Source organism: Rhodococcus sp. 05-2256-B1, assembly GCF_002258465.1.
In the GTDB taxonomy this organism is placed as follows: Bacteria; Actinomycetota; Actinomycetes; order Mycobacteriales; family Mycobacteriaceae; genus Rhodococcoides; species Rhodococcoides fascians.
The window spans coordinates 346,029-448,933 of record NZ_NOZA01000031.1; the positions used below are offsets into that span (position 1 = coordinate 346,029).

The 102,905-nt window shown below is 65.6% G+C and carries 95 protein-coding genes and 1 tRNA gene (1 of these 96 only partly in view); 36 read left to right on the forward strand and 60 right to left on the reverse strand.

Annotated features, from left to right (window positions below; genetic code table 11):
• From CH285_RS21655 to CH285_RS21670, 4 genes are all read left to right on the forward strand, one after another.
• Positions 1-497: the 3' end of an acyl-CoA dehydrogenase family protein gene (locus tag CH285_RS21655; protein ID WP_032366564.1), read on the forward strand. Its footprint begins 913 nt before the window's first position; only the last 497 of its 1,410 coding nucleotides appear in the window; the start codon falls outside the window, past its left edge; its stop codon occupies positions 495-497.
• 44 nt (positions 498-541) lie between these two features.
• Positions 542-1,762: an acyl-CoA dehydrogenase family protein gene (locus CH285_RS21660; RefSeq protein ID WP_094643058.1), complete on the forward strand. Its 1,221-nt coding sequence runs from the start codon at positions 542-544 to the stop codon at positions 1,760-1,762.
• Between the two features lie 184 nt (positions 1,763-1,946).
• On the forward strand, positions 1,947-2,291 hold the full coding sequence (locus CH285_RS21665) for a YciI family protein (protein WP_032370934.1): 345 nt from the start codon (positions 1,947-1,949) through the stop codon (positions 2,289-2,291).
• A gap of 16 nt (positions 2,292-2,307) precedes the next feature.
• Positions 2,308-3,588, forward strand: coding sequence for an RNA polymerase sigma factor (locus CH285_RS21670; RefSeq protein ID WP_032370733.1), 1,281 nt, complete (start codon positions 2,308-2,310; stop codon positions 3,586-3,588).
• On the opposite strand, the gene CH285_RS21675 is transcribed toward CH285_RS21670, so the two are convergent.
• Positions 3,561-4,100 (reverse strand): GNAT family N-acetyltransferase, encoded by a 540-nt coding sequence (locus tag CH285_RS21675; protein ID WP_032366563.1) that lies wholly within the window; start codon positions 4,098-4,100, stop codon positions 3,561-3,563. The two genes, CH285_RS21670 and CH285_RS21675, sit on opposite strands and share 28 nt — an antisense overlap.
• A gap of 73 nt (positions 4,101-4,173) precedes the next feature.
• Here CH285_RS21675 and CH285_RS21680 point away from each other — a divergent pair, with 73 nt between their 5' ends.
• Positions 4,174-4,362: a hypothetical protein gene (locus tag CH285_RS21680; RefSeq protein ID WP_032366331.1), complete on the forward strand. Its 189-nt coding sequence runs from the start codon at positions 4,174-4,176 to the stop codon at positions 4,360-4,362.
• 97 nt (positions 4,363-4,459) lie between these two features.
• On the opposite strand, the gene CH285_RS21685 is transcribed toward CH285_RS21680, so the two are convergent.
• Together CH285_RS21685 and CH285_RS21690 are read right to left on the reverse strand one after the other, a co-directional pair.
• Positions 4,460-4,972, reverse strand: a complete 513-nt coding sequence (locus CH285_RS21685) for a putative immunity protein (RefSeq protein ID WP_032391566.1) — start codon at positions 4,970-4,972, stop codon at positions 4,460-4,462.
• Between the two features lie 105 nt (positions 4,973-5,077).
• Positions 5,078-5,154, reverse strand: a tRNA-Met gene (locus CH285_RS21690).
• Between the two features lie 501 nt (positions 5,155-5,655).
• Between CH285_RS21690 and CH285_RS21695 the strand changes: the two genes are divergently transcribed.
• A complete protein-coding gene (locus CH285_RS21695; protein ID WP_094643059.1) occupies positions 5,656-6,225 on the forward strand; it encodes a transglycosylase family protein in 570 nt (189 codons plus the stop codon).
• A gap of 143 nt (positions 6,226-6,368) precedes the next feature.
• Here the strand turns inward: CH285_RS21695 and CH285_RS21700 are convergent, their stop codons facing one another.
• Positions 6,369-9,329 carry a UPF0182 family protein gene (locus CH285_RS21700; protein WP_176458532.1) on the reverse strand — a complete coding sequence of 987 codons (2,961 nt, stop codon included), beginning with the start codon at positions 9,327-9,329 and terminating at the stop codon, positions 6,369-6,371.
• A gap of 288 nt (positions 9,330-9,617) precedes the next feature.
• Here CH285_RS21700 and CH285_RS21705 point away from each other — a divergent pair, with 288 nt between their 5' ends.
• Positions 9,618-10,184 carry a PPA1309 family protein gene (locus CH285_RS21705; protein ID WP_094643090.1) on the forward strand — a complete coding sequence of 189 codons (567 nt, stop codon included), beginning with the start codon at positions 9,618-9,620 and terminating at the stop codon, positions 10,182-10,184.
• 15 nt (positions 10,185-10,199) lie between these two features.
• On the opposite strand, the gene CH285_RS21710 is transcribed toward CH285_RS21705, so the two are convergent.
• Complete coding sequence (locus CH285_RS21710) at positions 10,200-11,225, reverse strand: YlbL family protein (protein WP_032366559.1); 1,026 nt, start codon at positions 11,223-11,225, stop codon at positions 10,200-10,202.
• Between the two features lie 144 nt (positions 11,226-11,369).
• Between CH285_RS21710 and CH285_RS21715 the strand changes: the two genes are divergently transcribed.
• The 3 genes from CH285_RS21715 to CH285_RS21725 all read left to right on the forward strand — a co-directional run bounded on the left by CH285_RS21715 (position 11,370) and on the right by CH285_RS21725 (position 15,190).
• Positions 11,370-12,773 (forward strand): zinc-dependent metalloprotease, encoded by a 1,404-nt coding sequence (locus CH285_RS21715; RefSeq protein WP_032370729.1) that lies wholly within the window; start codon positions 11,370-11,372, stop codon positions 12,771-12,773.
• A gap of 123 nt (positions 12,774-12,896) precedes the next feature.
• Positions 12,897-13,784 (forward strand): hypothetical protein, encoded by an 888-nt coding sequence (locus CH285_RS21720; RefSeq protein ID WP_032407098.1) that lies wholly within the window; start codon positions 12,897-12,899, stop codon positions 13,782-13,784.
• A gap of 95 nt (positions 13,785-13,879) precedes the next feature.
• Complete coding sequence (locus CH285_RS21725) at positions 13,880-15,190, forward strand: ABC1 kinase family protein (protein ID WP_057474135.1); 1,311 nt, start codon at positions 13,880-13,882, stop codon at positions 15,188-15,190.
• A 34-nt stretch (positions 15,191-15,224) separates the two neighbouring features.
• Here the strand turns inward: CH285_RS21725 and CH285_RS28060 are convergent, their stop codons facing one another.
• From CH285_RS28060 to CH285_RS21740, 3 genes are all read right to left on the reverse strand, one after another.
• Entirely contained in the window at positions 15,225-15,545 is a 321-nt protein-coding gene (locus tag CH285_RS28060) for a WhiB family transcriptional regulator (RefSeq protein ID WP_027496555.1), read from the reverse strand.
• 153 nt (positions 15,546-15,698) lie between these two features.
• Positions 15,699-16,010: a hypothetical protein gene (locus CH285_RS21735; protein WP_032366326.1), complete on the reverse strand. Its 312-nt coding sequence runs from the start codon at positions 16,008-16,010 to the stop codon at positions 15,699-15,701.
• 143 nt (positions 16,011-16,153) lie between these two features.
• Complete coding sequence (locus CH285_RS21740) at positions 16,154-18,268, reverse strand: ATP-dependent DNA helicase UvrD2 (protein WP_032372680.1); 2,115 nt, start codon at positions 18,266-18,268, stop codon at positions 16,154-16,156.
• A 112-nt stretch (positions 18,269-18,380) separates the two neighbouring features.
• On the opposite strand from CH285_RS21740, the gene CH285_RS21745 reads away from it, so the two are divergent.
• Positions 18,381-18,650, forward strand: coding sequence for a mycoredoxin (locus tag CH285_RS21745; protein ID WP_032366324.1), 270 nt, complete (start codon positions 18,381-18,383; stop codon positions 18,648-18,650).
• Between the two features lie 7 nt (positions 18,651-18,657).
• Here CH285_RS21745 and nudC read toward each other — a convergent pair whose 3' ends face one another.
• Both nudC and CH285_RS21755 read right to left on the reverse strand, forming a co-directional pair.
• On the reverse strand, positions 18,658-19,560 hold the full coding sequence (nudC, locus tag CH285_RS21750; RefSeq protein ID WP_032391659.1) for an NAD(+) diphosphatase: 903 nt from the start codon (positions 19,558-19,560) through the stop codon (positions 18,658-18,660).
• A gap of 23 nt (positions 19,561-19,583) precedes the next feature.
• Positions 19,584-20,651, reverse strand: coding sequence for a potassium channel family protein (locus CH285_RS21755; RefSeq protein ID WP_027496550.1), 1,068 nt, complete (start codon positions 20,649-20,651; stop codon positions 19,584-19,586).
• A gap of 139 nt (positions 20,652-20,790) precedes the next feature.
• Here CH285_RS21755 and CH285_RS21760 point away from each other — a divergent pair, with 139 nt between their 5' ends.
• Positions 20,791-21,177 carry a DoxX family protein gene (locus CH285_RS21760; protein WP_032370928.1) on the forward strand — a complete coding sequence of 129 codons (387 nt, stop codon included), beginning with the start codon at positions 20,791-20,793 and terminating at the stop codon, positions 21,175-21,177.
• On the opposite strand, the gene CH285_RS21765 is transcribed toward CH285_RS21760, so the two are convergent.
• Both CH285_RS21765 and CH285_RS21770 read right to left on the reverse strand, forming a co-directional pair.
• The gene (locus tag CH285_RS21765; protein ID WP_094643060.1) at positions 21,140-24,547 is read right to left on the reverse strand and encodes an ATP-dependent helicase; all 3,408 of its coding nucleotides are present in this window, start codon (positions 24,545-24,547) and stop codon (positions 21,140-21,142) included. The two genes, CH285_RS21760 and CH285_RS21765, sit on opposite strands and share 38 nt — an antisense overlap.
• Positions 24,544-27,870, reverse strand: a complete 3,327-nt coding sequence (locus CH285_RS21770) for an ATP-dependent helicase (RefSeq protein ID WP_094643061.1) — start codon at positions 27,868-27,870, stop codon at positions 24,544-24,546. The genes CH285_RS21765 and CH285_RS21770 overlap by 4 nt, the downstream gene beginning before the upstream one ends.
• Positions 27,871-27,981: 111 nt before the next feature.
• Between CH285_RS21770 and CH285_RS21775 the strand changes: the two genes are divergently transcribed.
• From CH285_RS21775 to CH285_RS21790, 4 genes are read left to right on the forward strand one after another with little or no spacing between them, the layout of a single operon-like run.
• The gene (locus tag CH285_RS21775) at positions 27,982-28,758 is read left to right on the forward strand and encodes an alpha/beta hydrolase (protein WP_032372875.1); all 777 of its coding nucleotides are present in this window, start codon (positions 27,982-27,984) and stop codon (positions 28,756-28,758) included.
• Positions 28,759-29,100 carry an MGMT family protein gene (locus CH285_RS21780; protein ID WP_027496546.1) on the forward strand — a complete coding sequence of 114 codons (342 nt, stop codon included), beginning with the start codon at positions 28,759-28,761 and terminating at the stop codon, positions 29,098-29,100.
• Positions 29,097-29,543 carry a PaaI family thioesterase gene (locus CH285_RS21785; protein WP_228139195.1) on the forward strand — a complete coding sequence of 149 codons (447 nt, stop codon included), beginning with the start codon at positions 29,097-29,099 and terminating at the stop codon, positions 29,541-29,543. The genes CH285_RS21780 and CH285_RS21785 overlap by 4 nt, the downstream gene beginning before the upstream one ends.
• Before the next feature lie 13 nt (positions 29,544-29,556).
• On the forward strand, positions 29,557-31,368 hold the full coding sequence (locus CH285_RS21790; protein WP_255032401.1) for an NTP transferase domain-containing protein: 1,812 nt from the start codon (positions 29,557-29,559) through the stop codon (positions 31,366-31,368).
• On the opposite strand, the gene CH285_RS21795 is transcribed toward CH285_RS21790, so the two are convergent.
• From CH285_RS21795 to CH285_RS21820, 6 genes are all read right to left on the reverse strand, one after another.
• The gene (locus CH285_RS21795; protein ID WP_080730106.1) at positions 31,325-32,059 is read right to left on the reverse strand and encodes a sirohydrochlorin chelatase; all 735 of its coding nucleotides are present in this window, start codon (positions 32,057-32,059) and stop codon (positions 31,325-31,327) included. The two genes, CH285_RS21790 and CH285_RS21795, sit on opposite strands and share 44 nt — an antisense overlap.
• Complete coding sequence (locus CH285_RS21800) at positions 32,056-33,237, reverse strand: uroporphyrinogen-III synthase (protein WP_032383612.1); 1,182 nt, start codon at positions 33,235-33,237, stop codon at positions 32,056-32,058. Before CH285_RS21800 ends, CH285_RS21795 begins: the two co-directional genes overlap by 4 nt.
• A gap of 20 nt (positions 33,238-33,257) precedes the next feature.
• Complete coding sequence (nirD, locus tag CH285_RS21805) at positions 33,258-33,635, reverse strand: nitrite reductase small subunit NirD (protein WP_027496542.1); 378 nt, start codon at positions 33,633-33,635, stop codon at positions 33,258-33,260.
• Between the two features lie 128 nt (positions 33,636-33,763).
• Positions 33,764-36,259: a nitrite reductase large subunit NirB gene (gene nirB, locus CH285_RS21810; RefSeq protein WP_032383613.1), complete on the reverse strand. Its 2,496-nt coding sequence runs from the start codon at positions 36,257-36,259 to the stop codon at positions 33,764-33,766.
• A gap of 59 nt (positions 36,260-36,318) precedes the next feature.
• Positions 36,319-37,722: a nitrate/nitrite transporter gene (locus CH285_RS21815; RefSeq protein ID WP_032383614.1), complete on the reverse strand. Its 1,404-nt coding sequence runs from the start codon at positions 37,720-37,722 to the stop codon at positions 36,319-36,321.
• A gap of 224 nt (positions 37,723-37,946) precedes the next feature.
• A complete protein-coding gene (locus CH285_RS21820) occupies positions 37,947-39,188 on the reverse strand; it encodes an MFS transporter (protein WP_027496539.1) in 1,242 nt (413 codons plus the stop codon).
• A 97-nt stretch (positions 39,189-39,285) separates the two neighbouring features.
• On the opposite strand from CH285_RS21820, the gene CH285_RS21825 reads away from it, so the two are divergent.
• Positions 39,286-39,978 carry a FadR/GntR family transcriptional regulator gene (locus CH285_RS21825; protein ID WP_032383476.1) on the forward strand — a complete coding sequence of 231 codons (693 nt, stop codon included), beginning with the start codon at positions 39,286-39,288 and terminating at the stop codon, positions 39,976-39,978.
• Here the strand turns inward: CH285_RS21825 and CH285_RS21830 are convergent.
• The 3 genes from CH285_RS21830 to CH285_RS21840 all read right to left on the reverse strand — a co-directional run bounded on the left by CH285_RS21830 (position 39,968) and on the right by CH285_RS21840 (position 43,162).
• On the reverse strand, positions 39,968-40,822 hold the full coding sequence (locus CH285_RS21830) for a TIGR02569 family protein (RefSeq protein ID WP_027496537.1): 855 nt from the start codon (positions 40,820-40,822) through the stop codon (positions 39,968-39,970). The two genes, CH285_RS21825 and CH285_RS21830, sit on opposite strands and share 11 nt — an antisense overlap.
• A 68-nt stretch (positions 40,823-40,890) precedes the next feature.
• Positions 40,891-42,057 (reverse strand): adenylyltransferase/sulfurtransferase MoeZ, encoded by a 1,167-nt coding sequence (gene moeZ, locus CH285_RS21835; RefSeq protein ID WP_080732074.1) that lies wholly within the window; start codon positions 42,055-42,057, stop codon positions 40,891-40,893.
• Between the two features lie 76 nt (positions 42,058-42,133).
• A complete protein-coding gene (locus tag CH285_RS21840; RefSeq protein WP_370878773.1) occupies positions 42,134-43,162 on the reverse strand; it encodes a DUF3152 domain-containing protein in 1,029 nt (342 codons plus the stop codon).
• A gap of 336 nt (positions 43,163-43,498) precedes the next feature.
• Between CH285_RS21840 and CH285_RS21845 the strand changes: the two genes are divergently transcribed.
• Positions 43,499-44,152, forward strand: a complete 654-nt coding sequence (locus CH285_RS21845; RefSeq protein ID WP_027496534.1) for a TetR/AcrR family transcriptional regulator — start codon at positions 43,499-43,501, stop codon at positions 44,150-44,152.
• A gap of 83 nt (positions 44,153-44,235) precedes the next feature.
• Here the strand turns inward: CH285_RS21845 and CH285_RS21850 are convergent, their stop codons facing one another.
• Both CH285_RS21850 and CH285_RS21855 read right to left on the reverse strand, forming a co-directional pair.
• Positions 44,236-44,463 carry a DUF3107 domain-containing protein gene (locus CH285_RS21850; RefSeq protein ID WP_027496533.1) on the reverse strand — a complete coding sequence of 76 codons (228 nt, stop codon included), beginning with the start codon at positions 44,461-44,463 and terminating at the stop codon, positions 44,236-44,238.
• A 137-nt stretch (positions 44,464-44,600) separates the two neighbouring features.
• Entirely contained in the window at positions 44,601-45,335 is a 735-nt protein-coding gene (locus tag CH285_RS21855; RefSeq protein ID WP_032366312.1) for a ferritin-like fold-containing protein, read from the reverse strand.
• A gap of 413 nt (positions 45,336-45,748) precedes the next feature.
• On the opposite strand from CH285_RS21855, the gene CH285_RS21860 reads away from it, so the two are divergent.
• The gene (locus tag CH285_RS21860; RefSeq protein ID WP_230595127.1) at positions 45,749-47,305 is read left to right on the forward strand and encodes a DEAD/DEAH box helicase; all 1,557 of its coding nucleotides are present in this window, start codon (positions 45,749-45,751) and stop codon (positions 47,303-47,305) included.
• Between the two features lie 9 nt (positions 47,306-47,314).
• Positions 47,315-48,568 (forward strand): Rv3212 family protein, encoded by a 1,254-nt coding sequence (locus tag CH285_RS21865; protein ID WP_094643062.1) that lies wholly within the window; start codon positions 47,315-47,317, stop codon positions 48,566-48,568.
• A 23-nt stretch (positions 48,569-48,591) separates the two neighbouring features.
• Here CH285_RS21865 and CH285_RS21870 read toward each other — a convergent pair whose 3' ends face one another.
• Together CH285_RS21870 and CH285_RS21875 are read right to left on the reverse strand one after the other, a co-directional pair.
• On the reverse strand, positions 48,592-49,386 hold the full coding sequence (locus tag CH285_RS21870) for a ParA family protein (protein WP_027496529.1): 795 nt from the start codon (positions 49,384-49,386) through the stop codon (positions 48,592-48,594).
• A 56-nt stretch (positions 49,387-49,442) separates the two neighbouring features.
• Positions 49,443-50,909 carry a DHA2 family efflux MFS transporter permease subunit gene (locus CH285_RS21875; protein ID WP_032372689.1) on the reverse strand — a complete coding sequence of 489 codons (1,467 nt, stop codon included), beginning with the start codon at positions 50,907-50,909 and terminating at the stop codon, positions 49,443-49,445.
• Positions 50,910-51,105: 196 nt separating this feature from the next.
• Here CH285_RS21875 and CH285_RS21880 point away from each other — a divergent pair, with 196 nt between their 5' ends.
• Complete coding sequence (locus tag CH285_RS21880; RefSeq protein WP_048320261.1) at positions 51,106-51,765, forward strand: acid phosphatase; 660 nt, start codon at positions 51,106-51,108, stop codon at positions 51,763-51,765.
• On the forward strand, positions 51,762-52,238 hold the full coding sequence (locus CH285_RS21885) for a GNAT family N-acetyltransferase (protein WP_027496527.1): 477 nt from the start codon (positions 51,762-51,764) through the stop codon (positions 52,236-52,238). Before CH285_RS21880 ends, CH285_RS21885 begins: the two co-directional genes overlap by 4 nt.
• Here CH285_RS21885 and CH285_RS21890 read toward each other — a convergent pair.
• On the reverse strand, positions 52,235-52,666 hold the full coding sequence (locus tag CH285_RS21890; RefSeq protein WP_027496526.1) for a hypothetical protein: 432 nt from the start codon (positions 52,664-52,666) through the stop codon (positions 52,235-52,237). The genes CH285_RS21885 and CH285_RS21890 overlap by 4 nt on opposite strands.
• A 189-nt stretch (positions 52,667-52,855) precedes the next feature.
• On the opposite strand from CH285_RS21890, the gene CH285_RS21895 reads away from it, so the two are divergent.
• Positions 52,856-53,809: a diacylglycerol/lipid kinase family protein gene (locus CH285_RS21895; protein ID WP_032372691.1), complete on the forward strand. Its 954-nt coding sequence runs from the start codon at positions 52,856-52,858 to the stop codon at positions 53,807-53,809.
• 266 nt (positions 53,810-54,075) lie between these two features.
• Positions 54,076-54,330: a WhiB family transcriptional regulator gene (locus tag CH285_RS21900; protein WP_032366305.1), complete on the forward strand. Its 255-nt coding sequence runs from the start codon at positions 54,076-54,078 to the stop codon at positions 54,328-54,330.
• A gap of 140 nt (positions 54,331-54,470) precedes the next feature.
• Here CH285_RS21900 and CH285_RS21905 read toward each other — a convergent pair whose 3' ends face one another.
• Both CH285_RS21905 and CH285_RS21910 read right to left on the reverse strand, forming a co-directional pair.
• A complete protein-coding gene (locus CH285_RS21905) occupies positions 54,471-55,949 on the reverse strand; it encodes a sensor histidine kinase (protein ID WP_027496524.1) in 1,479 nt (492 codons plus the stop codon).
• A 21-nt stretch (positions 55,950-55,970) separates the two neighbouring features.
• Positions 55,971-56,186, reverse strand: coding sequence for a biotin/lipoyl-binding carrier protein (locus tag CH285_RS21910; RefSeq protein WP_027496523.1), 216 nt, complete (start codon positions 56,184-56,186; stop codon positions 55,971-55,973).
• Positions 56,187-56,305: 119 nt separating this feature from the next.
• Between CH285_RS21910 and CH285_RS28735 the strand changes: the two genes are divergently transcribed.
• Positions 56,306-56,380: a 50S ribosomal protein bL37 gene (locus CH285_RS28735; protein ID WP_370878772.1), complete on the forward strand. Its 75-nt coding sequence runs from the start codon at positions 56,306-56,308 to the stop codon at positions 56,378-56,380.
• A 69-nt stretch (positions 56,381-56,449) separates the two neighbouring features.
• Here CH285_RS28735 and rsrA read toward each other — a convergent pair whose 3' ends face one another.
• Together rsrA and CH285_RS21920 are read right to left on the reverse strand one after the other, a co-directional pair.
• Positions 56,450-56,737 carry a mycothiol system anti-sigma-R factor gene (rsrA, locus tag CH285_RS21915; RefSeq protein WP_027496522.1) on the reverse strand — a complete coding sequence of 96 codons (288 nt, stop codon included), beginning with the start codon at positions 56,735-56,737 and terminating at the stop codon, positions 56,450-56,452.
• 44 nt (positions 56,738-56,781) lie between these two features.
• A complete protein-coding gene (locus tag CH285_RS21920; RefSeq protein ID WP_230591196.1) occupies positions 56,782-57,558 on the reverse strand; it encodes a sigma-70 family RNA polymerase sigma factor in 777 nt (258 codons plus the stop codon).
• Between the two features lie 91 nt (positions 57,559-57,649).
• Between CH285_RS21920 and ybaK the strand changes: the two genes are divergently transcribed.
• The 3 genes from ybaK to rsgA are packed head-to-tail and all read left to right on the forward strand — an operon-like array spanning position 57,650 to position 60,450.
• Positions 57,650-58,141 (forward strand): Cys-tRNA(Pro) deacylase, encoded by a 492-nt coding sequence (gene ybaK / locus CH285_RS21925; protein ID WP_094643063.1) that lies wholly within the window; start codon positions 57,650-57,652, stop codon positions 58,139-58,141.
• 6 nt (positions 58,142-58,147) lie between these two features.
• Entirely contained in the window at positions 58,148-59,464 is a 1,317-nt protein-coding gene (gene aroA, locus CH285_RS21930; RefSeq protein WP_032366303.1) for a 3-phosphoshikimate 1-carboxyvinyltransferase, read from the forward strand.
• A complete protein-coding gene (gene rsgA, locus CH285_RS21935) occupies positions 59,416-60,450 on the forward strand; it encodes a ribosome small subunit-dependent GTPase A (protein WP_176458534.1) in 1,035 nt (344 codons plus the stop codon). The genes aroA and rsgA overlap by 49 nt, the downstream gene beginning before the upstream one ends.
• Positions 60,451-60,498: 48 nt before the next feature.
• On the opposite strand, the gene CH285_RS21940 is transcribed toward rsgA, so the two are convergent.
• The 5 genes from CH285_RS21940 to CH285_RS21960 form a co-directional block, all read right to left on the reverse strand.
• Positions 60,499-61,749 (reverse strand): fatty acid desaturase family protein, encoded by a 1,251-nt coding sequence (locus CH285_RS21940; RefSeq protein ID WP_032370715.1) that lies wholly within the window; start codon positions 61,747-61,749, stop codon positions 60,499-60,501.
• A 129-nt stretch (positions 61,750-61,878) separates the two neighbouring features.
• Positions 61,879-63,174: a fatty acid desaturase family protein gene (locus CH285_RS21945; protein WP_032370714.1), complete on the reverse strand. Its 1,296-nt coding sequence runs from the start codon at positions 63,172-63,174 to the stop codon at positions 61,879-61,881.
• A 108-nt stretch (positions 63,175-63,282) separates the two neighbouring features.
• On the reverse strand, positions 63,283-64,398 hold the full coding sequence (locus CH285_RS21950; RefSeq protein ID WP_027496515.1) for a ferredoxin reductase: 1,116 nt from the start codon (positions 64,396-64,398) through the stop codon (positions 63,283-63,285).
• Between the two features lie 138 nt (positions 64,399-64,536).
• Positions 64,537-65,061, reverse strand: coding sequence for a DUF6912 family protein (locus tag CH285_RS21955; RefSeq protein WP_094643064.1), 525 nt, complete (start codon positions 65,059-65,061; stop codon positions 64,537-64,539).
• 11 nt (positions 65,062-65,072) lie between these two features.
• Positions 65,073-66,518, reverse strand: a complete 1,446-nt coding sequence (locus tag CH285_RS21960) for a WS/DGAT/MGAT family O-acyltransferase (protein ID WP_027496513.1) — start codon at positions 66,516-66,518, stop codon at positions 65,073-65,075.
• Positions 66,519-66,692: 174 nt separating this feature from the next.
• On the opposite strand from CH285_RS21960, the gene CH285_RS27570 reads away from it, so the two are divergent.
• Entirely contained in the window at positions 66,693-67,289 is a 597-nt protein-coding gene (locus CH285_RS27570; RefSeq protein ID WP_141214975.1) for an Rv3235 family protein, read from the forward strand.
• Between the two features lie 45 nt (positions 67,290-67,334).
• Here CH285_RS27570 and secA read toward each other — a convergent pair whose 3' ends face one another.
• The 14 genes from secA to CH285_RS22035 form a co-directional block, all read right to left on the reverse strand.
• Positions 67,335-70,238: a preprotein translocase subunit SecA gene (gene secA / locus CH285_RS21970; RefSeq protein ID WP_094643065.1), complete on the reverse strand. Its 2,904-nt coding sequence runs from the start codon at positions 70,236-70,238 to the stop codon at positions 67,335-67,337.
• 321 nt (positions 70,239-70,559) lie between these two features.
• A complete protein-coding gene (hpf, locus tag CH285_RS21975) occupies positions 70,560-71,228 on the reverse strand; it encodes a ribosome hibernation-promoting factor, HPF/YfiA family (protein ID WP_027496511.1) in 669 nt (222 codons plus the stop codon).
• 233 nt (positions 71,229-71,461) lie between these two features.
• Positions 71,462-72,145 (reverse strand): ComF family protein, encoded by a 684-nt coding sequence (locus CH285_RS21980; protein WP_094643066.1) that lies wholly within the window; start codon positions 72,143-72,145, stop codon positions 71,462-71,464.
• A gap of 41 nt (positions 72,146-72,186) precedes the next feature.
• Positions 72,187-73,968 carry an MtrAB system accessory lipoprotein LpqB gene (lpqB, locus tag CH285_RS21985; protein WP_373454748.1) on the reverse strand — a complete coding sequence of 594 codons (1,782 nt, stop codon included), beginning with the start codon at positions 73,966-73,968 and terminating at the stop codon, positions 72,187-72,189.
• Positions 73,965-75,647, reverse strand: a complete 1,683-nt coding sequence (gene mtrB / locus CH285_RS21990) for an MtrAB system histidine kinase MtrB (RefSeq protein WP_032366296.1) — start codon at positions 75,645-75,647, stop codon at positions 73,965-73,967. The genes lpqB and mtrB overlap by 4 nt, the downstream gene beginning before the upstream one ends.
• Entirely contained in the window at positions 75,644-76,321 is a 678-nt protein-coding gene (mtrA, locus tag CH285_RS21995; protein ID WP_027496508.1) for an MtrAB system response regulator MtrA, read from the reverse strand. Before mtrA ends, mtrB begins: the two co-directional genes overlap by 4 nt.
• A 4-nt stretch (positions 76,322-76,325) precedes the next feature.
• Positions 76,326-76,991, reverse strand: a complete 666-nt coding sequence (locus CH285_RS22000; protein ID WP_032366295.1) for a dTMP kinase — start codon at positions 76,989-76,991, stop codon at positions 76,326-76,328.
• Positions 76,992-77,008: 17 nt separating this feature from the next.
• Entirely contained in the window at positions 77,009-78,493 is a 1,485-nt protein-coding gene (gene ahcY / locus CH285_RS22005) for an adenosylhomocysteinase (RefSeq protein WP_027496506.1), read from the reverse strand.
• 120 nt (positions 78,494-78,613) lie between these two features.
• A complete protein-coding gene (locus CH285_RS22010) occupies positions 78,614-79,717 on the reverse strand; it encodes an alkane 1-monooxygenase (protein ID WP_080735628.1) in 1,104 nt (367 codons plus the stop codon).
• 299 nt (positions 79,718-80,016) lie between these two features.
• Positions 80,017-81,528 carry an amino acid permease gene (locus tag CH285_RS22015; protein ID WP_032390049.1) on the reverse strand — a complete coding sequence of 504 codons (1,512 nt, stop codon included), beginning with the start codon at positions 81,526-81,528 and terminating at the stop codon, positions 80,017-80,019.
• Positions 81,529-81,665: 137 nt separating this feature from the next.
• Positions 81,666-82,901, reverse strand: coding sequence for a mannose-6-phosphate isomerase, class I (gene manA / locus CH285_RS22020; RefSeq protein ID WP_094643067.1), 1,236 nt, complete (start codon positions 82,899-82,901; stop codon positions 81,666-81,668).
• Positions 82,901-84,043, reverse strand: coding sequence for a tobH protein (locus CH285_RS22025; RefSeq protein WP_094643068.1), 1,143 nt, complete (start codon positions 84,041-84,043; stop codon positions 82,901-82,903). Before CH285_RS22025 ends, manA begins: the two co-directional genes overlap by 1 nt.
• A 71-nt stretch (positions 84,044-84,114) precedes the next feature.
• Entirely contained in the window at positions 84,115-85,497 is a 1,383-nt protein-coding gene (locus CH285_RS22030; protein ID WP_094643095.1) for a phosphomannomutase/phosphoglucomutase, read from the reverse strand.
• 205 nt (positions 85,498-85,702) lie between these two features.
• Positions 85,703-86,113: a DUF3499 domain-containing protein gene (locus CH285_RS22035; protein ID WP_027496500.1), complete on the reverse strand. Its 411-nt coding sequence runs from the start codon at positions 86,111-86,113 to the stop codon at positions 85,703-85,705.
• A 72-nt stretch (positions 86,114-86,185) separates the two neighbouring features.
• Between CH285_RS22035 and CH285_RS22040 the strand changes: the two genes are divergently transcribed.
• Entirely contained in the window at positions 86,186-86,671 is a 486-nt protein-coding gene (locus tag CH285_RS22040) for a metallopeptidase family protein (protein ID WP_032366290.1), read from the forward strand.
• A 43-nt stretch (positions 86,672-86,714) separates the two neighbouring features.
• On the opposite strand, the gene CH285_RS22045 is transcribed toward CH285_RS22040, so the two are convergent.
• Positions 86,715-86,948: a WhiB family transcriptional regulator gene (locus tag CH285_RS22045; RefSeq protein WP_027496498.1), complete on the reverse strand. Its 234-nt coding sequence runs from the start codon at positions 86,946-86,948 to the stop codon at positions 86,715-86,717.
• A 778-nt stretch (positions 86,949-87,726) separates the two neighbouring features.
• Here CH285_RS22045 and cofD point away from each other — a divergent pair.
• Genes cofD through CH285_RS22060 form a run of 3 tightly spaced genes read left to right on the forward strand, consistent with a single transcriptional unit; the run spans position 87,727 to position 90,647 of the window.
• Entirely contained in the window at positions 87,727-88,716 is a 990-nt protein-coding gene (cofD, locus tag CH285_RS22050; protein ID WP_094643069.1) for a 2-phospho-L-lactate transferase, read from the forward strand.
• 23 nt (positions 88,717-88,739) lie between these two features.
• A complete protein-coding gene (locus CH285_RS22055) occupies positions 88,740-90,092 on the forward strand; it encodes a coenzyme F420-0:L-glutamate ligase (protein WP_032366544.1) in 1,353 nt (450 codons plus the stop codon).
• A 6-nt stretch (positions 90,093-90,098) separates the two neighbouring features.
• Entirely contained in the window at positions 90,099-90,647 is a 549-nt protein-coding gene (locus CH285_RS22060; RefSeq protein ID WP_094622376.1) for an NUDIX hydrolase, read from the forward strand.
• Positions 90,648-90,687: 40 nt separating this feature from the next.
• Here CH285_RS22060 and CH285_RS22065 read toward each other — a convergent pair whose 3' ends face one another.
• The 3 genes from CH285_RS22065 to rfbD are packed head-to-tail and all read right to left on the reverse strand — an operon-like array spanning position 90,688 to position 93,573.
• On the reverse strand, positions 90,688-91,782 hold the full coding sequence (locus CH285_RS22065; RefSeq protein WP_027496494.1) for a sugar phosphate nucleotidyltransferase: 1,095 nt from the start codon (positions 91,780-91,782) through the stop codon (positions 90,688-90,690).
• Positions 91,772-92,683, reverse strand: a complete 912-nt coding sequence (locus CH285_RS22070) for a glycosyltransferase family 2 protein (RefSeq protein ID WP_027496493.1) — start codon at positions 92,681-92,683, stop codon at positions 91,772-91,774. Before CH285_RS22070 ends, CH285_RS22065 begins: the two co-directional genes overlap by 11 nt.
• A gap of 38 nt (positions 92,684-92,721) precedes the next feature.
• Complete coding sequence (rfbD, locus tag CH285_RS22075; protein ID WP_094643096.1) at positions 92,722-93,573, reverse strand: dTDP-4-dehydrorhamnose reductase; 852 nt, start codon at positions 93,571-93,573, stop codon at positions 92,722-92,724.
• 479 nt (positions 93,574-94,052) lie between these two features.
• Here rfbD and CH285_RS22085 point away from each other — a divergent pair, with 479 nt between their 5' ends.
• Complete coding sequence (locus CH285_RS22085) at positions 94,053-95,483, forward strand: LCP family protein (RefSeq protein ID WP_094643097.1); 1,431 nt, start codon at positions 94,053-94,055, stop codon at positions 95,481-95,483.
• 55 nt (positions 95,484-95,538) lie between these two features.
• Positions 95,539-96,249, forward strand: coding sequence for a TIGR03089 family protein (locus CH285_RS22090; protein WP_094622375.1), 711 nt, complete (start codon positions 95,539-95,541; stop codon positions 96,247-96,249).
• Positions 96,250-96,258: 9 nt separating this feature from the next.
• Here CH285_RS22090 and CH285_RS22095 read toward each other — a convergent pair whose 3' ends face one another.
• The 3 genes from CH285_RS22095 to CH285_RS22105 are packed head-to-tail and all read right to left on the reverse strand — an operon-like array spanning position 96,259 to position 98,403.
• Complete coding sequence (locus tag CH285_RS22095; protein ID WP_032372702.1) at positions 96,259-96,648, reverse strand: hypothetical protein; 390 nt, start codon at positions 96,646-96,648, stop codon at positions 96,259-96,261.
• Positions 96,645-97,157: a 5-(carboxyamino)imidazole ribonucleotide mutase gene (purE, locus tag CH285_RS22100; RefSeq protein ID WP_027496487.1), complete on the reverse strand. Its 513-nt coding sequence runs from the start codon at positions 97,155-97,157 to the stop codon at positions 96,645-96,647. The genes CH285_RS22095 and purE overlap by 4 nt, the downstream gene beginning before the upstream one ends.
• On the reverse strand, positions 97,150-98,403 hold the full coding sequence (locus CH285_RS22105; protein WP_027496486.1) for a 5-(carboxyamino)imidazole ribonucleotide synthase: 1,254 nt from the start codon (positions 98,401-98,403) through the stop codon (positions 97,150-97,152). The genes purE and CH285_RS22105 overlap by 8 nt, the downstream gene beginning before the upstream one ends.
• Before the next feature lie 167 nt (positions 98,404-98,570).
• Between CH285_RS22105 and CH285_RS22110 the strand changes: the two genes are divergently transcribed.
• Positions 98,571-99,125 (forward strand): GtrA family protein, encoded by a 555-nt coding sequence (locus tag CH285_RS22110; protein WP_032366285.1) that lies wholly within the window; start codon positions 98,571-98,573, stop codon positions 99,123-99,125.
• 12 nt (positions 99,126-99,137) lie between these two features.
• Here CH285_RS22110 and CH285_RS22115 read toward each other — a convergent pair whose 3' ends face one another.
• The 4 genes from CH285_RS22115 to CH285_RS22130 are packed head-to-tail and all read right to left on the reverse strand — an operon-like array spanning position 99,138 to position 102,667.
• A complete protein-coding gene (locus CH285_RS22115) occupies positions 99,138-100,457 on the reverse strand; it encodes a sensor histidine kinase (RefSeq protein ID WP_027496485.1) in 1,320 nt (439 codons plus the stop codon).
• A gap of 6 nt (positions 100,458-100,463) precedes the next feature.
• A complete protein-coding gene (locus CH285_RS22120; RefSeq protein WP_027496484.1) occupies positions 100,464-101,144 on the reverse strand; it encodes a response regulator transcription factor in 681 nt (226 codons plus the stop codon).
• Positions 101,145-101,183: 39 nt separating this feature from the next.
• Positions 101,184-101,783, reverse strand: a complete 600-nt coding sequence (locus CH285_RS22125) for a PH domain-containing protein (protein ID WP_032366542.1) — start codon at positions 101,781-101,783, stop codon at positions 101,184-101,186.
• A 47-nt stretch (positions 101,784-101,830) separates the two neighbouring features.
• A complete protein-coding gene (locus tag CH285_RS22130) occupies positions 101,831-102,667 on the reverse strand; it encodes a biotin--[acetyl-CoA-carboxylase] ligase (RefSeq protein ID WP_032366541.1) in 837 nt (278 codons plus the stop codon).
• Between the last annotated feature and the right edge of the window lie 238 nt (positions 102,668-102,905).

Sequence of the window (102,905 nt, forward strand, 5' to 3'; positions counted from 1 at the left end):
CCGCGGGCCTGGGTCGCCTGATCCTCACCGACGTGGCAGTGCCCGAGTCGGCTCTGCTCGGTGATGGTGACGCCGACCAGCGCGCCGCCGAGTACAGCGCCGCCATCGGTTTGGCCCGTCTGGGCTGGGCCTCCTTGGCCGTCGGTACGAGCCAGGCCGTACTCGACTACGTCGTTCCGTACGTCAACGAGCGCGTTGCGTTCGGCGAGCCGATCAGTAACCGCCAGGCCGTGGCCTTCATGGTCGCCAACATCGCCATCGAGCTCGACGGCATGCGGTTGGTCACGCTGCGTGGCGCGTCTCGCGCCGAGCAGGGACTGTCGTTCACTCGTGAATCGGCCCTCGCACGCCGCCTGGCGTCCGAGAAGGGAATGCAGATCGGCTCCGACGGTGTGCAGTTGCTCGGTGGACACGGCTTCACCAAGGAACACCCGGTCGAGCGCTGGTACCGCGATCTACGGTCCGTCGGCGTCGCCGAAGGCATCGTTCTCATCTAGCTCGCCGACCCGAATTCCATGGCACTCACCCAAGGACACACACGATGATCAATCTTGAACTTCCCAAGAAGCTTCGGGCGCAGGCGAATCAGGCTCACCAGGTCGCTGCCGAGATCTTCCGCCCCATCTCCCGCAAGTACGACCTCGCCGAGCACGAGTACCCGGTGGAGCTCGACACCATGGCGTCCATGGTCGAAGGCATGTCCGACGCCGGTGGCGAAATCGGCGGAGCGGCCGGTGGCCGCGAGAAGGACAGCGAGTCGGCCAAGCCCAGCAAGACCGCCAACTCCAACGGCGGCAACATGTCCGCTCTGGTGAACGTCATCGAAACCTGCTGGGGCGACGTCGGCCTCACGCTGTCGATCCCGTACCAGGGACTCGGCAACTCCGCTATCGCCGCGGTCTCCACCGACGAGCAGCTCGAGCGCTTCGGCAAGGTGTGGGCTTCGATGGCCATCACCGAGCCCAGCTTCGGCTCGGACTCCGCGGCAGTCACCACCACCGCTGTCCTCGACGGCGACGAGTGGGTGCTCAACGGCGAGAAGATCTACGTCACCGCCGGTGAGCGTTCCACCCACATCGTGGTGTGGGCAACGGTCGACAAGTCTCTCGGCCGCGCAGCCATCAAGTCGTTCGTCGTCCCGCGTGACGCCCCGGGCCTGTCGGTTGCCCGCCTCGAGCACAAGCTGGGCATCAAGGCGTCCGACACCGCAGCCCTGCTGCTCGAGGATTGCCGCATCCCGAAAGACAACCTGCTCGGCACCGCCGAGGTCAACGTCGAAAAGGGCTTCGCGGGCGTCATGCAGACGTTCGACAACACTCGCCCTCTGGTTGCTGGAATGGCAATCGGCGTCGCCCGTGCCGCACTGGAAGAGTTGCGGTCGATCCTGGTCGAGGCCGGAGTCGACATCTCGTACGAGACTCCCGCCTACAACCAGCACGCGGCGGCCGCAGAGTTCCTGCGACTCGAAGCAGACTGGGAAGCCGCGCACCTGCTCGCATTGCGCGCGGCATGGATGGCCGACAACAAGGAGCCCAACTCGCTGCAGGCGTCGATGTCGAAGGCGAAGGCCGGACGCTCCGCAGTCGACATCACCCTCAAAGCAGTCGAGTTGGCCGGTACCTACGGCTACTCCGAGCGCCCGCTGCTCGAGAAGTGGAGCCGTGACTCCAAGATTCTCGACATCTTCGAGGGCACGCAGCAGATCCAGCAGCTGATCGTCGCCCGTCGCGTACTCGGAAAGTCCTCGGCCGAGCTGAAGTAAGCAGTGGCTCGTCATCGACTCGGCACATGATCGACAAGCGGCACCGGACTGTGCGTCCGGTGCCGCTTTCGTGCGCTTCGAAGAAATGCCGAGGGTCGGTGTCGATATCGTGATGTCTCGATCGTCGTCTTCGTGTACGGCGAATCGCGCCGCGACACCGAGGTACCGAACGAGGGAGCGCACCATGAAGTACATCCTGTTGATCAACGCCGACACCTCCCCCGGTGCTGCACCCGGCTGCAGCAGTGTGGAGGACTGGATGACGTACGAGAAGGAACTGAAGGAGGCCGGGGTCTACGTTGCCGGGCACGCGCTGGCCGACTTGACCACCGCTACCGCGGTACGCGTCGATCCGAACACGGGCGAACGGACCGTCACGGACGGCCCGTATGCCGAGTCGCACGAGGTACTCGGGGGTTACGACGTCATCGACGTTCCCGACCTCGATGCCGCGCTCGAGTGGGCGGCCCGCTGCCCCGGCTCCAAGGACGGCGGCACCGTCGTCGTGCGCCCGCTCGCAGAATTCTGACGCGCGGGATCGTTCGGTGAGCGAGGTCGAGGTCAGTCGAACGATCGGATCGGTCTTCCGTGCCGAGCGCTCGATGCTGCTCGCGTCGTTGGTGCAGCGCTACCGTGACCTCGACCTCGCCGAGGAGGTGACGTCGGATGCCATCGAGGCGGCTCTGAAGCATTGGCCGATCGATGGCATACCGGCCAAGCCAGGGGCCTGGTTGCTCACCACAGCCCGGCGCAAGGCAGTCGACCGCCTCCGACGCGATGAGACACTGGCTGCGAAAATCGCCGTACTGCAGATCGACTCGGACCGCGACAACCCGTCCGGCTCGAATGCGCTCGACGATCGTGTGCCCGACGATCGCCTCCAGTTGTTCTTGACGTGCTCCCACCCGGCTCTTGCTGCCCAGGACCGACTCGCCCTGACGCTGAGGTGTCTCGCGGGTCTGTCCACAGCAGAGGTGGCACGCGCACTGCTCATCCCTCCTGCCACGGCTGCACAGCGAATAGTGCGGGCCAAGAACAAGATTCGCACGGGTCGCATTCCGTTTCGCGTTCCGGGACCGGACGAGCTGGCGGAAAGAGTGCCCATGGTGCTCGAGGTCGTCTACTCCATCTTCACCGAGGGGTACTCGGCGACATCCGGCGATGGAGTCGGACGCGTCGATCTCTCGAACGAAGCGATCGGTATGGGCAGAGTTCTGCACGCGGCTCTGCCGGGCACGTCCGAGGTGACCGGCTTGCTGGCGCTGATGTTGCTGACCGACGCCAGACGCCGCGCCCGGATCGACGAACACGGCGAGATCGTGCTGTTGGCCGATCAGGACCGGCGCGTATGGAATGCCGCGTTCATCGCCGAGGGAACGGAACTCGTGAGCGAGGCCCTGACCCGCGGGCCGGCCGGCCCGTACTCCGTTCAGGCCGCCATCTCGGCATTACACGACGAGGCTGCTGACGCCGCGAGCACGGACTGGCCTCAGATCGTGGCTCTGTACGACGTGTTGATGGCACTCACACCATCACCGGTGGTCGCGCTCAACCGGGCCGTCGGCGTCGCAATGACCGAAGGGCCCGAGGCCGGGCTCGAGTTGTTGGACGCCATCGCCGCTGAGCCGGCCCTGCGCCGGTACCACCCGTTCGCGATGGCGAAAGCCGATCTGCTGCACCGACTGGGCCGGATGGACGAGGCCGCCGTGCACTACCGGAGAGCACTGGATTTCGCGCGAACGGCACCGGAGAAGCGTTTGCTGAGAAGACGACTGGCCGAGGTTGCCGACGCACGGGATCAGGCGGACAGCACAGCATCCACCTGATCGGCCGTCAGCGGTCGGTCTGCGTACACCAGTCGGATGGCCTCGGGATCGGGGTTGCCGATATCGGGTCCACGGGATACCAGCTTCAGGCCGGCGCGCTCTGCCACGCGAGCGGAGGAGAGGTTGTGTTCGAGAAGATATGCCACGACCGGCATTTCGGGCCGAGTTCGGTACGCGCACTCGACTGCGGTTCGACTCATCTCTGCGGCGTACCCCTTACCTTGCGCGTCGGGATGGAGACGGTAGCCGAGATTCCAGAAGGCATTCTGTCGGATGGAACACCCGCCGTAGCCGCTGATCATGTCGCTGCCGTGCTCACGAACGATCCACGTACTCAATCCATCTCGACGCCATTGCGCAGTCCAGTTCTGCACCATACGTTCGGTCGTACCGATATCGGTGTGCCGCAAGCCCGGAAAGTGTGTCCACGACTGCGGATCACTGCAGATCTCGTACAGCGCGTCGAGATCCGCATCTGCAGGCTCGTCGAGAACCAGTCGTGGGGTCTTCATTCGCACACCGATGATCCTAGAGGGCTCGAGTCTGGTAGACCGGTGGTAGACGATCGAGCGAAGGGTGACAGTCATGGCCGAGTGGATCAAGAAGGTCGAAGAGAATGCCAAGGGCCTCATCGCAGAGGCGGAACAGGAACTGACGGCTCTCGAGGGCGCGGACACCGTCGACCTCACCGCAGACGAGCCGGAGGATGCTGCGACCACCGACGACGATGACATCGTCACCAGTGACGATGCACGGGAGCAGGTCTCGGACTGAAGCAAGCGCCGGCGTTCTCTGCGCCCAGTCGGCGCAACCGGTCGTCGACGGCGATCGAGATCGACACCCAGTCCTTCACGGTCACGGTTCTGTAGATCTACTCGAACACGTACCAGCAGATGCTGTTTCTCCTGTGCTGGTCCTCCAACACCAGAGCCCGCACGCTGTCCGGCAGCTGTTCCCTCTGCCACTCATTTTCCGCATACGCCGCGGCGGTTGCGCTCGACGACGGTGCCGCAGCTCGAACTGCCTTGATGGCGTATGCCGCTGCTCCGAGGTCGTGTTCGGCCACGTGCGCCACGCATGCGGCCTGGCCTGCGGCGTAGGCGGCGAATCGAGCCGCTCCGCGAAGGGGACGCGCTGCGCCCATAGCGTGTCCGCCGAGGGCGCGGGTCTCCATCATCGGCAGCTCACCACGTACCCACGCGCCGATCCCGTCGATGGCTTCCCGCGGTCTGGCGTCCGACGGAACCGAGCTCTCGAACAGGGGCAGCACGTGTTCGGCACAGGCAGCAGCCCAGAGCGCCAGGGCCCGATGATCGTCGTCGGACAGCAGTCCCCCGCGCCGGGCCGTGACGAGCCGGGGATCTCGAACAGCGGGCAGGATCATCCTCGGTCGCCCTCTTCGCACTGGCATCGGGCAGTCCAATGTGATTGCACGATGGCTATCAGAGCACAAAAAAGCCCGAGACCGTATGGCCTCGGGCTTTTCGAGTGGTAGCGGGGACAGGATTTGAACCTGCGACCTCTGGGTTATGAGCCCAGCGAGCTACCGAGCTGCTCCACCCCGCGTTGCATCTACGAAGTTACCCCTGCGTGTACGACGAATGCAAATCACGTGACCACGGGGTGCTCGGTCGAGCCGATCAGGCTCGACGCACGGCCGAGCCGACCCGAACAGCACGTTCGCAGCCCCTCGAAATAGTGCTCCGGGTCTCTTTTCTTGCGTGTTTCGGGTCACATAACGGTCGGGTCACGAAGGTGAAACATTCCCGCCACAATGCGGCTCGAGCTGCACGAACAGGGGGCTCAATCCCACTATGTGGACGGGTGGCATCCCATATCCGCTCAGTGACGGTAAGTGAATCCTCGACTACCTTCACGGACGGCCCTAAACCGCTGGGCTTGCACCACCCCGCCGCTTCTTTCGCTCTGCCCCGCGGGTGTGGTCCCCAATACGTACGGGGGCAGAGCCGCGACGATACGAAGTGCCTGGTCGTCATCGCCATCATCACCGGCGTAACGATTCGCAGGCCAGTCGCGCCAGTCGAGCGCGGAGAGGATTCACCCCGCATGACCACTCAGAACAACTTCGGTAAGCGCGCACTCGGATTGGCCGCCATCGCCGGCGCAGCCGTCGCCATTCCGCTCGGCGTTTCTGCCGGAACCGCCAACGCAGCCACCCACAACTGGGACGGCGTCGCACAGTGCGAGAGCGGTGGCAATTGGAGCATCAACACCGGAAACGGCTACTACGGCGGCCTGCAGTTCTCGCAGAGCACCTGGACGGCCAACGGCGGAACCGGATCCCCGGCCAACGCCTCCAAGGCCGAGCAGATCCGCGTCGCGGAGAACACCCTGCAGAGCCAGGGACCGGGCGCATGGCCCGTCTGTGGTCAGCAGCTGACCACCGGCACCTCGGCAGCCGAGCCCGAAGCGGCACCGGCACCGGCTCCTCAGGCAACACCGGCACCGGCACCGGCCCCCGCGCCTGCCGTCGCACCCGAGGTCGCAGCAGCTACACAGGCCGCTCAGGGCGCATTCGATGCAGCATCCAAGCTCGCCGACCAGTACGGCCTGAGCACTCAGTTCCAGCACTTCGCTGCTGCGAACGCTCCAGTGCTCGCGCCCATCGGACGCTGATTCACCGGCAGTTCGCTAGAACTGCCTCGTTCCGCTCGCAGTGGATGCCCAGCGCATCCGATGTAGCGAACAACGACAGAGCCGCCTCACCGATTCGGTGAGGCGGCTCTGTCGTTGCAGTCAACCCGGTGGAACAGTGCCGATCAGCTACCGGCCCCGTTGTACGCGTCGACCGCCTTCTGCAGGTTCTCCAGCGCGGTGCCGAGCTGCGCCAGGTTGCCGCTCTGTTGTGCAGTCCGCACGGCGGAGAGTGCGTCGTTCAACCCGGTGACAGCGGCGTCCCTGGTGGTCGACCCACCGGTGGACGGAGCCGGATTCGCCGGCGTCGAACCGCCCTCGGACGGGGTCGTCTCGGGTACGGCACCCGGCTGGGTACTGCCGTCGGTCTCCCCCGGCGCCGTGACGGTCCGTCCGGCACCGGCCCCGAACACCTGCTCGATGGCCTCGGGCAGCGTGGCGGCGTAACCGACACGACCCTCGTACGAGACCAACACCCGGATCAACTGCGGATACGCCGACGCCTCGTTGGTGCGCGAGGCGTACACCGGCTCCACATAGATCAGACCGCCGTTGCCCACAGGCAGGGTCAGAAGATTGCCGAACTCGACAGTGTTCTCCCGGCGCACGATGCCGAGGCTTTCGGAGACGTCCGTCGTGGTCGTCATCTGGTTCTGTACCTGATTCGGGCCCTGAGTGGACGTATCGGTCGGCAGCCTCAGCACGGTGATCTTGCCGTAGTTCTCCGGATCCGAATCCGCGCTGACATACGCGCCCAGCACTTCTCGGCGATACCCCACCAGCGCACTGGTCAGCTGGAACGAGGCCTGGTTCTCCTCGTTGGAGATATCGGACGCGACGACGTAGTACGGAGGCTGCTTGGCGGCAGTGTTCTCCGCGGTCGGGTCGGTCGGAACCTCCCAGAACGCGTTGTTGGTGAAGAACTCTCGCGGATCGTTGACGTGGTATTTCGTCAGCAGTTCACGCTGAACCTTGAACAGGTCCTCCGGGTACCGGAAGTGATCCCGCAATTCCGGAGACACCTCGCTCTTGGGGATGACCGTTCCGGGGAACACGCCTTCCCATGCCTTGAGCACCGGGTCGTTCTCGTCCTGCTCGTACAGCTTGACAGTGCCGTCGTAGGCGTCGACGGTGGCCTTGACCGAGTTCCGGATGTACGAGACTTCCCGGCTCGGCAGTGCGCGCGTCGTCGTCGACTCGATGCTGTCGGCAGTGGCATCCTCGAGCGACATCCGCTGGGCATACGGGAAGTTGTCCAGCGTTGTGTAGCCGTCGATGATCCAGACGAGCTTGCCGTCGACGATCGCCGGGTACGTCGAACCGTCGGTGGTGAGCCAGGGCGCGACCTTCTGCACACGGTCCCGGGGATCACGGTTGAACAGAATCTTCGATTCGTCACCGATCACACTCGAGAACAGGATGTTGCGCTCGGCGTACTTGCTCGCGAACACGAGTCGGTTGAAGAAGTTGCCGACGTCGACACCCGCTGCACCGGTGTAGGAGTAGCTCTTGCTGTCCGTGTCGTACTCACGGGGTTCGCCGGCCGAGCCGACGATGGAGTAGTCGGCGTCGGAATTCGCGATGACCGGGCCGAAGTAGATGCGCGGCTGATCGAGGTCACCTGGGCCGTCCTTACGCACGGTTCCCTCGGCGTTGTTCTCGATCCAGTTCACCTGGTAGTTGGGATAACCACCACGCCCGCCGCTGGACTCGTCGGCGACAGCCTCGTCGACGGAGTTGGCAGGAGCAGCAACGAAGCCGTTTCCGTGCGTGAACACGGTGTGGCGGTTGATCCAGTCACGCTGGTTCGCGTCGAGAGTCTGCGGTGAGATCTCACGCGCGGCGACGACGTAGTCGCGGAGGTTGCCGTCCGCGTCCGGGTAGCGGTCGACGGCCAGTGTGTCGGGGAATCCGTAGAAGTTACGGATCTGACGCTGCTGAGTGAATGTCGGCGCAAGGATGTTCGGATCGAGCAACCGGATGTTCGACATCGTGGCCGACTCCGATGCCACTTCGCTCGGGCTCAACGACGCTTCACCCGAATAGTCGCGGTACGAGACCACGTCATCGGTCAAGCCGTACGCAGACCTCGTTGCCGCGATGTTGCGCTCGATGTACGTGCTCTCCTTGTCGGCCGCGTTCGGACGAACCGAGAACTGTTCCATCACCAACGGCCAGACGGCACCGATGAGGATCGACGACAACACCAACAGGGCTGTGGCCAAGGCGGGGATTCTGAGGTCACGAAGGAAGATGGCCGCAAAGAAGGCAACAGCACAGATGACCGCGATGGCCAACAGAATCAGCTTCGCCGGCAGCACCGCATTGATGTCGGTGAAGCTGGCACCGGTGAACGTCGGCTCCTTACGACTGCTCGACAACAACGTGTATCGGTCGAACCAGTAGGCGATGGCCTTGAGCAGGACGAAGGTGCCGGCCAGCACAGCGAGCTGAATCCGCGCCGCACGGGTGAGCGCTCCTTCTCGGCCGGCGAGACGAATGCCGCCGAAGACGTACTGCGTCACCAGATTTGCGAAGAATGCGACCAGGATGGCAACGAACAGCCAGTTCAGGATGAAGCGGTAGAACGGCAGATCGAACGAGTAGAACCCGACGTCCAGGCCGAACTGCGGGTCGGTCTGGCCGAAGTCGCCGCCATGCAGGAACAGCTGCACGGTGACCCAGTTCGTCTGCGCGATCATGCCGGACAGGAAACCGAACACGACCGGGATTCCGATGCCGAACAACCGCAATCGGCTCATCACCGTGGTGCGGTATCGAGCGATCGGATCGTTGGGTCCGGCCACCGGAACGAACACCGGGCGATTGCGATACGCGACGACCAGCGCGCCGAAGACGATGAGCCCGACGACGACCGAGACGACGAGGAAGATCACCAACCGGGTCAACAGAGTGGTGGTGTAGACGCCGCGGAAGTCGACTTCTCCGAACCACAACCAGTTCGTGTAGATATCGATCAACCGCGGACCGATGAGCAGCAAAGCTGCTACTACCAAGGCCAATACGAGCAAGATCCGGCTTCGCCGCGACAACGACGGCATACCGGTGGGGGGCCTCATGCCCACGTGCCACACTCCAACTTCGGGCGACGCCGATGGCGCCGCAGATGACTGTCACGGCGCACCTCGCGTGCGCCGCATGTCCGTTTCGCCCTACTGTACGTACGTTGATCCTACGGCTGTGACGCCCGTACTGCGGCCCCGCCGGATCGCAGGTCAGGAGCATCGACATTCGTGGAACCATTCGGATGCGAGGATAGTGCGGTGAGCAACGACAGTGACGGACTGCCCGGCCAGGAACATTTCGGAGACGACTTCGACCCCGAGTCGGGCGGACCCGGCGTCGCCGAGGCATTGGCTCGGTGCGCGCGTGAGGTGGCGGACTTCTTCGACGCGGGCGGGTGGGGCCAATCGCCCCAGATGTTCGCGCTGGTGCCCACCGCTGCCCTCGCCGCGGCAGAACCCGGCCTGCTCGACGATCTGGCCGACGGTGCTGCACTCACACCGATCCAGCAGCATTCGTTGCCCGAGGACATCACCGGCGGCTCCCCCGCCCTCGACGAATTCCTCGCCACGTCGACGTGGCCCGAGGGCGTCGTGGGATGCGCACTCGTCCAAGAGATCGTCGTACTCCCCCCGGCGGCGGAGTCGGCACTCGACGATGCGCTGATGCCGCTTCTCGCAGATCCCGACGCGGCCGACAACGCGGCGCGATCGGCCGCCGAGAACCATCCCGAGAAGCGTGACGCGCGGCTGATCGTGGCAGTGCTCAAGGACGGGCCGTCGTTGACGTTGTTGCAACTGCATCCGGACGAGGACGCCGATCCGTTCGCTCCCATCGACCTTCGCATCGCCGAGGACCTGGCACCCAACGTCGTCCACGGTCTGTACGCGACGTTCGATGTGGTCGACGACGAGTAAGTACGACCGAGCGGGTCAGCTACACGTCGGAGCGTCTTCGCCCGACCCGATCGCTCGGAGCGAGTCGATCGCGTTGTCCAGCGATTCGACTCGCACCAAGCGCAGACCGTCGGGCACATTCTGTTGCGCCTCACCACAATTGGCGTCGGGCACCAGGAACGTGGTGGCCCCTGCCTCACGAGCTGCTATCAGCTTGTACGGAATACCGCCGATGGGGCCGACCGTTCCCGCTGCGTCGATCGTGCCGGTTCCCGCCACGAATTCGCCGTTGCTCAGCTCGCCGGGACTCAGTTTGTCCACCACCGCGAGGCTGAACATCAAGCCGGCGGACGGACCACCGACGTCGGCGAGATTGAACTTCACGTCGAACGGAACGTCCGGCTGCTCCTCGGGCGTCACACCGAGATATCCCTTGGAGGGATCGTCCGGCCTGGCCCCGAGCACAACGGAACCCGTACGAGGGGCACCATCACGCACGTAGTCGATGTCGAGCGAATCGCCGGGTGCCTTGGCGCTGACGGCCTCGCGAACCGCGCCTGCCGTCGAGACGGGGGTGCCGCCCACCGCAACCAGAGTGTCTCCGATGTTCAGTACGCCTGCGGCGGGGCCGTCCTGGGCCACGCTCGTCACCGACAGCGACACCGGGAGGTCGAGGTGATGCAGAGCGGCGAGTTCGGCACTGGATTCCGATTGCTCGAAATCGGCCTGATTACCTTCCTGCACTTCCTCTTTCGACTTGTCCGGTGGGTACACCTCCTCACGAGGTACCAGTCCCTGACGCCCACTGGCCCAGAACCCGAGGGCCTCGAAAAGATTGAGCTGATCCCGCACGGCCACCGTCGTCATGTTCAGATGGCCTGCGGTGGGGTCGACGTCGGTGCCGTCGATCTGGACTACGGGCACTCCGTCGACGTCACCGAGAGTGTTGTACGTCGGCCCGGGGCCGAGTGCCGCGAACGGAACGGTGACGACCGAGCCGGTGACGCCCAGCACCACGACCGGTACCAGCGCTGCGACGAGTGTGGCGATCCTTCGGTTCACTCGGTAGACACTAGATCCGAACGTGCGGCGGCGTGGATACCGCCCCTGCCGGAGCCCGACGCACGATGCGACGAAGCCGTTCTGTTCGCCGTCAGCGTGACGATCTTTCGCGCTCCGAGTGCTCATGGCTTGTACCGTTGAGCCATGAGCAATTTTGGTTTCGGTGCTTCCGACGACGACCCGGACAAGAAGAAGGATCCGGACGGGTCGGGTAACCCCGCCGGTTTCGGGTTCGGGGCGGAGGGCTTCGACCCTGCACAACTGGGCCAGATGCTCACCCAGTTCGGCCAGATGCTCAGCGGCATGGGTGCCGCGGGGTCGGGCGGATCGTCGGCCGGACCGGTCAATTACGACCTCGCCAAGCAATTGGCCCGACAGCAGATGGGCGATTTCAGCCCGGTGTCGGCCGGGGAGCGTGAGGCCATCACCGAGGCCGCGCACCTCGCCGAGCTCTGGCTGGACGGTGCCACCACATTGCCTGCCGGTGCCACCAAGACTGCAGCGTGGACGCCGGTCGACTGGCTCGACAACACCATCGACACCTGGAAGCGGCTGTGCGATCCGGTCGCCGAGCAGATTTCGGGCATGTGGACCTCCGGGTTGCCGCCGGAGGCTCAGCAGATGGCCGGACCGATGATGGGCATGCTGACCCAGATGGGCGGAATGGCGTTCGGCTCGCAACTCGGTCAGGCACTGGGCCAACTGTCGAAGGAAGTTCTCACCTCCACCGACATCGGTCTCCCGCTCGGCCCGTCGGGCACCGCCGCGTTGCTACCGTCGGCGATCGCGTCGTTCAGCGAAGGTCTCGAACAGCCCGAGCGTGAGGTGCTGGTGTTCCTGGCCGCCCGCGAGGCTGCACACCAGCGGCTGTACAGCCACGTCCCGTGGCTGCGCCAGCGGGTTCTCGCCACTGTCGAGGAATATGCTCGCGGCATCCGCATGGATTTCTCGGCAATCGAGGAAGCCGCTGCCGGGCTCGACCCGTCGGCGCTGACGGATCCGTCGAAGATCGAAGCGCTGCTGCAGCAGGGTTCGTTCGAGCCGCAGACCACACCCGAGCAGAAGCACGCTCTCGAACGTCTCGAAACGTTGCTGGCACTGGTGGAGGGCTGGGTGGAGACCGTGGTCACGGCCGCACTCGGCGACCGTCTCCCCGGCGCGGTTGCCCTCGCCGAGACCATTCGCCGTCGCCGCGCCTCCGGCGGCCCGGCAGAGCAGACGTTCGCGACGTTGGTCGGTCTCGAGTTGCGTCCCCGAAAGGTGCGCGAGGCCGCCGATCTGTGGCGCCAACTACTGGCCGCCGCGGACGTGGAGGGCCGCGACGGGGTGTGGGCACACCCGGATCTCCTGCCCGACGCATCCGACCTGGACAATCCGGCGGCGTTCATCGACCGAGTCGTCGGCGGCGGCACCTCCAGCTTCGACGACCCCATCGCGCAACTCGAGGCGATGGAGGCAAAGGAGGCCGCCGAACGAGCGGAACACAGCACGGACGACGCCTCGGAGGACGGCGACGACCATCCGGACAAGGGCTCTTCCACACCCTGAACCGGGACGGCGCACACCAATGCCGTCGGCCCCGTCGAACGCCTGCTCGAAGCCCATTTTCCCCTGTGGATAACGTGCTTCGAGCGGGCGTTTGCCGTTCGACCGAGTGTCACAGTGTGGTTCATGATCACATCGACCGTTCGACTCGATCCCGCGGTGGCCATCCTGCCGCGACGGGACGGAACCGTTCAATTGGGGTGGAGCCCCGAGACCAGCGTCGTCGTCACTCCCCCTCCCGGTGCGGAACCGGGCTCGATACTCGAGATCCTGCGGCTTCTCGCGGCAGGACGTTCCAGGCCTCACATCGTCTGTCACGCAATGACGTTGGGTTTGTCCGCGAACCGAGTGTCGTCGATGCTCGCCGAATTGGACGATTCCGGCCTGCTCGTGCACGGCACGAGTGGCCCGGCGGCGAGCAACGCGGACGCTCCGTCGAGTGAACTGCGCGACATTCGTTCCGTGCATCTCGTGGGCCGCGGGCCGCTCTCGGATGCGCTGACCGCCGGGTTGCGGCGCACCAGTGTCGCGGTGACCAGAACGAGCCTGACCCCGACACGCTATCCGCACCTCGCCGTGAACTCGTGGCAGTACGACGTGGTCGTGCTCACCGACGACCTCGTCGCCGAGCCTCGTCTGGTGACCGATCTGGTGCGGAAAAGGATCCCGCACCTGCAGGTGCGACTGCGGGACGGGAAAGGAATCGTCGGCCCGTTCGTAGTGCCCGGACAGACGAGTTGCCTGCGCTGCGCCGATCTCACCCGCTGTGATCTCGATCCGGAGTGGCCGCATCTGTCCGCACATCTGCTCGGCACGGTGGGCCAGGCGAGTACCGCCACGGTGTTGGCCACGGCGGCGTTCGCGTTCGCGCAACTCGAGACCCTCATCGATCGCACGGACGGAACGATGCCCGAAACCACCGACTGCACGATGGAGCTGAGTTTCGCGGCAACCGGTACGTCCGTGCACAAAAGACAGTGGACGCGACATCCGCATTGCGATTGCTGGTACTGACGACACGGTCACTCGACCACCCGCCCACCTCGGCAGTCGAGGCCACGGTTTCACCGGTCCGAGCATTTGTCGGAAGGTTCAGCCATGATGGAGCTGTGTCAGACATACCGCGCCGTGGATCCACTCGTACCGCGAAACTAGCCAGCATTCCCCTGGGAATGGCCGGACGTGCCGCGATGGGCTTCGGAAAGAAGCTCGCCGGCGGAAACCGCGACGAGATCGACGCGGACATGGCCGCCAAAGCAGCCGAGCAACTCTTCTCCGTCCTCGGAGAGCTCAAAGGCGGGGCCATGAAGCTCGGTCAGATGCTGTCGGTGATGGAAGCCGCCGTCCCCGAGGAGTATTCGGAGCCCTACCGTGAGGCACTGACGAAGCTGCAGGCTCAGGGCCCGCCCATGCCGGCCAAGACAGTGCATCGCGTACTCGATCAACAACTGGGTACGGCGTGGCGATCACGGTTCGAGAGTTTCGACGACACCGCTATCGCCTCGGCCAGCATCGGCCAGGTCCACCGAGCCACGTGGGCGGACGGGCGCGACGTCGCGGTCAAGATCCAGTATCCGGGTGCGGACGACGCCCTGCGGTCGGACCTCAAGACTCTGTCTCGTTTCGCGAATCTGTTCAGCACGGTGCTCGCCGGTACGGACGTCAAGCCCGTGCTCGAAGAGCTGACGGCTCGCACCGAGGACGAGCTCGACTACCGTATTGAGGCAACCAATCAGCGCGCCTTCAGCAAGGAATTCGCGGGCGATCCTCGGTTCGCGGTACCCAAGATCGTTGCCAGCGCCCCGAAAGTGGTTGTGAGCGAATGGATGACGGGCAGGCCCCTGGCCAATGTGATCGCGCACGGAACTGCGGACGAGCGTAATCGAGCCGGCGAACTACTCGCGCGGTTCGCGTTCGAGTCTCCTGCGCGCGCGAAGTTGTTGCACGCGGACCCACATCCGGGAAACTTCATGATGCTCGACGACGGCCGAATGGGCGTCATCGATTTCGGGGCATGTGCTCCGATGCCCGACGGCCTGCCTCCGGTCCTCGGCCGGATGGTCGCACTCGCTCGTGACGACAAGTTCGACGAACTGGTCGAACTGTGCACCGAAAGTGGCTTCGTGGTGCCGGGTCGCACGGTGACGGAGAAGGAGATTGCCGATTACCTTCGCCCGTTCACAGACCCGATTCACACCGAGTCGTTTCACTTCACTCGGGCGTGGCTGCAGAAAGCGGCAGGCACCGCAGCCGATTTCAACAGCGCACAGTTCCGCACCGTTCGCTCGCTGAACATGCCGCCGGAGTACGTGATGATCTTCCGGGTACTGGGCGGCCTGGTGGGAATCTGCGCGCAGCTCGACGCCTATGCGCCGTACATGGCAATTCTGACGGAATGGTTGCCCGGCTTCACCGAGTGAATCACTCGGTGAAGCCGGACCTCCGGATCGAGCGTCATGCCGCGTTCTTACGTGGCCGTCCGCGAGGACGCTTGCGTGCGATGACAACACCCTGTTCCAGGATCTCGCCACCCCATACGCCCCATGGCTCGGCGCGATCCAATGCGGCGCTGAGACAGGTTCGGCGGATGGGGCATTCGGCGCACAGCGCCTTGGCCTGCTCCAATTCGGCAGGGGTGTCGGCGAACCACATGTCGGGGTTCGCCGCTCGGCAGGGCACCGACAGCTCGAGCTCCGCCGATTCGGCGAAACTTGTTGCTGCGTAGGTGCTTTCGGACTCTGGTCGGCATGTCGTCCGGATCGTGGCGGTTGACACGTCGGTCTCCTCTACTTTTCGTGCGGCGTCGTTATCGGTTCGAGGGGTAATGCGAACCATGTCGGCCTCACGCTCGGGTAGAGGATCTACCTGAACGACAAAGGCCACGGTCCGCGAGTGCGGGTCCGTGGCCTGGTGGGCAAATCGAAGCGTCTACCTACAGTGAAGTCGGTATCTGCTGTCGAACACGGACGCGCGTGGTGCGCGGTGACGTCGATGGGTGTACACAGCGGGTGCTGCCAACGCCAGGACGCCGGGGGCGGAATTCGACCCGAGGGCTTCCGATGCGGACTGGTGCATCGGGCCGAAAGCGGTGGGACGAATCCACGTCTGCGCAACCGAGCCGGCGGCTACGGCCGCAGCAGCGGGCGTACCGACCAGCGCATCGCCGAAGGGCGTTGCACCGCAGACAGGGCTGAGCACGACGGTTGCTCTTGCACCGGCGATGTCGAATGTGTCGATCATGTTCTTCAGCTCCTGTTCTGGTCTCGTGGGCGGACTGGGCAGTGTGCGGTCTCCCGCGACACGAGAAACAGACTAAGCCCCCCGCCGAGATCTGCACAAGTTATTTTTGACCAGCAGTTTTACGGCAGCTGTTCGACGGACGGTTACCGGTCGGAGGACCGCACCACCGTGAGCACGTCCTCGCCGAAGCGCTCGAGCTTCTTGGCCCCGATTCCCGGTATCGCAACGAGTCCACGCTCGTCCTGCGGTTGCTGTTCCGCGATAGCAGTCAACGTGTTGTCACTGAACACGACGTATGCGGGCACCTTGAGTTCACGAGACTTGTCCAGGCGCCACGACTTCAACGCGTCGAGCAGGGCGATGTCCACGTTGGACGGGCAGCTATCGCATCGTCCGAGCATCGTGGCCGACGTCCCGATCAGCGGCTTACCGCAGATTCTGCACTTGGGCCCGGACCTCTTGGCCGCGGGTGCCGCGATGCGCGACGCGGGCGAATCCTCGGGCACCAATCCGACGAGGAATCGGGAGCGGCGACGCGACTTGCGCCCACCCTCGTTACGGGCCAGGGCCCACGACAGGTGCAGGTGGACCCGCGCCCGGGTGACACCCACGTAGAGAAGGCGACGCTCCTCCTCGACGGCGGCCTCGTTGTTCGCACTGGGATCGTTGCCGATCGCGTGAGATATCGGCAGCGTTCCGTCGGCAAGCCCGACGATGAACACTGCATCCCACTCGAGCCCCTTCGCCGCATGCAGCGAGGCCAGCGTCACGCCCTGCACCGTCGGTGGATGTCGCGCCTCGGCGCGAGCCGCGAGTTCACCGAGAAGTGAGTCGAGGGTCAGTTCGGGGTCGTGCAACAACAATTCCTCGGTGAGTTGCACGAGACCTCCCAGGGAGGCCCACTTCTCCCGCGCCTGCGCACCGGTCGGCTCGGTAGCGGTCAACCCCAGTGGAGCCAGCACGGCCCGAACCAGACCGGTCAGGCCGTCCCCGGAACGAGAGCCGTCGGGTAGATCGTCTCGGCCAGCAGCCTGGCGCAGTGCATTGACTCCCTGCCGCACTTCGGGTCGAGTGAAGAAACCCTCGCCGCCGCGAACCTGATAGGGAATCTTCAGCTCGGTCAGGGCCTGCTCGTGCGCCTCGGACTGCGCATTGATGCGGTACAGAATTGCGATCTCGGCAGGCTCGACGCCTTTCGAGATCAACCTCTTCACCGCGCGTGCCACTCCGTCCGCTTCGGCGGGCTCGTCGTCGTATTCGAAGAACTCCGGCTCCGGACCGGAATCACGCTGACCGATCAGCTGCAGCCGAGTGCCCGCAATGCGACCCCGCGCGGCACCGATCACGCGATTGGCCAACGACACGACCTCCGGTGTCGATCGGTAGTCACGTTCGAGACGGACAACCGTGGCCTCGGGATACTTGCGAGAGAAGTCGAGCAGGTAGCGAGGGGATGCTCCGGTGAACGAGTAGATCGTCTGATTCGCATCCCCGACGACGGTGAGGTCGTCACGATCGCCCACCCAGGCGTCGAGAACCCGCTGTTGGAGCGGCGTCACGTCCTGATACTCGTCGACGACGAAGCAGCGATAGCGTTCTCGAAATTCGTCGGCAACCGAGGAGTGCTCTTCGAGCGCCGCGGCGGTGTGCAACAGCAGATCGTCGAAGTCGAGCAACATGCCGTCGCCGCCGCGAGATTTGAGTTCTTCGTATCCCGCGTACACCGCAGCGACCTTGGCTGCGTCCATGGGCACGTCGCGTCGGTTGCTCGCCGCTATGCGCGGGTAGTCCTCGGGGGCGATCAACGAGCCTTTCGCCCACTCGATCTCGCCCGCGAGGTCGCGGATGGCGTCGGTGGAGGTGGACACGCCGGCCCGGTTAGCCGCCTGCGAGACGACGGTGAACTTACGGTCGAGCAGCTGCCACCCGGTGTCGCCGACGACCTGTGGCCAGAAATATTTGAGCTGGCGCATCGCGGCAGCGTGGAAGGTACGGGCCTGCACCGGAGGACCCTCTCCCCCGACGCCGAGTTCTCGAAGACGGCCGCGCATCTCACCGGCCGCCCGCGCGGTGAAGGTGACCGCCAACACCTGGCCGGAGGACACGTGCCCCGCGGACACGAGATGCGCGATGCGTCGAGTGATCGTGCGGGTCTTGCCCGTTCCTGCCCCGGCGAGCACACAGACCGGACCGCGAGGGGCCAGCACTGCCGCGGATTGCTCCGGATCGAGCCCGGCAGTCATCGCGTCGTCAGCCATGGGTCCATTGTGTCAGTGCCTACCGACAGCGATGTCCGGGCCCGACGCCGCCGAGACTCGCCGAGGCGGCCGTCACGGAACAATCACCTGCGCCCTGCTGTTAACTGTCTCCGTGACCACTACCGAGAACACCCCACAGACCCCGGCCGCGCTGACCGTCTACTCCACCACCTGGTGCGGGTACTGCCGCCGGCTCAAGACTCAGCTCGACGAGGCGGGAATCGCCTACTCCGAGATCGACATCGAGCAGAACCCCGAGTCCGCCGAGTTCGTCGGCAGCGTCAACAACGGAAACCACATCGTGCCCACCGTGCAGTTCGCGGACGGATCGACGGCAACCAACCCCAGTCTCGCCGAGGTCAAGCGCGCTCTGTCGCTCTGATCGAGCGTCAGGTCGTCGCTGCCCACGCCTCCAGCATCCCGCGAGCGATCGAGATGGATCCGGGAAGCAGCAATCGAGACGTCGACTCCGATCCCCAGTCGCCCAGTTCGAGGGCGGCGACGACCTCGGTCCGCTCGAACCAGTGCGCCTCGGCGATCTCGCCGTCCTGAAATGCGAGCGGCTGATCCGGGTCGGCGACGGCCGAGAAGCCGATCATCACCGAGCGCGGAAACGGCCACGGCTGACTGCCGAGATATTCGATGCCGGATACGTCCAGCCCCACTTCTTCCTTGATCTCTCGCGCGACGCAGGTCTCCAGCGACTCGCCGGCCTCGACGAATCCGGCCAACACCGAGAACCGACGTTCGGGCCACATCGGTGCGCGCGCCAACAGCACTCGATTCGCGCCGTCGTGAACCAGGCAGATCACCGCAGGATCGGTGCGCGGAAACTCTTCGTGACCCGAGGACGTGCTGGTCCGCGACCAGCCTGCAGCCGACGGAACGGACGGAGCGCCGTCGAGCGAGCTGAACCGCGCACTGGCGTGCCAATTGAGGATGGCCAGAGCCCCGGTGACCATCGACAGCGACACACTGTCGAGGCGCTCACCGTCGGTGCGCAGATCTCCCAACGTGCCCTGGACGAGTTCTACGCGCCGGGTCCACAGGTGACGATCTTCATGAATCCCGAGGAAGACCACGTCCTCGGTCGGTTCCGTGGCCACGTCTGCGGCGTCGACGAAGACCAGACCACCGTCGTCCACTGCGAATCTGCCGCGACCGTCCACGTCGAGTATGCGAGCCGTGGACCAACCGGCGGCCAGTGCCGCTGTGTCGCGGCGCAATTCCTCGGCCCGGTCGAGCGGTGATCGAGACAGTCGAGGTGGATGGACGAGCTGAAAATTCGGCACGCTCACGACCCTACTGGGCCTGCTCAGTCGGCCACGCGACGGATGTACAGCAGTCGGTCGGTTGCCTCGATCGCGTCGACCTCGGGTGATCCGACCCGGAACAGCTTGCCGCCGCGGACCACTCCCAACACGATGTCGGCCAGATGACGCGGTGAACCGCCCACCTCGTCCCGCTCCACCTCTCGCTCTGCGACGGCGAAGCCTGCCTCCGGGGTGAGAAGATCCTCGATCATCTCCACGACGGACGGTGTGGACGTGGCGATACCGAGCAGCCGACCCGCAGTTTCGGACGAGACGACAACCGAATCCGCGCCGGACTGGCGCACCAGGTGCGTGTTCTCGGCCTCTCGGATCGCGGCGACGATCTTGGCCTTCGGAGCGATTTCCCTGGCCGTCAGCGTCACCAGGACCGCCGTGTCGTCGCGATTGGTCGCCACGATGATGGCCGCGGCATGTTGAGCGCCCGTGAGCCGAAGCACATCGGACTTGGTGGCCGAGCCGTGGACGGTGACCAGACCCATCGCCGAGGCCGCGTCGAGCACGGTCTGGTCGGTGTCGACCACGACGATGTCCGAGGCCGACACTCCGTCGCCGAGCATCGCGTCGACTGCGGTTCGGCCCTTGGTACCGAAACCGATGACCACGGTGTGATTGCGCACGCTGCGTCTCCATCGCTGAATTTTGAATGCCTGTCGAGACCGCTCGGTGAGAACCGACAGCGTGGTGCCGACCAACAGAATGAGGAACAGGACTCGTAAGGGGGTGATGACCAGAATGTTGACCAGACGCGCAGACGGACTCATCGGCGCGATGTCACCGTATCCGGTGGTCGACAACGACACCGTCGCGTAATAGAACGCGTCGAGGAACGACAGCTCGCCGTTCTGATTGTCGCTGTAGCCGTCGCGATCGAGGTAGACGACGAACGCCGCGAGAAAGAGAATCCCCAACGCCATCAGAACCCGCTTGTAGATCGCGCTCCACGGGCTGGATTCGATTTCCGGAACCCGCAGCACACCTACCAGCGCGAAATCGGGCTTGTCGGTCAACGCGCCGCTGTCCCCCAGGCGCGTGCGCAACCTACCTCCCACGTCGCCCACCGAGGTGCTCACCGAAGTCGAGATCATTCACGGCACGCAGCGTAACCCCATGCCGCGCTTCTGCGTCGACAACCGACCGCTTCGAGCGGACCGGATGGGCGGATGCAGCACCGTGTGGCACGGTGTGTGCATGACACAGAGACCGAGTCAGGCCGCAGCGCTGCGTCTCGCGGGATTGCTCGCCGGCGCCGGAGTACTCCATTTCGTCACTCCCCAATTCTTCGATGCGCAGGTACCGACCGCCCTGCCAGGTTCGGCGCGGACGTACACCCAGGTATCGGGAGTAGCCGAGCTCGCTGTGGCTGCCACGTTGGCCGCACCCCGCACCCGTCGAGTGGGCGGTGCGTTGGCAGCGGGCCTGTTCGTCGCGGTCTTCCCCGCCAACATCAACCTCGCATGGAAGTACGTACGCAGCTCCAAGACGTCACCGGCCTTGAAGGCCGCCATGATCGCTCGTCTCCCCCTGCAGATCCCACTGGTCACCGAGGCTCTGAAAGCTCGTCGACTGGCACCGTAGTGTCGATGTCGTCCACGACGGATCGACCTTCGAGCAGCGCCGCCAAAGCTGTTGCGTCAGGCAGCTTTTCGGGCGAGATGGTACGACCGCTGCGGACGTAGTGGAACGCCGCACGGACGCGATCGAGCGGTACCGGCTCGGCACGACCGACGGACATCAACTCCGCCCACGCCAGCCGGTACGCCGCCAGCTGCATCGCCACCGCCTGCTGCTCGGACGCCGACGGTTCGGCTCCGGTCTTCCAGTCCACGACGGTCCAGCCGCCGTCCGGGTCGGCGAACACCGCGTCGATCCGACCGCGCAGCACCGTTCCTGCCACCGACGTCTCGAACGGCACCTCTACCTCCACCGGGCTGCGCAGAGCCCAATCGGAGGCCTCGAACGCCCGCTGAAGAGTGTCCAGGTCCACATCGGCAGAAGCACCGGTATCGGCGGAGCCCGGCAGTTCGTCGAGATCGAGCAGTCGGGTCGCGCCGAACCGGCGCTCGATCCACGCGTGAAACGCTGTTCCACGGCGCGCCAACGGATTCGGGGGAAACGGAAGTGGCCGGCGCAGTCGCGAGGCGAGCGCATCCGGATCTGCCGCCAAGTCGACCAGCTGAGTCACCGACAAGTTCTCGGGTAGTGCGACATCGACCCCGGCAACGGCCCGCGCCGAGCGCTCGGCCAGCAAGGTCCGGACGTCGAAGCCCCACTTCTCCGGCTCGTCCTCGTCCTCGTCTTCGTCCGAATCATGGTGGGAGCCGGCCCTGTCGGCCAAGGCCCGCAGGACTTCGGCCGCACCACTCTCGATCGCGCCTCGCCGCGGCCCGAGCGGATCTCGCGGCCAGGATGCCGTATGCGGCTCGGCCCCCAACGGGTTGACGGCTCCGGCTTCGGGGGCCGGTGCCCACTGCTCGACCACCGCGACGGCGTCCTCGGCCGTCGAGGTGTACCGGTGGAGCTCGTCGAGAAACTCGGACGGGCCACGAGGCTTCGTGGACGTCTCGTCCCACTGATGCGCCGAGACCAGCAGCACCCGTTCGGTTCTGGTGAGTGCAACGTAGAACAGTCGACGGTCCTCCGCGAGCCGACGCCGAGCGAGCGCATCCTTGTGCAGCTTGACGGCGTCCTCGAGGTCCTTTCGGTTGTAGAGGTCCTCGAGCTCGAGTACCGGTACCCCCTCGGAACCCTCACCGTCGAGAGCGCGGTCGCCGCGCAGGGACGGCGGCAGTTCGGCCATCGCCCCGAGCCAGGTCGACGAGGCGTTCGAGGACGGGAACACTCCGGTCGCCACGTGCGGTACGGCCACGACCTCCCATTCGAGGCCCTTCGCCGAATGCACCGTCAGCACCTGTACTCGATGCGGGGCTACCTCGACCTCGCCCGGAGCCAACCCGTCCTCGACAGTCTCTGCCGCCGCGAGGAACGACAGGAATCCGGTGACCGTGGCCGTTGGGTTGTCGGCGTAATCGGCCACCACATGGGCGAATTCGTCGAGATGCTCGCGCCCGACTGCCCCATCCACACCGAACGGTGTCCGCGCCTGCGCTTCGACGCCGATGCCCATGATGCGTTCGATGTCGGCGACCAGTTCCGTCAGCGGCTGCCCGATACGGTCGCGCAACAGATGTAGTTCTCCGGCGAGCGCAGTGATGCGTCGGTGCCCGGCCTCCGAATATCGTTCGGCCGAACCTGGATCGGCGATGGCGTCGGCCAGACCGGCCTGCTCCGACTGTTCCCCCGGCAGGGCACTTCCGAGCGCGGCGTCGAGCGCCTGTGGGTCGTCGACACGGCCCGCGGTACCGTAGCCGCCCCGAATCTCGAGCTCCTTGGCGCGCTGAGCGAGCGCCCGCAGATCGGCGGCCCCGATCTGCCATCGGGAGCCCGTGAGGATACGCATGGCCGAGCTGCCCGCAGTCGGATCGGCCACCAGACGCAGCATCGCGATGATGTCGGCGACCTCCGGCACATGCAGCAATCCGCCGAGCCCGACCACCTCGACGGGTAGGCCACGGCTACGCAACACCTCGGCGATCGGCTCGGCATCGGCGTTGCGCCGCACGAGTACCGCGGCACTGGGCGGAGGCCGGTCCAGTTCGAGGGCCTCGCGGTAGTGCTCGGCGATTCGGTCGGCGATCCATTCCCGTTCGTCGAGGACGGTGTCGGTGACGGCCAGCCGTACATCGCCGGGCACCGCGCCCGGCCGGGCCCGCAGGGTCGGCACCGGTACACCGACGCGGCGCAGGGGGTCGGTGATCAGATTGGCGAGAGCGAGTGCCTCGGGCGGGTTGCGCCAGCTGGTGAGGAGTTCGAGCCGCGGTGCCGGACTGCCGTCCGCCTGCGGGAAATCGGTGGCGAACCGCGGCAGGTTCGCCGCCGACGCCCCTCGCCACCCGTAGATCGACTGCATCGGATCGCCCACGGCTGTCAGCGCCAGGGTGGCATCGCTACCGGATCCGAACAGTGAGGACAGCAGCACCCGCTGGGCATGACCGGTGTCCTGGTATTCGTCGAGCAGAACGAGCCGAAAGCGTTGCCGCTCTGCGATTCCCACTTCGCGATGTTCGGCCGCGACCCGCGCCGCCATCGACATCTGCGAACCGAAATCCAGTGCCCCTTCGTGCCGAAGCGTCTGCGCGAGTCGTTCCACCAACGGCAGCAACGTGATTCGTTGATGTTGGGCATCGAGGATGTTGAGCAGCTCCTTGGTCGGCCCACCACGTTGACGCGGACCGGGGCCGAGTGTGTGCACCAATTTCTCGAGTTCCACGTGCGCCTCGCGCAGCTGGTCGGGGTCCACCAGATGCTCGGCCAGCTGACCGGAGAGGGCGAGTACCGCCTCGGTCACCGACGTGGGATTTCGGTCGGTGTCGAGATCGCCGTCCCACGTGCTGACCACACGATGCGCGAGCTGCCACAGTTCGGTCTCCGACAGCAGCGTCGCGGAGGGCTCGATGGGCAGCAACAGGCCGTGCTCGGTGAGCAGTCGCCCGGCATACGAGTGGTAGGTGCTCACCTCCGGCTCGGCGGCGAGAATCCGTTCGCGCAGTGCCAGACTCGGATCCAGCGCGCGCACCAGATCCGACCCGGCGAGCCGCGCCAGCCGAGCGCGGATTCGGGACGTCAGTTGCTGCGCAGCCTTGCGGGTGAAGGTCAGTCCGAGTACCTGATCCGGATCGACGAACCCGTTGGCCACCATCCACACCACTCGCGCGGCCATCGTCTCGGTCTTCCCAGCCCCTGCGCCTGCCACGACGAGCGTCGGACCGGGTGGGGCGGCGATCACCGCCGCCTGCTCGTCGGTGGGTGGGTGCTTCTGCCCGAGGGCGCGGGACAGTTCGACGGGTGAGACCCGCACGGTTGCGCTGCGCGTCGCCGAGGCGGTCACTGCTCGGTCACCTGCCGTCCTGTCTCGTGGGCCGGGCAACTGGATTTGACGGGGCAATGTCTGCACCCGTCGTTGACTCTGGCTTCGAAGACGGGACCCTGCGTCGCCGAGGCCGCCCGGTGGACGGTGTCTCGCCATTCCTCGAGTTTCTCCGGTGTCGGCACCTCCTGGATCCGCTGCGTTGCGCCGTCCTTGTTGTGCGGTTTGGCCACGAACACCAACCGGGCACCCCCGGGTTCGCCCGCGGGCTCTCCCTCGATTGCGCCCGCGGCAGCGGCGACCTGATACGTAGCCAATTGATGGTGATTGCGCGCGTCTTCCTTGGACATCACCGTTTTGGCCGTCTTGACGTCGATGACGACCGGGCGGCCGTCCGGATCGTGTTCGAGCCGATCGATCCGGCCGCGCAGGGCGACCGCAGGCTCGTCCTCGGATCGGGCGGCCAGAATGCCGTCGACCTGTACCTCGACGCCCGCCTCGGTGAGCTCGCCTCGGGTGCCCTGCAGCCAATTCTCGAACGTGTCGAGCATCGCCCCGGTTCGATCGAGCTCGTGACGCGAGAACCACTGTGATCCGAGATCGACTGCATCCCACGCCGTCTCGAGTGCCCGCCTGAGCTGGTCCGGTGGAATCCGGCCTGCCACCGCCTGCACCAGAGTGTGCACGAGGGTTCCGGTGACGGCGTGAGTGTTGGTGCCGTCGTTTCCTCCGTGACGTTCGAGCATCCAGCGCAGCGGGCACGTGGTGAGCTGTTCCACCGTCGATGGCGAGAGCGGGACCGGCCCATCGCCGAGGTGCCACAGGGGCTCGCTGGTGCTGAGGCCCGCAATTCCGAACCACTCGTCGGGATGTGCGCCTCGGACGCCGGCCTCGGCGAGTGTGGCCAGGTGCCGCGCGGCGCGCGCTCGCTTGTCCGGATCATGTTCGGCGACAACGGGATCACAGACGACCCCGCGAAGCTCGGCGACCAACATCGGTAATGCCAACACCCGGTGCGGGGTCGGCGGCTCGGAACCTTCGGGCAGCGGGACGGGATCTGCGTCGCCGTCGACTCCCCGGAGTTCGTCGACGAATCGGGAGCGGACCAGATCGGTATCGCCCGTGCTCGAGTCCACGGCGGTGACGAGCAGAGTGGAGCGCGCGCGACTGCACGCCACGAGGAAGAGCTTGCGTTCCTCGGCGAGTAGCGGTGCAGCTTTCGACAGTCGTCCGTCGAGGGCCGCAGCCGCGTCGACCTTGCCGGACACCAGATCGACGAGCGTGTCGGTTCCGAGGAGGCTGCCGCGCGCTCGCAGACCCGGCCACAGCCCCTCCTGAACCCCGGCGACCGCCACCAGTTCCCATTCGCGACCGGCTGCCGAGTGCGCGCTGAGCAGCGTCACCGCATCGGCCGGCGCAGTCGAACGATTCGAGCTCGAGGTAGGAATCTGTTGCTGCGCAATGTAATCGAGGAATCCGCCCAGCTGCGCGCGCGGCAGCCTGTCGACGTAGGCCGCCGCGGCGTCGAAGAGTGCGACCACCGCGTCGAGGTCTCGATCGGCCTGAGCACCCGCGGACCCACCCCACGCGGACGCGGCGGCCCAACGCCGCTCGAGTCCGGACGCCTGCCACGCAGCCCACAGCACGTCCTCGACTCCGCGGCCCTCCCGAGCCACCGCTCGCGCCTTACGAACGACGCTCAGTGCTCGTCGCAGCGGTGCCGCTTCCACGTCCGACAGACCAGTGATCCACCCGAACTTCTCTCGCGTCTCGCCGGTGAGAACGACTCTGAGCAGTTCGGCCGAATCGCGCTCGCCGCCCGAGGCCAGTTCGAGTCTGCGGACACCTCGGCGCAGCCGCCGCAGACCTACCGGATCGGCACCCCCGATCGGGCCGGACAGCAGAGCCAGCGCATCTTCTCCGTCGAACGACGGGTCGGAGATCGCCCGCAGCACCAGCAGCAAGCCCACCGCTCCGTGCTGGCGATGCAACGGCAACTCCGAAGCCGGGGTGATCATGGGGACACCGGCCGCGTGCAGAGCGCGACGCAGCGGCGCGACGGTACGCGGGACCGACCGCACGACGATCGCCATCTCGGACCAGGGCATTCCGTCGATCAGGTGCGCGCGTCGCATGGCGTCGGAGATGATCGCGGCTTCCTTGGCAGGCGAAGACACGACGTGTACCCGGGCCTCCGGCTCGCCGAACCGAGCCGTGGCCACCGGCTCGGGACTGCGGTGCCGACCGAGCCCGGGCAGTCGCCCCGCCACGATGTCGGTCAGTTCCGCCACTGCAGGCACCGATCGAAAGTTCCGCGTCAGGACCACCCGTCGAGGCGAGTCCGCATCGAGCAGATCGGCCACGAACGTGGGATCCGCTCCACGGAACGTGAAGACGGATTGATCGGGGTCCCCGGCGATCACGGTCGATTCGGTATCGGTGCCGATCAACCGAATCAGCTGCGCAGCTTGCGGATCGAGGTGCTGTGCATCGTCGACGACGAGGTGCCGGATGCGGGCGCGCTCACTGCGCAGCAGATCCGGGTCGGTGGCGAACGCCATCAGTGCGCTGCCGATGAGCTCGGCCGCGTCGAGGCCCGGTGCCGTGGCCCCTGCGGCTTCGACGCCGACTGCGCCGCGCAGCAACATGGCTTGTTCGTATCGAGCCGCGAATTTGCCGACGGCGATCCATTCGGGTCTGCCGCGCGTGCGGCCCAGCTTGACCAGATCCTCGGGTCCGATTCCGCGTTCTGCGGATCGGAGCATCATGTCTCGCACCGCGGTGACGAATCCTGCGGTACCGAGAGCCGGGCGCAATCGATCCGGCCAGTCGGTTGCGCCGTCCTCGATGTCGCCCCGCAGCATCTCGCGGACCACCGCGTCCTGCTCGGCACCGGTCAGCAGTCGAGGAGGCGGATTGCCGTAGAGGGAGGCCTGCAACCTGAGTACCGCGAACGCATAGGAGTGCACCGTACGTACCAGCGGTTCGCGCGTGGCGCGCAGCGCGTGATCGCCGCTGAACAGACCGGCGGTGATCTGCTCGCGGAGCGTGATGGACGCGCGCTTCGACTGAGTGAGCACCAGGACCGATTCCGGATCGCCGGACACGATTCGGGAGACTGCGTAGTCCGCCACGAGCGCTGTCTTTCCCGAGCCGGGCCCGCCGAGCACCTGCCAGGGGTTCCATCGAGGAGCGCCCTGAGCCGCCTCCGCCGCCGAATCGGGAGTCCACGCCAGCAACCGGGCAGCGGAATCGGTCCACCGGCGGGGCGGCTGCGCCACCCTGGGTGCACGGACGAGGGTGACCGTCGCGCCGTGTCTGCCGTCCGTGCTCATGCGGGACATGCAATCACGCCCCACCGACACGAAGGGCCGTGCCCCGATCCGGCGGCCCGGGGGCGGCAGCCGACCCGTCCCCTTCGAAACCGGGGCCTTCGATGCGGCATAGTGGTTCACGTGCCCGAGTTGAATCTGCATACGTTCGGACCCGCAGACGGTCCCGAAATCCTCGCCGTTCACGGTGTGACCGGTCACGGTGCCCGTTGGTGGGACCTCGCCGAGAATCACCTGCCCGAGGCCCGCGTTCTGGCTCCCGATCTGATCGGCCACGGCCGTTCTCCGTCCGTTCCACCGTGGGACATCGACGCTCAGGTCACCGCACTGAAGGCCGTGCTCGACGCCCATGCGCGCGGTCCGGTCGTGGTGCTCGGACATTCGTACGGCGGCGCGTTGGCCGTGCATCTCGCACAGCGGTTCCCGGAGGTGGTGCGCGCGCTGGTGCTGCTCGATCCTGCGATTGCCTTGCCGCCGGAGGAGCTGCTCGAGGTCGCCGAGGCCACTGCGAAGTCCCCCGATTACACCGACGCCGACGAGGCGCGTTCTGAGAAGATCCACGGCGCATGGGCGGACGTGCCCACCGAGTTGCTCGACCGTGAGGTCGCCGATCACCTGGTCCCTGCCGACGGCGGGAAGGTCGCGTGGCGAATGTCGATTCCGGCCATCGTTGCGACGTGGGGCGAGCTCGCTCGTCCGATCGTGGTGCCCGCCGAGAGCGTCCCGACCATCGTGGTGCGGGCCATGCGCGTCGAACCTCCTTATGTGACCGAAGAATTCGTGTCCGCGCTCCGAGACAAGCTCGGCGAGAACCTGCGCACCGTCGAACTCGACTGCGATCACATGGTCGGCCAGGCCAAGCCGGCCGACGTGGCCGAGCTGGTGCGATCCCTGCTGTAGATGGCTCCGATCACCGAGGCGCAGGTGGAGCGGGTACGCGCGTTGGTCGCGTCGATTCCCGTCGGTTCCGTTGCCACCTACGGGGACATCGCGGCGGCGGCCGACCTGTCCAGCCCCCGCATCGTTGGGTGGATCATGCGGACCGACTCCGCCGATCTGCCGTGGCACCGTGTCCTGGGTGCTAGCGGAAAGCCTGCGGCGCATCTGGCGACGAGACAACTCGAGACGCTGCGCGGAGAAGGTGTCGAGATCCGCGACGGGCGAGTGTCGCTGAAGTCCGTTCGCTTCGACTTCGGGGCGCTCCCCCAGCCTCCGACGTCGACCACTAATCTCGAAGGATGAACATCGGAGATCGGCTCGGGCAGTTCGATCCACGCCCTACGGCGAAGTTCGCCCTGTCCAAGGCGAGCACTTTCGTCGCCGCGGCCGGCCTGGTGATCGACGAGGTCTCGGGCACGCGGGTAGCGGGGCACATCGAGTTGACCGAGGAACACTTCACGCCCTGGGGCGTCGTGCACGGTGGGGTCTATACCAGCGCTGTGGAAAGCGCCGCGAGCATCGGTGCGAGTGAGGCGGTCAAGGATCGCGGCGAGTTCGCGGTCGGAGTGCACAACGGAACCGATTTCCTGCGCGCCAGCAAAGGCGGACGGGTGGATGTTCTCGCGGAACCGTTGCAGCAGGGTCGCGTTCAGCAACTCTGGCTGGTCACGATCACCGCGACCGACAGCGGTAAGACCATCGCGCGCGGCCAGGTTCGACTGCAGAACGTGCCGCTGCCGACGTGATGGGATCGCACCGGTGAGCGGCTCGTCGACCGAGCCGATCTGCGACGCCATCGTGCTCGCGGGTGGTCGCGGATCGCGAATGGCAGGCCTTGCCGGCTCGGCATCGGCATCGGCATCGGCATCGGCATCGGCATCGGCAGAAGTCGACAAGCCCGCGCTCACCGTCGGCGGACGACGACTGGTCGACATTGCAGTGGCGGCCGTCTCGGACTGTCGCCGAACGGTACTGGTGGGCCCCACACGCGACGCAGTACCGGGTTCGGTTGTGCAGACCCGAGAGTTCCCCGCCGGCGGCGGCCCGGTGGCAGCTCTGGCCGCCGGACTCGAAACACTGGACGGCACAGCCGATCTGGTGGCAGTCGTAGCGTCGGACATACCGCTGCTGAATGCTTCTGCGGTGCAGTCACTGATCGATCAGTTCCACCGAGTCGAGACCGACGCAGTGTTCGCGGCCGACGCCACCGGTCGCACCCAGTTCCTGCTCGGAGTCTGGCGCTACAGCGCGCTGCGCTCGGCGGTGGCGGCGCTCGATACCGTCGAGGGTGCCCCGATGCGCGCACTCGTACCGAACGAGCACCGCGTCGTCACGGTTGCCGATATCGAGGACTGCGACACCCCTGCCGATCTGGTCGCCGCGCGCGCCGCAGCCTCGTCGAGATCGGAGGACGTACTCGACATCGACGCCGCGCACGAACGAATTCGACAGCGAGTAGCCGCCCTCCCGGTTCATCGAATTCCGTTGCAGGACACGGCGGGGACCGTGCTCGCGCAACCGTTGGTGGCGGCAACAGCACTGCCTGCGGTCGACATCTCCGCGATGGACGGATTTGCCGTGAGCGGACCCCCTCCGTGGACGCTGAGGCCCGATATCGCCTACGCCGGAACGTCCGGCATCGCCCGACTCGCCGACGGCAGCGCAGTACGCATCGCGACCGGCGCAGCGCTTCCTCCCGGTGCCACTGCGGTCGTTCGCGACGAACACGCGGTCACGACACCGGCCGGCGTCGTGGAACGCGCACCGACGGCGACGTCGACCGATGACACGCGTCGCCGCGGCGAGGACTGGCTTCCCGGAACGGAGTTGGTTGCCTCGGGTACCGCAATCGACACTGCTGTTCGGTCACTCGCCGCGAGCGCGGAGGTGACCGAACTCGATGTGCGGGGACCGGTTCGCGCACGAATTGTCATCAGCGGAAACGAGATTCGGGTATCGGGTCCGCTGGCACCCGGTGAGACCAGGGATGCACTCGGATCGGCGCTGCCGGAGTATCTGGCGCACTGTGGAATCGCCGTCGTGGACGTACTGCTGCTCGACGACAATGCGACCGCGTTCGCCGACCTCTTGGGAAGTACCGAAAACATCGACCTCGTGGTCGTGGTCGGAGCCACCGGAGGAGGTGCCGCCGATCAGCTACGCTCCACGCTCGCCGCCCTCGATGCCGAGACCGTGGTCGGGCGAGTGCGCGTGCGTCCCGGCGGATCCCAGATCACCGCGACCCTGCCCGACAGTACGGTTGTCCTCGGCCTCCCCGGCAATCCGCTCGCGGCAGTGAGCACGGCGCTGCTGACCGCACCGGCGATCGTCGACGCGCTCACCGCTCGCATTCCGCGTTCACCGCGAACGGGGTTGTTGTCCAATGCATCCGAGGTTCGAGCCCCGATCCCTCGAATCGTTCCCGTGGTGGCCGACGGTACCCGCTGGCGAGCCGACGTCAAGGTCCGGACAGCTCATCTGGCGCACCTCGTCGGCCGTGATGCTCTCGCCGTGATACCCGCCGACGTCAGCGACGACGAGCCGGTGACAATTCTTCCGTTGCCGTACTGAATTCCGAACCGGCCAGCAGCCGAACACCCTCGTGGTACCGCTCGACGACGAGATCGACGATGGCCGGATGCACCCCGAGCGGCGCACCGACGCCGTCGGCTCCCACGTCGGCCAACCGATTGTGGAAGAGCCCACGAGCCAGCAGATAGCTCGCCACGAACACTCGATCGTGCCCGGCTTCCCGCAGCCCGGACACCGCCTGCGCGACGGTCGGCGTACTGGTGGCCACGTATCCGATCTTCACCGGTGTCCGAGCCGCGTCCGCGAGCATCGCTTCCGCGATCCGATGTTCCTGCAACGCACGAGGATCGGATGATCCTGCGGCCGCGAGCACGATGCTCTGGCCGGCTCGCCAGCCGGCGTCCCGGAGCCGATCGACCATCACTCGTGCGAGCACCGGGTCCGGCCCGAGGGCACGGGTGACGGCGACCGACGAGTGCGCACTGTCCGTGATCTCGCGCGGCACGTCGGTGTGGACGTGATAACCCGATGCCAGAAATGCCGGAACGACGACCGCGGATTCCGGAGTATCGCGCAGCACCTCGGACGGGGACGGTCCCAGCACGTCGACGAAGGCGACACGCGTAGTACCGATCTGCTTCGAGACGGCGTCGGCGAGCGCGGCGACCATCTCCACACCGCGCGGGTTTCGAGTGCCGTGTGCGACCAACACCAAGGTGGGTTCCATCAGTACTTACTCCCCTCGCTCACGGAAACAGCCCCCGCGGGTTCGTGTGCATCACAGTCGGATTCGGTCTCGATATAGTCCAACGCGATACGGTAGCCGCGTTTGACCACGGTCTGGATCGCCTTGGGTGCCCCCAGTGAGGAACGGAGTCGGGTCATGGCGGTCTCCACCGCGTGGGTATCGCCACCCCCTCCGGGCAACGAGGCCAACAGGTCTTCACGGGAGACCACGCGCCCCGGATTACGACTCAACGTCTTCATCAGCGCCATCCCGGCCGGGGACACGGGCCGCACCTCCCCGTCGACCACCACACACCGACCCCGAACACTGACCACATGCCCGCCTGCGTGCAGGCGACCGGTTCTCCTGGGCAGCTCCTCGGCGATGTGACGGGCGAGCGCGCCGAGGCGCGCACGCGCAGGCGCAGTGGTGGCAACCGACAGCTGTTCGAGCGGGGCTGCGGTGACCGGCCCCACGCACACCGGAAGCACCCGCGTACGCATCGACTGCAGCAGAGGCTCGAGTACGCCGTTATCGTCGGCACGCATCAGCATCGACGCGACCGCCGGTGCCGAGGTGAAGCTGATGGCGTCGAGATCACCGACGACGACCGATTCGATCATGCGATCCATCGGACTCTGATCGTCGGGCGCCGTCCAACGGTAGACGGGCACCGGCACCACTTCGGCTCCGGCGCAACGCAGTACCTCGCAAAAATCCGTAACCGGCTCCCACTCGGTGGTCGCGCCGTGCAGTTGTACCGCTATGCGTTTGCCCTCGACGCCCTCGGCGAGCAGATGTTCGAGCACCTCGGCGGACGACTCGGAGGCAGGCGACCATTCCTCGCGCAGATCCGCCGCGCGAATGGCACCGGTGGCCTTCGGACCGCGCGCCAACAGTCGCGACGCACCCAGAGCACGACCGAGTTCTTCGGCTCGCCCCCAACCGTCGGCGGCCTCGATCCAGCCACGAAAACCGATTCCCGTGGTGGCGACGGTGATCTCTGGTGGTGCAGCGATGATCGCCGCGGTGACGCGTTCCAACTCTGCGTCGTCGGCGAGCGGGATGATCCTGATCGCAGGCGCGCGCATCACACTGGCCCCACGCCGCTCGAGCAAAGTCGCGAACTCCTCGGCGCGACGCGACGCCGTCACCCCGACGGTGAACCCGGCCAGAGGCATGTCCGCCCCGGCATTTTCGGTCACGTAGATCCGCCGCGGACGAGCACGACACCCTCGACCGTGGCGACCTCGAACGAGCCGAGCGAGACCTCCGCATCGTCGAGGCAACGTCCGTCGACGAGAGAGAAGACCTGCTTGAGCAGCGGAGACGCGACGGTGGGCTCGCCGCCGCGGTCGCCGACCAGACCACGCGACATCACTGCAGCGCGGCCGTAGGGATCGATGTTGCCGACCGCGAACAGTCGTCCGTCGTCCAGCAAGAACAGTGCCGCCTGGGTGCCGCCGCGCAGCAGCACCGCCACCCCGCGACCCGGGATGAGAGCGTCGAGGGTGCAGGCCGGGGTCCAGTCTCGCGAAAGATCGTTCGGTACCGAAGTATGTGAATCGATGACAGTCATGGCGTACCTCCTGGTCAGCTATTTGACGCTGCCCGTGTTTCTTGGCCGTTAAGCGGCGATTACCCACCTGTGCACATGCGCTCAGGTTCGTGACCTGTCGGTTGTCAGGAACCCGTCACTCGAGCACGTCACGCTCCGATGCGCGGCATCCCCATCAGCACGGGCACCTTGCGTGCGCCGGACTCGTCGAACGCGATGGTCGGATCGGCCTCGGCCGGAGCGTTGACGAAGGACACGAACCGGCCGAGCTTCTCCTCGTCCTCGAGCACCCCTGCCCATTCGTCCTTGTAGCCGGCGACGTGGCGTGCCATGTCGGCCTCGAGTTCTGCGCCGATGCCCAGGCTGTCCTCGCAGACGACGGCTTTGAGGTGGTCCAATCCCCCATCGAGCGATTCCAGCCACGGTGCGGTGCGTTGCAGGCGGTCCGCGGTGCGGACGTAGAACATCAGATAGCGGTCGATGTAGCTGACGAGTGTGGCGTCGTCGAGGTTGGACGCGAGCAACTGGGCGTGCTTGGGCGACTGGCCACCGTTGCCGCCCACGTAGAGATTCCAGCCACCTTCGGTGGCAATGATGCCGACGTCCTTGCCGCGGGCTTCGGCGCACTCACGTGCGCAGCCCGACACTCCGAACTTGATCTTGTGCGGCGAGCGCAGTCCGCGGTACCGGTTCTCGAGGTCGACGGCCATTCCCACCGAGTCCTGAACACCGTAGCGGCACCAGCTGGACCCGACGCAGCTCTTGACCGTACGCAGCGACTTTCCGTACGCCTGACCCGATTCCATGCCTGCGTCGACGAGCCGCTTCCAGATTTCGGGAAGCTGCTCGACGCGGGCACCGAACATGTCGATGCGTTGCCCGCCGGTCACCTTGGTGTACAGCCCGAAGTCCCGGGCGACCTCACCGATGACGATCAACTGCTCGGGCGTGCACTCCCCTCCCGGCATCCGAGGCACCACCGAATAGGTGCCGTTCTTCTGGATGTTGGCCAGGAAGTGGTCGTTGGTGTCCTGCAACGACGCCAGTTCACCGTCGAGAATGTGATCCGACGAGGTGGACGCGAGAATCGAGGCCACGACGGGCTTGCAGATGTCGCAGCCGGCACCCGATCCGTACTTGGCGATCAACGACGAGAAAGTTCGGGTGTTCGTCGCCCGTACGATCTCGAACAGCTCGGCCCTCGACTGAGAGAAGTGCTCGCACAACGACTTCGACAGCACCACTCCCGATGCCGCCAGCAGCGATTTGATCGACGGCAAGCATCCTCCACAGGTGGTGCCTGCCGTGGTGCAGCTCTTCACCGCGGCCAGATCGCACGCACCGTCGGAGATGGCCGAGCAGATCGCACCCTTCGTCACACCGTTGCACGAGCAGATCTCGGCGTCGTCGGGAAGCGCTCCGATGCCGACCTGCTCGGCCGCCGGAGAGATCAACGAACCCGGATCGCCCGGCAATTCGCGTCCGACGAGCGGCCGGAGCAACGAGTACGCCGATGCGTCGCCGACGAGGATGCCGCCGAGCAACGTCTTGGCGTCGTCGGTGACGACGAGCTTGGCGTAGGTACCCTTGGGTGCGTCGCTGAAGACCACCTCGAGTGCACCCGGAGTTGCGGCCATCGCGTCACCGAAGCTCGCCACATCGACGCCCATGAGCTTGAGCTTGGTCGACATGTCCGCTCCGGGGAACTCCGCTGCGCCGCCGAGCAATCGGTCGGCTACCACCTCGGCCGTCGAATATCCGGGCGCGACGAGTCCGTAGCATCGGCCTTCGACCGCAGCACATTCGCCGATGGCGTAGACGTCGGGATCGGATGTGGTGCAGCCGATGTCGACCAGAATACCGCCGCGCTCGCCGACCTCGAGGCCGCTCTCGCGAGCCAGCCGGTCCTGCGGTCGCACCCCGGCGGAGAACACCAGCAGCGCCGCGTCGATCGTATCGCCGTTGCTCAGCTCGACCGTCAACCCGGCGCTGTCGTTCTCGGTGATCGACGACGTGCCCACTCCCACATGCACGTTCAATCCGAGATCGGTGACGAGGCGGGCCAGTAGCGCACCGCCGCCTTCGTCGACCTGGAGCGGCATCAACCGCGGCGCGAACTCGATGACGTGCGGCGTCATACCCATCTTCTTCAACGCGTTCGCCGCTTCGAGGCCGAGCAGGCCGCCGCCGACGACCACGCCCACTGCTCCCGGCCCGGCCTCGTCGGCTCGTGCGCGGATCCTGTCCAGGTCGTCGAGGGTGCGGTAGACGAAGCACGCAGCCAGATCGTGTCCGTCGATCGGCGGGACGAACGGGTAGGAGCCGGTGGCGAGGACCAGCGCGTCGTAGTCCACGGTGTCGCCGGCCGAGGTGACGACGGTTCGGTGGTCACGGTCGACGCGTTCGGCCCGCACCCCGGTACGCATCTCGACGAGGGAGTCGCCCGGATAGTCGTTGCCCGCCAACGCAAGTTCCTTGTGGTCCCAGGCACCGACGTAGGACGACAGACCCACCCGGTCGTACGCCGGCAGAGCTTCCTCGCACAGGATCGTGATCTTCCACTCGGCACCCTCGTCGCGCGCCCGCAGCGCCTCGACGAACCTGTGCCCTACCATTCCGTGCCCTACCACTACCGCGTTCTTCATTGCGGGTCCTTCCGATTTCGTTGCCGTGCGGAGTGTTTCGAGTGCGCCTGCACCGAGCGTCAGACGGCTACCCGTGCGTCGGCGTCGGCGGAGTCGGTCCTGCGCAGGTAGATCGCCCACGTGACAATCGCGCAGACCACGTAGAAGCCGAGGAACACCCAGAACGCTGTGGTTGCCGACTTCGCACTACCGGAGTACGACGCCCGCAGCACCAGGTTGATGGCGACACCGCCGAGTGCGCCGATGGCACCGGCGATCCCGATCAGTGCGCCGGACATCTTGCGGGACCAGTGCTGCTGTTCCTCGACCGTCATGCCCTGCAGTGCAACAGATTTCGCAGCGAAGATCGCGGGAATCATCTTGTACACCGACCCGTTGCCGAGGCCCGAGAGCAAGAAGAGTGCGATGAATCCGATGACGAAGAGGACCATCACAGTGCCGCTGGCCGCCCCGGGCGTCGAGTCGTCCCAGGTGCTGGCCGCTACCAGAATTCCGGTGGAGAACGTCATGGCCACGAACGTGTACAGGGTGATCTTTCCGCCGCCGATCTTGTCGGCGAGCTTGCCGCCGAACGGACGCGACAGCGACCCCAGCAGTGGCCCGAGGAACGCGATCTGTGCAGCGTGCAGCGAGGCCTGGGCCTGCTGAGCCGCCGTGGCGGGTGCCCCGTCGGTCAATCCGGCCAGGAAGTTGATCTGGAGTACCTGCCCGAATGCGAAGCTGAAGCCGATGAACGATCCGAACGTGCCGATGTAGAGGAAGGCGATCCACCATGCGTCGGAGAACTTCAACACGTCGATCATGGAGCGGCCGTTGGTCTTCTGGTTGTCGAGGTTGTCCATGTACAGCGCGGCACCGACGGCGGCGATCGCGATGAACACCAGGTACACGGCGCAGACGATCTCGGGTGCGGTGTTGCCGATGGTAGCGATGACCAGCAGACCGATGAGCTGGATGACGGGTACGCCGATGTTGCCTCCGCCGGCGTTCAGTCCGAGGGCCCAACCCTTTTCGCGCTGCGGATAGAAGGCGTTGATGTTCGTCATCGACGAGGCGAAGTTACCGCCGCCGACTCCGGCGAACGCCGCCACGATGATGTACGTGGTGTACGAGGCCGGGTTCAACATGAAGTACATCGTCAACAGCGTGGGAATCAACAACACCAGAGCGCTGAAGATGGTCCAGTTGCGCCCGCCGAATTTCGCCGTGGCGAACGTGTACGGAATGCGCAGGACAGCACCGACGAGAGTGGGGACTGCCACCAGGAAGAATTTGCCCGCGGCATCGATGCCGTAAACCGACAACGGCATGAACAGCACCATCACCGACCAGATCGACCAGATCGAGAAGCCGACGTGTTCGGCGACGACCGACCAGATCAGGTTTCGTTTGGCGATCTGCTTACCGCCGCCTTCCCACGCCTGCACGTCCTCGGAATTCCAATGCGCGATCCGGTGATTCACCGAGACGGGAACGGTTCCGGGCGGAACGGGTGCGGTGGCAGCAGAGCCGGTTTCGGCTGAAGCGCTGCGAGAAAGGCTGGTCACGTATGGCCTCCTGGTTCGGTGAGTGACACCAAGATAGGAAAGCCATGTTGCAGCGGCGCTGCGTGCGGTGACCCGCTGATTAACTCGTTCTCACCCGCTCGTCGACGCGTACGTGAGATCGAACGCGTCGACGAGCCCGGTCACCAGGAGTCTTCGAGCATCCGAGGTCGACAGCACAGATAGCCGCCGACCAGCAGAATCACAACGCATCCGGTGAGCAGCGTCAGCGGCAGTCCCCAACCGCCGGATACGGTGTGCAGGAAGCCGAACAGAATCGGGCCGGTGGCCGACACCACGTAGCCCAACCCCTGGGTGAAGCCCGAGAGCGAGGATGAGCCGACCGCGGTGCGGGTCCTGAGATTGATCAGCGTCAGCGACATCGGAAAGGTCATCGTGCCGAGGCCGATCAGGCACACCCAGATCACCGTTCCGGCGGCAGGCGAGAAGTGCAAGCCGGAGAACCCACAGAGGTAGCACACCGCGGCGACCAGCACGAGACCGAACGGATTTCGCAGTTTTGCGCAGAGGGTCGGCGTGGCCAGCGACGTGACCAGGCCCATCGCTCCGAAGGCGGCGACCGAGGCTCCGGCCAACCCCTCGCCGATACCCGAGTCGATCAACAGCGTCGGCAGCCACGTCAACATCGAATACGTGATCAGCGACGTCATCGCGAACATCATCACCATTCCCCACGCGAGCGAGGATCGATGGATGCGGCCGCCGGATCGGGTGTGCACGGCCGCCGAACCGGCCTCGGCAGAGACGTCCTTCTCGTCGCGACCACGTCGGGCGATCACGACACCGAGCCACGGCAATGCTGCGGCAACACCGACGATCGCCCAGACCCCGATGGAGAGCCGCCACCCGTGGGCATCGGCGACCGGAACCGCGAGCAGCGGCGGAATCATTGTGCTGATCTGGAGTGCACAGATGTAGATGGTGCTGACCACTGCGAGTCGATCCGAGAAGTACCGCTTGACCAGAGGTGGAATGACGACGTTTCCGATACCCATGCCGGCGAGGGCGATCGCGGACAGCGCCAGCAATGACGCCGTGTTCGGCGCGAATGCCCGGGTGGCCATCCCGATCGTGGTCAACGCCATGGCGAGCAGGGCGGCGCGCTCGAGACCGGTGCGCTTGGCGAGAAGCGGTGTCGCCAACCCGAACACGGCGAACATCGCCGGCGGCAGCATCCCGACGACGCCGATCACGGCATCCCCGAACTGCAGATCCGTTGCGATCCTGCCGAACAGAGGGCTGATGGATGTCACGGCGGCGCGCAGCGTCAGCGCAGAGAGAACGATGGCGGCGAACACCAGTAGGCGGCCGCGAACGAGTGATGTACCGGTCTGGGTGGTCTCGGAAACGGTAGGCGCACTCACCGCGTAATCATAGGATGACCGGATCATCGGGTGCAACGCAGTATCATCGTCGGCGCAGCACCCGAGCACTGCACCGCCCCCAGAACGAGGAGCCTCCGTGCGCCAGGTCCACCGATCGAGCCTGATCACCCAGGTCACTGCAGCCCTGCGCGACGAGATCACGTCGAAACGATGGCCGGTCGGCAGCAGAATTCCCACCGAACCGGAGCTGTGCGAGATGACCGGCACCGGGCGAAACACGGTTCGTGAGGCCGTTCAGGCACTCGTCCACGCCGGCATGGTCGAGCGACGGCAGGGGTCGGGAACGTTCGTCATGACCTGCTCGGACCTCGGCGGCACCCTCGGCAAGTACTTCTCGGACGCCCGTTATCGCGACGTCACCGAGCTCCGGGAAACTCTCGAGGTGACCGCAGCAGCATTGGCTGCGGATCGACGCGACGAGCACGACATCCGAGAGATGAACGACGCCCTCGAGAACCGCAATGTCGCCTGGTCGAGAGGCGACGTGCCGTTGGCCGACGCCGTACGAATCGACGCGCGCCTGCATCGGAGCATCGTCGCCGCCAGCCACAACGCGATCTACCTGGAGTTCTACGACTCGTTGCTACCGGTGATCCACGAGACGATCAGAGAACACGCCACTGCTCACGACGACGACTACGTCGCCGAGCACACAGCCCTCGTCGACGCCATCGTGGACGGTGATTCGGCCCGGGCAATCGCCTCCGCCCGGTCGCTGTTCCGCGAACTCTCCGCCCCTCCGGGCCACGCGCCCGAACCTACAGAATGAGACGCACCAGATCTGCCGTGCGCGCGAGGCCGGGAAATGCCTCCGACGTCGACCGCGGATGAAGTGCGTGCACAGCCAGACGAAACATCAACGCGCGCAACAGCATCTGCGGCCATTCCGGTAGATCGTCCCACCGGCCCACCAGACCGTCGTCGGCGTCTCCCCACGAGAGCGCGTCCACCACGGCGACGCCGGCAGCCCACGACGCCGGACGCCAGTACGGGGTGATATCGCTGATCCCCGGAGCATCGCTGCCGGAGAACAACACCGTCCCGAACAGGTCGCCGTGTACCAATTGGTCCGGCGATTCGACGGGCTTACGCAGTGTCGCAAGCTGTTTGACCAATTCGAGGCTGCTCTTGCCGTCACTCGACGACGGCTCGGGCGCACCCGCACCGCGAGCGGTCCGTAGCGGAACGGCCTCCCAGGCGGCCCGGTCGGCCGCGACGAACACGTCGACGTCGGCCCACGGGGCGACGGGTGGCTGCACCAAGAAGCGGGGACGTTCCAACTGCGCGGTCGCTGCGTGCAACCGCATGGACAACGAGACCACTTCGTCGTGGCGAGGCTCGGGTTCGCCTGCGACGAACGTATCTGCACGCCAACCGGACACGACGTATCGACCATCGGTCGAGCGCACCGGTCGAGCGAGGCGCACACCGTCCACAGTCAGTGTTTCTCGCACCTTCGCAGACCAGGCTGCGCGAGCATGATCGGCGACGGGCGAGAGCACGACGTCACCCAGACGCCACCCTCCGTCCCAGTCCGCACCCAGTGGCGCAGGCTCGACATCGCGCAGCCCGAACGTAGAGATCACGTGCTGAGGAGGTTCGACAGAGCTCACGAACGCCACGGTACCGCCGATCGGGCAGAGCTCTGCGGACGACGCGCGCATGCGGCCCAGCCGCCACGTCAGTAGATGGGCAGGCCGGGCTCGATCTGCTTGGCCCACTCCACGATTCCGCCGTCGAGATGGGTTGCGTCGGTGAAACCGGCACCGACGAGAGCGTCGAGAACCTCCGCGGACCTGATGCCGGTTTTGCAGTACAGAACGATCGGTACCTGCTGTGGCAGTTCGGCCAACGCCGCCCCGGACAGAATTCGCCCGCGCGGTATCAGCCGAGCGCCCTCGATCCGCACGATGTCCCACTCCACCGGCTCACGCACGTCGATCAAGGCGACCTCGCGTCCGGAATCCAACATCGCCCGTAGCTGCTCGGGGCTGATCGAGGCGTCGTCGGATTCGACGGCCGGCACCACCCCGCAGAAGGCGTCGTAGTCGATCAGTTCCGTGATAGGGGTTCGGTGCGGATCACGGGCCAGTCCGACGGTTCGGTAGCTCATGGCCAACGCGTCGTAGATCATCAGCCGTCCCAGCAGCGTCTCGCCTATTCCGGTGATCAACTTGATGGCTTCCGTCACCATCACCGACCCGATCGAGGCGCAGAGCACGCCCAGGACGCCACCCTCGGCGCAAGAGGGCACCATTCCCGGCGGCGGAGCCTCGGGGTACAGATCTCGATAGTTGATCCCGACGCCGCCCGGAGCTGCATCCCAGAACACCGAGACCTGCCCCTCGAACCGGTAGATCGAACCCCACACGTACGGGATACCGACCAGTGCGGCCGCGTCGTTGACGAGGTATCGGGTGGCGAAGTTGTCGGTGCCGTCGAGAACGAGATCGTAATCGCCGAAGATATCGATCGCGTTGGACGAGTCGAGGCGGACCCTGTGCAGCACCACCGTGACGCCGTCGTTGAGTTCGAGGATCGAGTCCCGTGCGCTGTCGGCCTTCGGTCGTCCGACGTCGGACCGCCCATGGATGACTTGTCGCTGGAGGTTGGAAAGCTCGACGTCGTCGAATTCCACGATGCCCAGAGTTCCGATGCCGGCGGCCGCGAGGTACAGCAGCGCAGGCGAACCCAGTCCGCCGGCTCCGACCACGAGCACGCGGGCGTTCCGCAACCGCTTCTGGCCGTCCGTTCCGACGTCCGGAATGATCAGGTGACGGCTGTACCTGGCAACCTCCTCGGAGGTCAGTTCACCGGTGGCTTCGACCAGTGGCGGTAGGTGGACCACGCTCAGCGACTCTCCTCGACTCGACGGGGCGACCACATAACTGCGTTCGCCGCCTTCGAATCTAATCCGCGATTGCTCACCCGCGTGGATAGGGCCACGGGTTGAACCGGCAGGTCTTGCCGTCCATGGGCACGACGCCCTCGGGGTCGAGCCGCGCGATGTCGTCATTGGCCGTTCCGAACGTCTGCTGCATCATCACCGGTGCCAGCCCGCCGTCGGTTTCGCACGGCTGATGCTGCTGGTAGCCGATGGCGTGCCCGACCTCGTGGTTGATCTGATATTGACGGTACGAACCGATGTCTCCCTGGAAGGAGATCGCTCCGCGTACCCATCTGGGTTCGTTGAGCACGACCCGTTCGATGCCGGGGTTGTAGCAGGACACCTCGAGTTGGATGTCGTATCCACACGCCTGCCGAATGGACATCTGCGACGTCAGGGAAATCCGGAAATCCGGGTCACCCTGATCGATACGCCGGAACGCGAAACGCGGGTCGTTGGTCCAGCTCTTGGGGTTGGCCAACGTTTGATCCACCAGACGGCCGAACGACTCGTCGCCGCCGAAACCGACGGTGTCCACACCGTCCTCGACCTCGACGGTATAGGTGAACACCCGCTCGGTTCCCTGGCCGACCTGCTCGGTGCTCCCGGCGACGGTGTGCCAGGTGCCTGCCCCCTGCACCGCGAACGGTCCACCGTCGGGCAGCTCACCGGACGAGATCGTTTCCGCGAAGTTGCCGTCGGCCTGCGGCGGGACCCCGATGATTCCGGTTCCGGACGTATCGGAGCTCAGCGTGCCGAACCCTGGGTCCTGCGAGGTGCCCTGAGAGGCGGTGCCGACAACCGGGTCACCGGCCCGAACGGCATCGACGACCACGAGCGCGGTGACGGCGATCAGGATCGGTACCGCGTACGCCCGCCAGCCGTAGGTGGCGGCGAACTTTCCCAACTTGGTCTGTTTACGCACGTCACGCTCGGGGCGGCGACTGCGGTCCTTGACCTCGCGCTGCGTCGGGTCCCACTGCGCGCGCAAGGGCTGATGCGACCCACGACCACCCACGCCTCGTGGAAGATCGTCCGACCGCTCGTCGAACCCGCCGGACTGCACACCGCCGCGAATTCGCGGCTCGCCTCGGTCAGTCACTCGCTCACGATCTCACAATCCTGCTCGCTCGCCGCTCGGCACGCCGATACCGGGGACGGATCTATCGGGCTCTCGGTACGACAAACATCGTACAAACAAACCATCCGATGTGATTCGAGATCGACCGTTTCCGACAAGGATCCCCCAGGATCCCAGCGGTGCCGACGGCCACGAGTATCGTTGCCCGTGATCTGCGCTACGAGCGGTCCGAACCGAAGGCCACCCGCCGAAAGTTCACGCCGGACCGCACGTTGTCGAACCAAGACGAGCGCAGCTGTCGACGCGATGGGAACATATTTGATGACAGATCTCGACGACCGGAGGTCCTCCGACCGTCCGGCCACCACCGGCAACCGCCGCAGCGCCAGGCTGCCGCGTGATGCCCGTCGGGCGCAACTGCTGGCTGCTGCGAGCGAAATCTTCGTGACCCGCGGCTATCACGCGTCGGGAATGGACGAGATCGCCGAATGCGCCGGAGTCAGCAAGCCGGTTCTCTACCAGCACTTCCCCGGCAAACTCGAGCTGTACCTGGCGGTACTGCAGAGCTACGTCGACACCCTCATCGCCGGGGTTCGTCAGGCTCTGCGTTCGACGACGGACAACAAGCAACGCGTCCGCGCCGCGGTTCTGGCGTTCTACGATTTCGTCGACACCGACACCCAGGGTTTCCGTCTGGTCTTCGAGTCGGATCTGATGGGTGACCCTCAGGTCAACGCCCGCGTGGAGCAGGCGACCGAAGCATGCGTCGACGCCGTCTTCGACCTGGTCGCCCACGATTCCGGACTCGATCCGTACCGAGCACGAGTGCTGGCCGTCGGCCTAGTCGGCGCCAGCCAGTTCACCGCGCGCTACTGGCTCGAAGCAGATCGGCCGATCTCCAAGGAAGACGCCGTCGACACCACGGTCTCACTGGCCTGGGGCGGCTTGTCGCACGTTCCGCTGCAGTCTCCGTAACCAGCCGGTCGGGCATCCCTCCCACATACGCCACACGCCCCTCGTTCGAGAAGAACGAGGGGCGTGTGGTGTTACCGGCCGTCTCAGGTGGTTGCGAACCCGACCTTGCGAGGATCGGACGGGCCGATCTCGACGTACGACACCTTGGCGGTCTGGATCAAGAACTTGCGTCCCTTCTCGTCCTCCAACGACAGCACTCCGTCCTTACCTGCGAAGGCGGTCGATACGAGCGCCTCGACCTCGGCCGGGGACTGCGCACTGTTCACGACGAGCTCACGGGAACTCTCCGACACACCGATCTTGACCTCCACGGTCAACCTCCGAACTCTCGACAACTGACGCTGTTCTCGCCAGGCTAGTGCAGCCCGCGTGCCGCAGCCGCTTCCAGGCCTGTGCTGTCAGCGAACACCGGCGGGGACCCGCCCCGCCCGGTGCCCGATCGAGCCGATCAGTCCAACCCGAGCGAGGACATCCGCTCGGCATGCTGCTCCTGCATGCGATCGAACAGTGCGACGACCCCGTTGAGGTCGCCCGACGCGGTGATGACGAGATCGGTCAGCGACTCGCGCTGCGCGAGCACGAACTGGGCCTGCGTGATCGCCTCGCCGAGCAGCCGACGCCCCCACAACATCAGGCGTGCCTTGTCCTGGGAGCTCGCCCGGACCCGTTCGGACACCTCGTGGACGACGAACTCCGAGTGCCCGGTCTCGGCCAACACGTCGCGAACGATCTCCGCGACGTCGGGGGCGAGGCTGTGCGCGATCTGCCGGTAGAAATCAGCGGCGATTCCGTCACCCACGTATGCCTTGACCAGCGACTCCAACCAGGTCGACGGCGTGGTGGAGGCGTGGTACTCGTCCAGAGCCCGCACGAACGGATCCATCGACGAATACACGTCGAGGCCACGGTTGGACAAAGCCTGTTCCAACGTCTCGAAATGACTCATCTCGGCGGCGGCCATACTCGCCAGCGCCACCCGGCCTTCCATGGACGGAGCCATTCGAGCGTCCTCCGCCAACCGGTAGAACGCAGAGATCTCGCCGTAGGCGAGCACGGCGAACAAGTCGGGAACGCCCGGGTGATCGTGTGCGATCGCGGGCTCCCCTCTGTCCGGATCGCTCGACCCGACGAGGGCGGTGGATGCAACTGCGGGCGACGACGACTCCGACGAATGGGCTCCCATTCCACGAATCGTAGACCCGTGTCCGACGCCCCGTCGCGGGGCGCGTCACACCTGCCGCGACCCGTCGACCGTGGAGAATCGGGCCGGGCAAGCTACCATGGTGTCGATCGTTGCTCGCGGACCTGTCACACGGACCGAAAGCCGATGCGGCGATCATCGATAATGTGTGCGCACCTGATCCGGGTCGCCTCGAGAGCTTCGCCGCAGCGAACGTCACAGTTCGCGGCCGCGCTGAGGCTGACGGCGACATCACATCGGATTGAGGGCATCGACTTCGGCCGGCAATAGGCCTGTGCCCTTCCTTGTGCGTACGTTCGACCACGAGGAAGGCCAGTCCCCTGAGCAAGATAGTCGTAGACCAAGAATCCGAGACCGGCGACACCACCCTGTCGGCCCAACTGGACGACACGCATGTGCCACCGACGTTCGCCGAGTTGAACGTCGACGCCGACATCGTTCGTGCACTCGCCGACATGGGTATCGAGCGCACCTTCGCCATCCAGGAGCTCACTCTTCCGCTGGCCATCGCGGGCGACGACCTCATCGGGCAGGCCAGGACCGGAATGGGCAAGACGTTCGGTTTCGGCGTGCCTCTTCTGCATCGTCTCGCCACGGAGAATTCCGGAACGACCCCGCTCGACGGCACGCCACGCGCGCTGATCATCGTGCCGACCCGTGAGCTGTGTGTTCAGGTCAGCTCCGACCTCGAGAATGCATCGAAGTACCTCAGCGGCGCGAACGGCCCGGTGAAGGTTCTTTCCATCTACGGCGGTCGCCCGTACGAAGCTCAGATCAGCGCGCTCCAGAACGGCGTCGACGTCGTCGTCGGCACCCCCGGCCGTCTACTCGACCTCGCCAAGCAGAACCACCTGATCCTCGGCAAGGTCGGCGTCCTGGTTCTCGACGAGGCCGACGAGATGCTCGACCTCGGGTTCCTTCCCGACATCGAACGCATCCTGGGCATGGTCCCCGACAAGCGTCAGACGATGCTGTTCTCCGCGACGATGCCCGGCCCGATCATCACGCTGGCGCGCACGTTCCTGACGCAGCCGACGCACATCCGGGCCGAAGAGGCTGAGTCCTCCGCCGTGCACGATCGCACCGCCCAGCACGTCTACCGGGCGCATGCACTCGACAAGGTCGAGATGGTCGCCAAGGTCCTCAAGGCGGAAGGCCGCGGCGCGACGATGGTGTTCACCCGCACCAAGCGCACGGCGCAGAAGGTCTCCGACGAGCTCGCCGAGCGTGGCTACTCGGTCGGCGCGGTCCACGGAGATCTCGGGCAGGTCCAACGCGAGAAGGCTCTCAAGGCGTTCCGCACCGGCAAGATCGACGTGCTGATCGCCACCGACGTCGCGGCCCGGGGTATCGACATCGACGACGTCACCCACGTCATCAACTACCAGTGCCCCGAGGACGAGAAGACCTACGTCCACCGCATCGGCCGTACCGGCCGTGCAGGGCGCACCGGTATCGCCGTCACCCTCGTCGACTGGGACGATATCCCGCGCTGGCAGCTGATCGACAAGGCCCTGAATCTGGGTATGCCGGATCCGGTCGAGACCTACTCGAGCTCGCCGCATCTGTTCGCCGAGCTCGATATCCCCACCGATGCGACCGGCACCGTACGCAAGGCGGCACCCGCGCGAGCCGCGGAGCAGGCCGCTGACAAGGCCCCCGACACCGAGTCCGCAGCACCGTCGGCAGAGGCGTCCGCACCGAGCAAGCCGCGCCGCTCACGCAGCCGCCGTCGCACCCGCGCGGGACAGGACGGGGACCAGGCCTCGACCTCGACCGACTCGGTCAACGCCTCCGCATCGACCGCGAACCCTGTTGCAGCACAGTCGGATTCGACCGATTCGTCGACACCGGAAGCGTCGACCAAGACCGCTCCTCGTCGCCGACGCCGTCGCCGCACGAGCGGATCGTCCGCCGAGACCGGACCGTCGACGGCGAGCGCGTCGGAGTAGTCTCCAGCCGTGCTGGCTCCAGAACGTAGGTCGAGAACCGATCTCGTCGTCGCGGCAGTCATCGCGGTGACGGTGGTCGTGGCCGCGAGCGTCGCCTGGCTCACGGGTGACGCTCGGGGCACCACCTCTGTCACGGCCGACAATCCACTCGCGCCGTCCGAGGCGGCCGCCTCCGTGCCCGCCGCCCTGTCCGAGTTGTGGCGGGCACCGAGTTCGGCGACGGATTCGGCGCATACGCCGGTTCCGGTCGTGACCGGTTCGGCAGTCGTGACCGCCGATGGCGGTTCGGTCGTCGGCCACGACCCCCGTTCCGGCGACCCGGCGTGGTCGTACTCGCGAGACCTACCCCTGTGCTCTGTGATCGCCTCCTGGAACACTGCCGTCTCGGTCTACCGCGACGACCGCGGTTGCTCGCAGGTGACCACGCTCGACGGATCGACCGGCGTCCGCACAGCACAGCGCACTTCCGACGCAGACGACTCGGTGTACCTCTCGTCCGACGGCACCTACGTGACCTCGCGAGGTGACACTCGGATGGAACTGTGGCGCTCGGACATGGTGCGCACACTCGAATACGGGCGCGTCGATGCTCCGGTCAACCCGGGTACTCAGCCGAGAACCGGATGCACGCTCCTGTCCACCACGTCGTCCAATTCGCGGACGGCAGTGCTCGAACAGTGCCCGGGTGAGCCGGCCGCACGACTGTCTCTGCTCAACCCTGCCCCCAAGGATGCGAGCGAACCCGAGGAGTACGGATCCTCGGTGGTCCCGGATCTCGTCACCTCGGAGCAGGAGCCGACATCCGGACGCGTCCTGGCTCTGACGGGAAGCCTTGTCGCGCTGTATGTTCCGTCCGCAAACGGTGCCCCTGCGCGCATCGCGCTCTACGACGACACCGCCACGGCCGTCTCCGAGTTCGTTCTCCCCGCGGGCCTCGGCCCAACATCCGCACCGCCCGCCTCGCCGGCAGCGAAACAGGGTTCGGTGTTCACCTGGTTCACCGGCTCCGGAGTGCAGGCACTGAACTCCACCGACCTGACTCCGGCGTGGTCCATGCCCGGGGCCCTCGGCAGCGGTGCCGTCATGGCCGGCAGGCTACTGGTTCCCGTGCCCGACGCGATCGCGGTGGTCGAGCTCGCCACCGGCACGGTCACTGCCCAAATTCCGATCGATCGCGGCGACTACGACGGACCGGTGCAGACCTCCGTGATCGGCGATGTCGTCGTCGAGCAGCGCGGTTCCGACCTGGTCGCGCTGGGTTGATCGAGGACGGCCGATTGGAGGAGCTACTCCGCGGGGTCGTACGTCTTCAGTTCCGCTGTGCCCTCCCAGTGGGCCAACAAGTTCTCGGCCAGCTCGCGATACGCCTGCGCGCCCTTGTTCTTTCGCCCCGACAGCACTGTTGCGCCGGATGCACTCGCCTCCGCGAAACGCACCGTCCTGGGGATCGGCGGAGCGAGGACCGGCAGCGAGTACCGGTCGGAAACATCGCCGAGCACGTCACGGCTGTGGGTGGTACGGGCATCGAACAGGGTGGGCAGTGCACCCAGCAGTGCGAGGTCGGGGTTGGTGATCTGCTGCACCTCGGACACCGTCCGCAGTAGTTGTCCGACGCCGCGGTGAGCGAGCGTCTCACACTGGAGCGGGACCAGAACCGATTGCGCTGCAGTGAGACCGTTCAGCGTGAGAACACCGAGCGAGGGTGGGCAATCGATGACGACCACGTCGAAATCCTGCAGAATCGGTGCCAGAGCACGCTTGAGTGCGAACTCGCGACCGGCGCGCATGAGCAACAGCGCCTCCGCACCCGCGAGGTCGATCGTGGCGGGCAACAGCACGATCCCCTCCGCCGTCTCGATCAGCACGTCCTCGACCTGTGCGTCCCCGGTCAATACCTCGTGCACCGACGAGTCGAGCTTGTCCGGGTTGTGACCGAGCGAGAACGTCAGGCATCCCTGCGGGTCGAGATCGACCACCAGAACGCGTCGGTCGAGTGCGTGCAGCGCGGCTGCCAGCGAGGCGACCGTAGTGGTCTTGGCCACGCCGCCCTTCTGATTCGCTACCGCAAGAATTGTCGTCACGCCCTGATCCTTGCCTAGATTCGCCGCTCGAGCGAGGTTTGTCGGTTCCGGGCGCGTCAGTGCATCACGATCGGCGGCGCGGATTCCTGAGAAACGTGCTTGGTTCGGGGCAGGAAGAACGCGGGCACGAACGTGATGACGATGAGCACCAACGCGACCATGAAGGTGGTCCCGAACGCGCGCGCCGAGATGTCGAATGCTTCGAGCTGGCTCGAGGCCGTCAGCGCCGGCTTCTGCTGCGCGGTCAACACCACCGACATCAACGCGGTTCCGATCGATCCGGCGGCCTGCTGGACGATGTTCATCAATGTCGAACCGCGAGCGACTGTTTCGTTCGTCAACGTCTGCAGCGCAGCAGTCATGATGGGCATCATCGTCGAGCCGAGCCCCAGCCCCATGACGAACAAGGCTCCGATCAACAACGTGTACGACGTGCTGGTGCCGACCTGGGTGAACACCGCCATGCCTGCGGTGATCAGGACCATGCCCATCAGCACGATTCGTCCTGGACCGGTCTTGTCCGCGATCACTCCGGCGATCGGCATGGCTATCATCGCGCCGATACCCTGCGGTGCGAGAAGCAGCCCGGCCGACAGTGTGGACTCGCCGCGGAGCAGAAAGTAGCTGGGAAACAGCAACCCTGCGCCCATGAACGCGACCATGAAGAAGGTGGTCGTGATGACTGCGACGGTGAGTGAACGGTTCCGGAAGAGCCTCAGGTCGATCAACGGATGCTCGACGCGCAGAGCGTGGAAGACGAACAACACGATCAGCACCAGGCCCACGATGACCGGAACCAGCACCTTGACGGCCAGTACGGTCTCGGTTTCGACGACCGACGACGCACCGTAGAGAAACAGGGCCAGACCGGGCGAGAGCATCAGCATCCCGCGGAAGTCGAACGATTCCGACGGGGTCGGATTGTCTCGCGGAAAGATCACGATTGCTGCGATCAGCGCGAGAATGCCGATCGGCAAGTTGATGAGGAAGATCCAGTGCCAGCTCGCGGCCTCGATCAGCCAACCGCCGAGGATGGGGCCCGCGATGGGCCCGATCAGCATCGGCACACCGAGCACGGCCATCACCCGGCCGATCCGTTCGGGGCCGGCGGCACGCGTCATGATCGTCATGCCCAGGGGCATCAACATGCCTCCGCCGAGGCCCTGCAGTACGCGGAACACGATCAACGACGTGATGTCCCAGGCGAAACTGCACAGCACCGAACCGAGAACGAACAGCACCAGTGCCGTGATGTAGAGACGCTTGGTGCCGAAACGGTCCGCAGCCCAGCCCGTCAACGGGATGACGGTGGCCAAGGCGAGGGTGTAACCGGTCATCGTCCAGGCCGCGTTGGCATACGTGGTCTCGAACACGTCGGTGAACGTCCTCAAGGCCACGCTGACGACGGTGACGTCGAGAATCGACATGATCGCGCCGAGAACGACGACACCGGCGATCTTCAGCAACGCTCCGTCGAGCTTTTCCGGGGCACCGGAGGGCGCGGGCTTCTGCAAGTCGGTCATTGTTCTCCAGATCGATGAGAAGAGCTACGAGGCCAATGCAATGCGCACACTGACGGGCAGGACTGCGTTGCCTGCGACGGTGAAGATCCAGAAGAGAATAACCGTCCGGTAGGTCTGGACTCAATCGCGTTTTCGGACACATCCACCGGTTCGGTATGACGAAGCCCACACCCGACCGGCAGGCATGATCGAGTGCATGACCAACCACGGAGCCGTCGAGGCCGGCCGAGTCGTTCTACTCCGTCACGGGGAAACCGAATGGGCCCTCGCGGGTAAGCACACCGGAAACACCGATGTTCCACTCACCGCCCACGGTGAGCAGCAGGCAGTCGAGGCCGGCTCACTGCTGACTCTGCTGAATCTGCGCGACCCGGTGGTCATCAGCAGCCCGCGCGAACGGGCCCGTCGAACAGCCGATCTCGCGGGGCTCGAGGTCGATCGAACATGGGATGCGCTGTCGGAATGGGACTACGGCGACTACGAGGGCATCACGTCGTCGGAGATCCACGAGACAGTGCCGCACTGGACCGTCTGGACGCACCCGTGCCCGGGCGGAGAGTCGATCGGTGACATCGCTGTTCGCGTCGAACTGGTGTTGTCCGTTGTTCTTCCACTGCTCGAAGGCCGGGACGTGGTGCTGGTGGGACACGGCCACTTCTCGAGAGCACTGATCGCCGGCTGGACGGAAGCGTCCATCACCGAAGGGAAGCGCTTCGCATTGTCCCCGGCCGCCTACTCACTGCTCGGTTTCGAGCACTCCTTTCGACAGCTCATCGCCCACAATGTTCACCCCTCGATTCTCTCTGCAGCCACCGATCGCTCGATCGGCACCGACCCGACCGGAGGTCCACGATGATCCGACGCGCCACCGAAGACGATGTATCCGCCATCTGCGGGTTGGTCCACGAACTGGCGGAGTACGAGAAGGCGTCCTCGTTGTGCACGGTCCGAGACGACCACCTTCGGTCGGCTCTGTTCGGTGAGAATCCGACGGTATTCGCGCACGTCGCCGAGCACGACGGCGTGGTGGTGGGGTGCGCTCTGTGGTTCTTGAACTTCTCCACCTGGGACGGGGTCAACGGAATCTATCTGGAGGACCTCTACGTGCAGCCGGACGCACGCGGCCATGGGTTCGGAACCGCACTGCTGGCAGCGTTGGCGGCCGAGTGCGAAACCAACGGCTACACGCGACTGACCTGGTCGGTGTTGGACTGGAACACTCCGTCTATCGGGTTCTACCGAGCGTTGGGCGCGCAGGCTCAGGACGAGTGGACCACATTCCGATTGACCGACGGTGCCCTGAGGGACCTGGCCGCGAAAGCGTCCTAGAGACGCGGTTCGTCGTCGACGTCGCTGTACTCGGCCGCCATCCACTGCGACGAGGGTGGACTGAACAGCAGCACCAGCACCGCAACCACGACGATTCCCAGAACGATGCCGTAGACGGTCTGATGCGAACCGGTGAGCAGCGACCACACGACGGGAAGCAGCAGTAGCTGTACGACGGTTGCCAGTGCCCTCCCCCACCGTTTGCCGAGAATCAGGGCAACGCCTGCAGCCCCGACGCCGAGGCCCAGCACGCCGAACCACCCGGCCGTGCCGTACCCGTTCGCGACAGCGTTGTCGCCCTCTCCGGAGACCGCGCGCACGACGAGAACGAAGGCCGCGACCAGCGAGACGGCACCTTGTGCTGCGACGAGGACCCCGGCGGATCGAAAAGTGGCCGGTGGGGTGAGGTTCTCGGGTTGGGTGGACACGGGACCAGCCTAGGCAACCGGGAGTGGAGCCTGCGGAACGACCCAGGGGGCGCGAGTGGAGCCTGCGGAACGACCCAGGGGGCGCGAGTGGAGCCTGCGGAACGACCCAGGGGGCGCGAGTGGAGCCTGCGGAACGGCCCGGGTGGTGCCGGTGGAGTCCGCCGAGCCACCCGGTTAGTGTTTGTTCCTGTGCGTGCGCTGCTGATCGTCAATCCCAATGCGACTTCTACGACGGCTGCAGCTCGGGATCTGTTGGCTCATGCATTGTCGAGTCGGTTGCGGGTGACGGTGGCGCAGACGACGCATCGTGATCATGCGTCGGAGTTGGCTCGGGGTGCCCGTGAGGACGGGGTGGGCCTGGTGATCGTTCACGGGGGTGACGGCACGGTGAACGAGGTCATCAACGGTCTGCTCGGGGTTCCGTTGCCGACGTCGATGCAGGCGGTGACGATCGGCGCGATTCCGCCCATTGCGGTCGTTCCCGGTGGTAGTGCGAATGTGTTCGCGCGCTCTCTCGGAATCGAGGCGGACCCGGTAGCGGCCACGAATCAGTTGATAGGCCTGCTGGACGCGCGGGCGCGGCGGACGGTCGGTCTGGGGCATTGCGACAACCGGTGGTTCACGTTCAACGCCGGGATGGGTTTGGACGCGGAAGTGTGTCGGGCCATCGATGCGAGCCGGAAGGACGGTACGCCGGTGTCGGCGACGCGTTATCTCCGGTTCTCGGTGCAGGAGTTCTTCAAGCACAAGCGTCGTCCGGCGCAGTTGACGGTGGAGGTTCCCGGGCGGGATCCGTTCGAGAACGTGCACTATGCGTTCGTGTCGAACTCGAGTCCGTGGACCTTCTTGAACGATCGTCCGGTCCATACCAATCCCGGGACCGCTTTCGATTCGGGTCTCGGTGTGTTCGCGATGCGCTCGACGGCACTGCTCCCCACGCTGCGGGTGTCGCGTCAGCTGTTGGCCAAAGGTGCAGAACCGAAGTCTCGCAAGTTAATTCGAGTCGACGACGTCCCGAGTGTTCGAATTACGTCTACAGAACCGATGGGGCTGCAGATGGACGGGGACTACCTGGGTGAACGCACCGAGGCGGAGTTCTTCTCGACTCCCGACGCATTGGATGTTGTCGCGCCCGTCACGTGAGACCCACTGTGACCTGCGCGCGAAGATGCTCGATGGGCAATTTCCTGCGAAATCACGAGCAATATCTGCCGAGTCGGGGTACAAAGGAGCGCAGAAGGCTAAAGCGAGCCTAACAGAGTGAGCTTGACCACGGTCACGCGCGTATCCCTTGACTTCACCTGAGTTCGTGAAAGCATTCACAAGCAACAGTGCGGAAACATTGGTTACCCACTCGTGAAACAGAAGAGAAACGAAACGGCGCTTCGGCGCCCGGTAAGGAGCAGAGGATGGACTGGCGCCACAAGGCAATTTGTCGCGATGAAGATCCGGAACTATTTTTCCCGGTGGGAAACAGTGGTCCGGCGCTCGCGCAGATCGCCGATGCCAAAGTCGTCTGTACTCGGTGCCCCGTCACCGCAGAATGCCTGTCCTGGGCACTCGAATCCGGCCAGGACGCAGGAGTATGGGGCGCAATGAGCGAAGACGAGCGCCGTGCACTCAAGCGACGCAACGCACGTACGCGCGCACGTAGCTCCGTCTAGGACGCAGACACACAACACTCGGTAGGCCCGGTATCCGCTCAGCGGATACCGGGCCTTCTGCATAGCGGGCGCTTCCACAGATCGGGCGTCCTCACGTCACAGTGCGGCCGGTTCGTAACGCACTGTTCACGAGCGGCCCGTCAGGCTCGTGGCACCCGACGGCCCAGTGGCACTCGCAGCATCGCGTCGGTGCCACCTCCAGGAGCCGGATGCAGGCCCAGAGAACCGTTCAGTTCGACCGACACCAGAGTGCGTACGATCTGCAGCCCCAGTCCGTCCGAACGCTCCAACGAGAACCCTGCGGGCAACCCGCGGCCGTCGTCGTGGATGACGACGTCGAGCCATTTCGACGAACGATCGGCACCGATGCGCACCACGCCGACCGATCCGGCGTCGAACCCGTGCTCCATCGCGTTCTGCACCAGCTCGGCCAACACCATCACCAGCGGCGTCGCCCGCTCGGCGGAGAAGACACCGAGTTGGCCGTCCCGGACCACCCGCACCCGAGGGTTGACGGTGGCGATGTCGAGCATGATCGGCACCAACCGGTCGACTATCTCGTCGAGATCCACTTCTTCGTCGACCGACATCGACAGCATCTCGTGCACCAGCGCGATGGACGTCACGCGGCGAACGGATTCGGACAACGCGGTGCGAGCTTCCTCGTTCTCGAGCCGCCGCGACTGCAGCCTCAGCAGAGCCGCCACGGTCTGCAGGTTGTTCTTCACTCGATGGTGGATTTCGCGAATCGTCGCGTCCTTGCTGAGCAGCGCACGGTCGCGTCGCTTCACCTCGGTGACGTCTCGGACGAGTACGGCTGCGCCCGCGGATCGACCGTGCGGCTGCAGTGCCAACGTGCGCACCAGAACCGTCGCGCCGCGGGCGTCCACTTCCATTCGGTGCCCGACGTTGCCGGACAGTGACGACCGGATATGGTCGGCCACTTCTTGCGAATCGAACGGGTCGGTCACCAGAGACCGCGTCACCGACGCGAGGTCACGGCCCGACAGTTCCGTCGTCAAACCCATCCGGTGGTACGCCGACAGCGCATTGGGGCTCGCGTAATCCACCCGTCCCTCGGTATCGATGCGGATGAAGCCGTCGCCGGCCCGCGGCGACGAGTTGACGTCGGTTCGCTCCTCCGGCGTCGGAAACGTTCCCTCGCTGATCATCAGGCACAGATCGTCCGCACATTCCCGATACGCGACCTCGAGCGCACTCGGAGGACGAAGCTGGGCCGGATTGGTGTCGCGGGTCAGCACGGCGATGACGTGCTCTCCACATCGCACGGGAATGCTCTCGCTGCGGGTCAGAACACCACCCTGCACGATCTTTCGCTGTTGCAACGCGACGAGCACTTCGGGGTGCTCGGACTCGGAGATGGTCGTCCCCACGATGTCGTGGGTGAACACCGTCGGCGCGGTGGTGGGTCTGCACTGGGCGACACACAGCACGTCCGCCGACCCGTCCGAGACATCGTCGGTACCGACCCAGAGCAATACGTCCGCGAACGACAGGTCGGCCAGGAGCTGCCACTCCCCTACGACGCGCTGCAGATGGTCCACCGCGGCACCGGGCAGATCGGTGTGTTCGGCCAGCAGGTCACTGAGGGTCGACACGGGTTCTCACGCAGCCGTCGGTCAGGACACCACAGCGATGAGATCGCCCTGTTGAATGACATCCCCCACTGCGACGTCCACGGACGTGACGGTGCCTGCGGTCTCGGCGAGCACGGGAATCTCCATCTTCATCGACTCCAGCACGACCAACGTGTCACCGACCTCGACGGCATCACCGCGGGCCACTACCACCTGAAACACCGTCGACACCATCTCCGCACGAACATCCTCGGACACCGGCGAACCCCTCTCTCACGACACCTCGAACCGCGGCGGGCACACACCGGAGACCATGCCCGTCACAGTAAGCCAATCACACGTGGGAGACTGTAGTGAACAAACGAGAGGAGCCCATCATGGGAAAGCGTGGACGTAAGAAGCGTGCTCGAAAGGGCAACAAGGCCAACCACGGCAAACGTCCCAACAGCTGACGTTCTGCCACCAGCCACGAAGGGCCGAGAAGCACTGCTTCTCGGCCCTTCGTCGTCGGTACGATCAGGTTATTCGGAGTCGACGCTACGGGTCAGCACCGTGCGTCGGATTTCCACGCTGAGTCGTTCGCGAAGCCCGGCGGGCGCTTGATCTCCGCCACATTTACGGGAGATCAGCCGCTTGACCTTCTCCTCGATGCCGTACGCCTCGAAGCACGATCCGCACTCGTCGATGTGCTTCTGCAACCGTTGCCTGCTGGCCTCGTCGCACTCGTTGTCCAACATGATCCATACGTCCGCGATCACGGCCGAGCAATCCAGTCGCTCGAATTCGGCGTCGGCTCCGCCGTCGCCCACAGAACCGCCGCCGATGATGTCATCGCCGGAATCACCGGTGCGCGTCACTGGACTACCTCCTGCTCGTGCCGGTCGACTGCGCCGTCCCGGTTGAATCCACGGTCGCGGGCCACACCCGCCAGCAAACCTCGAAGTTGCTTACGCCCGCGATGCAAGCGCGACATCACCGTTCCGATGGGCGTTCCCATGATCTCCGCGATTTCCTTGTACGGGAAACCCTCGACGTCGGCGTAGTACACCGCCATCCGGAATTCCTCGGGCAACGACTGCAGAGCGGCCTTGATGTCGTCGTCCGGCAGTGCGTCCAGCGCTTCGACCTCGGCCGAGCGCAGTCCGGTGGACGTGTGTTCAGCGGTCGCGGCGAGCTGCCAGTCACTGATCTCGTCGGTCGGGTACTGCGCCGGCTGACGCTGCTTCTTGCGATAGGAGTTGATGTAGGTGTTGGTCAGGATTCGGTAGAGCCACGCCTTGAGGTTCGTGCCCTCACGGAACGACCGGAACGCCGAGTAGGCCTTCACGAACGTTTCCTGCACCAGGTCCTCGGCATCTGCGGGGTTGCGCGTCATCCGCAGCGCGGCACCGTACAGCTGGTCGAGCATCGGCAGCGCGTCACGCTCGAAACGTTCGGTCAGCTGGGCCTCGGTTTCGGCTGCTCGCTGCTCGGCGATCGCCTTCTCGTCCGCTTCGGTGGGAGTCCTGGCTTCTGTCACGCTGATCCCTTCGGTAGCTTCCACCGCCCAGGCTACCGCGCCCGAAGTCGGCTTCTGCGACGAGATCACCCCCTTGATCGCCAAGGGACGTCCCGCGGTCAGCACTGCCATTCGTCATTCCTTCCGCCTGCATCCGTATCTGCCCTGTCACAACACTGCCGCGCGCCGCGGTGTTCCCGTCGCAGTCGATAGAGTCCGACGAATGGCTGCGTCGACTCCCGCTCTTGCGCTGCTCACCGCACAAAAGGTGGCGCATATCGTGCACACCTACGAGCACGATTCGCGCACGCAGTCGTTCGGCAGCGAGGCCGCCGATATTCTGGGCGAGCGCCTCGGTGTGCGCCCGGAGCAGGTGTTCAAGACCCTGGTCGTCGAACGCGCAGATCGTTCGCTGGCCGTCGCGGTGGTCCCCGTCACCGGATTGCTCTCGTTGAAAGCGGCAGCAGCCGCTCTGGACACGCGGAAGGTAGCGATGGCCGACAGAGCTGCCGCCGAACGGTCGTCGGGCTACGTGTTCGGTGGAATTTCTCCGCTCGGCCAACGTAGATCCCTGCCCACCGTCATCGACGACTCGGCACTCGAGTTCGACCGTGTGCTGTGCAGCGGGGGTCGCCGCGGCCTGGAGATCGAACTCGCTCCAGCCGATCTCATTCGCCTCACGCGCGCCGTCACCGCGCCCATCGCCGCACACTGACCGCCGATGAGCGAAGATGGACCGGTGAGCACTTGGACAGCCCCCGCCGCCGATGGACCCATCGACGCGACAGTCACTCTGCCCGGATCGAAGTCGATCACCAATCGCGCGCTGATCATCGCCTCGCTCGCATCCGGCCCGTCGACCGTCACCGGCGCGCTTCGCAGCCGCGACACCGACTTGATGATCCATGCTCTGGAGACACTGGGCGTGCAGGTGGCCGCCGACCGCAACGATCCGACGTCTCTCCGTGTGACACCGGGAACGCTGCACGGTGGATCCGTCGAGTGCGGCCTGGCCGGAACGGTCATGCGTTTCGTCCCGCCCCTGGCGGCGCTCGCCGACGGCGTGGTGTCCTTCGACGGAGACGAGCAGGCTCGCATCCGGCCGCTCGACACCATCCTCGACGCACTGCGCGCTGTGGGCGCCGACGTCGACGGCAGCGCGCTGCCGTTCACGATGCGCGGTACCGGTTCGCTGCGTGGTGGATCCGTCGAGATCGATGCCTCGGGGTCGTCGCAGTTCGTCTCGGGTCTGATGCTCTCGGCCGCGGCGTTCGACGAGGGAATCGAGATCCATCACATCGGTAAGCCCGTCCCGTCCATGCCGCACATCGACATGACCGTGGAGATGCTGCGCCGTGCGGGCGTCCGAGTCGACACCCCGGAATCGAGCGGAGACGCGAACACCTGGCGCGTGCATCCCGGTTCGGTGACCCCCGTCGATTGGAGCATCGAGCCGGACCTCTCGAACGCCACCCCGTTCCTCGCTGCCGCCGCTGTCACCGAAGGTGTTGTGCGAGTCCCGAACTGGCCTGAGTCGACGACTCAACCCGGTGATGTGTTCCGCGAGATCCTCACGCAGATGGGCGCGGTGGTCGAACTACGCGCAGGGGTGCTGACCGTCGAAGGTCCGAACACGTTGCGCGGCATCGACTTCGATCTGCACGACGTCGGCGAGCTGACCCCCACCGTCGCAGCGCTCGCCACCCTGGCCGAGGGGCCGTCCATCCTGCGCGGCATCGCCCACCTACGTGGTCACGAGACCGACCGACTGGCCGCACTGACGACCGAGATAGTGCGGCTCGGCGGGCGAGCGGTCGAAACCGACGACGGCATTCGCATCGATCCCGCACCGCTGCACGGCGGCACCTGGCACTCCTACGCCGACCACCGCATGGCCACTGCCGGCGCGATCGTCGGGCTCCGTGTCCCGGGCGTCGAGGTCGACGACATCGGCACCACCGCCAAGACTCTCCCCGGCTTCGAGAACCTGTGGGACACCATGTTGTCCGCTTCCACACCCAGCGGGGTCGGATCCTGACCGCGCGCCGCTACGACGAGTCCGACGTCCGCATCCGGCCGGGCAAGAGTTCTCGTCCGCGCACCAAGACTCGACCCGAACACAACGACGCCGAAGCCGGCATGGTGGTGTCCGTGGACCGCGGCCGCTGGGGCTGCGTACTCGACGGTGACCCGTCTCGGCCGGTCGTGACGATGCGGGCCCGCGAGCTGGGGCGAACTCCGATCGTGGTGGGCGACGAGGTCGGCATCGTCGGAGATCTGTCGGGCAAGGTCGACACTCTGGCCCGAATCGTGCGCGTGGCCGAGCGGCGAACGGTGCTGCGCCGCACCGCGGACGACACCGACCCGTTCGAACGCGTCGTGGTGGCCAACGCCGACCGACTGCTCATCGTCGCAGCGCTTGCCGATCCACCTCCCCGCACCGGCTTCGTCGAGCGCGCTCTCGTCGCAGCGTACGTCGGCGGACTCGAACCGGTGCTGTGCCTGACCAAGAGCGATCTCGCTGCACCCGACGAGTTCACCGCGTCGTTCGCCGATCTGGACGTCCCGGTGGTACTGGCGGGCCAGTCCGAGGACCTGACCGAACTGACCGCCATGCTGACGAACAAGGTCACCGCGCTCATCGGACACTCCGGTGTCGGCAAGTCGACGCTCGTCAACAGACTGGTGCCCGACGCCTATCGCGCGACCGGGGTGGTCTCGGGCGTCGGCAAGGGCCGCCATACGTCGACGCAGTCGGTGGCGCTGCCGCTACCGGGCGGCGGATGGGTGGTCGACACTCCCGGCATCCGATCGTTCGGATTGGCGCACATCTCGCCGGAGAACGTCGTGGCCGCATTCTCCGACCTCGCCGAGACCATCGAGGACTGCCCCCGCGGCTGCACTCACCTGGGTCCGCCGGCAGATCCCGAGTGCGCTCTCGACACGCTCACCGGGGATGCAGCACGACGGGTGGCTGCCGTACGGCTCCTGCTGGAAGCGGTTCGAACGAACGAAGCCTGGTAGAGACCCACGGGGTCTGTACCAGGCTTCGCTGCTCGGAATCGGAGGCGGTCAGGCTGCTTTGCCGACCAGTCTGCGAATTCCCTTGCGCTTCTTGGTTTCTGCGATCGCGGTCCGAAGGCCACGCCGCTTTCCGGTGTCGGGATCGACGGCGAACAGACCTGCAGGCGCCTGTTCCCATTTACGCTCGGACGCGGTTTCCGGCGCGTCGTCGCTGGTCGCCTTCAAGTACTTGTTCGGAAGCGACAGCTTGGCGATGGTTCGCCAGGACAGGAAGTACTGGTGCACGATCGAACCGGTCGTGTACGGCAGGTCGTACTTCTCCGCGAGTTCGAGAACCCGAACCTTGATCTCCCGCAGACGATTGCTGGGTAGATCGGGGAACAGGTGATGCTCGATCTGGTAGCAGAGGTTGCCGCTCATGAACTCCATGACCGGACCGGCGTTGAAGTTCGCGCTGCCCAGCATCTGACGCAGGTACCACTGCCCCTGCGTTTCGCCTTCCATGTCCGACTTGGTGAACTTCTCGGCACCGTCGGGGAAGTGCCCGCAGAAGATGACGGTGTTGGTCCACACGTTGCGCATCATGTTGGCGACGATGTTCGCCGTCAGCGTGCTCTTCCAGGCAGGTCCGGTGAGCAGCGGATGCAGGACGTAGTCCTTGCCCATCTGCTTGCCGACCTTCTCGAGGACCTCGCGACGCTTCTGCTCGAATTCTTCACGTGGGACGCGGCCCTTGGCCACCTTGCCCAGTTCCAGGTGCTGAAGCGCCACGCCGTACTCGAAGAACAGCTGCAGCAACAGGTTGTAGACCGGGTTGCCGATGTTGAACGGCTTCCAACGCTGGTCGCGGGTGACGCGCAGCAGGCCGTAACCCACGTCGTCGTCCATGCCCAACACGTTGGTGTACTTGTGGTGAATGTAGTTGTGCGTCTGCTTCCAGTGCGCCGAGGGCCCCGTGTTGTCCCACTCCCACGAGGTGGAGTGGATCTCCGGATCGTTCATCCAGTCCCACTGGCCGTGCATGACGTTGTGGCCGAGCTCCATGTTCTCGATGATCTTCGCGACCCCGAGCATGGCGGTACCGACCAGCCATGCCGGGCGGCGGCGACTGGCGAACAGGACTGCACGTCCGCCGATGTCGAGCGAGCGTTGCAGCCGAATCGTGTTCTTCACGTACCGGGCGTCGCGTTCACCACGGGACGCCTCGATGTCTCGCCGAATCGCATCGAGCTCGTGGCCCAGTGCTTCGATGTCGGCGTCGGTCAGATGCGCGTATTCCTTGATGTCCGAAATCGCCATGGGAAACAGCCTCCTGGCAGTTGTGAACACACAGCGTGCGGTAGTGAGCCGTGTGCATTTCCGTCACCTACCGTATCGTAACTTACGGTCGCGTAGGTTACGGGCGCGAATCTGTGTGACGATTCACAATCAGGCGGTGACGTCCGATCGCCGGAGCGCCTTCGCCTGTCGTTTGGCTTCTTTCTTCGCGTTGCGCAGAGCTCCTCGTGCCTCCTGCATCGCCGAGCGCAGTCCACGGCGCTGGCCGGTGAGCGGGTCGATCCGAAGTGCGTGCACGGTCGGAGAATCGCCGACGCGCCAACGCCGCTCCGACGATGTCTCGGGCGCGTTGTCCGAGGTTGCGCGCAACCACTTGTCGGGCAGCGACAGCTTGTGGATGGTCCGCAGTGCCAACAGGTACTGCTTACCGAGCGACCCTGTCGTGTACGGCAGGTCGTACTTGTCGCACAGCGCGTGCACCTTCTCTGCGATCTCCGAGTACCGATTGCTCGGCAGGTCCGGGAACATGTGGTGCTCGATCTGGTAGCAGAGGTTTCCGCTCATGAACGCCATGACGGGGCCAGCCTCGAAGTTGGCACTACCGAGCATCTGCCGTAGGTACCACTCGGGACGGGTCTCGTTCTCGAACTGACCGATCGTGAACTTCTCGGCACCGTCGGGGAAGTGACCGCAGAAGATCACGGCGTAGGCCCAGAGGTTTCGAACCAGGTTGGCCGTGGCATTGGCGGTCAACGTGGACTTCCACGCCGGGCCGGACAGGGCGGGGAACAGGACGAAGTCCTTCCCGACCTGCTTGGCGATCTTGCGCGCGAAAGCGCGGGCCGCCGGTGACTTGAAGAGGCCCTTTTCGTGGTCCCCGTCGAGCTGCTTCTGAGCGTCGTAGTCGTGCAGCGCGATGCCCCACTCGAACGTCGTCGCCAGCACGATGTTGGCGAGCGGCTGAACGAGGTTGATCGGCTTCCACGGCTCGTCGCGGGTCATCCGTAGGATGCCGAAACCGATGTCATCGTCCATTCCGACGATGTTGGTGTACGTGTGGTGCGAGTAGTTGTGCGCCCGCTTCCACTGCTCCGACGGTCCGGTCTGGTCCCACTCCCACGAGGTGGAGTGAATTTCCGGATCGTTCATCCAGTCCCACTGGCCGTGCATCACGTTGTGGCCGAGTTCCATGTTCTCGATGATCTTGGCGACGCTGAGCATCGCGGTCCCCACGAGCCATGCCGGCCGGTACTTGCTGCCGAGCAGCACGGCGCGTCCGCCGAGCTCGAGCATGCGCTGAGCTCGGATGGTCCGGCGGATGTATGCGGCATCGCGTTCACCGCGACTGTCCTCGACGTCGCGGCGAATGGCGTCCAGTTCGCGCCCGAACGCTTCCATGTCTTCTTCGGTCAGGTGAGCGAACTCTTTGATGTCGGTGATGGCCACCGGGTCCTCCAACAGTTGTGTGCGGCGCCCGAAATACCGGGGTTCAGCGTGGGCAACCTACGTGAGCGTAACCCAGCAGCCTGAGAAGGCAGTGTGCGAAAAACAGACCTACAGTTCCAATGTGCAGTCGCCCGCGGCCGCGGAAATGCACGTCTGGACGCGGTCACCCTCGCTGTGTTCCTTACCGGAACGCAGGTCGATCACATGCCCTGCGGTCAACGGCACCACACACGTCTGGCAGATACCCATACGGCAGCCGAACGGCATCCGAACACCCACATTTTCGCCTGCTTCGAGCAGTGTGGTCGCCCCGTCCGCCGCCGCTTTCTTGTCGGACTTGGAGAACGTGACGGTTCCGCCCGAACCGGACGTATCGGCGCGTGAGATCTCGAACCGCTCGAGGTGCAGCTTGTGCTCGATGCCCTCGCGCTTCCACGTCTTCTCGATTTCTTCGAGCAGTGCCGCGGGACCGCAGGCCCAGGTGTCGCGGGTACGCCAGTCGGGGTACAGCTCGTCGAGCGAGGACAGAGCGAACTTGCCATCGGAACGCGTCAACTGCACGTGAGAGGTGAACTCGGGATGCGACTTCTCGAGGGCTGCGAGTTCGGCCGCGAACATCACCTCGTCCTCGGTGGGGGCCGAGTGGATATGCACGGTATCGGGCATGTCGCCGTGGCGATCGAGTGCTCTGAGCATCGAGATGACCGGGGTGATGCCGCTACCTGCGGTGACGAAGAGAATCTTGGCGGGCGGCGGAACAGGCAGTGCGAAATTGCCCTTCGGTGCCGCCAGTCGCACGATGGTCCCCTGCGGCACGCCGCCCACCAGATGTGACGACAGGAACCCTTCGGGCATCGCCTTGACCGTGATGGAGATCAGCTTGTCTTCCCAGTTCGGCGGCGAGGTCAGTGAATACGAGCGCCAGTGCCACCGACCGCCGAGATGCAGTCCGATTCCGATGTACTGACCCGGCTGATAGTCGAAATTGAAGCCCCACCCGGGCTGGATCACCAGTGTCACCGCGGTAGCGGTTTCCTTCTCCACGCGTACGACGCGGCCGCGCAGTTCACGGGCCGACCACAACGGGTTGGCGAGGTGCAAGTAGTCGTCGGGTAGCAAGGGAGTGGTGATGCGGGTGAAAGCACCACGCAGCATGTTCAGCCTCGGCCGCTTGGGTGCCGAGACACCGGCCACCGGGGCCTCCAACCACTTCTTCAGATCCATCGGGTGTTCCCCATCCCCTCGATCGTCGTACCGAACCGCGTGCGGGCATCGAGGTTACGCTACCGTAGGTTGAGTCCCCTGGTCACCTCTGCAGGCAGCTCAACCGTGGATATCGCCAGGTCGTGGCCGAGAGCAGGATCACAGCAGATCGAGCAGAAACGGTAGTTCCTGGGGGGCGTACCACGCCAGCGTGTGGTCTTCGGCATCACCGAGAACGAATTCTGCATCGGCATCGCCCATGTCCGCTGCGTCCACAACGGAGACAGCCTTGGTAACTGCTTCCTCGGCCCCTTCCAGATCGACGTGCACCGACGCGACCTGATCCATTCGCAGCGGTTCCTTCAGCCGAACGACAGCGTCGTCGAGATCGGGACGCAGGGTGGGATCGTCGACGTCTGCGGCAATCACCGCCCGTCGGTAGACCACGCCGTCGGCCACCGTCCCCGTGTCCGCCTCGTCGTCGACGGCCGCGGCGATCAGGCGCAGCGAGGCACGCGCGGCCTCCCCCATCGCGACCTCGGACAACTCCTCGTCGTCGCCCGACGAGTACGCCTCACGCAAGGTGGGCGTCACCGCGAATGCGGTGCGCGAGACCGGACTGAACTCGCCCTCGGCTGCGAGCACTTTCAAGAATTCCAGCGTCGCCGGAACGTAGACACGCATTGCAGAAGACCTCACACTCTCGATTCGTTGCTGGCGTCGACCAACTCTTCCAGCGCCTCGTGCAGTAGCGCTGTCACCACATCCACATCGGGCATCGCTCCGCGGTCGGCGTTGAGCCCGAAGAACACGAAACCGTCGTACGACGTCAGCCCGATACTCAACGCCTGATTCTCGAACAGCGGCGACACCGGGTACATCTCGAGCATCCGGGCACCACCGACGTACAGCGGAAACTGCGGGCCCGGCGCGTTCGTGACGATCAGGTTGAACACTCGTTGCGAGAGTCGGCTACCCGCCCGCGCACCCATGGCATGCAGGCTCGCCGGAGCGAACCCACTGATCCGCATCAGCGTCTGAGCCGTCACACCGCGGCTCTGATGAGAATGGGCCTCGGTCGCGTGCGCGATGTGAGACAGCCGAACGACGGCGTTCGACTCCCCCACCGGGAGGTCGACGAGGAACGAGGACACCTCGCTGCGATCGTCCTCGGCCGGCTCACCGGACATGTCGCTGCCCTCACCGAAGCCGACGCGATCGGACGAGACGTACACCGACATCGGCACCATGGCCCGCACCGTGGACGATGCCGTGACGGGTTCGCCGCGCGAGAGCAGCCAATTTCGCAGCGCGCCGGTGACGACTGCGAGCACGACGTCGTTGATCGAGCAGTCGAATCTGTCGTGGATCCTGCGGTAATCCGCCAGCTCGGTCTTGGCAACGGCGAACCGACGATTTCGCGAGATCGGCGCGTTCAGTGGGCTGGACGGGGCGCTCTGTGTCGCGGTACGCAGCACGGCCGCGACCTTGCCCGCGGCGCGCAATGCGTCGCCCGCGAGACCGGCAACCCCGTTGACCGCGCCGCGCAACGTCTCGATGCTCTCGCCCGGACGCACCACCAGTTCGGTGAGCGCGTCGAGCACCAACACCGAGTCCTTGGGCTCACGGGCAGGCATCCACAGCTCCTCGGCCATCGGCGCGGGGTTCTTGCTCGCATCCAGAATGACCTGACCGATGTCGAGCGCATTCTCGCCGTCGACGAGGGCCGAATGAGACTTGGTGAAGATGGCGAAACGATTTTTCGCGAGTCCCTCGACCAGGTACATCTCCCACAACGGTCGGGTGCGATCGAGCGGCCGTGAGGTCAGTCGCGCGATCAGGTCGTGCAACTGATCGTCCGTCCCCGGCTTGGGTAGTGCCGAACGACGGATGTGATAGGTGATGTCGAAATCCGCGTCGTCCACCCAGACCGGCCGCGCCAGACCGAACGCGACTTCGCGGACCTTCTGCCGGTAGCGCGGAACCAGCATCAGTCGCTGTTCGACCAACGACAACAGTCGGTCGTAACTGAAACCGCTCCGCGGGGTCCGAAAGACGGCGAGCGAGCCGAGGTGCATGGGACTGCTGCCGGCCTCGAGAAAGTAGAACGACGCATCCTGCGCCGTCAGTCTGGTCGCCATCGCGTGTCTCGGTCCCCGTCCTCGCACGTGGTGCGCCCCGATCGATACCGCCTGTTGCGCGGTGTGCTCGAACTCAGAGTACGTGGGTTCGCGACGTGAGTCCCAGTGCCGGGTGGGCACGGACGTGTCGTCGGTCTCGGGAACCGAAATTCGATCGCGACCGTCAATGTCGGTGTGAGCGTCATCGAATCCAACGATCCGCCGGACACCGGGGACGACAGCCCGATACCGTCGCCGGCGGACTCTCGGCTGCGCGCCGAGCACCATTGCTTTTTGTCGCGGCCGACCCAGTTCGAGCCGCCACTCTCGGCAGGCGCGGTGCACACCTGGGGCCGGGGTGAGAGCCCGCAAAGGCCACCGGAACGCCATCCGGCATCGGTACGCAGCACTCGCCCCCGCCGCCGGACCGAGGCACCGCAACGACCGATCGTGCAAGTGGTGCCCGCCGATGCGCGGGCGAGCGCCGAACGCGCCATGCGGTTGCTGATCGAGGTGATCGACCGCAGGCGCAGTGCCGAGCAACTGTCCTCGTTGTTCACTGCGCCCGTGATCGACCTGATCCGCACCATCGTCCGCACGCCCCCACCGGGACGGCGACTCGGATTCGCCGCGGTGCGTCGCGTGCACGTCGCCTATAGATCGGACACGTCGGCCGAGATATTCGGCTCGTACACCCGCGGCCCACGCACCTTCGCCTTCGCGGGCCGAATCGAGCAGGCGGTCGACCCGCGGCGGCCAGGATGGACGGTCACCTCGCTGCGAGTGGGTTGAGAACACGGGTCGCCCGGCGAGGTCGCGCCGGATCGACCCGGCCGACTACTTCTTGCGCTTGGAGCGCGCCGACTTCTTCGGTGCTTTGTTCTGCGCTCGCGCTGCTTCGCGACGCTCGCGTCGGGTTCCCTCGGCCGCCGACTCCGCGCTCGCTGCAGCATCCGATCGCTGCACAGCCGTACCGCCGCCCTCGGCCGGGCCGGAGAACGTCAATCTCTGTTCGTCCCGCTCGTCGAGTCCTTTGGCACGCAGAGCTGTGGGAGCTGCCTGAGCTGGAGCGGCAGGGGCCGGGGCCGCCTTGGCCGCAGGCCGATCGCCCGTGGCCGCAGGTGCCGACGTTGCCGCAGGTGCCGGGCGACCGGATCCGACGGGTGAGGCCAACCCGGGGGCAACCGCGAGACCTGCGGACGCGGCCGGACCTGCCGGGGCTGGGGTTGCTTCGACCTGGAGGTTGAACAGGAAGCCCACCGACTCCTCTTTCAGCCCGTCGAGCATGCCCTGGAACATGTCGTAGCCCTCCCGCTGGTACTCGACCAGTGGATCTCGCTGGGCCATCGCACGCAGTCCGATGCCCTCCTTGAGGTAGTCCATCTCGTAGAGATGCTCGCGCCACTTGCGATCGAGGACGGACAGCAGCACCCGACGTTCGAGCTCCCGCATTCCGTTCTCGCCTGCGATGCCGTCGATCTCGGCCTCGCGAGCGGCGTAGGCCGAGCGGGCGTCCTCGAGCAGCGCCTCGCGCAGCTCGTCGCGGCTCAGGTCACCCTTTTCGCCGTCCTCGTTCTCGCCCGAGAGAACCTTGTGGTCGATACCGACCGGATACAGAGTCTTCAGCGCCGTCCACAACTGCTCCAGATCCCAGTCCTCGATGTAGCCCTCGTTCGTCGCACCATCGACGTAGGCGGTGATCACGTCGGTGATCATTCCCTCGACCTGGCCCTCCATGTCGGCACCTTCGAGGATGCGCCTGCGCTCCTCGTAGATGACGGTGCGCTGCTGGTTCATCACCTCGTCGTACTTGAGGACGTTCTTGCGGATCTCGAAGTTCTGCTGCTCGACCTGTGTCTGGGCGCTCTTGATGGCCTTGGACACCATCTTGGCTTCGATCGGGACGTCGTCGGGCAAGTTGAGCCGAGTCATGATCGATTCGAGTGCGCCGCCGTTGAATCGACGCATCAACTCGTCGCCGAGCGAGAGGTAGAACCGCGATTCGCCTGGATCACCCTGACGACCGGAGCGCCCTCTGAGCTGGTTGTCGATACGGCGTGAGTCGTGGCGCTCGGTGCCGAGAACGTACAGGCCACCGGCCTCGCGCACGGTGTCCGCGTCGGCCTTGACCTGTGCCTTGACCTCTTCCAGAGCAGGCTCCCAGGCGGCCTCGTACTCCTCGGGCGTCTCCACCGGGTCCAAGCCCTGCTTACGCAGCTTCAGGTCGGCGAGGATGTCCGGGTTGCCGCCGAGCACGACGTCGGTGCCACGGCCGGCCATGTTGGTCGCCACCGTCACCGCGCCTTGTCGCCCGGCCTCGGCGATGATCGTCGCTTCCTGCTCGTGGAACTTCGCATTGAGCACGTTGTGCGCGACGCCGCGCTTGGTGAATTGCTTGGACAGATACTCCGACCGTTCCACGCTCGTGGTACCGATGAGAACCGGCTGGCCCTTCTCGTGCCGCTCGACGACATCGTCGACCACCGCGTCGAACTTGGCTTCTTCCGTCTTGTAGATCAGGTCGCCGTTGTCGACGCGGACCATCGGGCGGTTCGTCGGGATCGGAATGACGCCCAATCCGTAGATCTGATGCAGCTCCGCGGCCTCGGTCTCGGCCGTACCGGTCATGCCGGAGAGCTTGTCGTACAGGCGGAAGTAGTTCTGCAGAGTGATCGTGGCGAGGGTCTGGTTCTCGGCCTTGATCTCCACCTTCTCCTTGGCCTCGATCGCCTGGTGCATGCCCTCGTTGTAGCGGCGTCCCACCAGGATGCGACCGGTGAACTCGTCGACGATGATGACCTCGCCGTCGCGGACGATGTAGTCCTTGTCCTTGGTGTAGAGCTCTTTGGCCTTGATGGCGTTGTTCAGGTAGTTCACCAGAGGCGAGTTGGCCGCCTCGTACAGGTTGTCGATACCGAGCTGATCCTCGACCAGCTCGACGCCGGCCTCGTGCACACCGATGGTGCGCTTGCGGATATCGACCTCGTAGTGGGTGTCGACCTTCAGCATGGGGGCGATCCGGGCGAACTCGCCGTACCACTTGCTCGACGCGTCGGCGGGGCCCGAGATGATCAGTGGGGTTCGCGCCTCGTCGATGAGGATCGAGTCGACCTCGTCGACCACGGCGAAGTTGTGTCCGCGCTGCACCAGATCGTCGAGCGAGTGCGTCATGTTGTCGCGTAGGTAGTCGAACCCGAACTCGTTGTTGGTGCCGTAGGTGATGTCGGCAGCATACGCTGCACGGCGTTCGACCGGCGTCATCCCGGACAGGATCACGTCCACCGACAGACCCAGGAAGCGGTGCACACGGCCCATCCACTCCGAGTCACGCTTGGCGAGGTAATCGTTGACCGTCACCACGTGCACACCGTCGCCGGAGATGGCGTTCAGGTAGGCAGGCAGAACACACGTCAGGGTCTTGCCCTCGCCGGTCTTCATCTCGGCGATGTTGCCGAAGTGCAGGGCAGCTCCGCCCATCACCTGCACGTCGAAGTGCCGCTGGGACAGCACCCGCCACGATGCCTCACGGGCGACCGCGAATGCCTCGGGCAGCAACTGATCCAAGGTCTCCCCGGACGAGTACCTCTCCTTGAACTCGGCGGTCTTACCCCGCAGTTCGTCGTCGGAGAGACTCTCGACGTCCGAAGACAGGGTCGAGACGTGGTCAGCGATGTTCTTGAGCCGCTTGACCATGCGACCTTCACCAACACGGAGCAGCTTGGAAAACGACAGCGACGGCACGGGTTTTCTCGTCCTCGATCCTCGGTTCACGGGTACTGACACGAACAAATCTGTTACTCGACGCGTTACTGCTACCTGCACGAGCGCACGGGTTCGTCACCGTGACGTCCGCGCGGCAGTAACCCGAACGCGTCCATGGTAGGCGGTCTCGCTGTGGGTACGGCAGTCCCACTGTCGGTCCCCGAACGACACGACGCCGGCATTCGGACAACCCCGACACAGCACTGCAGGCTCGACGTGGGGATCGTGTCTTCCGGCGTCGAGCCTGCAGTGGTCGGATATTTCACGGACGGCGAACGACCCGTTCGCCGTCACGCTCGGTCACGTGAGCCTGATCAGGCCGTAGTCGAAGGCATGCCGTCGGTACACCACGGAAGGCCGGTCGGTGGCGCTGTCGTGAAACAGGAAGAAGTCGTGGCCGACCAGTTCCATCTCGTACAGCGCATCGTCGACGCTCATCGGTGCGGCCGAGTGAACCTTCGTGCGAACGATGTGCCCGGGGCCGGTCTGATCGTCCTCGAACGAATCCAGCTTGGTCTCGGGATCGAGCGCAAGTGTGTCGTCTTCGGCGAGTTCAGCGGTGGCCTCGGCGACGGATACGGGTCTCTTCTCGCCGTAGTGGACCTTGCGCCGATCCTTGGTACGCCTGAGTCTGCTTTCGAGTTTCGAGGTCACTGCTTCGAGTGCGGCATAGAAACTGTCTGCGCACGCTTCGGCACGAACGACCGGGCCTTTGCCCTTCGCGGTGATCTCCACGCGTTGACATGCTTTGGCCTGACGGCGATTTCGTTCGTGCTGCAGTTCGACATCGAACAAGTAGATGGAGGGGTCGAAGCGCTCGAGGCGAGCCAGTTTCTCGGACACGTATATCCGAAAATGGTCCGGTATCTCGACGTTGCGGCCCTTGACCACAACGTCGGCATTGCTCTTGGCGGGTTCTTCCGAAGGCTTCTCGTCGAAGAAAACCGAGGCTTGTGAAGGGGTCGTCACGTGTACCTCCCGATATCGGCCACGCCCACTGTTGGACGTGGCAGGTGTGCATGCCGAATGGGGAACCTTCCGGCATCTCGAGTCCGGGGCATCACCTCACGTCCGTGTTTCTACGGGTCGTTCTACCGATCCGCTCCGTCGTGATGGAGCGTGTCCGCGACGTTAGTCGGTCATCGACGCGTGTGCCACCGTTCACCCCGAATTGGTTGTCGGCGTGTCTCGTCGACTCGCGTTCACGCGCTGGCCACCACGATCGCACCGGCCAACGAGATCCCGAAATCGGTTAGCACTCCTGCACATTCGGCCAGGGTCGCCCCGGTGGTCACCACGTCGTCGACGAGAAGAACGGTCAGTTCGTCGGTTCGCGACCGCGGCCGACCGATACCCGGGCGCGACTGTCCGATCACGCCGATCCGGCCCGCCACGTTGTGTTGACGCTGAGCTGCCGAGAGCCCGACCGAATCCCGCACTCCCCCGGACATCTTCAGCAGCTGGGGAACCGATACTCGCTCCGGTGCCAACTCGGTCGCTGCGTTCCTCGCACACCGCAGCACCGGATCGCCCCCTCGGGCTCGCGCTGCGCGCGCCCGGGACGGAGCGCACACCAGAACGAGGGGACTCAGCTCCGGTGGATCGATCTCGCCTGCAGCACGCAGTTGGTGCACCGCACCGGCCAGCGCCCGCCCGAACGGCACGGACACGGCCCGTCGGCCCCGTTCCTTCAGTGCGATCACCCCGTTGCGCCGAGGGCCGGTGTACGTGCCCAGCGCCCAGCAGGGCACCCCCGGATCGACCCGCGGACGCACCCGGACAGGCGGCACCGAGAGCGCCTGTTCACAACGGCGACACCACTGCTCCCCCGGCACCCCACACCCGGCACATTCGAGGGGCAGGACGAGGTCCAGAAGCGTTCTCATGATCGTGAAGTGTGCCGGTAGCCACCGACACCCGCCGGACGTCAGCCGGGCAGGATCGGCACGGCCTTCACCCCGGCCAGGCCGGTGACCTCGCGCCAGTACCTGTCGCCGACCGGATCGGCATTGTTGAGTGCGAACACGGCGCGGGCGTCGGCAACGTACTCGGTCTCCGGCGACGCATCGACCGCCAGAACAGGATTGGTGAGATTGCGCGACGGCAGGGCGTCCATCCTCGAGCCGTCGACCGTCACCTGGACCACCGGTGTATCGGTGGCAACCCGTGCGATGACGATGGCCTCGCCGGTGCTCCAGTCCAGGCTGGTGGCGTCACTGCCGAGTCCGATCGCAACCGCGCGCGGGGCCGTCAGCGAATAGACGCCCGACGGATCGCGTACCACGGTGGCCACGTACACCACGCCGTCGACGATGAGTGCGGCCCGAACGCCGTCGCGGGCCAGCCGGAGTTCGGTGATGCGAGTTCCCAGGTTGGTGACCGCGCGGGCATCGACCGGTATCACCGATACCTGACCGGTCGAGGGGTCACGGGCCGCGCGAATGACGTTGGTGCCGTCGATGACCGCCCAGGCGGCGTTGTCATCGGCTCCCCACGTCGGACGCGTGATCGACTGCCCCTCGGCCACCGGGAACGCGCCACCGTCGTAGCTACCGACCATCAATGTGCTCGACGGTGCCGGAGCGGGTCTACCGGTGTCCGCAACGCCGGCCACGAGTGTTCCATCGTTCGACAAGGCCACCGAGCGCAGATTCCGTGCCTGCCCGAAGTACCCGGGGGCGGGTGTGGTCGCGGATTCCTCGACGCGGAGCAGTCGACCGGAGGCCAGTGCGTGCAGGCCGACCGATTCGTTGGTGGAGCTCTGTGGATCGAAGGAGTCGACCCCGGCCGTCGTCCACCCGTCCGGCTTGGTCGTGTCGATGGGTTGTCCGTCGGCGAGCAGCACGTACGGCCCGGCAACCTCCGCCGAGGCCAGAGTCCAGATCACCTGTGCGGCAAGCAATTCCCGGTCGCGGTCGCCCTTGTTCTGCAAACCACCGAAGTCGATTCTGATGCCGCCGAGACCGACTCCGACCTGTGTGGTCTGTCCGTCGGCCTTGGTGATGGGCCCCCGGATACTGACGTCGTCGGACAATTCGTTGCTCACCGCTGCGGACAGCGCGGACTTGGGTCCGTCGATCAACAGCTGCACGAGCTGGTTTGCGAGCTGATCCTGCGATCCGCTCGTCCACCGAACATCCGGCACCAGCACCCCACCGAGCGGATCGACGAAGTAGATGGATCGCTGCTGATAGGTGTCCATGAACGCCGAGCGATCGATGACCACACCCGGGGGCAGCTTCGAGATGCGCCATTGGCCGTCGACGCGCGTCATGTCGATCGCGATGTCGAAGGTGTCCGATCCGGCCTGATATTCCCCGCCGGGAGCCAGGATTCCCGCTGTCGTCGACCGAATCGTGAACTGCGCAGAGTCTGCAGTTCGGGGCCCCGACAGGGTGTCGATCCGATCTGCGACGACGGTACGAGCGCCGTCGTCCCATGTGTTCGACGCGTCCTCGGTCAGGAACTGTCGGGCGGCCTGGTGGCGGTTGGCCGACACTGCGCTGGCCTCGAAGAAGTCGTCGAGCAGCCGGTCGGGCTCACGTCCGGGTTCGGGAGCCGGGGCGCTGGTGGGCGCGGCACCGTCGGTCAACGTGCCGATGGCCTGGGGGCTCGAGGACTCGGGCAGGCTGGCACAACCGGAGACGAGGGCGGCGATCAGGGCGCAGACTGCAAGCGAGCGAGACAGCCGACGAGACGAGCGAATCACGTCGACGACTCCGACGCGGCCCGCTGCGCGCCGATAGCCGGGATCGGTTGTCCCTGAGCGTATTTCTTGGTGCTCGGCTTCAACGGCAGAGGTGAGCCGATCACCTTGTGACCACGGACCAGTGGCACCGTGAGCCGGAAACATGCGCCTTCGCCGACTGCACCCCACGCCTCGAGCTTACCGTCGTGCAGCCGGGCGTCCTCGACACTGATCGCCAACCCGAGGCCGGTACCGCCGGAGCGCCGGACGCGGGAGGGGTCCGAGCGCCAGAACCGATTGAACACCAGCTTCTCCTCGCCGGGGCGCAGACCGATTCCTTGGTCGCGCACCACGAAGGCTGCCGCGTCGGCATCCGATCTCAGGCGCAGCAGCACCGGCTTGCCTTCCCCGTGATCGAGGGCGTTGGCCAGAAGGTTGCGCAGGATACGTTCGACACGCCGCGGGTCCACCTCGGCGATGACCGCCGTCTCGGGCATGTCGACGATCACCTCGGTGCCGGTTTCACGGGCGAGGTGACGCACCGTGGAAACCGCCGCGCGTGCACACATCCGCAGGTCGAGTTGCTCGGCGGCCAATTCGGCGACACCGGCGTCGTGGCGACTGATCTCGAGCAGATCACCGAGCAACGTCTCGAAGCGGTCCAGCTCGTTGACCAACAGCTCGGAGGAACGCTTGAGGGCAGGTTCGAGATCGTCACTGGCGTCGTGAATGAGATCCGCGGCCATCCGCACGGTGGTGAGCGGCGTCCGTAGTTCGTGGCTGACGTCGGAGGTGAACCGGCGCTGCAGGTTTCCGAATTCCTCGAGCTGGGTGATCTGTTTGGACAGACTTTCGGCCATCTCGTTGAACGACATCGCCAGCCTCGCCATGTCGTCCTCACCGCGAACCGGCATTCGCTCCTTGAGCCTGCCGTCGGCGAAGCGTACTGCGATGCGGGACGCGGATCGAATGGGTAGCACCACCTGCCGCGCGACGAGCATCGCGATCGCCGCGAGGAGTACCAGCAGCACCACGGCCCCGATGAACAGCGTGCCGCGGACCAGGGAGAGCGTCCGGTCTTCGCTGGCGAGCGGGAAGATGAGATACAGCTGCAGCGCCGATATGTCGGAACCGGTGGGCGATCCCATGATGAGCGCCGATCCGGAATATCCGCCGTCACTGTCGGTCACCGTGGCGTACTGCGAGCTGATCAGGCCCTTCTTGACGAAGTCGCGCAAGCTGGCCGGTATCTGGTCGACCGGACCGACCGACGCTTCCGCGCGGGTCGCGTCGCCCTCGACGATCAGAACAGGGTCGAAGGACCCTGCAGACCCGGTGGTCGACGCGGCGTCGAGGTCCTGGTTCGTCAACGCTGCTCTCGCCCGTTCGAGACGGGTGGACAGGCCGCTCGAATCATCGGCACCGGCGAGGTTGCCCTCCACCGTGGTGCGCGAGCGGTCGAGTTCCTCGGTAGCTGCGGACAGCTTCGCTTCGAGCAACCGATCGGTGATCTGGCTGGTCAGAACGACGCCGAGAATCAGGATCACCACGAGCGACAACGTCAGGGTCGAGACGACCACGCGCAGTTGCAGTGACCTTCGCCAGGCATGACCCAGCGATGTGCTCAGCGACCTGAACCAACGCAGGAGCGGGGAGAACTTGCCGTTGATTCGTCGCCGAGAGTGGGAAAAACCGATCACGGCGGTCCGGCCTTATACCCGACCCCCCTCACGGTCAACACCACCTCCGGGTTCTCCGGATCCTTCTCGACCTTGGCGCGCAGACGCTGAACGTGGACGTTGACCAGGCGGGTGTCGGCGGCGTGCCGGTAGCCCCATACCTGTTCGAGCAGAACCTCACGGGTGAACACCTGACGCGGCTTGCGAGCCAAGGCGACCAGCAGATCGAATTCGAGCGGAGTGAGCGAGACCAGCTCGTCGCCGCGGCTGACCTTGTGGGCGGGGACGTCGATGACGATGTCGGCGATCGACAACAGCTCGGCCGGCTCGTCCTCGGTTCGACGCAGTCGTGCCCGAACGCGTGCCACCAGCTCCTTCGGCTTGAAGGGCTTCATGATGTAGTCGTCGGCCCCGGATTCGAGACCGAGCACCACATCGACGGTGTCGGTCTTGGCGGTCAGCATGACGATCGGGACGCCCGAGTCGGCTCGCAGCACGCGACAGACGTCGATGCCGTTCATTCCGGGAAGCATCAGGTCGAGCAACACCAGATCGGGTCGATTCTCGCGGACGGCCGCCAGCGCTTGGGTGCCGTCTCCGACGACGAACGGCTCGAATCCCTCACCGCGCAACACGATGGTGAGCATCTCCGCCAGAGCCGAATCGTCGTCCACAACCAGAATCCGAGGCTTCATGGCTCTATCGTGTCACTTTCGGCCCGGCGGATGGCTGATTGAACATGTCGGCGGCGAGTCGATCGGGGTCGACGTCGGCGCGCACGACTCGCCAGGGCGACGCCCAGTTCGTTTCTGCGAGACGGCCGTAGACGGCCGAGGTTCGGGTCTGCAGCGAGCCGTCGCGTTCGTAGGCATCCCGGGTGCGCGCGGCGTCCGCACTCTCACGCGCGGCGGCGCGCTCCGCAGCGAGAGCCACCGGGACGTCCAGCAGCACCTGCACGTCCGGAACGGGCACACCGAACCGCTCGAATTCGAGTGACCGGATCCACTCGACTGCCGCTCCGTCGACGGACTGCTCCAACCGCGCCGCGGTGTAGGCGGCGTTGGACGCCACGTACCGGTCCAGCAACACGATATCGTTGCGAGACAACAAATTTCGGATCTCGTCGGCCGCATCCTTGCGGTCGAGTGCGAACAGCAGCGCCATGGCGTGCACGCTGCCCGCGGTGTCTCCGTGTTCCCCCTGCAGCGCCTCGGCCGCCAGATCGGCATGAACCGACCTGCCGTACCGGGGAAACCCGACCCTGACGACGGCCAGGCCGTCGCGTTCCCACGCCGAGACGAGCCGACGGGCGAGCGTGTTCTTGCCCGCTCCGTCGACTCCCTCGATGACGAAGAGCTTTCCCAACAACCGAACTCTCTCGGTCAGTAGCGGTAGTGCTCGGGCTTGTACGGGCCCTCGACGTCGACGCCGATGTACTCGGCCTGCTCCTTGGTGAGCTTGGTGATCGAGCCGCCCAGCGCTTCGACGTGGATGCGAGCAACCTTCTCGTCGAGGTGCTTGGGCAACCGGTAGACCTCGTTGTCGTACTCACTCGGCTTGGTCCACAGTTCGATCTGCGCGATGACCTGGTTGGAGAAGCTGTTGCTCATGACGAACGACGGGTGACCGGTGGCGTTGCCGAGGTTCAGCAAACGGCCCTCGGACAGCACGATGATCGAGTGCCCGTCCTTGAACTGGAACTCGTCGACCTGCGGCTTGATGTTGATCCGCGTGACGTCGGCAGCCTTCTCGAGGCCGGCCATGTCGATCTCGTTGTCGAAGTGGCCGATGTTGCCCAGGATCGCCTGGTGCTTCATCTTGCGCATGTGCTCGAACGTGATGATCTTCAGGTTGCCCGTCGAGGTGATCACGATGTCGGCCTGCTCGATGAACTCGTCGACCGTGCGCACGTCGAAGCCGTCCATCAGGGCCTGCAGGGCGTTGATGGGATCTGCTTCGGTGACCGTCACGCGAGCGCCCTGGCCCTTGAGTGCCTCGGCGCAGCCCTTGCCCACATCTCCGTAGCCACAGACCAGCACGGCCTTGCCGCCGATGAGAACGTCGGTGCCACGGTTGATGCCGTCGATCAGCGAATGGCGAGTGCCGTACTTGTTGTCGAACTTGCTCTTGGTTACCGAGTCGTTGACGTTGATGGCCGGGAACGACAGCTCACCGGCAGCAGCGAACTGGTACAACCGCAGCACACCGGTCGTGGTCTCCTCGGTGACACCCTGCACGGATGCGGCAATCTCGGTCCACTTGGTCGTCGACGCCTCGAGGGAGCGACGCAGCAGGCCGAGGAACACCTTGTACTCGTCGGAATCCTGGTCGTCGTCGGTCGGCGGAACGACGCCTGCCTTCTCGAACTGAGCGCCGCGCAGCACCAGCATCGTGGCGTCACCGCCGTCGTCGAGGATCATGTTGGCAGGCTGCTCGGGCCAGGTGAGCATCTGCTCGGCGGCCCACCAGTACTCCTCGAGGGTCTCACCCTTCCAGGCGAACACCGGAACGCCCTTGGGCTCTTCGACGGTGCCGTACGGGCCTACGACGACGGCCGCGGCAGCGTGATCCTGGGTGGAGAAGATGTTGCACGAGGCCCAACGCACCTCGGCACCGAGTGCCACCAGCGTCTCGATCAACACGGCGGTCTGCACCGTCATGTGCAGCGATCCGGATACTCGCGCGCCCTTGAGCGGCTGAACGTCGGCGTACTCGCGACGAAGCGCGATCAGACCGGGCATCTCGTGCTCTGCCAGCCGTATTTCCTTGCGGCCGAATTCTGCGAGTGACAGGTCTGCGACCTTGAAGTCGATTCCACCGCGGTGTTCCACGGTGAGTGCCGATCCTGACGTAACTGAGGTCGTCATCTTGCCTCTCCTGTTGACTTGAATGTCTTCGTCCAGGCTATCGGGTCGCGGCGCGCGGCGACCGTCTGCCCGGCGAATCGGTCCGATGCCCGGGAGACGTCTCGTCGAGTGGTCCCGCGGTCACCCGTGTTGCTGGGCTCGCGCCAGAATCCGATCGCGCTTTCGGGGCAGAATGTTGGCCCGGACGAGATCACCGTCGTAGTGGTCGAGCACCCGCGGGTCCATCACCCGACGCCACAGCGGCGGTACCGCTGCCAGTAGAACCATCGTCGCGTACCCGGCGGGCAACTGCGGGGCCTCGTCGCACGAGAGCAGGGTCTGGTACCGCTTCCCCGGATTGGCGTGATGATCGCTGTGTCGCTGCAGGTGGTAGAGAAAGATGTTGGTGCACAGCCGGTCGCTGTTCCAGCTGTGCCGCGGTGCGCATCGCACGTATCTGCCTCGCTCGTTCGTCTCGCGCAGCAGTGCGTAGTGCTCCACGTAGTTCACCATCTCCAGGAGCACGAATCCCACGACGGCTTGTATCAGCAGAAACGGCGCGATCGCCCAGCCGAAGACGACCATCAGCGTGACGAAGAGAACGGCGCTGAGCAGCCACGTGTGCAACAGAGCGTTCGACGGGTGAAACACGGAGTGGCCCTTGCGACGCAGCCGCCGAGCCTCGAGCTTCCAGGCCGAGGCCAGCCCGAGAACAGCGCTGCGCGGCACGAACGTCCACACGCTCTCTCCCAGCCGGGCACTGGCCGGATCCTCCGGAGTGGCCACCCGCACGTGGTGACCGCGGTTGTGCTCGACGAAGAAGTGTCCGTACAGGGTTTGCGACAAGGCCACCTTCGCCAACCAGCGTTCGTGCTGCTCGACGCGGTGGCCCAGCTCGTGGGCGGCGTTGATTCCGGTTCCCGCGACCAGGCCCACCGTCACCGCGAGCCCGATCTTGTCCACCACGCTCAGGCCTCCGTACGCCCACATCCAGCAGGCGACGATCAGACCGATGAATTGGATGGGCAGGAACAGGTAGGTGCACCAGCGGTAATAACGGTCGTTCTGCAGCTTGTCGGCCGCAGACGCGTCCGGGTTGTGACCGTCCTCGCCCGCGAGCAGATCGATGATCGGAATGATCACGAAGAACACCAGGACGCCGCTCCACCAGAACACCGGCATGCCGGTCCAGTACACCAATTGGGACGGCAACAGTGCCGATGCCGGTGCCAGCAGACCCAGCATCCACAGGTAGCGCTTGTTGTCCCACCGCCGAACCGCAGGTGCAGCCCCGGCCGAATTTCGCTCCCCGAAAGCGACACCCGAATCGTCCGATGAGGTGATTCGGCCGTCCACGCTCACAGTTGCCACACCCTCTCACCGAATGTTTGCGGTCCTATCAGTTTGTTTTCAAGGGTATAACATGCCGGGCGTTCGGACCGAGGGGTGTGACGGATACCCCGGACACGTCGGATCCGAGAAAACCGGCCCCGCCCGCACAATCGACGGTCGGGGCCGGCCTCGCAAGACGACTCAGCCGCGTCTCACTCGGGTCGCGACTCGACTTTCTTCGCCTCGCGCAGACCCATCACCGAATGGCGGCGACCGTACAGCACGTAGATGACGACACCCGCTGCCATCCACACCAGGAACCGCAACCACGTCTCGACCGACAGGTTGAGCATCAGCCACAGGCACGCGGCCACTGCCAGGATCGGAACCAGCGGAACCCAGGGCACGCGGAACCCGCGCTCGAGATCGGGACGCGTCTTGCGGAGGACGAGGACACCGGCCGACACCAGAACGAAGGCGAACAGCGTTCCGATGTTGACCATCTCCTCGAGCGTGCCGAGAGGGACGAACGCGGCGAGCAGTCCGACCACCACACCGACCAGGATCGTCGTCCGAACCGGCGTGCCCTTCTTTCCGGTGTGGGCCAGACCGCGCGGCACCAGGCCGTCTCGCGACATGGCGAACAGGACGCGAGTCTGCCCCAGCATGAGAACCATGACCACCGTCGTCAGACCGGCCAGTGCGCCGAACGAAATGATGTTCTTGGCCCACGTCAGCCCATTCAGCTCGAAAGCCGTTGCCAGCGTGGCACTGTCGCCGGCCAGATCCGTGTACTTGACCATCCCGGTCAGCACCAGGGTCACCGCCACGTAGAGCACGGTCACGATGGCCAAGGATCCGAGGATGCCGCGCGGCAATGCCTTCTGCGGCTCCTTCGTCTCCTCGGCCGTTGTCGCGACCACGTCGAAGCCGATGAACGCGAAGAACACCAGCGACGCCGCCGCCAGCAGTCCGTACCAACCGAAGGTGCTACCGCCCGCACCGGTGACGAATGAGAACAAGGACTGATGAAGCCCCTCACCCGTGGACGCGGGCTCGGACGGCGGAATGTACGGGTCGTAGTTGGCGACCTTGATGTAGAACGCACCGAGCACGACGACGAACAGCACGACGATCACCTTGATGGCTGTGATCACCAACGACACGCGCGAGGACAACTTGGTTCCCGAGGCGATGAGAACCGTCAACACCACCACGATGAGCAGTGCGCCCCAGTCGAAATTCAGCGAACCGATCTGCAGTACCGGGGCCGACGTGCCGAGCAGGTCTCCCAGATAGAGCGACCAGGCCTTCGCCACCACCGCCGCGGCCAGTCCGAATTCGAGGATCAGATCCCAGCCGATGATCCAGGCGATGAACTCACCGAATGCGGCGTAGGAGAACGTGTAGGCACTACCGGCGACCGGAACCGTGGAGGCGAACTCGGCGTAACAGAGGGCAGCGAGCCCGCAGGCGATGGCCGCCAACACGAACGCCACCGAAACAGCCGGTCCGGCAACGTTTCCGGCAGTCCTCGCCGTCAGCGTGAAAATGCCGGCTCCGACCGCCACCGCGACACCGAACACGGTCAGATCCCACGAACCGAGCTCCTTGCGCAACTTGGTGTCCGGTTCGTCGGTGTCCTTGATCGATTGTTCGATCGACTTGGTCCGGAACCACCCCGTCGTACGCGGAGCCTTCCTGGGCCGGTCTGCCTTGGTCATCGGACCTCCGTATCGCCACGTCGCTTCTGCAGACGGCCGGTCCGATCGGACCCACCCGTCCCAGAATTCACTGTGACATCACCCTATTGGTAGCGGGCACCCGTGTCGGACACTTCGGCCACTCGACTTGCCGCGCCTTACGACTGCAATGATCCGACCGCCGCCACGAACACTTCGGCACCGTCGGAGTCCGCGGTGACGGTGACCGATCGGTCGGCAGCGGGAATCCACGCCGAACTACCCTGGGGCACGGTGAGCCCCGCGTGTGTGTCACCGGTCGTTGCCAGCACCGAACCGCTGGTGCACAACAGAATTCGCGGACCGGTTCCAGGGATCTCGACGGTCTCCCCCGGACCGACCGCCGTCCGGCTGAGGACGAATTCCGGGGCCGGCGTCGGGTACCGGTAGGTGGGCCGATCGTTCTCACCCGGCGTGATCGGAGAGATGTCGGCGGGCTCGAAGTCCAGCACGCGCAACAACTCCGGCACGTCGACGTGCTTGGGCGTCAACCCTCCACGCAGAACGTTGTCGGAGTTGGCCATGATCTCCACACCTGTTCCGCGCAGGTACGCATGGAGATTGCCCGCATCCAGGTACAGGCCCTGGCCGGGAGTCAGGGTGACCCGATTGAGCAGTAAGGCCGCCAGTACTCCAGCATCACCGGGATACGACTCCCCCAGCTCGAGCAACGTCCGTGCCTCGGCAGCGAATCGACCGCCGTCGGCGCGGGTAGGCCCCGACAGATAATCGATGCAGCCCTGGGCGACCGCAGGCAACAGGTCGTCCAGGGACTGCCCGGGCAACGTGATCCACGAAGTGAACACCGTCCGGAGGCCCGACTCGTCGGGCTGAGCGGCGAGCAACGTGCGATACCCCGCGAGGGACGGCACGGCCAACGCATCGAGAAACTCGACCGTCTCGGCCGGTTGCCGAAACCCTGCCAGTGCTTCGAATTCGGTGAGTGCCACGATCAGCTCGGGCTTGTGATTGGCGTCCCGGTAATTGCGCACCGGGGAATCGATCGCAACACCTGCGGCATTCTCCCGCGCGAAACCCTCACGCGCCTGCGCGCTGCTCGGATGTGCCTGCAACGACAGAGGTTCTTCTGCGGCAAGCAATTTCAGCAAGTACGGCAGCCGCGACGAGAAGTCCGCTGCAGAGCCGCCCAACTGTGTTTCCGGATCCCCGTCGATGAGGGTGAGCAACGGCGTGCTGCCACCCTCGTGAACCACGTGCGCAGAATCGGCCGGGTGTGCACCCAGCCAGATCTCCGCCTCGGGATGATCGGACGGTACCGGCCTGCCCTGGATACGAGCCAGAGCAGTGCGCGAACCCCAAGCGTAGGACCGGACTGCGCCTCGCAGGAGTTGCACTAGCTACCGCCCATCAACGACAAGTACGCGGCAGTGGTGTCCAACCGCGTTGCCAACACCGACATCGTGTCGAGCATCGAGAGTGTAACCGGATCGGGTGACGCCGCGCGGGCCTCGAAACCCGAACTCACGAACTCCCCGCCCGATGCCGCCTCACTGGACTCGGTCAGTACCAGTTCGGAATTCGGAACACCGGCAATGCGTCGTTCGGTCAGCGCGCGATCGGATTCGGACGCCAGGACGAATATCCGCATCGGCTGTTCGGGAGCCGGTCCGTCGAGCTCCTCGTCGTGGAAGATCGAGTCGAAGGTGCTGACCGGCCCCGATGACTCGATCATGGACGCACGGATGGACGCAGCGATGACATCGCCGAGCTCACCCGCAGCCACGATCAGACCGGCCACCCGCAGCAATACCTCGCTACCGTGCCGCGCCACCTCGACGGCAGCCGGCCCGGCACCGCTGAGCACCACACGTTTGCCGCTGAACCCACTGGCAAGCGCTTTGGCCGGGTTGTGGAACACCTCGTTGGACGGGCTGTTGCGCACAGCCTCGGCATCGAGCAGATCTGCGAGCCGAGAAAGGTTGGGCAGCAGCGCCTTCCACGAACCACCGGCAACCGCGCCGAGGACGGCCACGAACGCCGCAAGATAGCGCATCAGCGCATTGTGGTCACGCACCGCTATGCGCGGCGGCAACCACATGACCCTGGCACCGCGCACGGCACGCAAGGGACCCTCTTCCGGTGCCACGACGACGACCTCCGCGCCGCGCCGTGCTGCCGCGTCGACCGATTCGGCCAGACGAGGATCGCCTGCATCGTCGCCGGCCACCACGACGACATCCAGTGGCCCGATCCACGGCGGAGTTCCGGTACTACGAACCAGGGGAACGCCCAAATGGTTTCCGAGAGCAGCGACAAGCAGAGACGCCGCACGGCTGCTGCGGCCGTCGCCGGTCACTATCACCACGCTGCGAGGTCGCAGGTCGGCCAGTCGCGCCAGCACCGACTCATCGACCGCAGTGGCGACGGCGCGTACTTGAGCACCCGCGAGCGCGGCGCTGCGGAGCGCGCCCTCCCGATCGGCGGCCACGATAGCGCCGGCGTCGTCGAGATCGACCAGAGACGTCACTGCCCTCATGACCTCGGCACCTTCCCTTACGTCACCGACTCGAAATGCCTGCATACCCACTTGTGAACTCTAGGTAACCACTATTCCAGTCCGGAGCGAACGATGCTCAATATCTCGGTCGACAACGCGTCGACCTCGGCGCGGGTGCGCGCCTCGACATTGAGTCTCAACAGGGGCTCGGTGTTGGACGCACGCAAGTTGAACCATGCACCACCCTCGAGGTCGACGGTCACGCCGTCGAGACGGTCGATTCCGGTGGTCCGATCGGCGAACGCGTCGAGCACGGCCTGGGTGCGTTCGGCTGCGTCGTCGACCGTCGAGTTGATCTCACCCGACGCGCTGTACGTCTCGTACGAGGCCATCATCTCCGAGAGCGGTCGATCCTGTGCGCCGAGGGCAGCGAGAACGTGCAGCGCGGCGAGCATGCCGGAATCGGCACCCCAGAAATCACGGAAGTAATAGTGCGCGGAATGTTCTCCGCCGAAGATCGCACCGGTATCGGCCATCTGCTGCTTGATGAACGAGTGCCCCACTCGGGTGCGGACAGGCTTGCCGCCGAGCGCGGTGACCAGCTCCGGCACCGCACGCGAGGTGATGAGATTGTGAATGATCGACGCACCGGGCTCCTTGGCCAGCTCGCGTTCTGCCACCAAGCAGGTCACGGCCGACGGCGAGACCGGATCGCCCTTCTCGTCGACGACGAAGCACCGGTCGGCGTCTCCGTCGAACGCGAGCCCGATGTCGGCACCGGTCTCGACGACGAAGCGCTGCAGATCCACCAGGTTCGCCGGATCCAGTGGGTTGGCCTCGTGATTGGGGAAGCTGCCGTCGAGTTCGAAGAACAACGGTTCGATCGTCACCGGGAGCGGAGCGAACACCGCGGGGACCGTGTGCCCGCCCATGCCGTTACCCGCGTCGACGGCGATCTTCATGGATCCGATGCCGGAAAGATCGACCAGGTCGCGAACGAACCCGGCGTAGTCGGTCAACACGTCTCGCGACGTTGCCGTACCGGCCGGGCCGTCGAAGTCCGGCACGCCGTCGATCAGTTCGGACTTGATCGTGGCCAGCCCGGTGTCCTGCCCCACCGGCTTGGCACCGGCGCGGCAGAGCTTGATTCCGTTGTACTTCGCCGGATTGTGGCTTGCGGTGAACATGGCACCGGGGCATTCGAGCAGGCCCGACGCGAAGTAGAGCTGATCGGTCGAGGCGAGACCGATGTGCACGACGTCGAGCCCCTGCGCGGTGACGCCGTCCGCGAAAGCGCGGGACAGGCCCGGCGAGGAGTCGCGCATGTCGTGTCCGACGACGACAGTCCGCGCCGCGCCCTCCTCGTCGCGTACCAACCGGGCGAACGATGCACCGACGTCTCGGACGAACGCCTCGTCGATCTGCTCACCTACGACGCCACGGACGTCGTAGGCCTTGATGACGGCGTTGACGGACTCTGCGGTTCGGGCCACGAAGATTCTCCTGATTGTCGGTCGTCCGGCTTCGGACATCCAGCGTTGGGTACGGGGCGATCAACACCGAAGCTCGGCAGACCGGCTTGTCCGTTTCGGTACTGGTGCAAACCTTGCCAGACGCCCGGTGGGCGGGCCAGTCGACCCGTCGTTCATTCGGGCGGACGCAGCGCCTCGCCCCGCCGCGGCGTTCTGCGCAGGGGGTCTAGGACGTGGGATCGGGTAGAACTCTGAGGTGTCCGCGTCGGCCGGTTCGGACGGCAGGCGTGGCCCGTCGCTCGGTGTCCTGGTGGCGGGCGGGCGACCGGTCACCGCTGTCTCGCTCCTCGGAGCGCGTCCGGTCTCCCCGACCGGCTTCGCGTACTGCCTCGGCCAGCGCGGTCAGATCGTCCTCGTCGGGGGTCGATGTCGAGTAACCACCCTCGTACCGCACGAGCTCCCAGCCCTTGGGTGCCGTGGTCGTCGAGGCATGGACCTCGCACAGGTCCCAGGAGTGCGGCTCGTCCACGGTGGCCAGCGGACCGACGACCGCAGTGGAGTCGGAGTAGACATATGTGAGCGTCGCAACGGCAGAACGGTTGCAACCAGGCCTGCAGCAGCCACGCAGTGATCTCACGAGTGCAGAGTATCCGGTACGTGCAACCGACCGAACGACCGACACACCGGACAGCCGCGATAACCTGCCCCCATGCCTCAGTTCTCTTCCGCGCGCAGGATCACGTCGCGGTCCGTTGCGCGGCACGGCCGCGGCATCCGCGGACCGGTGCTGCCCGAAGACCTACCTGCCCGGCGATCACGTGCAGAGAAGTTCGACCGGCTGGTACTCGACGCGTTCGCGCGCATCGACCACCGGTGGCACGACAAGCTCTCGAAACTCGACATCGCCGTCGACGACGTGCCCAAGATCAGGGCGTTGGACCCGGAATCGGTCACGTGGCCGCCCGAGGTGGTCGCAGAAGGACCGGTACCCCTGTCGCGACTGGTCCCTGCAGGGATCGACAAGCGCGGAGAGACGACACGCGCCCGTGTAGTGCTGTTCCGGCGTCCGCTCGAGCGGCGCGCCAAGCACCCGGAAGATTTGGAGGACCTACTGTTCGAGGTCCTGGTCGAGCAGGTAGCGACGTATTTGGGCATCGATCCCGACGAGGTGGACCCCGCCAGCGCCGAGTCGTGATGCAGCGTCGGCTCGTGGGTGGATCCTCCTGAGCGCGTTCGGCTCAGCCGATCCCGCGCTTGAGCCGACGACGCTCACGCTCGGACAGTCCGCCCCAGATTCCGAATCGCTCGTCGTTGGCGAGAGCGTATTCGAGGCACTCGTCCTTGACCTCGCAGCCGAGGCAGATTCGCTTCGCTTCGCGGGTGGAGCCGCCCTTTTCGGGAAAGAAGGCTTCGGGATCGGTCTGAGCGCACAGGGCGCGCTCCTGCCACTGATCCTCGATCTCCTCGAACATCTCGTCGAAACCCGCCACAAGACTGAGGAACGGCTTGGCGGGTGGAACCGATTCGGCCACGAACGGCATCGAATCGGCGTCGTTGTCCGAGTCGTCGTTATCGACGTCGTCGACATCCGGGCTGTCGACATCGGGGCTGTCGATGTCCTGATCGATCTGCACGGCGTCACTCGAGAGTTCGCCGTCGACTGCATCGTTCGACGGGGTCACGTACGCAGAACCGGCGTCGACAGAGACGCTCGAATCCACGCCGGAATCGGACTCGGTTTGCGGCGCGTCGTCGACAGCGCTGAGGTGTGCAGTGGGTCCGCCCCGCTGATCACGTGTCACGTGCTGGTCATACATCGCTTCCGCCTCCTCACCTGTGGTAGCGCAGATACTTTCGGTCCTCGTAATCTCGAATACCTTGCCCCGCGCCGGTATTCGATCGAGCTGGTACGTCCGAGCCGACTCTCCACCCGTCCAACTCTCGACCTCTACTCCACGTCCACTCAGGGACGAACAGGAAGGGAACGAGTGTTCGAAACCAGGTTCGCTGCAGTCGAACTCGTGCCGCGAACGCTGAATGACATACCTGTGATTAGACACGTACAGGTGTGTCGCGGTCAAGCCGATCGCACAAATCCAATACCATCCCATGCCCGAAATCGGCTGTCTCCCCGAATCGGAGCGCGTCCCGTGCGTGTCGCGGCGGTTCTCGGGCTCGGATCCCGGCCCCGCGGACGGTCCGGGTGGGCGCTCACCCGGGCGGGCGGCAACCGCACTAGGCTCGCATGTTGTGAAAGTTACTGTTCTGGTCGGTGGCGTCGGTGGCGCACGGTTCCTCCAGGGGCTCAAATCCCTGTTCGGCGACTCCCTTCTCGGCGACGAACCCGAGAACGAGATCACGGCGGTGGTCAACGTCGGCGACGACGTCTGGATGCACGGCCTTCGCATCTGCCCGGATCTCGACACGTGCATGTACACCCTCGGAAACGGAATCGACACCGAGCGAGGCTGGGGCCGGGTCGCGGAGACATGGAACGCCCGCGACGAGTTGGCCGCCTACGGAGCAGAGCCCGACTGGTTCGGCCTCGGCGACAGGGACATCGCCACGCACTTGATCCGCAGTCGCATGCTGCGCACCGGATTTCCGCTGTCGGCCGTCACCGAGGCACTGTGCAACCGATGGCAGCCCGGCGTCCGATTGCTGCCGGTCACCGACGACCGCTCGGAAACACACGTCGTGGTCACCGACCCCGACGACCCCAGCGGCGAGCAACAACGCGCAATCCACTTCCAGGAGTGGTGGGTTCGCTACCGCGCGCAGATTCCCACGCACAGTTTCGCTCATATCGGTGCCGAACAGGCCACTGCTGCACCGGGAGTCGCCGAATCGATCGCCGAGGCCGACGCGGTGATCCTGGCCCCGTCCAACCCGGTGGTCAGTGTCGGCGCAATTCTTGCCGTACCCGGCATCCGCGGCGCACTGCGCACCACCGCCGCCAAGGTCGTCGGCCTGTCCCCGGTGGTGGACGGTAAACCGTTGCGCGGCATGGCAGACGAGTGCCTCTCGGTCATCGGCGTCGAGACGACGGCCGAGGCCGTCGGCCGCCTCTACGGAAGCCGAAGCGGCACCGGCATTCTCGACGCCTGGCTGGTGCACAGCACCGACTCGGCGGTGGTCGACGGAGTCGACGTGCAGTCGATTCCGTTGTTGATGACCGACCCGGAGACCACAGCGGTGATGGCACGCACCGCCCTGCGCGCAGCCGGACTCGAACTGTGACCGCCCCACGCGAGGTGGCGTCGATGCCGGAGGCTCCCGGTGACCACGCACCGGGCGGATCGATCGAAATCCTGCCGGTCACGGGACTTCCCGAGTTTCGTCCGGGCGACGATCTCGCCGCAGCGATCGTCGACCGAGCGCCCTGGCTGCGCGACGGAGACGTCCTCGTGGTCACCAGCAAGATCGTCTCCAAGGTCGAGGGACGTCTGGTGCCCGCACCGCAGGACCCCGAGGAGCGGGACGCAGCCCGCCGGGTCCTCGTCGATCAGGAGGCCGTTCGCGTCGTCGCCCGAAAAGGCCGGACGCTCATCACAGAGAACCGCCTCGGCATCGTGCAAGCCGCGTCGGGAATCGACGGGTCCAACGTCGACGGCAGCGAACTGGCGCTGCTCCCGGAGAATCCCGACGCCAGCGCGGCGGCTCTTCGGCGAGCACTGCACGAGTCGGCCGGAGTCACCGTGGCTGTCGTGATCACCGACACGATGGGCCGGGCCTGGCGGATCGGTCAGACCGATGCCGCGATCGGGTCTGCCGGCCTGGCGGTCGTCCATCGATACGCCGGGGCAGAAGACGGCCAGGGCAACGAACTGATCGTCACCGAAGTCGCGATCGCCGACGAGCTCGCTGCGGCAGGCGATCTCGTGAAGGGCAAGCTGGGTGGCGTTCCGATAGCCGTCGTCCGCGGCCTGTCACCGGTCGACGACGGCTCCAACGCCGCCACCCTGCTGCGCGGCGGCGAAGACGATCTGTTCTGGCTGGGAACCGCCGAGGCGCTCGAACGTGGTCGACGCGAGGCCCTGCTCCGCCGGCGGTCGGTTCGATCGTTCTCCCCCGACGCAGTCGACCCGGATTCGATTCGTGACGCCGTCGCGGACGCCCTCACCGCCCCCGCCCCGCATCACACCCACCCCGTCAGATTCGTCTGGATCAGAACGCCCGCGGTGCGTCGACGACTGCTCGAGACCATGCGCGAGCAGTGGCGAGCCGATCTGGCCGGCGACGGGCTGACCGAGGACCGCATCGCAGCCAGGCTGAGCCGCGGTGACATTCTGTTCGATGCGCCGGAAATCGTGATTCCGTTCTGTGTGCCGGACGGGGCGCACACCTATCCCGACGAGAGGCGTCGCGCAGCGGAGGACACCATGTTCACCGTGGCGGTCGGTGCCGCCGTTCAGGGTTTGCTCGTCGCCCTGGCCGTTCGCGATCTCGGTAGCTGCTGGATCGGTTCGACGATCTTCGCCGCCGATACCGTCCGCGCCGAGCTCGGCTTGCGTGCGGATTGGAAAGCGTTGGGGGCCATCGCAATCGGACACCCCAGCGAGCCGCTGACGGTACGAGATCCGGCCGCGCCCGGGTCTTCGCTGGTGGAGCTCTGACCGACGATGTCCGCTTCCTCACTGTGGCAGTCCGCGGCCGAGACACTCGATCGTTGGGCACCGACCGACTCCAGGGACGAATCCCTTCGGCATACCGTGATCGCCTTTCTGCACAGTAATCCCGACGCGTGTCTTCGCGCGAACGAGGCCGGCCACATCACGGCGTCGTCGCTGGTACTCGACGCGTCGGGACGGCACGTTCTGTTGACCCTGCATCCCCGGGTGGGCCGGTGGATTCAACTGGGCGGTCACTGCGAACCCGAGGACGAGACGGTCGTCGCCGCAGCGCTGCGCGAGGCGACCGAAGAATCCGGAATTACCGATCTGTCGATCGATCCCGAGTTGCTCTCGGCGCACACTCACCCGATCACGTGCTCGCTGGGTAAGCCGACCCGGCACCTGGACCTGCGGTTCCTGGTGCGCGCCCCGGACGGCGCACGCGCCGTGCGCAGCGAGGAATCGACGGACCTGCGCTGGTGGCCGGTGGACGAACTACCCGACTCGGCCGAGCGCGAGACCATCGACCATCTCGTCGCGCTCGCCGCGCATCGCTGATCGGCCCGGGTCGGCCCCGCTCAGCCCCTCGGGACGACGATCAGACGTCGGTGGAGAAGCGCACTCCCCCGTCGGGCAGCTTCACTCCGGGCCATACCCGTGCGCCGCGCAGCAACTCGCACCGAGCTCCGATATCGGCGCCGTCACCGATGACGGCGTCACGCACGAGTGCGCGCGGTCCGATGCGGGCTCCGAAGCCCAGGATGGATCGTTCGACCACGGCCCCTGCTTCGACGATCGCACCGTCGAACACCACCGCGCCGTCGAGACGAGCGCCTGCGCCGATCTCGGCACCACGTCCGACGACGGTTCCACCGATCAGCAGTGCGCCCGGCGCGACACCCGCTCCGGGGTGAACCAGAGACTCACCGCGATCTCCGTGCAGTGCGGGCGACGGCGCGATCCCACGAACGAGGTCGGCCGATCCCTTGACGAAATCCTCCGGCGTACCCATGTCGCGCCAGTACGCACTGTCGACGTGCCCGTAGACCTTCTTGTTCTCGGCGAGCAAGGCAGGGAACACCTCTCGCTCCACCGACACCGGCCGGTCGGCTGCGATGGACTCGATGATCTCACGCTTGAACACGTAGCAACCGGCGTTGATCTGGTCGGTCGGCGGATCCTGGGTCTTCTCCAGAAACGCGGTGACTCGGCCGTTCTCGTCGGTCGGGACACAACCGAACGCTCGGGGATCGCCGACCCGAACGAGATGCAACGTCACGTCCGCGTCGGTCGTGCGGTGCGTATCGAGCACTGCCGTCAGATCGGTACCACCCAACACGTCACCGTTGAACACCATGACGTTGTCCGCCCGCAGTCGCGGCAACACGTTTCTGATTCCGCCGCCGGTACCCATGGGCTCGGTCTCGAACACGTACTCGAGTTCGATGCCCAACGCCGACCCGTCGCCGAAATGTTGCTCGAACACTTCGGCTTTGAACGACGTTCCGAGAACCACGTGTTCGATGCCCGCAGCCTTGATCCTGGCCAGCAGGTGTGTGAGAAACGGGAGTCCTGCAGTCGGGAGCATCGGCTTCGGTGCCGACAGAGTCAACGGGCGCAGTCGAGTTCCCTTGCCGCCGACCAAGATCACTGCATCCGTCCGTGCGGCGACCGATGGGGAACTATCCGACATGTCCAGCCTCTGTTCTCTCGTCCGACGGTCGTTCTTCACGAGCTCGGGCCCGAAGCGCCGAAGTCACAACGACCTTCGAGCGAAGACCGAGACCCGCGCGCAGCGCCCATCGTAGTGGAGCCTGCCACACCCGGTCGTGTCTGTCGGCCTGGAATCGGTAGGCGCTGGTGTGGTGTGCGGGCAGCATCACTTCCGGATGCCGTCCTGCCGCATGGCCTTTCGAGTGCGTGACCTCGACCTCGGGTACGTAGACGTTCTGCCAACCCGCCCTGCCGAGCCGATCGCCGAGGTCCACGTCCTCCATGTACATGAAGTAGCGCGAATCGAACCCGTCGATGGAGTCGAACGCCGCGCGGCGAAGCAACAGGCATGATCCCGACAGCCATCCCACCGGCCGCTCGGACACCGTCTCGTTCTCCTGGCGGTATCGCCGAGTCCACGGATTGGTCGGCCAGAGCTTGCCCAGAATTGCGTGGCCGGCCCCGGACGTCAGATCGGGCACCGATCGCGCGGACGGGTATCGCGACCCGTCCGGCTCACGAATGAGTGGGCCCAGCGAACCTGCGCGCGGCCATCGCGCCGCGGCGTCCAGCAATCCGTCCAGGGACCCGGGGTGCCACCTGACATCCGGATTGGCCACCACGACGAATTCGACCTCGGGGTCGACCGCGGCGATCGCCCGATTGACGGCAGCGCCGTAGCCGATGTTGGCGCCGGTACGCAGCAATTCTGCTTCCGCGAACGCCGCCTCGGCGGCTTCCGGAGTGCCGTCGACCGACCCGTTGTCGGCCATGATGACTCGCACGGGCCGAGTCGTGGCCTCGCGAAGAGACGTCAGAAATTGCTCGAGGTATTCGCCGGGGGAATAGGTCACCGTCACCACGGCCAGGTCGGAACTCACGCGGGCAAGACTAGCCCGAGGCGAGCATCGATCCCGCATCACGACCGAGCAAGAGCCGCCGTCAGAGCCTCGGACCAGGGGCGGGGCGCACCGAGCCCGGCTGCGGACCACGCACTCGGTGACAGCACCGAGTATGCGGGCCGAGGTGCCGGGACGACGTACTCCGCGCTCGAACACGGCCGCACCCGGTCGGGGTCGGCACCGATGCCCGAGAACACTGCCCGGGCGAGGTCGTACCAGCTCGCCTGCCCGGCGTTGGTGAAGTGAACGGTCCGGCCGGTCACCGTCGCGTCGGCTTCGATCTCGAGCAGACCGGCGGCCAGGTCGAGAGCGAAGGTGGGCGATCCGATCTGGTCGTCGACCACCGAGACGGTCTCCCGCTCGCCTTCGAGTCTTCGCATCGTGGTGACGAAGTTCTTGCCGGTGTTGTCGTAGACCCATGCGGTGCGCACGATGACGGCCTCGGGAAGTTCCTCACGTACCGCCGTTTCCCCGGCCAACTTGGTGCGTCCGTACACGGACTTCGGCGCGGTCGCCGCGTCGACGTCGTACGGCTCGGTCGCTGTGCCGTCGAACACATAGTCGGTCGAAATGTGAATCAGTCGGGCACCGACACGCCCGCACGCCCGCGCGAGATTTCGAGGACCGTCGGCATTGACGGCCATGGCCCTGGACTCATCGGTTTCGGCGGCATCGACGGCGGTGTATGCGGCGCAGTTGACGACGGTCGCACCCGCAGTCACCACGGCGTCGACGGCATCGGGGTCGGTGATGTCCAGGTCGGCGGACGAATAGCCGTGCACCTCGACGTCGGAATCACGCTCGGCGGCGAGCGAGACCACCCGTCGGCCCAACTGGCCGTGTGCACCGGTCACCACGATCGCATTCACGGTTGCCAAGTGTGGCACGCCGCGGTCGGTTCGGCGAGAGCGCGGCCGATCGCCAGTAACCTTCGAGTCGGGGGGAGTGAACGTCTGTCGGTAGGTGTCCATGCCTGCCGGAAACGAGGAAAGGGTCGAAGGTGCCACGAGATTCAGGCACGCACGGAGGTGAGCGCACGCCCCCACCACACCGGCGCACCTCGCGGCGAGCCGACGGCGACAGCCTGCGCGGCGAGCGACGCGACCGTGACACCGACCCTCGTGCATCCCGCGGGCGCGACTCCCAGGATCGACCTGTACGTCCCTCCGCAGACGGCGAACCGGGCGTGCATCGCCGAGGCGGCGCGGCCGGCGACGAACGACGAACCACGGCCGGCCGCACACGACGACCGCAGCGCGGGCCCCGAGGCGACGAACGACGCCCGGACGCAGGCGAGGCACCCCGCCGACCGGGCGCAGGCGGTCGCTGGCCGGCAACCCACGTTGCGGTGGCCGTGTTGTCGGTACTCGTCCTGCTGGTGACCGGCTTCGCATGGCGCAGCGTGGACAGTCTGCGGTCGAACATCGCCACTGCGGGCGGCCTCGGTCTGGGCGGCGCAGCGGACGGTGCCGTCGACATCCTGATGGTCGGCACCGACAGCCGCACCGACGCCCACGGCAACGCGCTCTCACCGGAAGAACTGGCCTCGCTCAACGCAGGCGAGGAAGTTGCGTCGAACACGGACACCATCGTGTTGATCCGCGTCCCGAACGACGGCTCGTCGGCCACTGCCATCTCCATCCCGCGCGACTCGTACGTCGAGGTGCCCGGGATCGGAATGTCCAAGATCAACGCCGCGTACGGAGCGACCAAGGAGAACAAACGGCTCGAACTGGTCGAGCAGGGAGTCTCCGATGCCGACGCCGAACCGCAGGCCACCGAGGCCGGACGCGAAGCGCTGATCGATTCCGTCGCCAACCTGACCGGCATCACGGTCGATCACTACGCAGAGGTCGGCCTGCTCGGTTTCGTTCTGCTGACCGACGCCGTCGGCGGAGTAGCGGTATGCCTGAACAATCCGGTGCAGGAGCCGCTGTCGGGTGCGAACTTCGCCGCCGGTGAGCAGAACCTGTCCGGTTCGCAGGCGCTGAGTTTCGTCCGGCAACGACACGATCTGCCCCGCGGTGACCTGGACCGAATCGTGCGCCAGCAAGTCTTCATGGCCTCCCTCGTGCGCAGTGTGCTCAGCGCCAAGACACTGAGCAATCCGAGCAAGCTCGGTCAGCTCAGTACCGCGGTGCAGCGGTCGGTCACCCTCGATTCGGACTGGGACATCCTGCAGTTCGCCACTCGCCTGCAGGATCTCGCCGGTGGCAAGGTCAAGTTCGAGACCATTCCCGCGGTCGACATCAATGCGACGACCGAGTACGGCGAATCCATCGTGCAGGTCGACCCGGCAGCAGTGAAGAAATACGTCGCCGGACTACTCGAGGACGGGAACTCCGCCGAGACCAACGCCGAGAATTCGGATGCCCCGACCGTCGATCCGTCGACGGTGACGGTGGACGTCGCGAACGACAGCGGTATCGAAGGCTTGGCCAACGGTGTGGCCGGATCGTTGACGGCGCTCGGGTACGTCGGTGGCACCATCGGCAACTACGAGGGCTCGTCCATCTCCACGAGCCGCATCCAGACCGCCGACGTGGACAGCGACGCCGCTCGCGCCGTGTCGGCAGCACTCGGTGGCCTGCAGATCACCGCCGACGACACCATGCCGGCCGATGCCGTCCGGGTCGTGCTCGCCGACGACTACGCCGGCCCCGGCTCGGGTCAGGCCGCGACGGCCGAAACCGTGGCACCCGAAGCGGGTACAGCAGTCCCCGAAGAACCTGCGGCACCGATCGACGCGGGTTCCACCGGCCCCATGTGCGTGAACTGACAGTACGAACGCAGCGCGGAAATCGGGGCGGGTCGGCGTCGACTAGGGTCGTGGTGTGGCTTCGAACCTGACTCAAACCCTGCTCGAGCCGATCCTGGCGGCAGACCCGGCCGGTCCCCGCATCACGTACTACGACGATGCCACCGGCGAGCGGGTCGAGGTGTCCGCCGTGACACTGGCGAATTGGGCGGCCAAGACTGCCAACCTGCTCCGTGACGAGTTCGCACTCGATCAGGGCGCGCGCGTGTGCGTGCTGTTGCCGGCGCACTGGCAGACCGCTGCCGTACTTCTGGGAATCTGGTGGACCGGCGGCGAGGTGGTGCTCGGTGCAGACGACTCCGCGGATCTCGCGCTGGTGCACGGCGACCGCCTCGAGGACGCGCCCGACGTCGACGAAGTTCTGGCGCTCTCGCTCGATGCCTTCGGCAAGGCAGTCCCCGATCTGCCCCTCGGGATGACCGACTACGCCACCTCGGTTCGCGTACACGGTGACCAATTCAGGGCAACCGGATCCGGGGCCGCGGCATTGGACGGCCGCTCGGTGGACGACGTCCTCGCCGCAGCGAGAGAACGCGCCGAGGCCCGTTCTCTCTCGGCCGCGGATCGAGTGTTGTCCAGTGCATCCTGGACCACCGCCGACGAGTTGATCGACGGACTGCTCTCGGTGCTCGCGGCCGGAGCATCGTTGGTACAGGTGGCCAACTCCGACGAGAGCAAGAAGGAACGACGCATCGACACCGAAAAGGTCACGACGACCCTCGACTGACTTGTCGCCTCATCCGGTCGGGCGGTAGCCGCCGTCCGCGAGTCCCGCTTCGATCTCGAACCGATTGGCGCTGCCGCGGTGACGCGCCTCCTCGACGAGGTAGCGGAACGGAAAGGTCAGCCCGAACCTCGCCCACTGGTCGGCGTGAATCGCCTCGTGCCGCAGCACCCGACGGGCGGTGTTGTTCGCCGTCAGGTAGGCCCCACCGAATGTGGTTCCGCCGCGGCCGAATCCGCCGCGCAGGCCGGAACACACGAAGATCGAGAACTCGTCGTCGAAACGCGCCGTTCCACCCCACAGCTGCGCGTAGCGCAGTGCCAGCCGGGTCACCGACACCGACTGCCACTTGCCGCGGCCGGCTCGTCGAATCTGCTCGCGCCGCGACGCCGCGGCACTCATCCCAGCAGCGTGGTTCGCAGTGCTGCGTCCTTGTCCAGCACCATGGCCTCGAGAGACGCCTGGAAGGCCGACATCCGCTGCTGCAGAACAGGATCGGACGCTCCCAGGATCCGCACGGCGAGCAACCCCGCATTGCGAGCACCGCCGATGGAGACCGTCGCAACGGGCACACCGGCCGGCATCTGCACGATCGAGAGCAGCGAGTCCATGCCGTCGAGATACTTCAGCGGTACGGGAACGCCGATGACCGGCAATGGCGTCGCCGACGCCACCATGCCGGGCAGGTGCGCCGCTCCCCCGGCACCGGCGATGATCACTTTGATTCCGCGACCGGCGGCCTCGCGGGCATAGTCGAGCATCCGCTGAGGGGTGCGATGCGCGGAGACGACGCCGACCTCGAAACGAATACCGAACTCCGCCAGCGCTTCTGCTGCGGCCTCCATGGTCGGCCAGTCGGAATCGCTGCCCATGATCAGGCCTACGACGGCGGTACCGGATTCGTCAGTCATGGTGCGGGTCCCATCCGTCGGTCCATTCGGCGTGCGACATCCAGTGCGCTGCCCGTTCGGCTCGCTCACGTACGGCCGCCACGTAGGCCGGGTCGCCGAGCGATCCGGACCTCGCGCCCAGAATGTTCACGTGGCCGATCTTTCGGTCTTTCCGCTCGGTCTTGCCGTACAGGTGCACCTTGGCGTCGGGCATGCGCGCGAACAGGTGATGCAGGCGTTCGTCCATCGTCATCTCCGGCGCTTCGGGTGCACCCAGGATGTTCGCCATCACCGTCAACGGTGCCAGTGGATCGGTGTCGCCCAGCGGGTAGTCCAGCACGGCACGCAGATGCTGCTCGAACTGCGAGGTGCGGCAGCCGTCCATGGTCCAGTGACCGGAGTTGTGCGGCCGCATCGCCAGCTCGTTCACCAGAAGCTTGCCCGAGGTGGTCTCGAACAGCTCGACCGCGAGGTCTCCGACCACGCCGAGGGCGCCCGCGATATCGAGCGCCAGCCGACCGGCGTACGTGGCGACGTCCTCGTCGAGGTCCGGAGCCGGGGCCAGAACCACCGCGCATTGTCCGTGTCGTTGCACGGTCTGTACGACGGGCCACGCAGCACCCTGACCGAACGGCGATCGCGCGACCATCGCCGACAACTCCCGGCGCATGGCGACCTTCTCCTCGACCATGAGCGGCACACCGAGGTCGAGCTGGGCAGTGACGATCTCTTCGGCTTCCTCGGCGTCGGCGGGCATCCAGACACCGCGGCCGTCGTAGCCGCCGCGGACCGCCTTGAGGACAACCGGCCACCCGTGTTCGTCACCGAACGCAATGGCGTCCTGCGCCCACGACACCTCCGCGTACGCCGGTCCGGGTGCCCCCAGCTCTTCGAGCTTTCGACGCATGCGCAGTTTGTCCTGCGCGAAGATCAGCGCGCTCGGTGGCGGCTGGACGTTGACGCCCTCGGCGACCAGGGTCTCGAGGTGCTCGGTCGGCACGTGCTCGTGGTCGAAGGTCAGGGCGTTGGATCCGGTCGCGGCCGTGCGCAGCGCATCGAGGTCGTCGTGCAGCCCGAACACGACGTCGGGGCTCACCTGAGCCGCCGGCTCGTCTGCGCCCGCGGCGAGCACGCGCAGCGTTTGGCCGAGTTCGATGGCCGACTGATGGGTCATGCGGGCCAGCTGACCTCCGCCGATCATCGTCACCACGGGCATTCCGGTCGACGACGGGCGCGCAGCGGTGGGGCGCGGTTCGGTACCTGTCACGGCTCACCATGGTGTCATGTCCTGCCGGTTCGGGCCGAACCGGCAGTCGCACGGCGGTCGTCGTTGTCGCGAAGAACGTGGAAACACTGTCGCCGAGACTGTGGAAACGCTGATGAACAGAGCGTCGGTTCGCCGGATCGGGCGTTCGTTTCGTAGACTTCACCGTTGTGCCGACGATCGACAGCGTGCTTCAGCGCTTACCCAAGCCCATCAGGGACCTTGCGATCCGGCACAGCGAGTTGATCAAGTTCGCCATCGTGGGCGGTACGACGATGGTGTTCGACCTCGTCATCTTCTACTCGCTGAGCCTGACGGTGCTCGAGCAGAAGCCGGTGATCGCGAAGATCATCTCGGGCGTGCTCGCCACCCTGCTCAGCTATTTCCTCAACCGTGAGTGGGCCTTCAAGCACCGCGGCGGGCGCGAACGCCACCACGAAGCGCTTCTCTTCTTCGCCATCAGCGGCATTGGAGTGCTCATCGCCGCCGGTCCGCTGTGGATCGCGAACAACATCTTCGACATCCGCGACACCAACGAGTCGCTGACGATGGTGGTCGTCATCGACTTCGTGCTGAACTACATCATCGGCAACCTGCTCCAGATGGCGTTCCGCTTCTGGGCGCTGCGTCGCTTCGCTTTTCCCGAGGACAACGCGCGCACCATCCTGGAAGTGGACGCCGAGCGCAACGGGGATCCGACCGACGCATCGAACGCGCTCGACTGACCCCCAGTTCGGTCAGCGTGGTTCGCGCCGCGAGAGCGCGGGCGACGATTCGCGCCGAGCGGGCAGGAACACCGAGAACAGTGCCGGTCGTCTGCGCTGTAGTTCCAACCGTCCGCCGTCGGCCTCGATCAGGGCCCGGGCCAGCGCGAGACCGACTCCGGTCGAACCGGCCCCGGAGAATCCGCGGTCGAAGATGTGGGGTGCCAGTTCGTTGCTCACCCCTGGACCCTCGTCGGACACCTCGACACAGACCAGTTTCTCTCGCCGCCGGTCGGTCCCCTCGGCGGCGGACACGGCGCGCACTGCAACCGTGCAGGCACCGTCGCCGTGCACCAGAGAGTTGTCGACCAGTACCGACACGGCCTCGCGCAGACGCGAGCCGGTCACCGACGCCTGGAGGTCGGCGTCGCCCTTGAGCACCAGACTCCGACCTGCATCGTCGAAATTTCGCTGCCATTCGACCACCGTGCCGGTCAGTTCCTCGATGACCGATACCTCGTGCGCATCGGCGGCGCCGTCGCTGCGGGAGGAGCGGACGAGTTCGTCGATGGCCAGGGTCAACCGATCGACCTGATCCATCGCCTCGTTCGCCTCGTCGACCACCGCGGGGTCCGGATGGGTGGAGATCTCGTCCAACCGCAGTCGAACGGCGGTCAGGCGGCTACGAAGTTGATGCGAGACGTCGGCAACCAACGTGTGTTCGCGCTGCAGCCGCCCGGCGATCTCGACGGTGGCCGAGTCGAGAACCTCCGACACCCGGTCCAGCTCGGCAATGCCGTGCCGACGCGGATCCGGCCGAAAGTCGCCCTCGGCCAGTCGGGCGGCCCGCCGCGCGACGTCCTGCAACGGATCGGCCAGTCGCTTGGCGGTCAGCACGGCCACCACGGTTCCTGCCAGCGCGGACGCCAGGACCACCAGAGTCACCGCGCCGAGAGCCTGCCGCTGCAGTGAACGCATGTCGTCGGACGGTACTTCTAGTCGCAGTGATCCCGAGGTCCCCATCGACAACGATTCGACGAGTGGCCGGGGGACGGATGCCTGGCCGATGTCGGCACGGGACGCGGCGTCCTCCGGCGTCGGATAGATGACGACGAGGCGGCCACCCTGCGGAATCGCCAGACGCAGCGAACCGATGTCGAGTTGACCCTCGATCAGGCCGGCCGACCCCTCTTGCGAGATGATCTCCGCGGCCATTCGGTCGAGGCGCGCCTGCAGATCGTTTCGAGTGAAGTCCTCGACCCACAGCCAGGCCGTGTACATCAGCGGCAGCCCGAGCAGCAGGGCCGTCATGATGACGACAGCGAGAATGGAGACCAGGATTCGACGCCGCATCGACGACTAGTCGCTGTTGATGCGGAATCCGACACCGCGAACGGTCGCGATGCGACGCTCCGCCACCGGTCCTTCGTCGCCGATCTTGCGGCGCAACCAGGACATGTGCATGTCGAGTGTCTTGGATCCGCGCAACTCCGCGTCGCCCCACACCTCGCGCAGGATCACCTCCCGCGAGACCACCTGACCGGCGTGATCGAGCAGCACCTTGAGCAACTCGTATTCCTTGTTGGCCAGCGAGATCTCGGTACCTCCGACGAGCACCCGTCGGGCGGCCGGTTCGAGGCGAATGGCACCGACCTCGATCGGAACGTCCTCGCCGGCACCGCGTCGACGCAGGAGCGCTCGAACCCGAGCCATCAGCTCGGCGAGCCGGAACGGCTTGCCCACATAGTCGTCGGCACCTGCGTCGAGGCCGACGACGAAGTCGACCTCGTCCGTGCGCGCGGTGAGCATCAACACGGCCACCTCGGACCGGTTGGCGCGGACCTGACGGCACACTTCGAGGCCGTCCATTCCGGGCAGCCCCAGGTCCAGGATCAGCAAGTCGAATTTGCCGTCGAGAGCACGCTGTAGCGTGGCCGGCCCGGTCTGTTCGACGGTCACGGTGTAGCCCTCGCGCCCGAGGGCACGGGAGAGGGGTGCGGCGATAGCTTCGTCGTCTTCGGCAAGCAGAACATCGGTCACGTCGGCAACCCTACGGTTCGAATGTGAGAACAGCCTGTGTTACCTGCGTTTCCCCGCGCGCCAACCGGGCTTGGACTCGGCCGGTGCATCGTCGGCCATCGGCTCGAATGCTCGGTCCCGATCGTGAACGGACTCGCGACGAAAGTCCATGGAGTCGAATACTTGCTGGTAGAGCAACGAATGGACGCGTTGCACCTGCGGAATGTCGTCGAACTCGAGTGGGTCGTCCGACGCCGACGCGATGATAAGGGTGCCGGTACCGAGCATCCTGTCCAGCAGCCCGTGTCGAAATTGCACGTTGCTGATGCGGCTCATGGGGATGTCGATTCCGGAATGCGTGAGCACACCCTGCCGAACGAGGACCCGACGATCGGTGACGATGAAGTGAGTGCACTTCCAGCTCACAAGCGGAACCAGGCATCGCCACCCGACGATCAATGCCCACACCACCAGCGCGGCGATCGTGGCCACATCGGCGGCCGTGGATTCGAGTCGGGCACCTGCGACACCGAGGGCGACGCCGGCGAGACCCGTGGCGAGCACGAACGTGATCGACGGCAGAATCAACATCTTCCAGTGCGGGTGACGGTGAAGCAGTAGCTCTTCCTCGTCGGCCAACGCATCCTGCGGGTAACCCACGTGCACTCCTGACTATTCGCGCCGGATCTGCCCGGGTGAAGATGGTCTCACGAGACAGGTCGGAGATGAGTGACGTCGCCGGCGGCCACCGCCAGCACCGAGGGCGATGCGGAGCCTGCACGTTCGACCTCGATTACGATCCGGCCGTGTTCGTCCACATCGACAGCGGTTCCCACTTCGTGCTCGCCGCCGGGGAGGTCGACACGCACCCTCTGTCCGATGGTGCCGCACCGATCTCTGTATCGGTGCGCCAGCGCCTCGGTATCCCAGTGCGCATCCCGCCACGAATCCACCTCGGCGGCCACCCCGCGCAGAATCGCACGCACCAGGGTGTCTCGATCGAGCACCGCGGCCTGTTCGAGCGCGAGTGACGTCGCCGTGGGCACCGGGAGCTCGGCCTCGGTCATCGAGACGTTCACTCCCAGGCCGATGACCACCGTCGGACTCTGTCCGTGGGCGGCTACTTCGGCCAGGATACCCGAGACCTTCCTACCGCCGATCAGAACGTCGTTCGGCCACTTCAACCGCGCATCGACCTCGGCCACGGTACGCAGCGCATCGACCAGAGCCACGCCGGTCATCAGCGGCAGCCAACCCAGCACCGCCGGGTCGATCCCCGGGAACTTCAGCAGCATCGACAGCAGTATCTGCGATCGCGGAGCACCGGAGAACGGACGCGAATGCCTGCCCCGCCCTCTCCCCTGATGTTCGGCGATCAAGGCCGTCCGGTCCGCACGGTCTGCCGCCGCAGCGACGAGGTCGGCATTGGTCGAACCGGTCTCGGTCACCACGTCCACCCGAGACCACGAGGCCTGCGGTCCGTCCACCAAGGCTCGACGGAGTGCGCGGACGTCGAGCGGTGGGCGATCCAGATTGGTCCACATGACCACCAGCATATGGGTTCGGCACGAACCAACGTCGGCTCGTGAACCACCCTCGGTCGGGGCGCAGATCACACTCGCAGTTAAAGTGTTGCCCCATGACCAGCGTCCAGGATTCCACTGCACCCGGGTCGGCAGATGCACCCGATATCCATACCACTGCGGGTAAATTGGCCGATCTTCGTAAACGTCTGGGGGCTGCGGAGATGCCGTCGGGTGAGGCGGCGGTGGAGCGGGTCCA

What these genes read in the sequence shown, in the direction of transcription:
- CH285_RS21845 (WP_027496534.1), top strand. Translation starts at nt 43,499, where the DNA reads ATGACAGATCTCGACGACCGGAGGTCCTCCGACCGTCCGGCCACCACC.
- CH285_RS22065 (WP_027496494.1), bottom strand. Translation starts at nt 91,782, where the DNA reads ATGTCGGATAGTTCCCCATCGGTCGCCGCACGGACGGATGCAGTGATC.
- ahcY (WP_027496506.1), bottom strand. Translation starts at nt 78,493, where the DNA reads ATGACGACCTCAGTTACGTCAGGATCGGCACTCACCGTGGAACACCGC.
- aroA (WP_032366303.1), top strand. Translation starts at nt 58,148, where the DNA reads ATGAGCGAAGATGGACCGGTGAGCACTTGGACAGCCCCCGCCGCCGAT.
- CH285_RS21940 (WP_032370715.1), bottom strand. Translation starts at nt 61,749, where the DNA reads ATGGCGATTTCGGACATCAAGGAATACGCGCATCTGACCGACGCCGAC.
- CH285_RS21760 (WP_032370928.1), top strand. Translation starts at nt 20,791, where the DNA reads ATGACACAGAGACCGAGTCAGGCCGCAGCGCTGCGTCTCGCGGGATTG.
- CH285_RS22015 (WP_032390049.1), bottom strand. Translation starts at nt 81,528, where the DNA reads ATGACCAAGGCAGACCGGCCCAGGAAGGCTCCGCGTACGACGGGGTGG.
- purE (WP_027496487.1), bottom strand. Translation starts at nt 97,157, where the DNA reads ATGACTGACGAATCCGGTACCGCCGTCGTAGGCCTGATCATGGGCAGC.
- CH285_RS22055 (WP_032366544.1), top strand. Translation starts at nt 88,740, where the DNA reads ATGCCGGAGGCTCCCGGTGACCACGCACCGGGCGGATCGATCGAAATC.
- CH285_RS22045 (WP_027496498.1), bottom strand. Translation starts at nt 86,948, where the DNA reads ATGTTCGAGGAGATCGAGGATCAGTGGCAGGAGCGCGCCCTGTGCGCT.
- CH285_RS21685 (WP_032391566.1), bottom strand. Translation starts at nt 4,972, where the DNA reads ATGATCCTGCCCGCTGTTCGAGATCCCCGGCTCGTCACGGCCCGGCGC.
- CH285_RS21855 (WP_032366312.1), bottom strand. Translation starts at nt 45,335, where the DNA reads ATGGGAGCCCATTCGTCGGAGTCGTCGTCGCCCGCAGTTGCATCCACC.
- CH285_RS21675 (WP_032366563.1), bottom strand. Translation starts at nt 4,100, where the DNA reads ATGAAGACCCCACGACTGGTTCTCGACGAGCCTGCAGATGCGGATCTC.
- nirB (WP_032383613.1), bottom strand. Translation starts at nt 36,259, where the DNA reads ATGAAGAACGCGGTAGTGGTAGGGCACGGAATGGTAGGGCACAGGTTC.
- CH285_RS22115 (WP_027496485.1), bottom strand. Translation starts at nt 100,457, where the DNA reads ATGCGGCGTCGAATCCTGGTCTCCATTCTCGCTGTCGTCATCATGACG.
- CH285_RS21950 (WP_027496515.1), bottom strand. Translation starts at nt 64,398, where the DNA reads ATGGATCTGAAGAAGTGGTTGGAGGCCCCGGTGGCCGGTGTCTCGGCA.
- CH285_RS21785 (WP_228139195.1), top strand. Translation starts at nt 29,097, where the DNA reads ATGAACATCGGAGATCGGCTCGGGCAGTTCGATCCACGCCCTACGGCG.
- CH285_RS21880 (WP_048320261.1), top strand. Translation starts at nt 51,106, where the DNA reads ATGACCAACCACGGAGCCGTCGAGGCCGGCCGAGTCGTTCTACTCCGT.
- CH285_RS21715 (WP_032370729.1), top strand. Translation starts at nt 11,370, where the DNA reads ATGAGCAATTTTGGTTTCGGTGCTTCCGACGACGACCCGGACAAGAAG.
- CH285_RS21770 (WP_094643061.1), bottom strand. Translation starts at nt 27,870, where the DNA reads ATGTCCCGCATGAGCACGGACGGCAGACACGGCGCGACGGTCACCCTC.
- CH285_RS21720 (WP_032407098.1), top strand. Translation starts at nt 12,897, where the DNA reads ATGATCACATCGACCGTTCGACTCGATCCCGCGGTGGCCATCCTGCCG.
- CH285_RS21780 (WP_027496546.1), top strand. Translation starts at nt 28,759, where the DNA reads ATGGCTCCGATCACCGAGGCGCAGGTGGAGCGGGTACGCGCGTTGGTC.
- CH285_RS21885 (WP_027496527.1), top strand. Translation starts at nt 51,762, where the DNA reads ATGATCCGACGCGCCACCGAAGACGATGTATCCGCCATCTGCGGGTTG.
- CH285_RS22040 (WP_032366290.1), top strand. Translation starts at nt 86,186, where the DNA reads ATGCCTCAGTTCTCTTCCGCGCGCAGGATCACGTCGCGGTCCGTTGCG.
- CH285_RS21980 (WP_094643066.1), bottom strand. Translation starts at nt 72,145, where the DNA reads ATGAGAACGCTTCTGGACCTCGTCCTGCCCCTCGAATGTGCCGGGTGT.
- CH285_RS22130 (WP_032366541.1), bottom strand. Translation starts at nt 102,667, where the DNA reads ATGTGGACCAATCTGGATCGCCCACCGCTCGACGTCCGCGCACTCCGT.
- mtrA (WP_027496508.1), bottom strand. Translation starts at nt 76,321, where the DNA reads ATGAAGCCTCGGATTCTGGTTGTGGACGACGATTCGGCTCTGGCGGAG.
- CH285_RS21740 (WP_032372680.1), bottom strand. Translation starts at nt 18,268, where the DNA reads ATGGCTGACGACGCGATGACTGCCGGGCTCGATCCGGAGCAATCCGCG.
- CH285_RS21955 (WP_094643064.1), bottom strand. Translation starts at nt 65,061, where the DNA reads ATGCGTGTCTACGTTCCGGCGACGCTGGAATTCTTGAAAGTGCTCGCA.
- nirD (WP_027496542.1), bottom strand. Translation starts at nt 33,635, where the DNA reads ATGACTGTCATCGATTCACATACTTCGGTACCGAACGATCTTTCGCGA.
- CH285_RS21665 (WP_032370934.1), top strand. Translation starts at nt 1,947, where the DNA reads ATGAAGTACATCCTGTTGATCAACGCCGACACCTCCCCCGGTGCTGCA.
- CH285_RS22060 (WP_094622376.1), top strand. Translation starts at nt 90,099, where the DNA reads ATGTCCGCTTCCTCACTGTGGCAGTCCGCGGCCGAGACACTCGATCGT.
- CH285_RS21680 (WP_032366331.1), top strand. Translation starts at nt 4,174, where the DNA reads ATGGCCGAGTGGATCAAGAAGGTCGAAGAGAATGCCAAGGGCCTCATC.
- CH285_RS21800 (WP_032383612.1), bottom strand. Translation starts at nt 33,237, where the DNA reads ATGCCTCTGGCCGGGTTCACCGTCGGGGTGACGGCGTCGCGTCGCGCC.
- CH285_RS22010 (WP_080735628.1), bottom strand. Translation starts at nt 79,717, where the DNA reads ATGCTGGGTCTGCTGGCACCGGCATCGGCACTGTTGCCGTCCCAATTG.
- CH285_RS21735 (WP_032366326.1), bottom strand. Translation starts at nt 16,010, where the DNA reads ATGATCGACACATTCGACATCGCCGGTGCAAGAGCAACCGTCGTGCTC.
- CH285_RS21960 (WP_027496513.1), bottom strand. Translation starts at nt 66,518, where the DNA reads ATGGCGACCAGACTGACGGCGCAGGATGCGTCGTTCTACTTTCTCGAG.
- CH285_RS21695 (WP_094643059.1), top strand. Translation starts at nt 5,656, where the DNA reads ATGACCACTCAGAACAACTTCGGTAAGCGCGCACTCGGATTGGCCGCC.
- CH285_RS21660 (WP_094643058.1), top strand. Translation starts at nt 542, where the DNA reads ATGATCAATCTTGAACTTCCCAAGAAGCTTCGGGCGCAGGCGAATCAG.
- CH285_RS22025 (WP_094643068.1), bottom strand. Translation starts at nt 84,043, where the DNA reads ATGAGGGCAGTGACGTCTCTGGTCGATCTCGACGACGCCGGCGCTATC.
- CH285_RS21900 (WP_032366305.1), top strand. Translation starts at nt 54,076, where the DNA reads ATGGACTGGCGCCACAAGGCAATTTGTCGCGATGAAGATCCGGAACTA.
- CH285_RS22095 (WP_032372702.1), bottom strand. Translation starts at nt 96,648, where the DNA reads ATGAGTGCCGCGGCGTCGCGGCGCGAGCAGATTCGACGAGCCGGCCGC.
- CH285_RS21875 (WP_032372689.1), bottom strand. Translation starts at nt 50,909, where the DNA reads ATGACCGACTTGCAGAAGCCCGCGCCCTCCGGTGCCCCGGAAAAGCTC.
- ybaK (WP_094643063.1), top strand. Translation starts at nt 57,650, where the DNA reads ATGGCTGCGTCGACTCCCGCTCTTGCGCTGCTCACCGCACAAAAGGTG.
- CH285_RS21920 (WP_230591196.1), bottom strand. Translation starts at nt 57,558, where the DNA reads ATGGCAGTGCTGACCGCGGGACGTCCCTTGGCGATCAAGGGGGTGATC.